This window comes from Gordonia hydrophobica NBRC 16057 (assembly GCF_001592365.1).
In the GTDB taxonomy this organism is placed as follows: Bacteria; Actinomycetota; Actinomycetes; order Mycobacteriales; family Mycobacteriaceae; genus Gordonia; species Gordonia hydrophobica.
In genome coordinates this window covers 1-115,343 of sequence record NZ_BCWU01000011.1, presented here as the reverse complement: position 1 = coordinate 115,343, position 115,343 = coordinate 1, and the positions used below count along the sequence as shown (strand labels likewise).

97 protein-coding genes, 1 tRNA gene and 1 pseudogene (1 of these 99 running past the window's edge) are annotated in these 115,343 nt (G+C 67.1%); 59 read left to right on the top strand and 40 right to left on the bottom strand.

Going from position 1 to position 115,343, the window contains the following annotated elements; translation table 11 throughout:
* Window positions 1-1,324, top strand: partial view of an amidase gene (locus GH2_RS17235; protein ID WP_066170850.1) — the 3' portion only. It extends 68 nt beyond the left edge of the window; 1,324 of the gene's 1,392 nt are visible here — the last part of the coding sequence; its start codon lies off the left edge, out of view; it ends in the stop codon at window positions 1,322-1,324.
* A gap of 132 nt (window positions 1,325-1,456) precedes the next feature.
* On the opposite strand, the gene GH2_RS17230 is transcribed toward GH2_RS17235, so the two are convergent.
* Window positions 1,457-2,086, bottom strand: a complete 630-nt coding sequence (locus GH2_RS17230; RefSeq protein ID WP_066170847.1) for a superoxide dismutase — start codon at window positions 2,084-2,086, stop codon at window positions 1,457-1,459.
* 123 nt (window positions 2,087-2,209) lie between these two features.
* Window positions 2,210-2,353 (bottom strand): hypothetical protein, encoded by a 144-nt coding sequence (locus GH2_RS21685; protein WP_157086134.1) that lies wholly within the window; start codon window positions 2,351-2,353, stop codon window positions 2,210-2,212.
* A 111-nt stretch (window positions 2,354-2,464) separates the two neighbouring features.
* Here GH2_RS21685 and msrA point away from each other — a divergent pair, with 111 nt between their 5' ends.
* Entirely contained in the window at window positions 2,465-3,184 is a 720-nt protein-coding gene (msrA, locus tag GH2_RS17225) for a peptide-methionine (S)-S-oxide reductase MsrA (protein WP_066170844.1), read from the top strand.
* Window positions 3,181-4,251, top strand: a complete 1,071-nt coding sequence (locus GH2_RS17220) for a winged helix DNA-binding domain-containing protein (protein WP_066170840.1) — start codon at window positions 3,181-3,183, stop codon at window positions 4,249-4,251. Before msrA ends, GH2_RS17220 begins: the two co-directional genes overlap by 4 nt.
* A gap of 6 nt (window positions 4,252-4,257) precedes the next feature.
* On the opposite strand, the gene GH2_RS17215 is transcribed toward GH2_RS17220, so the two are convergent.
* Entirely contained in the window at window positions 4,258-4,998 is a 741-nt protein-coding gene (locus GH2_RS17215) for a VOC family protein (protein ID WP_066170837.1), read from the bottom strand.
* Window positions 4,999-5,480: 482 nt separating this feature from the next.
* Here GH2_RS17215 and GH2_RS17210 point away from each other — a divergent pair, with 482 nt between their 5' ends.
* The 4 genes from GH2_RS17210 to GH2_RS17195 are packed head-to-tail and all read left to right on the top strand — an operon-like array spanning window position 5,481 to window position 8,614.
* On the top strand, window positions 5,481-5,831 hold the full coding sequence (locus GH2_RS17210; RefSeq protein ID WP_066170834.1) for a rhodanese-like domain-containing protein: 351 nt from the start codon (window positions 5,481-5,483) through the stop codon (window positions 5,829-5,831).
* The gene (locus tag GH2_RS17205) at window positions 5,831-6,805 is read left to right on the top strand and encodes a DUF4328 domain-containing protein (protein WP_066170832.1); all 975 of its coding nucleotides are present in this window, start codon (window positions 5,831-5,833) and stop codon (window positions 6,803-6,805) included. The genes GH2_RS17210 and GH2_RS17205 overlap by 1 nt, the downstream gene beginning before the upstream one ends.
* Entirely contained in the window at window positions 6,802-7,590 is a 789-nt protein-coding gene (locus tag GH2_RS17200; RefSeq protein ID WP_066170829.1) for a glycerophosphodiester phosphodiesterase family protein, read from the top strand. Before GH2_RS17205 ends, GH2_RS17200 begins: the two co-directional genes overlap by 4 nt.
* A 58-nt stretch (window positions 7,591-7,648) precedes the next feature.
* Window positions 7,649-8,614: a DUF5926 family protein gene (locus tag GH2_RS17195; protein ID WP_066170824.1), complete on the top strand. Its 966-nt coding sequence runs from the start codon at window positions 7,649-7,651 to the stop codon at window positions 8,612-8,614.
* A 30-nt stretch (window positions 8,615-8,644) separates the two neighbouring features.
* Here the strand turns inward: GH2_RS17195 and GH2_RS17190 are convergent, their stop codons facing one another.
* The 4 genes from GH2_RS17190 to serS form a co-directional block, all read right to left on the bottom strand.
* Window positions 8,645-9,193: a ferritin gene (locus GH2_RS17190; protein ID WP_066170821.1), complete on the bottom strand. Its 549-nt coding sequence runs from the start codon at window positions 9,191-9,193 to the stop codon at window positions 8,645-8,647.
* 70 nt (window positions 9,194-9,263) lie between these two features.
* Window positions 9,264-10,622, bottom strand: coding sequence for an LCP family protein (locus tag GH2_RS17185; protein ID WP_307825429.1), 1,359 nt, complete (start codon window positions 10,620-10,622; stop codon window positions 9,264-9,266).
* A 1-nt stretch (window position 10,623) separates the two neighbouring features.
* Window positions 10,624-10,878 carry a hypothetical protein gene (locus tag GH2_RS17180; RefSeq protein WP_066170819.1) on the bottom strand — a complete coding sequence of 85 codons (255 nt, stop codon included), beginning with the start codon at window positions 10,876-10,878 and terminating at the stop codon, window positions 10,624-10,626.
* A gap of 35 nt (window positions 10,879-10,913) precedes the next feature.
* Window positions 10,914-12,170, bottom strand: coding sequence for a serine--tRNA ligase (gene serS, locus GH2_RS17175; protein ID WP_066170816.1), 1,257 nt, complete (start codon window positions 12,168-12,170; stop codon window positions 10,914-10,916).
* Between the two features lie 56 nt (window positions 12,171-12,226).
* Here serS and GH2_RS17170 point away from each other — a divergent pair, with 56 nt between their 5' ends.
* The gene (locus GH2_RS17170; RefSeq protein WP_066170813.1) at window positions 12,227-13,666 is read left to right on the top strand and encodes a septum formation family protein; all 1,440 of its coding nucleotides are present in this window, start codon (window positions 12,227-12,229) and stop codon (window positions 13,664-13,666) included.
* 1 nt (window position 13,667) lies between these two features.
* Window positions 13,668-14,018, top strand: coding sequence for a metallopeptidase family protein (locus GH2_RS17165; RefSeq protein WP_066170809.1), 351 nt, complete (start codon window positions 13,668-13,670; stop codon window positions 14,016-14,018).
* Window positions 14,019-14,027: 9 nt separating this feature from the next.
* Here GH2_RS17165 and GH2_RS17160 read toward each other — a convergent pair whose 3' ends face one another.
* Complete coding sequence (locus GH2_RS17160) at window positions 14,028-14,699, bottom strand: histidine phosphatase family protein (RefSeq protein WP_066170806.1); 672 nt, start codon at window positions 14,697-14,699, stop codon at window positions 14,028-14,030.
* A gap of 1 nt (window position 14,700) precedes the next feature.
* A complete protein-coding gene (gene pheA, locus GH2_RS17155; RefSeq protein ID WP_066170803.1) occupies window positions 14,701-15,663 on the bottom strand; it encodes a prephenate dehydratase in 963 nt (320 codons plus the stop codon).
* 105 nt (window positions 15,664-15,768) lie between these two features.
* Between pheA and GH2_RS17150 the strand changes: the two genes are divergently transcribed.
* Both GH2_RS17150 and GH2_RS17145 read left to right on the top strand, forming a co-directional pair.
* Window positions 15,769-16,542, top strand: a complete 774-nt coding sequence (locus GH2_RS17150) for a DUF2470 domain-containing protein (RefSeq protein WP_084247584.1) — start codon at window positions 15,769-15,771, stop codon at window positions 16,540-16,542.
* A gap of 62 nt (window positions 16,543-16,604) precedes the next feature.
* Entirely contained in the window at window positions 16,605-17,426 is an 822-nt protein-coding gene (locus GH2_RS17145) for a CPBP family intramembrane glutamic endopeptidase (RefSeq protein ID WP_066170797.1), read from the top strand.
* Window positions 17,427-17,716: 290 nt separating this feature from the next.
* Here GH2_RS17145 and GH2_RS17140 read toward each other — a convergent pair whose 3' ends face one another.
* Together GH2_RS17140 and GH2_RS17135 are read right to left on the bottom strand one after the other, a co-directional pair.
* Complete coding sequence (locus tag GH2_RS17140; protein WP_066170794.1) at window positions 17,717-19,294, bottom strand: MBL fold metallo-hydrolase; 1,578 nt, start codon at window positions 19,292-19,294, stop codon at window positions 17,717-17,719.
* Between the two features lie 97 nt (window positions 19,295-19,391).
* Window positions 19,392-19,976, bottom strand: a complete 585-nt coding sequence (locus tag GH2_RS17135; RefSeq protein WP_066170793.1) for a TetR/AcrR family transcriptional regulator — start codon at window positions 19,974-19,976, stop codon at window positions 19,392-19,394.
* Window positions 19,977-20,072: 96 nt separating this feature from the next.
* On the opposite strand from GH2_RS17135, the gene GH2_RS17130 reads away from it, so the two are divergent.
* The 5 genes from GH2_RS17130 to GH2_RS17110 all read left to right on the top strand — a co-directional run bounded on the left by GH2_RS17130 (window position 20,073) and on the right by GH2_RS17110 (window position 25,402).
* A complete protein-coding gene (locus tag GH2_RS17130; protein ID WP_066170788.1) occupies window positions 20,073-21,209 on the top strand; it encodes an acyl-CoA dehydrogenase family protein in 1,137 nt (378 codons plus the stop codon).
* 50 nt (window positions 21,210-21,259) lie between these two features.
* Window positions 21,260-22,030, top strand: a complete 771-nt coding sequence (locus tag GH2_RS17125; RefSeq protein ID WP_066170785.1) for a lysophospholipid acyltransferase family protein — start codon at window positions 21,260-21,262, stop codon at window positions 22,028-22,030.
* Window positions 22,031-22,032: 2 nt separating this feature from the next.
* Window positions 22,033-22,800, top strand: coding sequence for a lysophospholipid acyltransferase family protein (locus GH2_RS17120; RefSeq protein ID WP_066170781.1), 768 nt, complete (start codon window positions 22,033-22,035; stop codon window positions 22,798-22,800).
* On the top strand, window positions 22,797-23,633 hold the full coding sequence (locus GH2_RS17115; RefSeq protein ID WP_066170778.1) for an HAD family hydrolase: 837 nt from the start codon (window positions 22,797-22,799) through the stop codon (window positions 23,631-23,633). Before GH2_RS17120 ends, GH2_RS17115 begins: the two co-directional genes overlap by 4 nt.
* Before the next feature lie 164 nt (window positions 23,634-23,797).
* Complete coding sequence (locus tag GH2_RS17110; RefSeq protein ID WP_066170775.1) at window positions 23,798-25,402, top strand: SpoIID/LytB domain-containing protein; 1,605 nt, start codon at window positions 23,798-23,800, stop codon at window positions 25,400-25,402.
* A 12-nt stretch (window positions 25,403-25,414) separates the two neighbouring features.
* Here GH2_RS17110 and GH2_RS17105 read toward each other — a convergent pair whose 3' ends face one another.
* Window positions 25,415-25,765, bottom strand: a complete 351-nt coding sequence (locus tag GH2_RS17105; protein ID WP_066170773.1) for a hypothetical protein — start codon at window positions 25,763-25,765, stop codon at window positions 25,415-25,417.
* Between the two features lie 124 nt (window positions 25,766-25,889).
* Here GH2_RS17105 and GH2_RS17100 point away from each other — a divergent pair, with 124 nt between their 5' ends.
* The 14 genes from GH2_RS17100 (at window position 25,890) to GH2_RS17035 (ending at window position 48,362) form a co-directional block, all read left to right on the top strand.
* Entirely contained in the window at window positions 25,890-26,447 is a 558-nt protein-coding gene (locus tag GH2_RS17100) for a TetR/AcrR family transcriptional regulator (RefSeq protein ID WP_066170770.1), read from the top strand.
* Between the two features lie 133 nt (window positions 26,448-26,580).
* Entirely contained in the window at window positions 26,581-27,780 is a 1,200-nt protein-coding gene (gene glf, locus GH2_RS17095; RefSeq protein WP_066170767.1) for a UDP-galactopyranose mutase, read from the top strand.
* Complete coding sequence (locus GH2_RS17090; RefSeq protein WP_066170765.1) at window positions 27,780-29,828, top strand: glycosyltransferase; 2,049 nt, start codon at window positions 27,780-27,782, stop codon at window positions 29,826-29,828. Before glf ends, GH2_RS17090 begins: the two co-directional genes overlap by 1 nt.
* Window positions 29,809-30,414, top strand: a complete 606-nt coding sequence (locus GH2_RS17085) for a phosphatase PAP2 family protein (RefSeq protein WP_066170762.1) — start codon at window positions 29,809-29,811, stop codon at window positions 30,412-30,414. The genes GH2_RS17090 and GH2_RS17085 overlap by 20 nt, the downstream gene beginning before the upstream one ends.
* 10 nt (window positions 30,415-30,424) lie before the next feature.
* Window positions 30,425-31,348, top strand: a complete 924-nt coding sequence (locus tag GH2_RS17080; protein ID WP_066170759.1) for a decaprenyl-phosphate phosphoribosyltransferase — start codon at window positions 30,425-30,427, stop codon at window positions 31,346-31,348.
* Window positions 31,335-33,431: an arabinofuranosyltransferase AftB family protein gene (locus GH2_RS17075; RefSeq protein WP_239588925.1), complete on the top strand. Its 2,097-nt coding sequence runs from the start codon at window positions 31,335-31,337 to the stop codon at window positions 33,429-33,431. Before GH2_RS17080 ends, GH2_RS17075 begins: the two co-directional genes overlap by 14 nt.
* A gap of 382 nt (window positions 33,432-33,813) precedes the next feature.
* The gene (locus GH2_RS17070; RefSeq protein WP_066170757.1) at window positions 33,814-34,812 is read left to right on the top strand and encodes an alpha/beta hydrolase; all 999 of its coding nucleotides are present in this window, start codon (window positions 33,814-33,816) and stop codon (window positions 34,810-34,812) included.
* A 336-nt stretch (window positions 34,813-35,148) separates the two neighbouring features.
* Window positions 35,149-36,567, top strand: coding sequence for an alpha/beta hydrolase-fold protein (locus tag GH2_RS17065; RefSeq protein ID WP_084247594.1), 1,419 nt, complete (start codon window positions 35,149-35,151; stop codon window positions 36,565-36,567).
* A gap of 106 nt (window positions 36,568-36,673) precedes the next feature.
* Window positions 36,674-37,240, top strand: coding sequence for a DUF732 domain-containing protein (locus GH2_RS17060; RefSeq protein WP_066170751.1), 567 nt, complete (start codon window positions 36,674-36,676; stop codon window positions 37,238-37,240).
* Complete coding sequence (locus tag GH2_RS17055; RefSeq protein WP_066170748.1) at window positions 37,234-38,217, top strand: cutinase family protein; 984 nt, start codon at window positions 37,234-37,236, stop codon at window positions 38,215-38,217. The genes GH2_RS17060 and GH2_RS17055 overlap by 7 nt, the downstream gene beginning before the upstream one ends.
* Window positions 38,218-38,380: 163 nt before the next feature.
* Window positions 38,381-39,391, top strand: coding sequence for an LLM class F420-dependent oxidoreductase (locus tag GH2_RS17050; protein WP_066170745.1), 1,011 nt, complete (start codon window positions 38,381-38,383; stop codon window positions 39,389-39,391).
* 112 nt (window positions 39,392-39,503) lie between these two features.
* Window positions 39,504-41,402 carry a long-chain-fatty-acid--AMP ligase FadD32 gene (gene fadD32 / locus GH2_RS17045; protein ID WP_066170742.1) on the top strand — a complete coding sequence of 633 codons (1,899 nt, stop codon included), beginning with the start codon at window positions 39,504-39,506 and terminating at the stop codon, window positions 41,400-41,402.
* 91 nt (window positions 41,403-41,493) lie between these two features.
* Window positions 41,494-46,761: a polyketide synthase Pks13 gene (gene pks13 / locus GH2_RS17040; protein WP_066170740.1), complete on the top strand. Its 5,268-nt coding sequence runs from the start codon at window positions 41,494-41,496 to the stop codon at window positions 46,759-46,761.
* A 20-nt stretch (window positions 46,762-46,781) separates the two neighbouring features.
* Window positions 46,782-48,362 carry an acyl-CoA carboxylase subunit beta gene (locus GH2_RS17035; protein WP_066170737.1) on the top strand — a complete coding sequence of 527 codons (1,581 nt, stop codon included), beginning with the start codon at window positions 46,782-46,784 and terminating at the stop codon, window positions 48,360-48,362.
* Window positions 48,363-48,375: 13 nt separating this feature from the next.
* Here the strand turns inward: GH2_RS17035 and GH2_RS17030 are convergent, their stop codons facing one another.
* The gene (locus GH2_RS17030; protein ID WP_066170734.1) at window positions 48,376-48,843 is read right to left on the bottom strand and encodes a DUF2231 domain-containing protein; all 468 of its coding nucleotides are present in this window, start codon (window positions 48,841-48,843) and stop codon (window positions 48,376-48,378) included.
* 129 nt (window positions 48,844-48,972) lie between these two features.
* Between GH2_RS17030 and GH2_RS17025 the strand changes: the two genes are divergently transcribed.
* The 4 genes from GH2_RS17025 (at window position 48,973) to GH2_RS21675 (ending at window position 53,203) form a co-directional block, all read left to right on the top strand.
* Window positions 48,973-49,710, top strand: coding sequence for a VIT1/CCC1 transporter family protein (locus GH2_RS17025; RefSeq protein WP_066170731.1), 738 nt, complete (start codon window positions 48,973-48,975; stop codon window positions 49,708-49,710).
* A gap of 19 nt (window positions 49,711-49,729) precedes the next feature.
* Window positions 49,730-50,050, top strand: coding sequence for a putative quinol monooxygenase (locus GH2_RS17020; protein WP_066170969.1), 321 nt, complete (start codon window positions 49,730-49,732; stop codon window positions 50,048-50,050).
* 930 nt (window positions 50,051-50,980) lie between these two features.
* Window positions 50,981-51,625: an MspA family porin gene (locus GH2_RS22200; RefSeq protein WP_084247583.1), complete on the top strand. Its 645-nt coding sequence runs from the start codon at window positions 50,981-50,983 to the stop codon at window positions 51,623-51,625.
* 1,068 nt (window positions 51,626-52,693) lie between these two features.
* Window positions 52,694-53,203, top strand: coding sequence for an Rv0361 family membrane protein (locus GH2_RS21675; protein WP_169802475.1), 510 nt, complete (start codon window positions 52,694-52,696; stop codon window positions 53,201-53,203).
* 550 nt (window positions 53,204-53,753) lie between these two features.
* Here the strand turns inward: GH2_RS21675 and GH2_RS17010 are convergent.
* From GH2_RS17010 to thpD, 7 genes are all read right to left on the bottom strand, one after another.
* On the bottom strand, window positions 53,754-54,959 hold the full coding sequence (locus GH2_RS17010; RefSeq protein ID WP_169802474.1) for an ABC transporter permease: 1,206 nt from the start codon (window positions 54,957-54,959) through the stop codon (window positions 53,754-53,756).
* Window positions 54,956-56,188: an ABC transporter permease gene (locus tag GH2_RS17005; RefSeq protein ID WP_066170723.1), complete on the bottom strand. Its 1,233-nt coding sequence runs from the start codon at window positions 56,186-56,188 to the stop codon at window positions 54,956-54,958. The genes GH2_RS17010 and GH2_RS17005 overlap by 4 nt, the downstream gene beginning before the upstream one ends.
* Entirely contained in the window at window positions 56,185-57,093 is a 909-nt protein-coding gene (locus GH2_RS17000; RefSeq protein WP_066170720.1) for an ABC transporter ATP-binding protein, read from the bottom strand. Before GH2_RS17000 ends, GH2_RS17005 begins: the two co-directional genes overlap by 4 nt.
* Before the next feature lie 97 nt (window positions 57,094-57,190).
* A complete protein-coding gene (locus tag GH2_RS16995; protein WP_157086136.1) occupies window positions 57,191-60,475 on the bottom strand; it encodes an arabinosyltransferase domain-containing protein in 3,285 nt (1,094 codons plus the stop codon).
* A 116-nt stretch (window positions 60,476-60,591) separates the two neighbouring features.
* Window positions 60,592-63,960, bottom strand: a complete 3,369-nt coding sequence (locus tag GH2_RS16990; RefSeq protein ID WP_084247582.1) for an arabinosyltransferase domain-containing protein — start codon at window positions 63,958-63,960, stop codon at window positions 60,592-60,594.
* A gap of 77 nt (window positions 63,961-64,037) precedes the next feature.
* Entirely contained in the window at window positions 64,038-67,364 is a 3,327-nt protein-coding gene (locus GH2_RS16985; protein ID WP_066170714.1) for an arabinosyltransferase domain-containing protein, read from the bottom strand.
* 97 nt (window positions 67,365-67,461) lie between these two features.
* Window positions 67,462-68,403: an ectoine hydroxylase gene (thpD, locus tag GH2_RS16980; protein ID WP_066170711.1), complete on the bottom strand. Its 942-nt coding sequence runs from the start codon at window positions 68,401-68,403 to the stop codon at window positions 67,462-67,464.
* 144 nt (window positions 68,404-68,547) lie between these two features.
* Between thpD and aroQ the strand changes: the two genes are divergently transcribed.
* On the top strand, window positions 68,548-69,009 hold the full coding sequence (gene aroQ / locus GH2_RS16975) for a type II 3-dehydroquinate dehydratase (protein ID WP_066170707.1): 462 nt from the start codon (window positions 68,548-68,550) through the stop codon (window positions 69,007-69,009).
* Between the two features lie 265 nt (window positions 69,010-69,274).
* Window positions 69,275-70,750: a DEAD/DEAH box helicase gene (locus GH2_RS16970; protein ID WP_066170704.1), complete on the top strand. Its 1,476-nt coding sequence runs from the start codon at window positions 69,275-69,277 to the stop codon at window positions 70,748-70,750.
* Between the two features lie 108 nt (window positions 70,751-70,858).
* Here the strand turns inward: GH2_RS16970 and GH2_RS16965 are convergent, their stop codons facing one another.
* Genes GH2_RS16965 through dprE1 form a run of 4 tightly spaced genes read right to left on the bottom strand, consistent with a single transcriptional unit; the run spans window position 70,859 to window position 75,838 of the window.
* Entirely contained in the window at window positions 70,859-71,605 is a 747-nt protein-coding gene (locus tag GH2_RS16965; RefSeq protein WP_066170701.1) for an MBL fold metallo-hydrolase, read from the bottom strand.
* A gap of 2 nt (window positions 71,606-71,607) precedes the next feature.
* On the bottom strand, window positions 71,608-73,602 hold the full coding sequence (locus tag GH2_RS16960; protein ID WP_372434572.1) for an arabinofuranosyltransferase: 1,995 nt from the start codon (window positions 73,600-73,602) through the stop codon (window positions 71,608-71,610).
* Between the two features lie 6 nt (window positions 73,603-73,608).
* Window positions 73,609-74,370, bottom strand: a complete 762-nt coding sequence (dprE2, locus tag GH2_RS16955; RefSeq protein WP_066170699.1) for a decaprenylphospho-beta-D-erythro-pentofuranosid-2-ulose 2-reductase — start codon at window positions 74,368-74,370, stop codon at window positions 73,609-73,611.
* A 49-nt stretch (window positions 74,371-74,419) separates the two neighbouring features.
* Entirely contained in the window at window positions 74,420-75,838 is a 1,419-nt protein-coding gene (dprE1, locus tag GH2_RS16950; RefSeq protein ID WP_066170696.1) for a decaprenylphosphoryl-beta-D-ribose oxidase, read from the bottom strand.
* A gap of 161 nt (window positions 75,839-75,999) precedes the next feature.
* Here dprE1 and GH2_RS16945 point away from each other — a divergent pair, with 161 nt between their 5' ends.
* Window positions 76,000-76,416 (top strand): universal stress protein, encoded by a 417-nt coding sequence (locus GH2_RS16945; protein ID WP_066170694.1) that lies wholly within the window; start codon window positions 76,000-76,002, stop codon window positions 76,414-76,416.
* A gap of 4 nt (window positions 76,417-76,420) precedes the next feature.
* Here the strand turns inward: GH2_RS16945 and GH2_RS16940 are convergent, their stop codons facing one another.
* On the bottom strand, window positions 76,421-77,644 hold the full coding sequence (locus GH2_RS16940; RefSeq protein WP_066170691.1) for an alpha/beta hydrolase family protein: 1,224 nt from the start codon (window positions 77,642-77,644) through the stop codon (window positions 76,421-76,423).
* Window positions 77,645-77,793: 149 nt separating this feature from the next.
* On the opposite strand from GH2_RS16940, the gene GH2_RS21795 reads away from it, so the two are divergent.
* Window positions 77,794-78,288, top strand: a complete 495-nt coding sequence (locus GH2_RS21795) for a GtrA family protein (RefSeq protein ID WP_244885420.1) — start codon at window positions 77,794-77,796, stop codon at window positions 78,286-78,288.
* Window positions 78,289-78,340: 52 nt separating this feature from the next.
* Here GH2_RS21795 and GH2_RS21400 read toward each other — a convergent pair whose 3' ends face one another.
* The 7 genes from GH2_RS21400 to GH2_RS16900 form a co-directional block, all read right to left on the bottom strand.
* Entirely contained in the window at window positions 78,341-78,985 is a 645-nt protein-coding gene (locus GH2_RS21400) for an Abi family protein (protein ID WP_084247580.1), read from the bottom strand.
* Between the two features lie 233 nt (window positions 78,986-79,218).
* Window positions 79,219-80,241: a fused (3R)-hydroxyacyl-ACP dehydratase subunits HadA/HadB gene (locus tag GH2_RS16925; RefSeq protein WP_066170685.1), complete on the bottom strand. Its 1,023-nt coding sequence runs from the start codon at window positions 80,239-80,241 to the stop codon at window positions 79,219-79,221.
* Between the two features lie 62 nt (window positions 80,242-80,303).
* Entirely contained in the window at window positions 80,304-81,182 is an 879-nt protein-coding gene (locus GH2_RS16920) for a TIGR03619 family F420-dependent LLM class oxidoreductase (RefSeq protein WP_066170683.1), read from the bottom strand.
* Window positions 81,183-81,255: 73 nt separating this feature from the next.
* Window positions 81,256-82,185 carry a galactofuranosyltransferase GlfT1 gene (glfT1, locus tag GH2_RS16915; RefSeq protein ID WP_280513291.1) on the bottom strand — a complete coding sequence of 310 codons (930 nt, stop codon included), beginning with the start codon at window positions 82,183-82,185 and terminating at the stop codon, window positions 81,256-81,258.
* Entirely contained in the window at window positions 82,182-82,991 is an 810-nt protein-coding gene (wzt, locus tag GH2_RS16910; protein ID WP_066170680.1) for a galactan export ABC transporter ATP-binding subunit Wzt/RfbE, read from the bottom strand. The genes glfT1 and wzt overlap by 4 nt, the downstream gene beginning before the upstream one ends.
* 8 nt (window positions 82,992-82,999) lie before the next feature.
* Window positions 83,000-83,863 carry a galactan export ABC transporter permease subunit Wzm/RfbD gene (gene wzm, locus GH2_RS16905; RefSeq protein WP_066170678.1) on the bottom strand — a complete coding sequence of 288 codons (864 nt, stop codon included), beginning with the start codon at window positions 83,861-83,863 and terminating at the stop codon, window positions 83,000-83,002.
* Window positions 83,864-83,885: 22 nt separating this feature from the next.
* The gene (locus tag GH2_RS16900; RefSeq protein WP_239588927.1) at window positions 83,886-84,434 is read right to left on the bottom strand and encodes a bacterial proteasome activator family protein; all 549 of its coding nucleotides are present in this window, start codon (window positions 84,432-84,434) and stop codon (window positions 83,886-83,888) included.
* 40 nt (window positions 84,435-84,474) lie between these two features.
* On the opposite strand from GH2_RS16900, the gene GH2_RS16895 reads away from it, so the two are divergent.
* Window positions 84,475-85,671 carry an aminotransferase class V-fold PLP-dependent enzyme gene (locus GH2_RS16895; RefSeq protein WP_066170952.1) on the top strand — a complete coding sequence of 399 codons (1,197 nt, stop codon included), beginning with the start codon at window positions 84,475-84,477 and terminating at the stop codon, window positions 85,669-85,671.
* A 157-nt stretch (window positions 85,672-85,828) separates the two neighbouring features.
* Entirely contained in the window at window positions 85,829-86,260 is a 432-nt protein-coding gene (locus tag GH2_RS16890; protein WP_239588928.1) for a MarR family winged helix-turn-helix transcriptional regulator, read from the top strand.
* An 82-nt stretch (window positions 86,261-86,342) separates the two neighbouring features.
* Here the strand turns inward: GH2_RS16890 and GH2_RS16885 are convergent, their stop codons facing one another.
* Window positions 86,343-87,308 carry an NAD(P)H-quinone oxidoreductase gene (locus tag GH2_RS16885; protein ID WP_066170672.1) on the bottom strand — a complete coding sequence of 322 codons (966 nt, stop codon included), beginning with the start codon at window positions 87,306-87,308 and terminating at the stop codon, window positions 86,343-86,345.
* A 79-nt stretch (window positions 87,309-87,387) separates the two neighbouring features.
* Between GH2_RS16885 and GH2_RS16880 the strand changes: the two genes are divergently transcribed.
* From GH2_RS16880 to GH2_RS16875, 4 genes and pseudogenes are all read left to right on the top strand, one after another.
* Window positions 87,388-87,475: transfer RNA gene (locus GH2_RS16880), tRNA-Ser, on the top strand.
* 454 nt (window positions 87,476-87,929) lie between these two features.
* Window positions 87,930-88,073, top strand: a pseudogene (locus tag GH2_RS21395) (acyl-CoA dehydrogenase family protein); the annotation flags it as partial.
* A gap of 65 nt (window positions 88,074-88,138) precedes the next feature.
* Window positions 88,139-88,294, top strand: coding sequence for a hypothetical protein (locus GH2_RS21670; RefSeq protein WP_157086131.1), 156 nt, complete (start codon window positions 88,139-88,141; stop codon window positions 88,292-88,294).
* 69 nt (window positions 88,295-88,363) lie between these two features.
* Entirely contained in the window at window positions 88,364-89,623 is a 1,260-nt protein-coding gene (locus GH2_RS16875; protein WP_066170669.1) for a TetR/AcrR family transcriptional regulator, read from the top strand.
* A 71-nt stretch (window positions 89,624-89,694) separates the two neighbouring features.
* On the opposite strand, the gene GH2_RS16870 is transcribed toward GH2_RS16875, so the two are convergent.
* The 4 genes from GH2_RS16870 to GH2_RS16855 are packed head-to-tail and all read right to left on the bottom strand — an operon-like array spanning window position 89,695 to window position 93,997.
* Window positions 89,695-90,531, bottom strand: a complete 837-nt coding sequence (locus GH2_RS16870; RefSeq protein WP_066170667.1) for an MBL fold metallo-hydrolase — start codon at window positions 90,529-90,531, stop codon at window positions 89,695-89,697.
* 58 nt (window positions 90,532-90,589) lie between these two features.
* Window positions 90,590-91,369 (bottom strand): SDR family oxidoreductase, encoded by a 780-nt coding sequence (locus tag GH2_RS16865; protein ID WP_066170664.1) that lies wholly within the window; start codon window positions 91,367-91,369, stop codon window positions 90,590-90,592.
* A gap of 25 nt (window positions 91,370-91,394) precedes the next feature.
* Window positions 91,395-93,215: an AMP-dependent synthetase/ligase gene (locus GH2_RS16860; protein ID WP_066170661.1), complete on the bottom strand. Its 1,821-nt coding sequence runs from the start codon at window positions 93,213-93,215 to the stop codon at window positions 91,395-91,397.
* Window positions 93,212-93,997: a crotonase/enoyl-CoA hydratase family protein gene (locus tag GH2_RS16855; RefSeq protein ID WP_066170658.1), complete on the bottom strand. Its 786-nt coding sequence runs from the start codon at window positions 93,995-93,997 to the stop codon at window positions 93,212-93,214. The genes GH2_RS16860 and GH2_RS16855 overlap by 4 nt, the downstream gene beginning before the upstream one ends.
* A gap of 248 nt (window positions 93,998-94,245) precedes the next feature.
* On the opposite strand from GH2_RS16855, the gene GH2_RS16850 reads away from it, so the two are divergent.
* From GH2_RS16850 to GH2_RS16830, 5 genes are all read left to right on the top strand, one after another.
* Window positions 94,246-95,970 (top strand): acyl-CoA dehydrogenase family protein, encoded by a 1,725-nt coding sequence (locus GH2_RS16850; protein WP_066170655.1) that lies wholly within the window; start codon window positions 94,246-94,248, stop codon window positions 95,968-95,970.
* 108 nt (window positions 95,971-96,078) lie between these two features.
* A complete protein-coding gene (locus GH2_RS16845) occupies window positions 96,079-97,980 on the top strand; it encodes an acyl-CoA dehydrogenase family protein (RefSeq protein WP_066170650.1) in 1,902 nt (633 codons plus the stop codon).
* Between the two features lie 83 nt (window positions 97,981-98,063).
* On the top strand, window positions 98,064-99,059 hold the full coding sequence (locus tag GH2_RS16840; RefSeq protein ID WP_066170949.1) for an oxygenase MpaB family protein: 996 nt from the start codon (window positions 98,064-98,066) through the stop codon (window positions 99,057-99,059).
* 90 nt (window positions 99,060-99,149) lie between these two features.
* Window positions 99,150-99,800 carry a TetR/AcrR family transcriptional regulator gene (locus tag GH2_RS16835; protein ID WP_066170647.1) on the top strand — a complete coding sequence of 217 codons (651 nt, stop codon included), beginning with the start codon at window positions 99,150-99,152 and terminating at the stop codon, window positions 99,798-99,800.
* A gap of 313 nt (window positions 99,801-100,113) precedes the next feature.
* On the top strand, window positions 100,114-102,135 hold the full coding sequence (locus GH2_RS16830) for a CocE/NonD family hydrolase (protein ID WP_239588929.1): 2,022 nt from the start codon (window positions 100,114-100,116) through the stop codon (window positions 102,133-102,135).
* Between the two features lie 169 nt (window positions 102,136-102,304).
* Here the strand turns inward: GH2_RS16830 and GH2_RS16825 are convergent, their stop codons facing one another.
* Window positions 102,305-103,729 carry an aminotransferase-like domain-containing protein gene (locus GH2_RS16825; RefSeq protein ID WP_066170640.1) on the bottom strand — a complete coding sequence of 475 codons (1,425 nt, stop codon included), beginning with the start codon at window positions 103,727-103,729 and terminating at the stop codon, window positions 102,305-102,307.
* Between the two features lie 106 nt (window positions 103,730-103,835).
* On the opposite strand from GH2_RS16825, the gene GH2_RS16820 reads away from it, so the two are divergent.
* The 9 genes from GH2_RS16820 to GH2_RS16780 all read left to right on the top strand — a co-directional run bounded on the left by GH2_RS16820 (window position 103,836) and on the right by GH2_RS16780 (window position 112,459).
* A complete protein-coding gene (locus GH2_RS16820) occupies window positions 103,836-105,068 on the top strand; it encodes a pyridoxal phosphate-dependent aminotransferase (RefSeq protein ID WP_066170947.1) in 1,233 nt (410 codons plus the stop codon).
* A gap of 75 nt (window positions 105,069-105,143) precedes the next feature.
* The gene (locus tag GH2_RS16815; RefSeq protein WP_157086130.1) at window positions 105,144-105,848 is read left to right on the top strand and encodes a hypothetical protein; all 705 of its coding nucleotides are present in this window, start codon (window positions 105,144-105,146) and stop codon (window positions 105,846-105,848) included.
* Window positions 105,849-106,049: 201 nt separating this feature from the next.
* Entirely contained in the window at window positions 106,050-106,952 is a 903-nt protein-coding gene (locus tag GH2_RS16810) for a polysaccharide deacetylase family protein (protein WP_066170638.1), read from the top strand.
* Window positions 106,953-106,977: 25 nt separating this feature from the next.
* Window positions 106,978-107,289, top strand: a complete 312-nt coding sequence (locus GH2_RS16805) for a hypothetical protein (RefSeq protein WP_157086129.1) — start codon at window positions 106,978-106,980, stop codon at window positions 107,287-107,289.
* Window positions 107,286-108,239, top strand: coding sequence for a CobW family GTP-binding protein (locus GH2_RS16800; protein ID WP_066170632.1), 954 nt, complete (start codon window positions 107,286-107,288; stop codon window positions 108,237-108,239). Before GH2_RS16805 ends, GH2_RS16800 begins: the two co-directional genes overlap by 4 nt.
* A gap of 68 nt (window positions 108,240-108,307) precedes the next feature.
* The gene (locus GH2_RS16795; RefSeq protein ID WP_204700996.1) at window positions 108,308-109,330 is read left to right on the top strand and encodes an asparaginase; all 1,023 of its coding nucleotides are present in this window, start codon (window positions 108,308-108,310) and stop codon (window positions 109,328-109,330) included.
* Between the two features lie 149 nt (window positions 109,331-109,479).
* A complete protein-coding gene (locus GH2_RS16790; protein ID WP_084247579.1) occupies window positions 109,480-110,841 on the top strand; it encodes an MFS transporter in 1,362 nt (453 codons plus the stop codon).
* 32 nt (window positions 110,842-110,873) lie between these two features.
* Complete coding sequence (locus GH2_RS16785) at window positions 110,874-111,686, top strand: SDR family NAD(P)-dependent oxidoreductase (RefSeq protein WP_066170935.1); 813 nt, start codon at window positions 110,874-110,876, stop codon at window positions 111,684-111,686.
* Between the two features lie 26 nt (window positions 111,687-111,712).
* A complete protein-coding gene (locus tag GH2_RS16780) occupies window positions 111,713-112,459 on the top strand; it encodes an SDR family NAD(P)-dependent oxidoreductase (protein ID WP_066170629.1) in 747 nt (248 codons plus the stop codon).
* A 64-nt stretch (window positions 112,460-112,523) separates the two neighbouring features.
* On the opposite strand, the gene GH2_RS16775 is transcribed toward GH2_RS16780, so the two are convergent.
* Complete coding sequence (locus tag GH2_RS16775) at window positions 112,524-113,567, bottom strand: LacI family DNA-binding transcriptional regulator (RefSeq protein WP_066170627.1); 1,044 nt, start codon at window positions 113,565-113,567, stop codon at window positions 112,524-112,526.
* Complete coding sequence (locus GH2_RS16770; protein WP_066170624.1) at window positions 113,564-114,622, bottom strand: LacI family DNA-binding transcriptional regulator; 1,059 nt, start codon at window positions 114,620-114,622, stop codon at window positions 113,564-113,566. Before GH2_RS16770 ends, GH2_RS16775 begins: the two co-directional genes overlap by 4 nt.
* Before the next feature lie 196 nt (window positions 114,623-114,818).
* Between GH2_RS16770 and GH2_RS16765 the strand changes: the two genes are divergently transcribed.
* Window positions 114,819-115,343: acyl-CoA dehydrogenase family protein (locus GH2_RS16765; RefSeq protein WP_174545362.1), on the top strand; the 525-nt coding region annotated here is incomplete at its 3' end.

Sequence of the window (115,343 nt, the reverse complement as noted above, 5' to 3'; positions counted from 1 at the left end):
CGAGCTCGTCAGCCGAGCTTTGGATAGGGCCGAGCGGGCGCAGCCATCGTTGAACGCGTTCCGGGAGCTCTATCCTGAACGCGCACTCCACGCTGCAGCTCGCGCGGACGCACAACGAGCAGCTGGCCGCGCGGCCCCACTGCTCGGCGTTCCAGTGGGCATTAAAGATGATATGGATCTGGACGGCGCGCCAAGCAGACACGGATGCGCCGGGAATTTTCACCCACGGCAGTACTCCTCGGAGTCCGTGCGCCGTCTTGAGTCCGCCGGAGCCATCATCATCGGGAAGACCAACCTCCCCGAGTTCGGGCAATGGCCATTCACCGAAGGTGTCTTCGGTTCCACGCGAAACCCGTGGAACCTTCGCCACACGCCCGGAGGCTCCAGCGGCGGCTCTGCCTCGGCGGTCTCCGCTGGAATCGTCCACGGAGCGTTGGGCTCGGACGGCGCTGGTTCCGTCCGGATACCAGCAGCATGGACAGGGCTGGTCGGGATCAAACCTCATCGAGGACGTCTTTCGACGGCTCCCGACGACAGCCCATTCTATGGACTCACATGTTTCGGCCCACTGGCGAGGACGGTCGGGGACGCTGCGCTTCTGCTGACCGCCGCGACCGGTGGCGATGATCTGTTTCCGACGACAATCCGGGTCGCACTTCAACGCCGCGATCCAGGTCGCCTGCGAGTTGGGCTGAGTCTGAACCCGCCGTTCTCTGGCTACACCGTGAGGTTGCATCCAGATGTGCGTCGAGCAGTCGAACGCATTGCGTACACTCTCGATGGCCTGGGCCACGAGGTCGTGCCGATCGACGCCCCCTATCGGTTGATGGGTGTCGGATTTCTGCCGAGGTCACTGCGGGGGATCGCGGATCTGTCGCGGACAGTGCCCGATATCGAGCTTCTCGACCCGAGAACGCGCGCCAACGCCAGGATCGGGGAGCTCCTTCCATCGCTCGCAACCGAGTTCGCGACGATCTCCGAAGGTATCGCCCGACGACGATTCTCCCAGGTCTTCAAGACCGTTGACGTCCTGCTCACGCCCACGACCGCTACTGCGCCGCCGGAGGTGGGAAGCTTCGACGATCTATCGAACGCTGAAACTGACCGTCAGATGATCGCCGCGGCCCCCTACTGCTGGCCATGGAATGTCTTAGGGTGGCCGGCAGTCAACATCCCGGCAGGGTTGACGCCCTCCGGGTTGCCCGTCGGAGCACAACTGCTCGGCGCAAGTCGGTCCGAACCACTGCTGGTGGAGCTTGCTGCCCAGCTCGAGGGTCTAGAGCAGTGGCAGCTACGGCGGCCGCCCGCCGCCCAGGGCGCGTAGTACCGACCACCGTACGGCCCCGACTATGCGCGCCCAGCGGGGCGTGCATGCCCAGCCTCGGGACGCAGAACGGCCCGGCACCTCTCGGTGCCGGGCCGTCGAGCCGGGTAATCCGTCTCGGTCTGAGGAGAATCAGGCCGGAACGATGAGGCCGTTGCCCTGGGTGCGTGCGCGATCGAAGCGCTCGCCGGCGTCGGCCCAGTTCACGATGTTCCACCAAGCCTTGACGTAGTCCGGCTTGACGTTCTGGTAGTCGAGGTAGAAGGCGTGCTCCCACATGTCGAGCATGACGACCGGGATCAGGGCGGCGGAGGTGTTGCCGCTCTGGTCGGTGAGCTGCTCGATGACGAGGCGCTGACCGATGGTGTCCCAGCCGAGGATTGCCCAGCCGCTGCCCTGCAGGGTGGTGGCTGCGGCGGTGAAGTGCGCCTGGAACTTGTCGAAGCTGCCGAAGTCGTTGTCGATCGCGGCGGCGAGATCGCCGACCGGCTTGTCGCCACCGTTGGGCGACAGGTTCTTCCAGAAGATGGAGTGGTTGGTGTGGCCACCGAGGTGGAACGACAGGTTGGCCGACAGACCGAAGACCTTGCCTGCGATGGTGCCGTCTTCGCGAGCCTCGGCCAGCTTCTCGAGAGCAGTGTTGGCGCCCTTCACGTAAGCAGCGTGGTGCTTGCTGTGATGGAGCTCCATGATCTTGCCGGAGATGTGCGGCTCCAGCGCGCCGTAGTCGTAGTCCAACTCAGGCAGAGTGTATTCAGCCACGATGGTCCTCTCGTATGCAGTTGGTGAAAGATCCGTACCCGGGTCCAGTTTCTACATTTCCGTAGACCGAGACTTTCTGCAACAGCCCGCCCGGCGTGCGTCAGACGAGGAGCCGGGGGGAGGTCAGAGGAGTGCGATCACAGCGATCGCGGCGAGGATGACGACGATGGAGGCGGCCGTCGCAGCGCAGTGCGCACCGATGCGCTGGTCGACAGCGGAACGATCGTCCGCTGTTCTGCCGAACATCATCCGCGATTCCCGACCCATGTCGTGCCTCCCACACCGCATTGCTCGTGACGCGTCTCACAGTCTCTAGCGCCCAGAGCGTACGGCGTCGACGTCGAAGCGGCAAATCGTCGGGAGACGTACGCTGGTCGCATGAGCTTGTTCGATCGCCTCCTTGCCGCAGCCGATGTCAAACGTGTGATGGTGACCCGCGACGACGCACTGCCCGGGCGTCCGAACGCGATGCCGATTCCGGCCGAGCATCGAGTGTTCGGCCGGCCGCTGCGTGGCCGGCCCGATCACGACGGCACGTTCGGTCCGGCGGGCATCGGTGACTGGGGACCGGACCTGCGCGCCGTGGTTGTTGCGGGCGGGTGCTTCTGGGGCTTCGAAGAGATCTTCTGGCAATTGCCCGGAGTGGTCAGCACGGCTGTCGGCTACGCGGGCGGCTATACGCCGAACCCGACCTACGAAGAGGTGTGCACCGCGCAGACCGGCCACGCCGAGGCCGTCCTCGTCGTCTACGATCCGGCGCAGTTGAGCTTCGAGAAGCTGCTGGAGGTGTTCTTCACGGCGCACGACCCCACGCAGGAGATGCGTCAGGGCAACGACATCGGCACCCAGTACCGTTCGGCGGTCTTCACCTTCGACGAGGCCGAAGCGGATGCGGCGGCAGCGGCGGCGCGGACGTTCGAACCCGTGCTCGCGGAGGCGGGCTACGGTCCGGTGACCAGCGAGATCTCCCTGATGTCCAGCGCAGGCGACGGGACCTTCTACTACGCCGAGGACTACCACCAGCAGTACCTCATCACCAACCCCAACGGATACCGCTGCCACGCGACCACCGGACTCGCGTTCCCCGTCGCCGGGTGACACCTCGGATCAGCCTGCGGCAATGGAACCGCACTCTGCTGCACCGACAACATCTGATCGAGCGCGTCGACGACGACGCCATCGAAGTGATCGACCGCTGCGTGGGCCTGCAGTCGCAGGATCCGCAGGCGGCGTTCTTCGCGCTCGAATCGCGGATCGACGACTTCGACCCGGCTGAGCTCGACTCCCTCCTCACCGATCGCGACGTGGTGCGGATGGCGCTGCATCGGGGCACCGTGTTCCTGATGGACGCCCTGGACGCCCGGTGGATGCGACCGATCTTTCACCCGATCTTCGACGCAGGCGTCCGGCTGCATGCGCGCGGTCTGCGCGACGCCACAGTGGAGCAGGCGACAGAGGTCGCGACCGAACTGTTTGCGAGCACCGACGGACCGGTCCCGATCGCCGACCTGCGCGCGTCGCTGACCGCACGGTGGCCGCACGAACCGCCTGCCGACCTGGTGGCGGCTGTGCGGTACGCGCTACCCCTGGTGCAGACTCCGCCGCGCGGCCTGTGGCGGCAGTCGGGAGCGCCGTCGTACGTGCTGCTCGACGACTGGATCGGTGACGGAGAACCGGGAGTGACCGGGGACGAGGCGGTCCGCGACCTCATCCGCATGTACCTGCGCGGGTTCGGGCCGTCGACGATAGCGGGCGTTCAGCTGTGGTCGGGCCTTCGCGGGCTGGGGCCGATCATGAGGGCGATGGAAGCCGACTGGGAGCTGGCGCAGTTCGTCGGTCCGCACGACGAGACGCTGTACGACCTGGAAGGGCTCCGACCGGCCGACCCCGACGTAGCGGTCCCGGTGCGCTTCGTGGCGCCATACGACAACGCGGTCTTCGCCAAGGCCGATCGGATCCGTGTCGCCGACCCCGACGTGTACGCGCAGACGCAGACCCGGAACGGGCAGTCGCCGGGATTCGTTCTGGTGGACGGGCGGCTCGCGGCCACCTGGCAGGTGCGCGACGGCGCGGTCGCGTTGACTGAACTCACCGATCTGGGGGCGGCGCAGCGCCGTGAGTGCGAGAAAGAAGCCGCGCGACTGTCCGCGTTCGCCGCCAGGTGATCTCGCCTACAGACCGGTCCGTGGATTGCGTCGCGTGATGCAGTAGAGCCGGCCCGCGGGGTCGGCCATCTGAGCGGACTCGGCGTCCCGGGACACCAGGGTGGCGCCCCAGTCCTCGTGGCGCTCCACTTCGTCGGCGACGTTGTTCGCGGCGAGCGCAGTGTGTGCGCTGGGTTCGCTCTCGTCGGTCCGCAGAATCACCACTTGCAGGGACAGCCGTGGACTGTTGTTGAGGGCGACCTCGTCGAGGTCGGTGGTATCGATCGGGCCCTTACCGGTGAGGACCGACCAGAAGTTGACCTCCGCGTCGAACGCCGCGGACGGAACCTGGAATCGCAACTGGTCGACGATGCTGATGGCTCCGCCCGGCCAGCGGATCGGCCTGGCGCGCACCTCCTCGCCGCTGGTCCAGGGCACCAGACAGAAGATGCCGCCGACCGGCGATCGCATGGTGATCACGCCGTCGTCCGCCGTCGACTCCGGAATCGCTCCGAGGGCTTCGGCTTCCGCGGCGCCTACCGCAGGATCGTCGACATGCAGGTTGAGGTGCATTCCGCCGGGGCCGTCGTCGACCCGCTGCACCCGCAGATAAGGGTCGCCGTGGAAGGGCTCGAGCGTCGCGAACTCCTTGGCGGGGCCGCGGGGCGGTGAGACGGTGCTGCCGGTGATGGCGCGCCAGAAGGTCACCTCCGGTCCGAACTCGGCGGCGGGGAAATCGAAGAACGCGGTGAGCCAACGAACGTGCACAGTCATCGAGTGTAGGGCCGCATGAGCGTGGTGCGAACAACTCCGAAGTAGTACTAGAGAGTTTCATCCCGCGTGTTGTCCACAAGTCATCCACAGATGGCTGGGGATGAAAATCGGTGAACACTACTTGTCAGTAGCAGTGAGTTTCCGGCGTCTTTCGGGTGAACGGAGGACGAAAATGAGACGGGCGACACACCAATGCATCCCTCGACCTCCCGTTATCCACAAATCCACAGGGTTGTCCACAGGGCTTTCGCGACCTGTGTATGACTGGGGATCAACAGCCTCCCGGTGAAATTGTGGATTGTTTTATGCTGGTATGCATAGTGAGTGTGGTGTGTTGCCAGCGGACCGACTGTGGTAACGATCCGGTCCCGTGACGTTCGCCCGTTTCGGGGTGGCGCCGCGGGACGGAAGTCGGCGCCGAGCGCCGGGAGCGCACCGCGTGTGAACCAGGTGTGGAACCATGGGGGACTGTGAGCATGGATGAGATCGAGACGGTGGCGGTCACCGACCTCCCCGACGACTTCAGCGGCGTCACAGACCGAGTGCTTCTGGACGTCCGTGAGAACTACGAGTGGGAAGACGCTCACATCCGCGGTGCGTTGCACATTCCCCTCGACGAGGTTCCGGCGCGCATCGACGAGATCGACTTGGAACCCGAACTCATGATCGTGTGCCGAACCAGCGGGAGGTCGTTCCGGCTCTCGCAGTACCTCGCGATGCGCGGAATCGAGGCGACGGTTGTTCGGGGCGGCATGGTCGCCTGGCAGGCCGCGGACAAGCCCTACGACACCGGCACCGAGGGCATGTACGGGAGCGTCGACTCCTGATGCTCGACGTGTGCCCGTCCTGCCGCATCCAAGCGCCCCACCGGCAGGGTCGACAGCTCTGCCCGCGCTGCGGTGGACCCCTGACGCTGCTCGACGACCACGGCCGCATCGTCGCGCCGCGCCCGACTGCTCCGGCACCGACGCCGCAGCCCGGTCGAGCGCGGCCGCGGCCTGCTCCGAGTCGGCCGCTGCTGCGCTGGACGGCGGACCGTCCCGCCGGTGCGCGCCCGGCGCCGACGCCTCCGCGACCGCCCGTCACCGCACGCCGGCCGTCGTACCGCGGCGTCCCGCGGTGGGGACTGCTCGATTCACCGGTCGTCCCCGAAGCCGACGAACCCCGGAGCGGAGACTCCGGAACGGCGATGACGCGGACGTTCTCGCTGGTCTGGTACACCCTGGTGGCCGCGGCGGTGGTGCACCTGATTCGGTACCTCGTCGCCGTCGTCAACCGGTCGACGCCGATCCCGATGTGGATCGATCTCCTGTCCGGGGCGGCTGTCCTGGTGTTCGGCACCTTCGCGTTCGCAGGCATGCTCCTGGGGCTCGTCGCGCTGGTCCGGTGGCTGACTGCCATCCGAGCGCACGCGTACGCCGAAGCCGACCTGTACGACCCGCGGCCGCGCCGGCAGCAACTGCTCCTGGCAGGTCTGCCGCTGGTGAATGTGGTCGGCGCGCCGCTGCTGCTGTCGGAGGCGGCGCGGTGCGGTTCGGATTCCGCAGGCGCGGCCGATCGGATCCGACGCATCGCGATCGCGTGGGGACTGGTGAACGGTGTCGCGCTGATCGCTCTGGCCTACCGCATCGGCGGGTGGTTCAGCGACTCGGTTCAGGTCCACGCCGACGGACTCGCGATGGTGACGCTCTCGTTCGCCGTCTCGGCGGTGTTCACCCGGTGGGCGAGCCCACGACTGAGTACCGTCCTGACCGGACTCGTCGGCGATCACGACAGGGAGAGGCGGCTGGTAGTGGCATGAACAAGTCCGACGTCTCGCGATCCGGCAAACCCGCCGTCGTCGCCCACCGCGGTGCGTCCGGCGAACTCGCCGAGCACACCGCGGCCGCTTACGACCTCGCACTCTCGCAGGGTGCGGACGGGTTGGAGTGCGATGTTCGGCTGACGGCCGACGCCGAGTTGGTGTGCATTCACGACCGGACCATCGAGCGCACCTCCGACGGAGTGGGCGTGGTCAGCGAGATGACGCTGGCTCAGCTCCGCGACCACGACTTCGGCTCGTGGCATGAGAGCGGAGAGTCGGCGTCCGTGCTCACCCTGCGCGACCTGCTGACGCTGACCCTGGACTGGCATCGTCCGGTGCGCCTGTTCATCGAGACCAAACACCCGGTCCGCTTCGGCAGCCTGGTGGAGACCAAGCTCCTGGAGATGCTGCACGAGTTCGGCGTTGCATCGCCGCCGTCGGCCGACCACAGCCGAGCCGTCGTGATCTCGTTCTCCGCAGCAGGGGTGTGGCGGGTGCGACGGACCGCGCCCATGCTCCCGACCATCCTCTTGGGCGACACCGCGCGGATCATCGGCGGAACGGCGGCGACGGCCGTCGGCGCGACTGGCGTGGGACCGTCCATCGAGACGCTGCGACTGCACCCGGAACTGGTGGATCGGGCGGCCGCGGCGGGCCGCGTCACCTATGCCTGGACGTGCGACGCCCAACCGGACGTTCAGCTCTGCGCGGACCTCGGCGTGCGCTGGGTGGCGACGAACTATCCGGCCCGGGTGCGCGACTGGCTCGTCACCGTCGACTGACGCGCCGATTCCGCAGTCGGGCCGCCGAGCCGTCGGTGGCGGATGACAGACTGAACGCATGGGAAAGAAGAGCAAGCGCGGCAGTGGCCCGCGCCCCGGAAGCAACCGCGCAGAACGCGTCGCCGCCCGTAAGGCGCGGCAGGCGGAATCTCTCGCCGCACCGGTGCGGCCGTTCGCCGGGCTGAAAGCCGAATGCGATCTGGTCGCCATGCGCGCGTTCATCGCCTCGGCCACCGCGCAGGTGACGTACGCCGCGGGCTTCGACGCCGCCCACGAAGCTGATTTCGCCACCATTCTGCCGGGCGCCGTCGCCGCCGAGGTACGCCTGCGCGACGCCGCGACGTTCGGTGAGCTGGGTGCGGCCGCAGGCGACGCGAACGGCAAGGTGACGCAGGGGCTCGTCGGACTCCAGACCAACCCGGAACCGGCCGATCTGGCCGGGTCGCTCGCCGGCGCCCTCGCCTGGGCGGCGTCGGCCCAGGACGGCGACCAGTACGACGGCGCGGCGACCGAGCAGTCGCTCACCGACATCCTCGACGCGGACGCCGACCTCGACATCGTCGTGCACACCGATTTCGGCTGGTGGTTCGCCGAGGATGCGAACGTGCCGTCGGAACTCGCGACCATGCTCGACCGCGCCAACGAGAGCATTCTGCCGACGGCCCGCCTGCGCCCGTCCAGTGGCGTCGGAGCACCGTGGTGGGTGGACGCCGGCGAGAAGGCGCACCTGCGCTGGGTGCGGCCGGAAGACGAGACCGTCCTGATGAACGCGCTGGCCAGGGTGCACGCCGCAGGTCATCTGACACTCGGCGAAGGATCCCGGTTCGCCGGCTCGTTCCGCACGCACGGCGTGATCGTGCCGGTGTTCGACCTCGACGTCGAAGCCCACCACGAGGAGTGGATCGACGGGGTCGAGACGTTCGACGCGCGGCTGACCGAGGCACTCGCCGACTCCTCCGAGCTGACGGCGGCCGAGCGCAGCTCGCGGGCCGGGATCATCGGCCGGCAGGTGACGTTGCGATAGGTCGATTGCAGCGGGTCGGGGACCGGGTCGCTACAGGTTCCCGCCTGCGGCCACGGGCTCGCCGGGATCGGCGGCCGACGTCGCGGCGGCATTGATCTCGCGTTCGACGAAGTTCTCGAGGTCGAAGATGTTGCCGTCGGCGCGGTCGGCGATGGTCTGCAACGTGGTGATCGTGGCGACCTCCTCCACCTGCTCCTTCAGGAACCACTGCATGAACTGCTCGCCGAGGTAATCGCCGTCGTCTCGGGCCGCCCGAGCGAGGCTGACGATCTGCTCGGTGACCTGCTTCTCCTGCTTCAACGCCAGCGCGATCGGCTCGCGGTAGTCGTCGAACGCGGTGATCGGGGCGGCGACGGCCGGGATCTCGACGTCGAGATCCCGATCCAGGAAGTACTGGATGATCATCATCGCGTGGTTGCGCTCCTCGACGGACTGCCCGTAGAAGCGTTTCGCGAGCTGCGGCATGTCGTGGTTGTCGTAGTACACCGCGAGGGCGATGTACTGCTGCGAGGCACTGAACTCGTTGCTGATCTGATCGTGCAGAAGCTGCTGGAACGTCGTGCGCGGCGTTGCGGTCATGGGCAGAGTCTAATCGCCGTCACCCGACGTTCGTGCTGGACTGGCAGCAGCGACGGCCCCGTCGACCCGGTCAGGAGACCGAACCGGTGTTGGCCGACAGGAGATCGTTCGGCACGGCTTCGCTGCGTGCGATGTAGTCGAAGAACCGCTTCGTGGTGTCGCCGGGGATCAGCGAGTCGCCGTCGTCGGTGTACTGGTCGCCGTCAGCGGGGGCGGTAGTGGTGATGGGATCGCCCCGCAGTTTGAGGGCCAGCCACGCGAGATTCCACAGGTGGTCACCGTTGTCGACGGTGACGGCGTCGACGGCGCCGCTCACGAACGGGAACAAGCGGAACGGATTCAGCAGGACCGACGGGCTGGTGGCCCGGGACATGAGTGCGGACAGGAACTTGCGCTGGTTCACCACCCGTTCCAGGTCGGCGTTCGGGAAAGCGCGCGTGCGCACCAGCCCGAGCGCTTGCGCGCCGTTCAGTTTCTGGCACCCGGCAGGCAGTCGCAGACCCGCCTTGGGATCACGGAGCGGTTGATCGAGGCACATCGTGACCCCGCCGACGGCGTCGACCACCGAGTCGAAGCCGCCGAATCCGATCTCCGCGTAATGATCGATGCGGACGCCGGTGAATTGTTCGACGGTCTGAACCAACAGTTTCGGACCGCCGTTGTTGAAGGCGGAGTTGATCTTGTGGCTGCCCATGCCGGGGATCGGCACGTACATGTCGCGGGGGATGCTGATGAGCATGGGTTTTCCGGACAGCGGTAGATGCGCCATCATGATCGTGTCCGTGCGCGCGCCGTCGGCGTCACCGGTCGCCAGATTCTTCTTCTGCTCGGCGCTGAGCCCCTCACGGGAGTCGGTGCCGACGATCAGCCAGTTGGTACCGGGGGTGTCGGCCACGCGGCCGGGGTACGACGACAACGCGTCCACCCGATGCAGCTTGCCGTCGAAGTAGAACAGCATGGCGATCGGGGCGATCACCAGGACCAGTAGCACCACCAGCAGAATCCGTCCGAGTCGCAGCCGTCGGCGTTTGCGCGGCTTCGGCGCGGGCGGGGTGCTGCGATGGCCCCGCTTCGGGGGAACCGGGGGCGTGGCGGAACGGTCGGACCGACGTCGAGGGGGCGCGTCCTGCGGTGGGCGAGACGCTGCCCGTCGACGGTCGGCGGGCACCGGTTGCGGTTCTTGCCGCGGAGCGTACCCGCCGGGCGCGGCGTGACGGGTGTCGCGACGCAGCGGTACCGGCGGTTCGGCGGCGGGCAGCGGCGCAGGCGACCGGTGTCGCGGGCGCTGCTCCGGCTCCTGCGACCACGCCAGCGGCGGCCGATAACCCGCATCGGGTCCAGACTCGGGGACCCGGCGGGTCGGCGCCTCGAAACGAGGTCCGCCACGCGGTCGCCGCGGATCCGGCGGCATGGGTCGCTGGGAGTTCATTTCAGACACGGTACCGCCGGAATCTGACCGCATGCTGAAGGCGAGGCAGGACGAGGGCGCTGCGTCGACCGAATGACCGACCGCCTTCGGACAGGATTCCCCGCTGACGGTCGGCGTCCGCGTGTGGCGACATGGCGGTCGCCAGCGGGGAATTCTGTCCGGCTTCGGCGTCAGCTCGCGGCGAGCCCCAGCCGGGCCGGGTCTGATCGCCGAAGCCCAGCGCCGCGACGATCGCCGCGATCAGTCCGATCATCATCGGTCCAACCTACGACCGCCGGGACGACGACGCGGTCAGGCCGGAGCGGTGATCCGTTCCACGCCGACGAACCGAGCGAGTTCGGGAGGCAGGACCACCGATCCGTCCTCCTGCTGGTGGTTCTCGAGGATCGCGACCAGCCAGCGGGTGGTCGCGAGGGTGCCGTTGAGCGTGGCGGCGATCTGCGGCTTGCCGTTCTCGTCGCGGTAGCGGACGGAGAGGCGGCGGGCCTGGAAGGTGGTGCAGTTCGACGTCGAGGTCAGTTCGCGATAGGTGTTCTGGGTCGGGACCCAGGCCTCGCAGTCGAACTTGCGGGCCGCGGAGCTGCCGAGGTCGCCACCGGCGACGTCGATGACGCGGTAGGGCACGTCGATCGCCGCGAGCATGTCCTTCTCCCAGCCGAGGATGCGCTGGTGTTCGGTCTCGGCGTCCTCGGGCTTGCAGTAGATGAAGCCCTCGACCTTGTCGAACTGGTGGACGCGGATGATGCCGCGGGTGTCCTTGCCGTACGAGCCCGCCTCGCGACGAAAGCACGTGGACCAGCCCGCATAGCGCTTGGGTCCGGTGGAGAGGTCGAGGATCTCGTCCTTGTGATAGCCGGCCAGCGGGACCTCGGAGGTGCCGACGAGGTACATGTCATCGTCGTCGAGGTGGTAGATCTCGTCGCTGTGGGCGCCGAGGAAACCGGTGCCGGCCATGATCTCGGGCTTCACCAGGACCGGCGGGATCATCAGCGTGAATCCGTTGGCGGTGGCCTTGGCCGCGGCCATGTTCAGCAGACCGAGCTGGAGCATGGCGCCGAGACCGGTCAGGAAGTAGAAACGCGATCCGGACACTTTGACGCCGCGGGCCATGTCGATGAGGCCGAGGCTCTCACCGAGTTCCAGATGGTCCTTCGGGTTCGCGATGGCGCGCGGCTCGCCGACGTGCTCGAGGACGATGTAGTCGTCCTCGCCGCCCGCGGGGGCGCCTTCGATGATGTTCGAGATGGCGCGGTGCGCATCGCTGGACGCGGAATCGGCGTCGTTCTGTTTGGCGACGGCACTCTTGACCTGCTCGGCCAGCGTCTTGCCCTTGGCGAGGAGTTCAGTCTTCTCCTCGCCGGACGCCTTGCCGACGAGCTTGCCGAGGGACTTCTGCTCGCCGCGCAGAGCGTCCGCTTCGGCGATGGCTGCGCGGCGCGCGACGTCGGCGTCGAGCAGCTGGTCGACGAGGGTCGGGTCTTCGCCGCGGGCGCGCTGGGATTCGCGGACAAGGTCGGGGTTCTCACGCACGATCTTCAGGTCGATCACACGTTGAACCCTACTCGGAGGACGTCGGGAGCAGCGACCAGGCATGATGGATTGCGATGACTTCGAAGCGCGATCAACCGATGCACGACGGCCGCGACGACGACGAGGCTGAGCCCGTCGTCGGCGGCGGTGCTGGCGGCTGGGAGCCGACCGACGACTCCCTCGACGGCGGAGAGCTTCCCGAGAACACGGAATCACCAGGGGAGACGGGCGAATCCGAGGCGGTGGACGAGTGGGGGCTGGAGCCGTACGGCGACCCGCACGGTGAGGTCGCTCCGGACGACGTCGACGAGGTGGAGGACGACGTCGAGGAGTGGGGTGTGGAGCCCGAGGACGCCTACTTCGACGATGAGGAGCAGGACGATGAGGAGCAGACGTCGGCGTCCCCGCGATCGGGCGGGGCTGACGACTCGGCGGAGTCCGAGGACGCCCAGTCGCCCAGTCGCGCCCGGAAGCATCCGCTCCGGCTGGTGCTGGCGGCGATCCTGGTCGGCGGCGTCGCCGCGGGAGCGTTCCTGTTCGCGACCGGCGGCTTCGACGATCTCGGTGACGTCGGATCGTCGGTGATCGGTGAGAGCTCGGTGAAGCAGAACGATTTCACGCGCTCGGAGGCCGGGGACTGCTTGACGTGGAGCGACGACGCGCCCGGCGATCCGGTGAGGGTGGAGTGCACGAAGCCGCACAGGTTCGAGGTGGCAGGCGTTCTCGACACATCGACCTTCCCGACGGCGGAATTCGCTGCGACGGCGCCCTATCCGACGCCGGAGCGATTCGCGGAGATCCGCGACGAGAACTGTTCGGTGATCGTCTCGCGCTACCTGGGCGGCGGCCTGGATCCGCAGGGGCGGTTCGCGCCCGGCCTGATGTTCCCGAAGGAGTCGGAGTGGCAGCAGGGGGTGCGCAGCCTGCGCTGCGGCATCGAACAGCCCGCCCCCGGCGATGTGCAGGCGGAGTTCACGGGCCCGGTCAGAGACGTCGACCAGTCGTTCACCTGGGCGGACGGCAGTTGCATCGGAATCGACAAGCAGTCCCGTCAGCCGACCGGCGGTGTGGTGAACTGCGCTGAGCCGCATGCCTTCCAGGTGACCGGCAGCGTCGACCTGTCGCAGCGGTTCGGCGGCCGTGCGTCCGGTAAGCCGTGGCCGAGTACGAAGGACCAGAACGAGTATCTGCGGGGGATCTGTCCGACCCAGGCGAACCAGGCGTTCGGCGGCGCCGACAAGTTCAAGCAGACGACCCTGAACATTCAGTCGTCGACGATCTCCGAGGTCAGTTGGCTCACTGGGAGCCGCCGGGTGTTCTGCTTCGTGGCGCTGCCCGACCGCGGCGGGTTCGCGACGCTGGTCGGCGACGCCAGGCAGGGCACCCTGTTGATCAACGGAAAGGTGCCGAATCCGCAGGACGAGGGGCCGCCCGGACGCTCGGTGGGCGAGCCCGTGCCGCTGCCGCCCGGCTATTCGTCATCGGACCGCGAGATCCCGGCGCCGGCGGGCTGACATGCCGATCTCCCTGTCGGAGCGCGACTTCGAGAACCTCGTGGGCGACGCGCTCGACCTGCTCCCCGATGAGTTGCTGAACGCGATGTCGAACGTCGTCGTCCTGGTGCGCCCGCACAACGACGACGATCCGACGATCCTCGGCCTCTACACCGGCGTCGCACTGACCGAGCGCACCACCGAGTACGCGGGTTTCCTGCCGGACACGATCGAGATCTATCGCGAGCCGCTGCTCGCGATGTGCCATACCGAGGAGCAGGTGCGCCAAGAGGTCGCGATCACCGTCCTCCACGAGGTGGGCCACCACTTCGGCATCAGCGACGAATGGCTCCACGCGAACGGGTGGGGCTGACCGGATCCGTCAGCCCATCGGGTCGGCGTTCTGCGCCGCCGCGTCGTCGGCGGGAGCGCTCTCGCCGGGCAGTTCCGCGTCACCCCACTGGTGGCAGACCCAGAGGCCGTCGCGGTATTCGAGTTCGATGGTTCCGGTGTTCTGAAGGTAGTGCTTCATCGCGTATTCGGGATCGATGTCGGTCAGATGCGCGGCGATCAGGCGGATCGCAGCCCCGTGCGAGACCACGTAGACGTCGCGCTGGTGCTCGCCCGTCAGGTACTTACTGGTGAGATCGTCGATCACCGGGAGGTAGCGGGCGTGCACCATCTCCAGCGACTCGCCGCCGGGCAGTCGCGCATCGAGATCGCCGCGGTGCCAGCGCACGACGGTGTCGTGGAAGACCTCGTGTGCGTCCCGGTCGGAGCGGCCCTCCAGATCGCCCACCTGGACTTCGTGGATGCCTTCGACAGCGTCGGTGTCCAGATCCCAGACGGAGCCGATGAGCTCGGCGGTCTGGCGTGCGCGGTTGGCGACGGAGTTGACGAGGACGGGCGGCTCGTCGAGCGGGTGCTCGAGTCCGTATCGGACGCCCTGACGAGCGCCGAAGTCGGTCAGCGAGGCGCCGGGCAGCGCCGTGTCGAGGCGCTTGAGGACGTTGGCGGTGGTTTCGCCGTGTCGGACCAGATGAAGTCGTGTCATGTCAGAGGTCTCCCTGAAGCAGATCGTCGAACCAGGCGCGGGACTCCGCGTGGTCGGGCGGTGCCGCCGCGGCGGCGACGGTGAGTTGGGGGTCGATGGCCCAGGAGCCGAGGAAGATGACGCGCTCGGCGCTGCGATGCAGCGCGCGCAGTGCTTCTCCGACGGCGGCATCGCGGATGTGGCCGCGGGCGTCGAGGTAGAACCGGTACTGGCCGCTGCCGTTTCGGCTCGGCGCGCTCGTGGCGTCCGTGGCGCGTGGGCGGGACTCGATGCGGGTGAGGTCGATGCCGCGCATCGCGAACTCGTTCATCGCGGCCACCAGGCTGCCCGGGGTGTTCGGCAGGTCGAGGATCACCGAGGTGCGGTCTGCGCCGGTCGGTTCCGGCGGGGGACCGGGCTTGCCGAGCAGGAGGAATCGGGTCACGGCGTCGTCGGAGTCGGCGACCCCGTCGGCGAGCGTGGTCAGTCCGTGCATGCGAGCGGCGGCGGCGGTGGTGACCGCGGCGTCGGCCTTGCCCTGCGCGACGTCTTGCGCGGCGCCGGCGTTCGACGTCGCGATCACGAACTCGGCGTTCGGGAACAGGCGCTCCACGCTGCGTCGGACCTGCGCGGAGGCGACCGGGTACGCCGCGATGGTCCGGACGTCGGCGGCGTCGCGCTGCTGGGCGGCGGCGATCGTGAAGGCGATGTCGAGGGCCACCTCGGCGTAGGCCTGAACGCGGATCTGGCCGTCACGCGGCGCGAGGGCGTCCATGGTGGCCGGTACCGCACCCTCCAGGGAACTCTCGATCGGCACGCAGCCGAAGTCGACGTCGCCGGAGCGGATCATGTCGATGACGGTCGGGGGATTGCTCACGGGGACCTTGACGGCGGAGTCGCCCGCACCGCGACGTTGCAGGACGGCGTCGAGTGCCATCTCGGTGAACGTGCCGGCGGGTCCAAAATAAGCGTAGCTGGGCACCATTTCACAGTAGTCGAGTCAGTTGTGCCGTGCCGTTGACGGGAAAACCCTGCCGCGTTAGGTTAGGTAAGTCTAAGTTAGGATGTACTAAGTAACGCACTTTCGGAGGTGTCAGTGAATACGATCCTTGCTCCCTGCGACGCTGAGCTGGTCCAGACGGCCTGCCGCCGCGCCCATGGTGGAACGCTGTCCGTCAGTGCGCCGGTCGGAGTGACGGTCGACGTCTCCGGCTGCGATGCGGTGGCGATGGTGCACCTCTTCGAAAGTGACGCCTTCCTGCTGGTGCCGGACTCGGTTCCGGCGGTCGACTTGGTTCGATCCGGGGTCGAGGGCCTCACCGCGATGGTCGAGGTGATCGACTGCGCACCCGTCCAGATGCGCGAACGCGTGCGGTCGTTGATCTGGCTCTCGGGCACTCTGCACGAGGTGCCCGCGAAATTGGAGCGCGAACTCGCGGTCGAGATCGCAGGCGACCATCCCGACGAGCGGCTCCTCGACGTCGGCCACGGCCACAGCCTGATGCGCATGGCGCTCGATTCGGCGGTCTTGGCGACATCCACCGGCGCAGGGGGTGTGGATGTCGCCTCGATCGCCACGGCGCAGCCGGATCTGTTCTGGGAGTTCGAGACCGACTGGCTGATCCATCTGGACTCGGACCACCAGGATCTGATTCACCAGCTCGCGCACCGGCTCCCGGATCATGTGCGCGGCGGTCGTGCCCGGCCGCTGCGCCTGGATCGCTTCGGCATCACCTTCCGGGTCGAGATCGGCAATCGGGACGAGGACGTGCGGATGCCGTTCGCTCGTCCGGTCACGCGCATCCCTGAACTGTCCGCCGCCATCCACTCGCTGGCACTGCATCCGTGCCTCGGACACGACTGAGCCCACCGCGACAGGTCCCGCGCTGACCCGGCGCGACGACGCGGGCGGCTACCGTTGACGCCGTGACTTCTGAGCGGGACGGCGTCCGTCGAGTGCTTCGACGCGTGCTGCGTCCACCGGAACCGGAGATCGGCCGGGTCGACGATCCGCGCGAGCGCCGGGCGATCATCGTCGAACTGCTCCTGGTCGGGGTCCTCACCTTCGGCTTCTCCGCCGTGCGGGCGCTGCTGTCGCTGCTCGAGAACGCGCTTACCACCGGCGTCGGCGGCACGACGGTCGCGCTGAACCCGGTCGCCTCGTCGGTGCCCGTGATTGATGCGATCCGTCAGGGGATGAGCGTGGTGAGCCTGCTCGCGATCGGCGGGCTGGGCGCGTATCTGCTGTGGCGGAGCGGCATCGGTCTGCGGCGAATCGGGCTGGGACGACCGGCGCGCGCCGATGTGCCGCCGTCGATTCTGCTGGCGGCGGTGATCGGTCTGCCGGGGCTCGCACTCGTCGCGGTGTCGCAGGCGATGGGGTGGAACTCGACGCTCGCCGTCGCTCCGACCGACGATCTGTGGTGGCGGATTCCGGTGCTCGCACTGAAGTCGTTCGGCAACGGCTTCGCCGAAGAGATCGTGGTGGTCGGCTACTTTCTGACTCGACTGCGTCAGCTGGGGCTGGGCGCGAACAGCAGTCTCTGGTGCTCGGCGGTGCTGCGTGGCGGCTACCACGCGTACCAGGGGCTCGGTGCCGCCGCCGGCAACGTGGTGATGGGGCTGGTGTACGGACGGTGGTTTCAAGTCACCAACCGACTCTGGCCGCTGGTGTTCGCGCACGCGCTGATCGACACGATCGCCTTCGCCGGCTATCCGATACTGGTGCGCGCGGGCGTCATCGGCTGAAACGCGACCGTGAGCCACGGAGTATCGGCCTTGCCCCGTGGCTGCGAAGAGAGAAAGCGCGGCGCAGCGGACGGGGGACGAATTCACACCCCGAGGACTGCGCCGCGCTTTGACGATCCGAGCAGCTCCCTCCCAAGAGCCCCGATTCCACCCGGACCGAGCACAGCGGAGTGGGATGTCGCCATCCCACGACCTGCGGTCAAGGTATCACGATGACAACGGCCGTTGCACGGATCGATGCCGAGGTGACACCGAATGAATGACCGACGCGGACCGGCGGGGCCTGTCGGTCAGGATTCGACGCGCTGCGAGCGGAGCTCGTGCCCCTTCGACGTCAGGCAGCGGCCGCTGGCCAGGTCCCACTGCCATCCGTGCAGATTGCAGGTGAGCTTCTCGCCTTCCACCACACCGAACTTGCTGAGGTCGGCCTTCAGATGCGGGCAGCGGCGCTGGATCTCCCAGCCGTCCAGTTCGATCGACGAGGAGTCGTCGTGCGCCTCCGAGAACCACCCGTCGGCGTACGCGATCCGCTCGTCGGTGAGGCATTTGAAGAAGGTGTAGAGGTACTCGTTGTAACCGCCGATGCGCCACGTGGTGAAGCGGGTCGAGAGGAAGATGGTGTTGACCCAGTCCGGCTCGTCGTCGCGCAGCACCGTGCGGATCAGTTCCGGCGCGATGCGGAAGCCGTAGCGGTACTTGCCGTCGCCGTCCTCGCGCATCCGCACCGTGCGCTTGGGGAAGTCCAGCACGTAGGTCTCGTCACCGATCACCAGCCCGACGGGGTAACCGATGCCGTCGCAGATCAGGTCGGACTGCTTCATGATCGGCTCGAACGTCTCGCGCAGCGGCTCCAGCAGCGACGGTCCCTCGGCGGCCGCCCACGTGGCCTTCTGGGCGGCGATGATCGGGGCGAACTTCTCCTTCATCGATTCCAGGTACGCCTGTTTGTTCTCGCCGAACACGCTCTCGGGCGGATACGGGTGCTCGATCGAGCCGAGTTCGGCCCCGGCGAAGTCCGCGACCGATCCCGACACCATCATCAAGCCGCGGTGCTTGACGCCGTCGTCGGTCCCGTGCGTCCGCATCTGCTCCAGGAACTCGGCCTGATCGGGGAAGATGCTGGCCTTGTCCGCGTCGCTGCCGGTGTTGAAGTCGTTGAGGGCAAACAGGTCGTCGTCGAGGAACATCGGCGGGCCCGCGGACGGAACCACCCAGGTGGCGCCGACCTGCTCGATGTACGAGCGGGCGCGGTCCATGCCGCGCTGACGCTTCTGAATGGCGAAGTTGGCCTTCGACTTACGGGGAATGTCGTAGACCATCGGGTACCAGATGGCTCCCGAGTACTGCAGCAGGTGCACATCGACGCGGCCGAACTGCTCGTCGATCACGTCGAGGTCGACGGGACGCGCATCGTTCATGTTGAAGCAGACGGTCTCACCGTCGTCGACGATCAGACCCGAGTCGCCGATCGGGCCGTCGGCCGGTGCGCGCAGCGCGATGATCATGATGTCGAGGTCGCCCTTCGGCCCCGACACCGTGTGCTTGGTGGAGTCGGTGGTCTCGACGAAGGTGTGGAACCCGAGTGCTTCCAGCTCGCGGCGCAGGTCCGGCACCGGATAGTCGGGCAGCAGGACGGTGGCGTCCTTGTTCACGTTGTCGAGCAGGTTCTGCTCGTCGAAATGGTCGCGGTGCAGGTGGGAGACGTAGAGGTAGTCGCAGTCGCCCAGTGCCTTCCAATCCAGTTCGGTGTTGTCCGGGAACGGGATCCACGACGCGAAGTACGCGGGGTTGACCCAGGGATCGCAGAGGATGGACCCGGCCGCGGTCTGAATGTGGAATCCGGCGTGGCCGACGCTGGTGATCTGCACGGGGCTGTGCCTTTCGACGAGAGTGCTGCCCTGACAGGGTATCGCCGACGGCTGCGTGATCGCCGCTCCGTGGAGGACAAGGTCCCGGGCGACTACGTCACACGCTGATTCCCGCTGTGAGAATCGCGGCGAGTTCGCGGTAGGCGCCCGCATCGTCGAGGCCGGTGGCGGCCCGCACGGCGCCCTGCTGGATCCGCACCATCGTCGTGGTGGCGAGGTCGGCGGCGAAGACGGCGTGCACTTCGCGGAACTCGCCCGCGGCCACGCCGTCGTCGATCAGCTCCTTGACTCTTCCGGCGGCGATCGCGGTGTTCTGCTCGTAGGCCTCGCGAGCCGGCGCAAACGCGGCGAGATCGGCGAGGAACTGCGGGGAGGCCGCGCCCAGGGTGTCGCCGACGGCGGCGAGGTACGCGGTGATCTGGGCGCGCGGCGAGGCGACCGCGCCCACCGCGGCCTCGACGTCGTCGGTGGCGCGGCGGAAGAAGTGGATGGTGGTGGCCCGAACCAGCTCGTCCTTGCTCGCAGCCAGCGTGTACAGGGTCGACTTGGAGCAGTGCAGTCGTGCGGCGATCGCGTCGAGAGTGAAGTGGGCGAACCCTTCGGTCAGGAACATGGCGAGCAGCTCGTCGAACAGTTGTGAGCGGCGCGCCGTGGCGAAATCGGTGGCTGCGGCGTCGGACATGACCTGAATAGTACTGCGGTATCGCTTGCAGTACTGCCGACGTGACAGTACTGTCATCATCAATCCAGTACTACCCGCCTCGACGAGGAGATCTCCGTGACTGTGAACCGCCTGCTCCCGACCGACGAAGCCCACGCGCTGATCGAACTGACCCGGGACATCTGCGACAAGGTCATGGACCCGATCGTCGATGAGTACGAGAAGCAGGAGAAGTACCCGGCGGACGTCTTTGCGCAGCTCGGCGCCGCCGGACTGCTGAGCCTGCCGTATCCGGAGGAGTGGGGCGGCGGCGATCAGCCGTACGAGGTGTACCTGCAGGTCCTCGAGGAGATCGCGGCGAGGTGGGCGGCTGTCGGAGTGGCGGTCAGCGTGCACAGTCTGGCCTGCTATCCGATGTTCGCGTTCGGTACGCCTGAACAGCGCGAGCGCTTTCTGCCCGAGATGCTGGGCGGACAGACCGTCGGCGCTTACAGCCTGTCCGAACCGCAGGCGGGATCGGATGCGGCGGCACTGGTCTGCCGCGCGAGCAGGGTCGACGACGGCTACCGGATCACCGGTGAGAAGTCGTGGATCACCCACGGCGGCATCGCGAACTACTACAACCTGTTCGCGCGCACCGGCGACGGGTCCAAGGGCATCTCGTGCTTCCTGGTCCCCGATGGCGTCGACGGACTCTCGTTCGGCCGCCCCGAGGAGAAGATGGGGCTGACCGCCGTGCCCACCACCACGGCCCGGTACGACGACGTGCACCTGCCCGAGGAGCGCCGCATCGGCGCCGAGGGGCAGGGACTGCAGATCGCGTTCAGCGCCCTCGACTCCGGCCGCCTGGGCATCGCCGCCGTGGCGACCGGCATCGCGCAGGCGGCACTCGACGAGGCCGTCGCCTACGCGAAGGAGCGAGAGACCTTCGGCCGCAAGATCATCGATCACCAGGGCCTCGGATTCCTGCTGGCCGACATGGCCGCAGCCGTCGAGTCGGCGCGCGCCACGTATCTGGATGCGGCACGACGACGCGACGCCGGGCTGCCCTACTCGCGGAACGCCTCGGTCGCCAAACTCATCGCGACCGATGCCGCGATGAAGGTCACCACCGACGCGGTGCAGGTGCTCGGCGGAAACGGGTACACCCGCGACTTCCGTCCCGAGCGGCTGATGCGCGAGGCCAAGATCACCCAGATCTTCGAAGGGACCAACCAGATCCAGCGTCTGGTCATCAGTCGTTCGCTGGCCTGACGTGGTCTGCTCGTCGGGCGGTGTCGTCGCAACCGACTAAACTCGGGCGCATGGAACCCGTGTACGCGTCAGTCGTGTCCACCGCCCGCATGCTGTGGCTCGCGCAGGGCCTCAAGTTCGAGATCTCCGGGGTGGAGCACGTGCCAGCCGACGGCCCGGGCGTGGTCGCGTTCAACCACACCGGCTACCTCGATTTCACGTTCGCCGGCATCCCCGCGTTCCTGCAGGGCCGCCGCTACGTCCGGTTCATGGCGAAGAAGGAGGTCTTCGACAACGCGATCGGCGGCCCCGTGATGCGCGCGCTCAAACACATCCCCGTCGACCGCGCCAACGGTGCGCAGAGTTACCGCGACGCCGTCGACTACCTCAAGCGCGGCGAACTGGTCGGCGTGTACCCCGAGGCCACCATCAGCCGCAGCTTCGAGTTGAAGGGCTTCAAGAGCGGCGCCGCGCGGATGGCGTTGGAGTCGGGTGCACCGCTGGTGCCGACGATCGTGTGGGGCGCACAGCGGATCTGGACCAAGGGACATCCCCGCAGCATGGGCCGCCACGGCTACAAGATCATGGTGGGCGTCGCCGAGCCGATCGCGCCGGAGGGCACGCCCGAACAGCTGACGGCACGACTGCACGAGTCGATGCGCGCCAAGCTCACCGAACTCCAGGACGGTTACGGTCCCTACCCGCCCGGTGAGTTCTGGGTGCCCGCGGCACGAGGCGGCGGAGCCCCGACGCTGGACGAAGCCAATGCGATGGACGCCGCGGATGCGGAAGCCAAGGCTGCCAAGCGTGCCGCGCGCGAACAGCAGGGCGACGCGAACTGACCATGGAGCCGGTCTATCGCGTGCTCGAGGGCCTGGCGTCGACGATCCACGCGACGCAGGGCACTCGTCGCCGATTCTTCGGAGTGGACAACATACCCGCCGCGGACGGCGGTGTGCTGGTGGTCAATCACACCGGCTACGTCGACTTCATGCCGCTCGGTCTGGCGTTGCGGACTCGCCGCCGGCGCGCACGGTTCCTGGTCAAGTCCGAGCTCATGGACGTCGGGATCATGCGGTTCCTGGTGAAGCACGCCCGTGCCGTCCCGGTCGATCGGACGGCGGGCGGTGAGGCCTATCGGCTGGCTGTCCAGGCGCTGCGTGCCGGCGAGTTGATCGCGGTCTATCCGGAATCGACCATCAGCCGCAGCTTCGAGCTCAAGGAGTTCAAGTCGGGCGCGGTCCGGATGGCCGCTGAAGCGCAGGTCCCGGTCGTCCCGACGATCGTCTGGGGCGCGCATCGCCAGTGGAGTAAGGGCGTCGAACGACGCATGGGCCGCCATCGGATCCCGATCGACGTCGAGTTCGGCGAACCGATCTGGATTCCGGCAGACGCCGACGTCGATGCCGAGACGGTCCGCCTGCACGAGAAGATGACCGCGCTGCTGCACCGAGTACAGGAGCGGTATCCGGAGGCGCCGACCGGCGCCGACTGGGTGCCGGCACGGCTGGGCGGCAGTGCGCCGACCTCCGATGCCGCGCTCGTGATCGAAGACGCGGAGGCTGCAGAGAAGGCCGCCCGCCGCGCAGAGAAACGAAAGAAGCAACGATGATGCCCGCCTTCGGCCCACCCTCGATGATCGCCTCGGATGTCGACGGCACCCTGATCGACAACGCCAACCGGATCACCGAACGCACGGCGGCCACTCTGGAACGCGCGCGGAGCGAGGGCAGTGAACTGGTCCTCGCGACGGGCCGCCCGCCGCGATGGATCCCGGAGATCACCGATCAACTCGCGCACACGCCTGCGGCCATCCGCTACGCGGTCTGTGCCAACGGCGCGATCGTGTACGACGTCGTCGCCGACCGGATCCTCCATGTCGAGGCTCTGCAGCCCGATGCGATGACGCGGATCGCCGACCTGTGCACCGAGTTGCTGCCCGGCTGCGGGCTGGCCGCGGAACGGGTCGGCTCCTCGGCGTTCGACGCCGCGACCGCGCCCTTCGTCGCGACCCCGGGGTATGAGCACGCCTGGCTCAATCCCGACCACGTGTACGTCAGCCAGGCCGAAGTCGTGGCCGAGCCCGCGGTGAAGCTGCTCGTCCGCATGCCGCACCTGTCGTCGCGGGAGATGGCCGCGACCGTGGCGCCGCACCTCGGCGATCTGGCCGAGGCCACCTTCTCGATCGACACCGGACTGGTGGAGTTCTCCGTCCCGGCCACGCACAAGGCCGCGGGACTGGCCTGGCTGGCCGAGTATCGTGACGTCGACGCCACGTCGCCGATCGCCTTCGGCGACATGCCGAACGACGTCGAGATGCTCCGCTGGGCGACGCACGGCGTGGCGATGGGCCACGGCGATCCGGCGGCGTTGGAGGTCGCCGACGAGATCACCGCGTCGAATGTCGACGACGGCGTCGCCAAGGTCTTGGAACGCTGGTTCTAGAACACGCCTCAGGCCGTCACTGCTCGCGACCTGCTCCCCGAAGAAGTGTGACCCGGTTGTGACCGTGTGAACTTGTCGTGGCTTCACGTTAATCACTACAGTCACATGAGTCCCACTAGTCACATGGACCGCAGCATGCGTGGTTCTTCCAAAGGGGTAATGCAGTGCCGAATGTTCGACCGAACCGAGCCAAGAAGCGAACTCTCACTTTTGCAGCGTTGGGGCTTGCCCCCGCAGTGCTGGCAGGCAGTCTGGTCGTCGGCGGCACGGAGGTGTTCTCGTCCGACGGCGTCACGCTGGCGGCGAATGCACCGATCACCCTGGACGGGCATGGTCACGGCCACGGTCGGGGCATGGGGCAGTGGGGTGCGTACGGCTACGCGAAGAAGGGCTGGTCTGCTGACCGGATCCTGAAGCATTTCTATGGCAACACAACCGCGGGGAAGGTGGGCACTCCCGACATCACGGTCTCGCTCAGCGAGAAGTCGTCGGTCAGTGTTCATGCGGGTGCCGGGATGCGCGTAGGCAACGAGAAGGTCGCTCCCGGACAGGCGGTCCGCCTGGCCGGGGGCACCGCCACCATCACCCAGGGCTGCGGTGGTGCGACGGTGAAGACTGTTCCCGCCACCCAGGTCGATCCGATCACCGCGGGTCCGAACCGGCCCGCGAACGAACTCCTGACCTTCTGCGGCGGCGGTGACAAGTACCGCGGTTCCCTGGGGCTCGGTTCCGGTGGCGTGGTGAACAAGCTGCACGTGGACGATTATGTGAAGGGCGTGATTCCGAAGGAGTCCATGCCGTCGTGGGCCGACTCGGGCGGCTTCGAGGCGCTGAAGGCGCAGGCTGTGGCGGCCCGCACCTACGTGCTCGCCGGACTCGCTCAGGGCCGCAAGATCGACAACACGCAGCAGTCGCAGATGTACCACGGCGCCTCGGGTGAGGACCCGCGCACCAGCCGTGCCGCCGATGCCACGGCCGGACAGATCCGCCTGCTCAACGGCAAGCCTGCTCTGACCGAGTTCTCGGCGTCGACCGGCGGTTACACCGCGGGCGTTCAGTTCCCCGCCGTCCGCGACGATGGCGATGCGATCTCGCCGACCCACAACTGGACGGCGACGGTCAGTGCGTCGAGCATCGGCTCCGCATTCGGCGTCGGATCGCTCAAGAGTTTCGAAGTCATCGAGGCCAACGGTCTGGGCGAGGGCAGCGGCCGTGTCCTGAAGGTTCGGGTGGTCGGCTCCGGCGGCACCGTCGAAGCGACCGGTGACCAGGCGCGCACCAAGCTGCAGTTGAAGTCTGACTGGTTTGCGGTGAAGGGCCAGAAGTCGATGCCGAAGATCGTGCGCCCGCAGGTGGGACCGGAGGCGCCCGGCGGCGGATTCCTGGATCTGAGCCCGCTCAATGAGGTGCTCAACACGATTCTCCCCGGCTTCTCGGCCGTGGGGCTGCCGGACGTCGCGGGTCTCACCCAGCAGTTCGCGCCGATGGTGGAGAAGCTGCTGACCGAAGGCATGAAGGCTCTCTCGGCCAAGCAGGTCAACCTCGAGCGGAGCGACAACTCGCAGGGGTCCACCGGCACCGTCGCCAAGCCGGAGATGCTGACCGACGGCAAGGGCGTGCCCGGCCTGGTTCAGGTGATCGAGAACGGCGTCCTCTACTTCAGTCCGACCACCGGCGCGCACGCCCTGATGGGCCAGGCGCTGACCGACTTCCTCGCCGCGGGCGGTCTGCAGAAGCTCGGTTTCCCGACCGTCGACGGACTGGTCTGAGCGGGGAGCAGGTCACGCAGCGGCGCGCTCGGTTCGATCGTCGGCGGGTGCGGACGCGTCCGGACTGCGGTAGATCGCGTGGTACGCGGCGACGCGGTCGGTCGATTCCGCGGGAACGATGAGATGCGGGCTCGGCGTCGCCTGACCGTCGTCGGCGCGGTTGGTCTTCGCCTGCAGGACGAACGCGACGATCGAGGCGACGAGCGTCACTGCCCAGGCGAGGAACAGTGTGGTGACGACGGTTCCGCGGGCGTCGGCGGCGAGCGTGCTCACGGACAGGCCGAGCAGAACGAATTGGACGAGCAGAAGCAGGTAGCCGATGGGTAGGTAGGGGATGGGTCTGTCGGCTGAATGGGAACTCAACGGGGCCTCCTCGGGAAGTGAACGAAACGATACAGTGAATGTATCGATACATTTACTGTATCACTACACTTGATGTAGCGTTCTCGTGTGATCACTGACGCCGATCGGATGGAGGCCTGATTCGATGCCGCCCTCCCGTCATGCCAGCGACGCCAAGATCGCGGCGGCGACCCTCGAACTCCTGCGGACCAAGGGGCCGTCCGCGGTCACCGTCGAAGGTGTCGCAGCGCACTCCGGAGTGGCTCGCACCACGGTGTACCGCCGCTACGCCGACCGCGCGGCGATGCTGACCGACGTCCTCCAGCGCCTCGCCGCCGAGAACGCAGTCGACGAGCACGACTGCTCGGGAGAGGGTCGGTTGCGCTGGGTGGTTGAGCGCGCGTCGGCGATGATCCTCGACGGAATCGGGTTCGGCGGCTTCGCAGCGCTGCTGACCGACGCCGATCCCGCTTTCACCGATGCCTTCCGCACGGTGTTGCAGACGCATCGGCGGCTGCTGGCCGACGAACTGCGTGCCGGCGTCGCCGACGGTGTGCTGACCTTGCGCGGCGACATCGAGACTCTGGTCGATTCCATCGTCGGAGCACTCCTCGCGGAGTACGGCCGGACGGGCGCGATCGCCGACGATTGGTCCGATCGGCTGGTCGCACTGCATTCGGATGTGCTCGCTGAGCGCCCGTGATGCGCGGCGGCCGGCGTCGGACGGAAGGCTCACCGAGGCTCTCCCGGGCCCGCTGTCGGGGTGGGAGAACACACGTCCGGATCGCGGGCGTGCTGCAGAAATACTCAGGAACGGTCCGATAGGCTGAACAGCCGTGACGAAGAACAGCACATACGACCTCATCGTGGTCGGTTCCGGCTTCTACGGCCTGACCGTCGCGGAGCGGGCCGCGACCCAGCTCGGCAAACGAGTGCTCGTCGTCGAACGGCGTGACCACATCGGTGGCAATGCGTACTCGGAGGCGGAGCCCGAGACCGGCATCGAGGTCCACAAATACGGGGCCCACCTGTTCCACACTTCCAATGAGCGGGTGTGGGAGTACGTCAACCAGTTCACCTCGTTCACCGGATACCAGCACCGCGTGTTCGCGATGCACGACGGCCAGGCCTACCAGTTCCCGATGGGACTCGGTCTGGTGTCGCAGTTCTTCGGTCGTTACTTCACTCCCGACGAGGCGCGCGCCCTGATTGCCGAGCAGGCGTCGGAGGTCGAGACCAGCGAGGCCGCGAACTTCGAGGAGAAGGCGATCAGCTTGATCGGCCGGCCGCTGTACGAGGCGTTCATCAAGCACTACACGGCCAAGCAATGGGAGACCGACCCCAAGAACCTGCCCGCAGGCAACATCACCCGGCTGCCGGTCCGTTACAACTTCGACAACCGTTATTTCAGCGATACCCACGAGGGACTGCCGGTCGACGGCTACACGGCCTGGCTGGAGAACATGGCGGCCGACGAGCGCATCGAGGTGCGGCTGTCGACGGACTGGTTCGACGTGCGCGACGAGATCCGCACCGCAAGCCCGGACGCTCCGGTGGTTTACACGGGGCCGCTGGATCGCTACTTCGATTACTCCGCGGGCCGTCTGGGCTGGCGCACCCTCGACTTCGAGCTCGAGGTGCTGCCGACCGGCGACTTCCAGGGCACTCCGGTGATGAACTACAACGACGCGGACGTGCCGTTCACCCGCATTCACGAGTTCCGGCACTTCCACCCGGAACGGAAGAGCTACCCGTCGGACAAGACGGTGATCATGCGTGAGTTCGGACGGTTCGCCAACGACGAGGACGAGCCGTACTACCCGATCAACACCCCGGACGACCGGGAGATGCTGGCGGCGTACCGCGACCTGGCGAAAGCCGAGGCGGCGTCGTCGAAGGTGGTGTTCGGCGGCCGACTGGGCACCTACCAGTACTTGGACATGCACATGGCGATCGCGAGCGCGTTGACCATGTTCGACAACACGCTGGCACCGCACCTGCGCGACGGGGCGCCGCTGGCCGAGGGAGACGATTGATGACGTCCGCACATCCGACGAAGGCCGTCAGCCTGCTGCAGCGGGTCATCTTCCCGCGCCCGGGTGAGCCGCTCGACGTGCGGTCGTTGTACCTCGTGGAATCCGAGAGCAACTCCTCGCGGGCACATGCCTCGGACGATCGCACCAGCGTCACGCTGAGCGGGGAGTCGGAGGTCAGTTTCGCGACCTACTTCAACGCGTTCGCGGCATCGTACTGGCGTCGCTGGAGTGTGCTCGAGTCGGTGGTTCTCCGCGTGGAGGTGCGCGGTGCCGGGAGCGCAGCGAGCGGGCCGAATGCGAACAGGGCCCCCGCGCGGGTGGACCTGTACCGTTCCAAGATCGACGGTTCGCGGATCGCCATCGGCGGCGACCTGGTCCAGGTGGGATCCGACGGCATCGGCGTCTTCGAGTTCGAGACCGACCTGGGCCCGTTCGAGGACGGCGGCTGGATCTGGTTCGACGTCACCACCGACACCGACACCGAGATCATCGCCGGCGGCTGGTACGCACCGATCGAGCCCACCAGCGGCTCCAACAATGTGACCGACGCCGGGAGCGGAGCGAGCGGGTCGCGAGTGACCGACGCCGGGAGCGGAGCGAGCGGGTCGCGAGTCACCGACGCCGGGAGCGGAGCGAGCGGGTCGCGAGTCACCGTCGGCATCCCGACCTTCAACCGGCCGGCGGATGCGGTCGCTGCACTCGCGGCCCTGACCTCGGATCCGCTGGTCGACGCCGTCGTCGACGCGGTCCTCATGCCTGACCAGGGCACCAGGAAGGTCGTCGACCAAGACGGTTACACCGAGGCCGCCGAGCGGCTCGGGGATCGCCTGCACATCTTCGACCAGGGCAACCTCGGCGGTTCGGGCGGTTACTCGCGGATCATGTACGAGGCGCTGCGGCTGACCGACAGCCCGTATGTCCTCTATATGGACGACGACATCATGATCGAGCCCGACTCGATCCTGCGTGCGTTGGCGCTGTCGCGGTTCGCGAAGTCGCCGATGCTGGTCGGCGGGCAGATGCTCAACCTGCAGGATCGCAGTCACCTGCACTGCATGGGCGAGGTGATCGACCGGCACAGGTTCATGTGGACGGCCGCGCCGTTCGTCGAGTACGACCACGACTTCTCCAAATACCCGCTCAGCGATCGCGACAATTCCAAAAACCTGCACCGGCGGATCGACGTCGAGGGCAACGGCTGGTGGATGTGCATGATCCCGCGCGAGGTCGCGGAGACCGTCGGGCTGCCGATGCCGCTGTTCATCAAGTGGGACGACTGGGAGTTCGCCCTGCGCGCCGAGCGCGCCGGCTACCCGACCGCCACGATTCCGGGTATCGCGATCTGGCACATGGCGTGGAGCGACAAGGACGACGCCATCGACTGGCAGGCGTACTTCCACCTGCGGAACCGCCTCGTGGTGGCGTCGATCTACACCGAGGGCTCCATCGACGGGATCCTGACGTCGATGGCCAAGGCCACGGCCAAGCACCTCCTGTGCCTGGAGTACTCGACGGTGGCGATCCAGAACGAGGCGATCCGCGACTTCCTGGCCGGGCCCGACCACATCCGGTCCCTCTTGCCCACCGCACTCGGGAAGGTCGCCGAGATCCGCAAGGGATATCCGGACGCCGTGGTGCTGCCCTCAGCCACCGACCTCCCGACCACCACCGGTGAGGCGACGGCGCTCGGCGTCAACGAGCCCAAGGGCCCGATCGCCAAGGCCAAGGCGCTCGCCGCGGCCGTGGTGAACAACGTCCGGCCCGCCGACCCGCGCCACCACAGCGTTCCGCAGGCCAACTACCCGCCGATCGAGGCTCGATGGTTCTCGCTCGGGCGGGTCGACGGCGTCACCGTCACCACCGCCGACGGCCGCGGTGTGGTGTACCGCCAGCGTGATCGCGACACGATGATCGCGCTCGGCCGCGAATCGGCGTCCCTGGTGAAGCAGTTGCGCGACGAGTTCGAGGCGAAGCGTGGCGAGTACCGCGCCGCGCATGACGATCTGGTGAGCAAGGAGAGCTGGGCCCGTGTCTTCGGAATCGACTGAACAGACCACTGCCGATCGCGCAAGGGCGACCGGTGAGGCCGGCGCGCTCGTCGCCGTGCAGTCAGTGCTCGCCGACCGCCCGGGCGTGCTGGCCGGCGCCCGTGGCCTCTCGCACTTCGGTGAGCACTCGCTCGGTTGGCTGGCGCTGGCCGGGGCGGGGGCGTACGCCGCGCATCGTCGTGGCGACGTCGACGCACGGCGTCGTTACGTCGAGGCCGGCGCGGGAGCCTTCGTCGCGCATGCGGCGTCCGTCGTCATCAAACGCGTGGTCCGGCGCAAGCGCCCGAACCACCCCGACATCCGGATCGGCGTCGGCACGCCCAGCAAGCTGAGCTTTCCGTCGAGCCACGCGACGTCGACGACCGCCGCAGCGATCCTGCTGGGCCGCGCGTCCGGTGTGCCCGGCGCACAGGTGTTGGCGCCCGCGGTGATCGTTCCGCCGATGCTGGTTTCGCGTCTGGTTCTGGGCGTCCATTACCCTTCCGATGTGGCAGCCGGCGCGCTCGTCGGTGCATTGACCGCGGCAGCGGTGATCGCCGCCGACGCAAAAGTCACCGCAGTTGACCGTACGAACGTGAGCAAGTGAGGAACCACCGATGAGCGAGGAGCCGATCGAGCACGGCATCGCAGGTCCGCCGAAGAACCTGGCCAGCGGCCTGGTCAAGGCGCTCCGCCCGCGGCAGTGGGTGAAGAACGTCCTCGTGCTCGCCGCGCCGATGGCAGCGGGTACCGACACCCTGACCGACCTCGGTCGGATGGGCAATGTCGGTATCGCATTCATCGCGTTCTGCCTGGTCGCGTCGTCGATCTACCTGATCAACGACGCCCTGGACGTCGAAGCCGACCGGCAGCACCCGACCAAACGCTTCCGGCCCATCGCCGCGGGCGTGGTCCCGCGCAACTTCGCCTTCGTGCTGGCCGTGATTCTGGCCGCCGCGGCGATCGGCATCGCGTTCATCGCCAACTGGCAGACGGCCACCACGATCGCCGTGTACCTGGTGATCCAGCTCGGGTACTGCTTCGGCCTCAAGCATCAGGCCGTGGTCGACATCTGCATCGTCTCGTCGGGCTTCCTGCTCCGTGCGATCGCCGGTGGCGTCGCCGCCGAACTGCCCGACGGCCTGTCGAAGTGGTTCCTCCTCGTGATGGCCTTCGGCTCGTTGTTCATGGCCGCGGGCAAGCGCTACGCCGAACTGCAGCTCGCCGAGCGGACTGGCGCCAAGATCCGCAAGTCGCTCGAGTACTACACCACCACGTATCTACGCTTCGTGTGGACGCTGTCGGCGACCGCCGTCGTCCTCTGCTACGGACTGTGGGCGTTCGACGAAGACCGCGGCGACAACGTCTTCTACGCGATCTCGATGGTGCCGTTCACCATCGCCATCCTGCGCTATGCGGTCGACGTCGACGGCGGCGAAGCGGGCGAGCCCGAGGAGGTCGCGCTCGGCGACCGTGTGCTGCAGTTCCTGGCGCTGGCGTGGGTCGTGCTGGTGGGTGTCGCGGTCTATGCCCCGTTCTGACGACGATTCGTCGACGCCGGAGTCTCGCGATGTCACGGACCTGATCCCGGTCGTCGGCGACGAACCGCACGACTCGCCGGCGGACGCAGACGACCCGCGGGACGAGGTAAGCGCCGCGGCGGAGACCACGCGGACGAACAGACGGCGCCTGGTGGTTCCGGCGACCAGCTTCGCGATCGGGACCATCGCCGTCACCGTGCTGTTCGCGATCGGTGCGTGGCAGCGTCGGTGGATCGCCGACGACGGTCTGATCGTCCTGCGCACGGTCCGGAACCTGCTCGCGGGCAACGGCCCGGTCTTCAACGCAGGCGAGCGCGTGGAGGCCAACACCTCCACCCTGTGGACCTACCTGAATTGGTTCTGGGCGTGGGTGACCGGTGCGGAGCAGACCGAGTACGTCGCCCTGTGGCTGGCACTGGTCCTGTCGGTCGCCGCACTGCCGTTGGCCATGTACGGGACCGCGCGACTGTACGGCCGACGCGCCCTGGGCCCGGGCATCACGCTGTTGGCTCCGCTCGGCGCGGTCGTCTACATCGTCATCCCGCCTGCTCGTGACTTCGCGACATCGGGTCTGGAGAACGGCCTGACCCTCTTCTGGGTCGCCTGCCTGTGGTGTCAGCTGCTGGCGTGGACTCGTCGCGCCGGTGCGGAGCAGACTGCGCGGACGCGCACCGCCTTCCTCGCGCTGACCTTTACCGCGGGTCTTGCGCCGCTGATCCGCCCAGAGATGGCGGTCTTCGGCGGGCTGGTGCTCCTCGCGATGTTCTGCACCCGGATCGGCTGGCGGATGCGCGTGGCGATGGTCGTCGTCGCGGGGGCGCTGCCGGTCGGCTACCAGATCTTCCGCATGGGCTACTACGCCGTGCTGGTCCCGAATCCCGCGATCGCCAAGGACGCCAGCGGCGCCAAATGGCACCAGGGATTCGCCTACCTCACCAACCTGTTCGGCCCCTACACGCTGCTGCTGCCCGTGATCGTCGCGGTCGTGGCGGGCATCCTGCTCGCCGTCTTGGCGATCACCTTCCGCGAGGACGCCGCCGATGACGGCGATGCCGCAGAGCGGGCCGACCACGAGATCCTCGACGCGGAGAAGTCGTCGGCGGCGCACACCCTCGTCCGGGTCTGGGGCCGAGTCGTCGACCGCATCCAGACTCCCGGCGGTGTGGTGACCGTGGTCGTCGTGTCCGGTCTGTTCCTCGCCGTGTACTGGCTGCGTCAGGGCGGCGACTTCATGCACGGTCGCGTGTTGCTGTCGCCGCTGTTCGTCCTGCTGCTGCCGGTGATGGTGATCCCGGTGACGATTCCGACCAGCCTGTCGACCGCGAAGGCCCGCTATCGGCTCGGCGCCGGTCTGCTGCTGCTCGGCGGTGTCGTGACCACCGTGTGGTGGGGCGTGGCGGTCAATCAGACCGTGCTGCCCAACGCGGGCATGGACATCGGGCGCGACGGGATCGTCGACGAGCGACGGTTCTACGTGACCAACATGGGCAACGAGAATCCGGTCACGGCGCAGGACTATCTGGAGTATCCCCGCATGCGGGCGATGGTGGAAACCATCCACAAGGTGGAGGCCGAGGGCGGCGGCGTCATCCTGCCGTCGGCCGACTACGACAAGTGGTACGTCTCCCCGCTCCCGAAGAAGTTGGCGCCCGGCATCCCCCGTGAGACCAGCGTGTACTTCCTGAACCTCGGGATGACGAGCATGAATGCGCCGCTGGACGTGCGGGTGATCGACCAGATGGGCCTGGCATACCCCCTCGCCGCCCACACCGCGCGACTGCAGGACGGTCGCATCGGGCACGACAAGCGACTCCCGAGCGAATGGGTGGTCGCCGAAAGCGGTGGCGTATCCGGGTTCCCCGGATTCATCGACCGCGATGAGGTGAAGATGGCCCGTGCCGCGCTCACCTGCCCTACGACGCAGGCGCGCTTCGCGTCGTACAAGGACACGTGGTCGTTCACTCGGTTCCGACACAACCTGCGCCAGGCCGAAGAGTTCAACACGTATCGGATCGCCCGCGAACCGAAGTACGAGCTGCTTCGCTGCGGCATCCCGATGCCCGAGGGCGTGACGACAGACTGAGTGCGGTGGACGGCCCTGGGTGTACGCAGTCTGAGATGCTGCGCAGGAGATCCTGAGACCCGGCTGTGTCGGGTATCTCTCCCGAGCTTGCCGCAGGTGATCTCGAAACGGTAACGTCCTTTGTCGATCGGGCGATAGACACGACGTGGCCGAAAGCAGAGGTGAATGCCTCTACGTCGGCCTAGTACGTGGTGCCACCACCGACACGTGTGATAGCCATCACACGGTTTGGGTGGCATCGGGTGAGTCGAATAGGCTCGCCCTAATTGGTTGCAGTTGTGACGCAAGTGGCGTCGCAATGGCGGCCGCGTGACGCAGAAAGTCTCATGCCAATCTAAGGTTGGCGTGAGAACGAAGGCAGAGTTTAGGGAGAAAGCAGTCAATGCGCGTAGCTAAGAGCAAGTCGAAGGCCGGTTCTCGCCGGTTGACGGCGGTCCTTGTCGCAGTGCTCACTGCCATGGGTCTCATGGGAACCGCGATTGGCGCTGGCCAGTCGAACGCGGCATCGGCGTCGACCTTCTGGATCGACGCCTGCGGCATGCCGACCAATGGCGCATTCGGCAACAAGTCGATGGCACCGGGCAAGGTCAAGGTCCAATCCTGGCGACGCCCGGGCAACTACTCGACCGTCATCCTGCTCGACGGCATGCGCGCGGGATACAACCGCAGCGGCTGGGACATCGAGACCAACGCACGTCGACTCGCCGACAGCGGCGTCAACGTCGTCATGCCGGTCGGCGGCGCCGCCAGCTTCTACACCGACTGGGACGCTCCCTCGAACTTCAACGGCCAGCGCAGCCGCTACAAGTGGGGTTGCGTCATCGACAAGCGCCTGGTTCCTGCACTGCGCAGCAAGGGATTCGCACGCAAGAACAACAAGTTCGCGATCATGGGTCTGTCGATGGGTGGCGGCGCCGCACTGACGCACGCCGCACAGCGTCGCGACCTGTACTACGCGGCCGGCTCGCTGTCGGGCTACCTGACCCTGTCGGCTCCGGGCATGCGCACTGCGCTGCGCCTGGCGATGCTCGACGTCGCTCCGGCGCCGTGGAACGTCGACGCCATGTGGGGCCCGCCGTGGAGCCCGCGCTGGACCGCAAACGATCCGTTCATGCTGATCAACCGCATGCATGGCCTCAAGGTGTACGTCGGTGCAGGCAACGGCTTCTTCGGCCGCTACAACTACCCGCAGAACACCTTCGACGACCTGTTCAAGGGCACCCCGCTGGAAATGCTCGCCTTCGCCCAGGCCAAGGCCTTCGAAGCAGCAGCCTTCGTCCAGGGCGTGCCGGTGATGTCCTACTCGGCCAACGGCACCCACGCCTGGGGCTACTGGCAGGACATGCTCTGGAACGCCAAGAACCGCGGGTTCTTCCGGTAGAGGATAAGTTCCGCTAGAACTGCGAGCCGCGACATCCGATTGGGTGTCGCGGCTTGCTCTTTTGTTTTGTTTGTTGCTTCTTTTTGTCTGGCTTCTTCTTGTCTTGTGCTGCCCCACCTTGGTCTTGACCCTTACCTGGTCTCGACCGACGCCTCGGCCTTCGGCCTCGGAAGTCGGCTCGACCTGTCGCTCCGCTCCACTCCAGTAACATAAACCTCATTCGTCACAGCGTGGCGCGCACACTTCGGGCCCATTGCCGTGTAGAAACACGAGAGGCGCTCTGTGTTCGCACAGGCTGCGCGACGGACCGGTTTGGGATTTGTGGAGGAGTACGCAGTGAAGATCTGGACGAAGGCGGCGAAAGCGCGGCGCACGGCGGCCTGCGCAGCCGTAGCGTTCTCCCTGGTGGCGACGGGGGCATCGCCGGCACTCGCCGATCCCGCGCCCAAGCCGCAGCAGAGCGAACCCGCGAAGCCCAAGGCGGACAAGAACAAGCCGGCGCCGGCCGCGACGTCGAAGAAGTCCGCACCCGCCAAACCCGCGCCCGCGGCCACCGTGACCAAGACCTTCTGGTACTCGGCGCACCGAGTCGCGGTCTGGGTGCACTCCCCGGCGATGAACACCGACATCCAGGTGCAGATCCTCCTCGCGCGCGACTGGTTCTCGAACCCGTCCGCCAAGTTCCCCCAGCTGACGATGCTTGACGGACTGCGCGCACAGGATGATCAGAGCGGCTGGATGATCAACACCAACATCGAGCAGTTCTACAGCGACAAGAACGTCAACGTGATCCTGCCGGTCGGCGGTGAGTCGAGCTTCTACACCAACTGGAAGGAGCCCGACCGCGGCAAGAACTACCAGTGGGAGACGTTCCTGATCCACGAGCTGCCGTCGATTCTGGAGAAGGACTGGCGCTCCACCGACGTCCGCGGCATCGAAGGACTGTCGATGGGTGGATCGGCCGCGATGATGCTCGCCGCCCGCAACCCCGGCTTCTACAAGTTCGCCGCGTCGTTCTCCGGCATCCTGCAGCTCTCGTCGTACGGCATGCCGCAGGCCATCCAGTTCGCGCTGCGCGACGGCGGCGGATACGACTCCATGAAGATGTTCGGTCCGCCCAGCGATCCGGCCTGGAAGGAACACGACCCGTACGTCCTCGCCAAGAAACTGCGTGGCACCAGTCTGTACATCTCGTCGGGCAACGGTGTGGTCGGTCCGTACGACAAGCCGTCCGACATCCCGATGCTCGCGACCAACTACTCCGGCGTCGGGCTCGAGGTCCTGTCCCGCGTCACCAGCCAGCAGTTCGCTGCGCGCCTGAACAAGCTCGGCATCCCCGGGCAGGCCGTGTACCGCCCGTCCGGAACCCACACCTGGCCGTACTGGCAGTTCGAGATGACGCAGGCGTGGCCGCAGGCGGCCGGAGCCCTGGGGCTCGGCAACGACAAGGTGGCCTGCAAGGTCGGCGGCGCGTTCGTGAAGGCGCCGCAGGTCAAGGATCTCGGCGGCTGCCTGACGCCCGAGTACGCGGTGCCCGGCGGTCGTGCCCAGGACTTCCGCAACGGACGGATCTTCACCGGTCCCAAGGGGCCGAAGGTGGTCGGCGGTGCGATCGGCGGCGCGTACGTGTCGGCCTTCGACCGTCTCGGATTGCCGACGAGCGACGAGAAGACCGGTCGCGACGGCGTGAAGTACAACACCTTCGAACGCGGCAAGATCACCTGGACTCCGCAGGGCGGCGCCAAGGTCGAGTGATCGACCCCACCCGAGCCTGAGTTTCAACTGAGGAATTGCCATGTCTTCGCAGGTAAACCCCTTGGCGGTGCCAGAATGGGCGCGAACCGACGGTAGGCTGAACGCCATGACTGCCAAGTACATCCGCTTCGCCGCCGTGGCCGGTGCCCTCGCCGTCACGGTGGTGGCGCTGACCGCGTGCAGCGATTCGTCGACGGCGAGCGCACCGATCGGAACCGAGCCGGTCACGACGACGACGATGCCGGGCTCCGAGCCTGCGTCGTCCTCGAAATCGGCCACGTCGTCGGCGTCGAAGGGTGATTCGCAGCAGGCCAAGGACGCCGCGTCGAAGGCGAGCACGTCGTTGCCCGCAACCAAGCCGAACGCGACGACCACGGCGCCGGACGACTTCCCGGGCGACAAGAACCCGCCGTCGAACGTGAAGCTGACCGACAAGGACAAGGCGTATCTGAACGCGCTGAAGAAGCAGAACGTGTCGTTCATGGGCGACGACGACAACAACGTCGCGCTGACCATGGGTCACTACGTGTGTGAAGCGCGGGGACAGAAAGCCGATCCGATGCTGGTGAAGGCGTATGTCCGTGCCGCGATCGGTCCGATGACGAAGACTGAAGCGGAAGCCAACACCAAGTCGGACAAGGTGATTGCGGCGGCCGAGAAGAACCTGTGCTGAAGTCCCGTCGGATCCGACGGCTGCTGCTGATCGTCCTCGCGCTCGCAGCCGTCGCGGTGATCCTGATCGGATTCTTGATCTTCCAGTTGTTCAAACCGGCGCCGACCCCGCCCGGTCCGGGCCCCGGACCCGGCACCAGCACCACGCCGTCCGGACGGCCGAACGCGCAGCCTGCGGACTGCCCCGACGTCCTGACCCTCGTGATCCCCGGAACGTGGGAGTCGAAGGCGTCCGACGATCCGTTGAAGCCGACGGCCAACCCGAAGTCGTTGATGCTCCGGATCTCCTCCCAGCTGCAGAATCAGTATTCGCAGTCGCGCACGGAGGTCTACACGGTTCCGTACAAGGCGCAGTTCCGAAATCCGACCAACCTGGCCGACCGCCAGGCGAACTACAACGACTCCCGCAGGCAGGGGACCACCCGCGCGTCCAACAAGCTCGCCAAGACGCACGAGCACTGCCCGCTCACCCGCTACGTGCTGATGGGATTCTCCCAGGGCGCCGTGATCGCGGGCGACCTCGCCAGCGACATCGGCAACGGTCGCGGACCGATCCCGGCCGCCGACCAGGATCTGATCCTCGGCGTCGGACTCATCGCCGACGGCCGACGTCAGGCGGGCGGTCAGCACGACGTGGCGCCCAGCCCCGGCGGGGTCGGTACCGAGATCGCGCTGGCCGGATTCGGCAGCCTCGTACCGGGGATCACCATGACCGGTGCTCGTGAGGGCGGGTTCGGCGAGCTGGCGGATCGCGTTTACTCGATCTGCGCCCCCGGCGACTTGATCTGCGATGCGCCGACCATCGTCGACCCGATCAAGGCCATCTCGAAACTGGCCAACGCGGCGAACAATCCGGTCCACGCCATGTATGCGACGAAGCGGTACTGGAAGTCGGAGGGTGGAAAGAGCGCGACACAGTGGATGTACGGGTGGTCGTCGGACCTGATCTCGTCGGCTCCGCATCCCGAGCACGACTGAGTTGCGACCGTGACATCGGCCGCCGACGGATGTTACCGAGAGGTACACCACAGGCGAGAAGGCGCGTTCTTGCCGGTCAGCTTGGGTATAGGGCGTCCCTGCGATAGCCTTTTCAGGTTCGGGTCCTCCGCGTGGACCGCTGACCGATGAGGAGTGAAACTTCGTGACGACTGCCCAAGACTCGTTGACGCATGGCGCCGACGGACTTCGGAAGTTCCGGTTCGGCGCGGGCGGCGAGGGCAACAAGGACGAGGGCGGCGCCCGTAAATTCGTCAAGCTGGCGCAGACCGCGGAAGAGTACGGGTACGACACCTTCGCCATTCCCGACCACCTGGGCAACCAGGTCGGGCCATTGGCAGCACTGGGTGCGCTCTCCCAGGCGACGAGCACCATCCGCCTGGCGACGTCGGTGCTCGCGAACGGATTCCGCCACCCGGCCATCCTCGCGAAAGAGGCGACGACCATCGACGTCCTCTCCAAGGGGCGCCTGGAACTGGGCATCGGCTCCGGCTGGATGAAAGAGGAGTTCGACAAGGCGGGCATCCATTTCGGGACGCCGGGCGAGCGCATTCGCCGACTCGACGAGGCGCTGACGATCCTCGATCGACTGATGCGCGGCGAGACCGTCGACTACGACGGCGAGTTTTACCAGATCAATGCGCTGGAAGGCTCTCCGCGGCCGCGTCAGGGTCCGCGTCCGCCGATCGCCGTTGGCGGCGGTGGCCCGAAGATGCTGGCACTGGCCGCCAAACACGCCGACATCATCTCCGTCGCCACCGGCACCACCCGCGACGGCAAGCTGCGGCTGTCGGACATGACCCTTGAGAAGACCATCGAACGCGTCGACCGGATCCGGGAAGCTGCCGGTGATCGATTCGACGACATCGAGTTGAACTGGACCATCGCGACCATCGTCATCACCGACGACCGCGAGGCCACCGCCCAGATGGCGCTGAATGCGCTGGAACAGGGCTATCCGCCGAACATCGCTCGCGATGTGGAGCTCACGGTCGACGATATCCTGTCGTCGCCGTATCTTGCTTTCGGTTCCTTCGAGGAGATCGCGGATCAGATCCGCGAGGTCCGCCGTCGGACCACGATGAGCTACGTGGGAGTGTTCCCGACCCAGATGGATGCGTTCGCACCTGTCATCCCGTTATTGCGGGGAGAGTAAACTTACCGAGGTTTTCGTACGTTCTGGGGGCGCGGCACGGGTGTGCCGGGAGGACACCGTGCGGAAGACATGATGCAGACCGTGCGTGCAGTGCGGGTACAGGAGTTATTGGATGCTGAATACCGAGTTCGAGCAGTTCCTCGATGAAACCGGCAACCTCCACTTCACGGAGGATGCGACGCTGGTCGACTACGTCGAGCGCAACGTGCGGGAGCAGGCGGACACGCTCGCCTACCGCTACCTCGACTTCAGCCGTGAACGCGACGGTGAGCGCATCGATCTCACCTGGGCGCAGTTCGGCAAGCGTCTGCGCGCCGTCGCAGCGCGGCTGCAGCAGGTCACCAAGCCGGGCGACCGCGTCGCGATCCTGGCCCCGCAGTCGCTGGAGTACGTCATCGGCTTCTTCGCCTCGCTGTACGCGAGCGACATCGCTGTGCCGCTGTTCAGCCCGGACGAGCCGGGCCACACCGACCGTCTGGTCGCCGTCCTCGACGACTGCAAGCCGACGGCCATCCTGACCTCGACCAAGTCGGCCGAGGCGGTCCGGGATTTCTTCGCCGATCGTCCCGCCAAGGAGCGTCCGCGCGTCATCGCCGTCGACGCGGTGCCGGATTCGGTCGGTGCTTCGTGGACACCGCCGGAGGCCAGCCGCAACAACCTCGAGTCGGTGGCCTACCTGCAGTACACGTCGGGCTCCACCCGCGTCCCCGCAGGCGTGGAGATCACCTATGAGGCCGTGGCCGCCAACTGCCTGCAGATCTACGACTGCATCGAGATCGACCGCAATGCCCGCGGCGTCACCTGGCTGCCGATGTTCCACGACATGGGTCTGCTCACCGTGATCCTGCCGGCACTCGGCGGTCGATACGTCACGATCATGAGCCCGATGGCGTTCGTCCGTCGGCCGGGTCGCTGGATCAAGGAGCTGGCCGCCGACGCCGACAATTCGCCGACCTTCGCCGCCGCACCGAACTTCGCCTACGAGCACGCCGCGCTGCGCGGTCTGCCGCGTGATGGCGAGGAGCTCGACCTTTCGAACGTGATCGGGCTGATCAACGGCTCCGAACCGGTCACCGTCAGCTCGATGCGCAAGTTCAACGAGGCCTTCGCCCCCTACGGGCTGTCGCCGAAGGCGATCAAGCCCTGCTACGGAATGGCCGAGGCCACTCTTTTCGTCTCGGCCACCCAGCGTGACAACGAGGCGCTGATCCACTACGTCGATCGCGACAAGCTGAACGCAGGCGAATTCGTTCCGGTGGACGCCGACGCCGAGGGCGCCGTCGCCCAGGTCGCGTGCGGACAGGTGGCGTTGAGCCAGTGGGCCGCGATCGTCGATCCGGAGACGGGCGAGGAGCTCGCCGACGGCCGCGTGGGCGAGATCTGGCTCAACGGAATCAACATCGGCGAGGGCTACTGGAACAAAGACCAGGAGACCATCGACACCTTCCACAACACCATCGCCAAGCGTCTCGAGACCGGCTCGCACGCCGAGGGCGCCCCGTTCGACGGTCGCTGGATGCGCACCGGCGACTTCGGCGTCTGGTACGAGGACAATCTCTACATCACCGGCCGCGTCAAGGACCTGGTGATCGTCGATGGGCGCAACCACTACCCGCAGGACCTCGAGGCCAGCGCACAGGAGGCCAGCGACGCCATCCGCCCCGGCTTCGTCGCCGCGTTCGCGGTGCCCGCCAACCAGTTGCCCGACGAAGTCTTCGACGGCGGTTTCAGTGGACTCACCCGCGACGCCGACGACGCATCGGAGCAGCTCGTGGTGGTTGCTGAGCGTCCGGGCAAGAAGGCCGACCCGCAGGAGGTGGCCGACGCCGTCCGCGCGACCATCGCCGGTCGCCACGGCGTGATGGCGCGCGATGTCCTCCTGGTGCCGAACGGCTCCATCCCGCGCACGTCGAGCGGCAAGATCGCCCGCCGCGCCACCAAGGCCGCGTATATCGACGGATCGCTCCGCGGCGGCTACCAGCAGTCGGCGTTCCCGGACGCAGACGCCTGACACCGCACGGGGCCCGGCACGTCACTTCTGTGACCTGCCGGGCCCTTGTGCTAGTAACGAATTGATTAACTTCCCCGGTAGGCTGGTTGTGATGTCTGAAACTGAAAACACTGCGTTGACGGAAAGCGCCGGTTCGAACGGTGAGACCGTCGGTGATCTGACCGTTGAAGATCTCCGCGACTGGCTGCGCAATTGGGTCTCTAAAGCGACCGGGGTGGCGGCCGATCAGATCTCGGACGACCGCCCGATGGAGGAGTTCGGTCTCTCCTCTCGCGACGCAGTGGCGCTGGCCGCGGACGTCGAGGACTACACCGGTGTCATCCTCACCGCGACCGCCGCGTACAACCATCCGACCATCGCCTCGCTCGCGAAGCGCATCATCGAGGGCGATCCGGACGAGGGCCTCGATGTTGACGCCGACCGGTTCTGGGAGCGCGAGCGTTCCGCCGACGACGACATCGCGATCGTCGGTCTGGCGACCCGGTTCCCGAAGGGGGGCCACACGCCCGAGTCGACCTGGGAAGGTCTGATCAGCGGAGTCGACGGCATCTCCGATCTGCCGGACGGCCGCTGGCTGGAGTTCAAGGCCGACCCGCGGCTGGCCGAGGCCATTGAGAACGGCAACGTCAAGGGCGGTTACCTCGACGACGTCTCCGGCTTCGACGCCGACTTCTTCCAGATGAGCCCCCGCGAGGTCGAGAACGTGGACCCGCAGCAGCGACTGGCCCTGGAACTGACGTGGGAGGCGTTGGAGCACGCGCATATCCCGCCGAGTGACCTGCGCGGCGGCCAGGTCGGCGTGTTCATGGGCACCTCCACCAACGACTACCAGATGCTGGCGACACTCGGTCTCGGCGAGGGCGCGTCGGAGACCGCAGCCTACGCGCTGACCGGCACGGCGACGTCGATCATCGCGAATCGCGTCTCGTACTTCTACGACTTCCACGGCCCGTCGCTGGCGATCGACACCGCGTGCTCGTCGTCGCTGGTCGCGGTGCACGAGGGGGTGCGCAGCCTCCGCAACGGCGATTCGGACGTCGTCATCGCGGGCGGCGTCAACATGCTGATCACGCCGGCTGCGACGCTCGGCTTCGACCAGATCGGCGCCATGGCGGACGACGGCCGGATCAAGGCCTTCTCCTCGGACGCGAACGGCATGATTCGGTCTGAGGGCGGCGGCGTCTTCGTCCTCAAGCGGATGGCCGACGCCCGCCGCGACGGGGACACCGTCCTCGCGGTGGTCGCGGGCACGGCGGTGAACTCCGACGGTCGGTCCAACGGCATCTTCGCGCCCAACCCGGACGCACAGGTGCAGGTGCTGCGCGCGGCCTACGCCGACGCCGCCATCGACCCGCGCACCGTCGACTACGTGGAAGCGCACGGCACTGGCACGGTCCTCGGCGACCCGATCGAGGCCGATGCGCTGGGTCGCGTGGTGGGCCGCGGTCGCACGCCCGATGCGCCGATGCTTCTGGGGTCGGCGAAGACCAACTACGGCCACATGGAGTCCGCTGCGGGTGCGGGCGCGATGGCCAAGGTGATCCTGTCGTTGCAGCACGACCGCCTGCCCGCATCGTTGAACTACGTGGGGCCGAACCCGTACATCCAGTTCGACGCCACCAACCTCCGCGTCATCACCGAGCCCACCGACTGGCCGCGCTATTCCGGTCACGCCATCTCCGGCGTCTCCGGCTTCGGGTTCGGCGGCACCAACGCGCACATCGTGCTGCGCGAGGTCCTGCCGTCCGACTACCTCGATCCGGCTGCGTCGCCGGTGACCACGGAGGCACCCGCCGCACCCGTCGACGTCGACGACGATGACGAGGACTTTCTGACCGAGGCCGAACGGGCGGTCCTGGCCGCGCAGGCGAAGAAGGCGCCCGAGCCGGAGGTCGTCGTCGAATCCGATCCCACCGAGGGCTTCGCACCCGCGGCCGTCCCCGGTGCCGTGGTCCCGCTGGTGATCTCCGGGTTCCTGGCCTCACGGCGTCGCAAGGCGGCCGCCGACCTGCTGGAATGGCTTGAGTCGGACGAGGGGCAGCAGACCCCGCTGGTCGAGATCGGCCGCTCGTTGGCACACCGCAATCACGGTCGTACGCGCTCGGTCGTCATGGCCCGCACCATGGACGACGCCGTCAAGGGCGTCCGTGCCGTCGCCGAGGGCAAGGCCCTGCCGTTCGTCTACACCTGCGATTCGCCCGACGCCGCGTCGGCGGTCTGGCTGCTGTCGGGTTTCGGTTCGCAGCACCGGAAGATGGCGAAGCAGCTGTACACCGAGAATCCGGTGTTCGCGAAGTACGCCGATCGGGTCGACGCGATCATCGAGCGCGAACTCGGCTACTCGATGGTCGAGATCTTCCTCGACGACGCCGAGACGTACGCGATCGAGACCGCGCAGATCGGCATCTACACCATCCAGGTGGCCCTCGCCGACACCATGCGCCATTACGGCGCCGAGCCCGGCGTCCTGGTGCCGCACTCGATGGGTGAGGCGTCGGCCGCCTACATCAGCGGCGGGCTGTCGCTCGAGGACGCGACCCGCGTCATCTGTCAGCGCTCGCGACTGATGGGCGAGGGCGAGTCGATGCTCACCGGCGACGACGTCCGCTACATGGCTCTGGTGGAGTACAGCGCCGACGACATCAACGACGTCCTGGTCGACTTCCCGAACCTGGAGATCTGCGTGTACGCCGCGCCGACCCACACGGTCATCGGCGGTCCGGTGGACCAGGTGGACGCGATCGTCGAGCGCGCCGAGTCCGAGGGCAAGCTCGGCCGCAAGCTGCAGACCAAGGGCGCCAGCCACACCTCCCAGATGGATCCGTTGCTCGGGGAGCTCTCGTACGAGCTGACCGGCATCACGCCGGAACGCACGTCGGTCGGGTTCTACAGCTCGGTGGACCGCGAGGCGTTCTACCGGCCCGGCAGCACCGTCCACACCATCGAGTACTTCCTCAAGGGGCTGCGCCACAGCGTGTGGTTTGCGCAGGCCATCGCGAAGTCGGTGGAGGCGGGCCACCGCACGTTCGTCGAGCTCTCGCCCAACCCGGCCGTTCTGATCTCGGTCGCCGCCACCACCTTCGGTGCGGGCGTGCACGACGCCGAGCTCGTCGAGACGCTCCGCCGCAAGGAGGACGAGAGCTACGGTCTCATCAACGCGCTGATGAAGCTGTACGTCCACGGCCATGCCGTCGACGTCGCGTCGTTGTTCGGCACCGGCCCCGATCAGCGTTACGCACCGATTCCGCGGACGCGGTTCGAGCGCAAGCCGTACTGGATCGATGCGACCATCTCCAGCGGTTCCGGGTCGGGTGCGGTTCCGGGCGCGCACGTCGCGCTCCCGGACGGCAGGCATGCGTGGGAGGTCGCCGCGAGCGCTGTCGGCGATCCGCGTGAGTTGGTGCTCGCCGCAGCGAAGCAGGTGCTCGGCTCGGCCGCGGCGGTCGCCGCCGTGGAGTCCGTGCAGGCATTCCCGTCCGACGGGACCGTGACCACCACGTTCACCCGCCACCCGGGTGGCGGCGCCGTCGCCGTACACGCCGGTCCGCAGGGCGGTTTCGCCCTGCTCTACGAGGCGGCCGTCACCGGCGCCGGGGTCGCGGCGCAGGCCGTCGACGCGACGTCGACGCCGGCGGAGTCGGCGAAGGCGTCGGGCCTGGTGGACGAGAAGCTGGTGGTCGACGACGAGGTGGTCGACGACATCGGCAACCGATGGGATGAGAACTCCGGTGAGTCGGTCGGTGATCGGTTGGCGACCATCGTCGGCGAGTCGATGGGCTACGACCCCGAGGACCTGCCGCGCGAGATCCCGCTGATCGAACTGGGTCTGGACTCGCTGATGGCGGTGCGTATCAAGAACCGTGTGGAGTACGAGTTCGACATCCCGCAGCTCCAGCTGCAAGCGATGCGTCAGGCCAATCTGACCGACGTCGAGAAGTTCGTAGCCTTTGCCGTGACGCACCGCGACCAACTGGACGACCTCGACAAGGCCACCGCGGGAGGCGAACTCGACACCGCGGCGCTGAACGCCTACATCGACGAAGAGCTGGCGAAGGATGCGGCGGCCCAGTCCGGGGCGGCGTCTCCTCACGTTGATCGAGTGCCCGAGTCCGTGGCGACGCCTTCTCACGTTGATCGAGTGCCCGAGGAGCGTAGCGACGAGGGTGTATCGAGATCGCCGCAACCGCAACCGCAACCACACGCCCCCACCCCCGATCTCACCGACCAGGCCGCCGTCGCTGAGGCGGCAGGCTCCGACGTCCCGCCGCGCGACGCCGCCGAGCGGCTCACGTTCGGCGCGTACGCCGTCGTGACCGGCAAGTCGGCGGGCGGCATCTTCACCAAGCTGCCGGTGCTCGACGAGGAGACGGCCGAGAAACTGACGGCCCGTATCAATGAGCGCACGGGCGGCGAGGTGGACATGGAGGACATCCTCGATTCGGAGACGATCGAGGAGATGTCCGATTACGTCCGGCAGCAGATGGACGACGCCGCGGACGTCGACGGATTCGTCCGATTCCTGCGCGTGGGGACGGATGCTGCGGGCAAGCCCAAGCACACGTTCGACACCGCAGCGGGCGATCCGACGCCGATGCTGGTGTTCCATCCGGCGGGCGGAAACACCGCCGCGTACGAGGCCCTGGTGAAGCGGCTACCGGAGGACATCCCGGTGATCGGCTTCGATCGGGTCGAGGGGACCATCGAGGAGCGGGTCCGGCAGTATCTGCCGAAGCTGCGCGAGGTGCAGCCGTATGGACCGTACGTCCTGGTCGGCTGGTCGCTCGGTGGGGCGCTGGCCTACGGCGCCGCCCAGGTGCTGCGCGAGGAGGGCGAGGAGATCGCCTTCGTGGGCCTCATCGACGTTGTCCGTCCCCGTCACGACGTGCCGGACACGCCGGAGAACAAGCGGGCCCGACTGGAGCGGTGGAAGGCGTTCGCGGTCAAGACGTACGGTCTCGACGAGAACATTCCGGTGCCGATGGACCGGCTGGTGGAAGCCGACGACGACGAGCAGTTCAACATCATCATGGAGATGATGTCGATGTCCGACGCCAAGATCCCCGGCGGGATCATCGAGCACCAGCGGACGTCGTTCATCGACAATCGGGCGCTGACCAGCATCAACCCGACGCCGTACAGCGGCAAGGTGGTGTTGTACCGCGCCGACAAGATGCACGACGGCGCCATCGAGCTCGAACCGCAGTGGGCGGAGATCGACGAGGACGGTCGGTGGGGCGAGGTCGTCGACGATCTGGAGATCCTGCACATCGGCGGCGATCACCTGGGCATCGTCGACGAACCCCATGTGGCGAAGGTCGGGGCGGACCTGGCTCGCCGCATGATGGAACTGAATTCTTGAGAAGTGAGAAGGTACCTGGCGTGACGGATACGACGGCAGCGGGGACTCCGGCCGCGAACACGACGGCTGGAAAGCTCGCCGACCTGCGCGAGAAGCTGGCTCTGGCGCAGGAGCCGGGTGGTGCGAAGGCGGTGGCCAAGCGTGCGACGAAGGGCATTCTGTCGCCGCGAGCGCGGCTTGAGTTGTTGTTCGACCCGGGGACGTTCGTCGAGGTCGGCGCGTTGGCGAAGATGCCCGGTGCGGGGGAGACCGGGTACGGCGACGGTGTCGTCACCGGTCATGGACTGGTCTTCGGTCGTCCGGTCGCGGCGTTCAGTCACGACCAGACGGTCATGGGCGGCACGGTCGGCGAGATGTTCGGCCGCAAGGTGTCGATGCTGATGGAGTGGGCGGGCAAGCTCGGCTGCCCGATGGTCGGCATCAACGACTCGGCCGGTGCGCGCATCCAGGACGCCGTCACCTCGCTGGCCTGGTACGCCGAGATGGGGCGTCGCAACGACCTCCTGTCCGGTCTGGCGCCGCAGATCTCGGTGATCCTCGGCAAGTGTGCCGGCGGTGCCGTCTACACCCCGGCCAATACCGACATCCTGGTCGCGGTCGAGGACAAGAGTTACATGTTCGTCACCGGCCCCGATGTCATCAAGCAGACCACCGGCGAGGAGATCTCGGCCGAGGATCTCGGCAGCGCGCACAATCAGGCGCGCTGGGGCAACATCCACCACGTCGCCCCCGACGAGGCCGCCGCGTTCGAGTGGGTCCGCGAATATCTGCAGTACATGCCGTCGAGTGCTCATGAGCAGCCGCCGATCATCAACCCGGGCCTGGAGCCGGAGATCACCGAGTCGGATCTGAGCCTCAACGAGTTCATGCCGGACAACGACAACGCCGGCTACGACATGCGCGACATCATCATCCGGCTGTTCGACGACGGCGCCTTCCACGAGGTCGGCGAGTTGTTCGCGCCGAACATCCTCACCGGATACGCCCGCGTCGACGGCCGCAGCGTCGGCGTCGTCGCGAATCAGCCGAGCGTCATGGCAGGCACCATCGACACCGATTCGTCAGAGAAGGCGACTCGCTTCGTCCGCATCTGCAACGCCTTCGGCATCCCGCTGATCTTCCTGGTCGACACGCCCGGCATCCTGCCCGGTCTGGCCGAGGAGCAGAAGGGCACCATCCGCCGATCCGGCAAGTTCCTGTACGCGTACGTGGAGGCCGACGTCCCGAAGATCACTGTCGTCCTGCGCAAGGCGTACGGCGGCGCATACGCGGTGATGGGCTCCAAGCAGTTGGGTGCGGACATCAACTTCGCGTGGCCGACGGCGAAGATCGCCGTGATGGGCGCGGAGTCCGCGGCCGCGATCTTGACGCGTCGTCAGACCGAGGGCCTGTCGGTGAACGACGCCGACAAGGTGCGGCAGGACTTCATCAGCTTCTACAACGCGATGATGGCGACCCCGTACCTCGCCGCCGAGCGCGGCTACATCGACGCGGTCATCGAGCCCGCCGAGACCCGGCTGCAACTGCGGAAGGCCCTGGCGCAACTGCGCGACAAGCAGGTGCTCCGCAACCCGCGCAAGCACTTCCTGATGCCAATCTAGGCGTAGTACCCGATCAGCCACCCCACACGGCGCGGGCGCCGCTGTCTCCGATGCGGATCACCATGACGATCGCGGCGACGGCGACCGCGGCGGTCGCGACGCGGACGACGACGTCGATGATCGTCAACGCCTTCTCCGACAGTGGAAGTCGCTGGGTGACGGCGGGAAGCCGGAGCAACCACAGCAGTGCGACGAGGCCGAAGAGCGGACCGACGTACAGGATGAGCTCGTCGCCGAGCGTGGTGTGCTTCTGCAGGGTGTCTGACGGCGGGAAGCGCTTCTCCAGTGCTTCGCCGGCCGAGGTGGTGAGCGGTACGACGATCAGCGTCACGAGCGTGAGGATCGCCGGAAAGACACCGAGCGCGGTGCGGGCACGGGGCCACACGGCGACGGCGATGGCGACGAGACCGGCGGCAAGGACGCCGACGATGGCGAAGTGCACGAAGAGCGGATGAGCGGGCAGGCCGTTGAGGGTCTCCATGGGAAGAGCGTACGGGGAACCCGGCGCGACGTCGGGGCGTCACAGCACATTCGCAGGAACCTTCAGGTGCTCGTTCAGGTACGCCAAACCTTGCTTGCCGAGGCCCTGACCGGGGACGAAGATAAACGAATGACCAGCGAGAAGACGGCCGCACCGGACTCGGAGGAGCACGGTCACGAACCGCACGCGGAGGGTCTGAACAGTCGACTCAACTGGCTCCGCGCAGGGGTGCTCGGTGCCAACGATGGCATCGTCTCCACAGCGGGCATCGTCGTCGGCGTCGCAGCGGCGACGGCCGAGCGCGGCCCCGTCTTCACGGCGGGCATCGCGGGTCTCGCCGCAGGCGCCGTCTCGATGGCGCTGGGGGAGTACGTCTCGGTCAGTACCCAGCGCGACACTGAGTCGGCCATGTTGGCCAAGGAGAAGTGGGAGCTCAAACACCAGCCCGATGCCGAACTCGCGGAACTCGCCGACATCTACGAGTCCAAGGGCATGAGCTCAGAGACCGCCGAGCGCGCGGCCACCGAAATGACCGAGAAGGACGCCTTCGCCGCCCACGCGGAGGCCGAACTCGGCATCGATCCCGACGATCTCAGCAACCCCTGGCAGGCGGCGTTCTCGTCGGCGGTGTCCTTCACCCTCGGCGCGCTCCTGCCGCTCATCGCGATTCTGGTCCCGCCGCCGTCGTGGCGGATCCCGGTCGCGGTGATCGCCGTCCTGGTGGCCCTCGCGCTCACCGGGGCGCTCGGCGCCTACCTCGGAAAGTCGTCGCCGTGGCGGCCGACCGCGCGCATGCTCATCGGCGGAAGCATCGCCATGGCGGTGACCTACGGAATCGGCTCACTCGTCGGCACCGCCGTCGGCTGAATCCGGCACAATGGCGGCCATGTACTTCATCGTGGTCAAGTTCCAGGTCAAGCCGTCCAGCGTCGACACCTTCCCGGACGCCGTCGCCGAGTTCACCGCCGCCACCCGCGCCGAGCCGGGCAACCTCTGGTTCGACTGGTCGCGGAGTCTCGAGGACCCCAACGAGTACGTCCTGGTCGAGGCCTTCACCGACGACGGCGCCGGTCCGCACGTGTCCAGCGAGCACTTCGCCAAGGGACTCGAGGCGATGCGGCCGCACCTGGTGTCGACGCCCAGGATCATCTCCCGCCAGGTCGACGGCGACGGGTGGGAGGCGATGGGGGAGTTGCAGATCGACTAGGTCTGTCGGGGTCCACCTGCGCGCTCAGCAAGCAGCGGCCTTGGCGAGATTCGCGTCCCCGTCAGCACCCGCCGAGATCAAATCGGGCTGTTGCATTCGCAGTCTGCGTGTTTTGCATGGTTAGTCGGAGTGCCGGCACCCTAATTGAGCTCTGACCTGCGATAATGTCCGCTCGGCGAAAGAGTATCGACCGGCGGATCGTGATCAGGAGTTCCTGTTTCCTCCGGATATGCGGGAGTGGTTGCCTGAGGATGATCCGGTATGGGTGGTGATCTCGTTAGTCGATCGGCTCGACACCGCGGGGCTGCATGCGTTGCGCCCCACCGGTGGGTCGGGCACCGCGGTTGCCACCCGAACATGCTGTTGACGTTGTTGATCTGGGGTGGGTGCACGGGGAACGCAAGACTCATACATTGATAACGTGTCGTTCGTCTCCTGGCTGAAAGGGACCCTTCGGTAACCAGGTCGGCCAGGGAACTGCAAGCGAATGGCATGCCCTCTATTCTCGGGGCTCACTATCATCGAGACCGATCGACGGGGTTGATGGCGAGCGAATCACGGACTTGATCGCCGGACACGCGACTTTGATCCCAAGCGGGGTTCGATTTGCCGGTGGCTGCCAGATCTAACCCCGATGACACTCAGACTCCCTCGGCTTTTGTTCGTGGTTCAAGAACGAACCTGCTGCTCCTCCCTCATAATTGAAAATCTGCCAGCAAAGAATGCTTGAGGACGCATTCAACCTATTTGCCCGATATTTGCTCAGAGTTTGCCACTGTTGTCTAAGGGTGATAGAACTGCAATGCACACTTCGATAGGTTCTGCCTGTCTGTAAGGGGCTGCTGGGGGGCTGCGCAATGTTTCGATACCTCCGGCTACGCTGCGAAACAGCGTGCGAGAAGCGCGCATGAGGAGGGGGTCAGTAAACAGATGAAGAGCCGCGCAAGGTTATCTGCTGCTGCGGCCATGTTTATCGGGATGGCTTTTCCGGTCTTGGCTGTTGGTGGTGAAAGTATCGCGGGTGCCGCGCCGAGGATCGCCGATAAGTCGATCGTCAAGTACTCAGACGACGGCTGGAAGGTTGGTCTCACAAAGTCGGATGAAGCCGTGCGAAGCGTTCCAGCACTGAGTCGTGGGCATGGTTCATACGAAGCATTTCTCGATCTGCGAGGCGTAGCGACGATAAGTGGAGCAGGAAGTTCGTCGGTAGATTCGGCCATCCTAACGACGGGATTTCAAGTGTCGTGTCAATGGCAGTTTGACGGCCTTCAGTTCGGCGTCTCAGGAGGGCCCAGTGCACAGCTAAGCGTAAGCTGGCCGCCTGCAGCGATTATCGGCGGGCAGGTTTCTCCAAGCATTTCGACGACGCTCAAGAACGGCGTCACCAAGGACGTAGAGTTCGCTAGTAAGCCGCTCCAAGGTTCGACTGCGAGTGCACGCCTCGAGGGAGTACGAATAGAAATATCTGGCTGCGTCGGAGCTCGCCCAGCTGTCAGGTCGTACGTTCGGTTAGCGATGCGAACCAAGACCTCCGACAACACTTTCAGTCTGTACGGTAAGCCGCAAAAACTTTAGCGAAAGGATGAAACTGTGAGCTATTTCAAGACTACGCTTTCGCGGCTGGCCGCGGCTTCCGGTGTTGTCCTAATCACAGCCAGTGCAATGGCTGGAATTGGTTATTCGAACACTGGATTCGGTCCCGCATCGGCGGGCGCTGACGCGCTATGCGATCAGATGCGTGAACAGTACGGACCGAGTTGGCCCTGCATCAACGTGCCCACCAACACGCCGCCCCCGACGATGATGCCCCAACCGACTTCGCCTGGCCGGCCTACGAACCCGAGCGGAAACGGACCCGTGATCGGAGGCGATGCAGGGTCTGGCCCCGGAGTTGGTAACGGGACCCCGATCGTGCCGGTTCCCTCTCCGACCCGGCAACAGAGTCCGGGACGATCCCAAGCCCCAAGCGCATCATCTCCAGCCCCCGCTACCGACACTCCTGTCGCTGGCGCCAACCTAGATGACTCCGTCGAACCATCACCGGTCAGCAGGTTTCTTCGCGACAATATGAAGCCAGCATCGTGGTGGTCCCCTGGCTGCATAACATGGCGCAATGATGACGGCAGTTGCGCAGGGTCCAATTCCGGTAAGCAGATTATGAAAGGCGCAGTCGTGGGCGGGACAGGCGGGATGGCCGCCGGTTGCTTCGGCGGGGCGGTCGCGACAGCTGGTCCAGGATGCGTCGGCGGCGCCGCAGTAGGAGCCGGCACTGGAATGATCGGTGGAGCAGTCACGGGAGCCTGGAACGCATGGGGATGAGCGAATTATTCAATTTCGGAAAAGATATTGAACCCGTGGCTACACGGGACTGGGCGGTCGGAGGTTTCTCGGAAACCGATGCTGCAGACGCTCTCACGCGCATGGGCTGGAAGCTTGCACACACCTCAAAGGGGCTCCTGGTAGCGAAACGTGGATCGCGTCTCCAACTCCGTCTCCTTGGCGCGGGCTTCAAAAGGGTCCGCGAGAATATGCCGGTTCTCCTGATCGTATCGTTCGACTCTGCTCGAATTCATGCCGAGGTGACGCCCGACCCCGGCTGGTATCTGTTCGGGTTCAAGATGTCAGATCTGTATAAGCGAAGCGGTGAGTCAGGATTCGAAGCACTCGATCGGTTGGTACCTAATGAATAAGAAGGCGATAGCCGCACTGGCGGCGACGCTTGTCCTGGCGGCTGGAATCGGTGGATCTGCACTCACCTACTCGCTTATAGAGGGCGGATCATCCGAATTGGGTGATACTGCAGCAGTCACGGAAGCAATCACCTCCTATGTGGCTGCGCTTAGCGACGCCAATATCAAAGTGATCGGGGAAATGTCATGCGGTCAACTTGAGAAGGATTTCAAAGCTGCGAAAGAAGATTCGATAGTGGCGCAGCTGAAGGAATCTACCAAAGAGCGTGGCCGTGCGAAAGTTGATGAGGTTCGCAACGTATCTATTGAAGATGGGAAAGCTCTGGCTGCGGCTATGGTGACCTATGAGAAGGACGGTAAGAGTCAAGCGAATCTCACAACATACGGACTTATGGAGAGTGAATCCAGCTGGAAAATATGCTGGAATGTCAACGTGAAGACAGTCAACTTCACCGAAGAATAGTCTTCGGTCATAAAGAGGCGCTCCACCTCCCTGCGGAAGGTGGAGCGCCTTCTCTTGCGATTCTTCGCCCTTCCCGCGTCGTGGAAGCACCCCGGTCCGGTGCTATTGCAGGGGAAGGCAGGGACTGTTCGATTCGACGACAGTGACCCGCGGCTGTAGTTGACTCCGGCACCGCGAATTGGTCCCCATATCGGGGCCGTTGAGTCCCTTGTCTCGATGGGCTGTGGCACCAGGAAACCGGCCAGCTACGGTTACGACGATTCGAGATGAGAGGACGCCGGCGACGTGTACACAGCAATGATCGACGAGTCGATGTCGAACTCACGCCTGGACCCAGGCACCTACCTGCTCGGCGCAGCGATCATCGAGACCAGCAAAGCTGACGTCGCACGAGAAGCGTTGGGAAGGATGACAAGCATGCCCGAGAAGATTAATCCCGCCGTCCAGGCCCGTACTGAGCGCCTGCGATGGGTCTCAGAAAGGAGCGGTATCAAACCTGGGTGATTCACGTGACACCGGCTGTAGCGTCCTCCGCTTTCCCTCCTGGGGGTCAGCGCGTCCGAAGTGCCTGTCCCCAGCTGACTTTCGCTCCGCTGTAGAGCACGCTGTGCCGATAGATCCGGGCCGCGACCCAGATGCAGCCTGCGGTCGCGGCGGCCATCAGCGCGGTCGGTCCGACAGCACCGAGCAGCGACAATTCACCGAGCGCGATCCGAATCGGCACTGCGGACACCGAGAACGGCGGAATCCAGGTGAGATACGGCGCCAGTGCGCTGTCGGGATTGATCACCACGAACAGTCCCGAGTAGACGCTGACGAACGCGAACATGGTGACCGGTAACACGGTGCCCGCGCTGTCCTCGATGCGCGACACCATCGAGCCCGCGGCGGCGAACAGCGCAGCGAAGAACAGGTATCCCAGAACGAAGCCGACGAGCGCGATGAGCGCCGTCGACAGGGCGACCGTCGGCAGAGTCAGCAGACCCGTCGCCGTGACCGTGAGCAAGGCGGCCGCTCCGATCAGCACCAGCTGCAGCAGGCTGACGAGGCCGATGCCGATGATCTTGCCCGCCATCAGCGCTCCGGGCCGGACCGCGGCGAGCAGGATCTCGACGATCCGGGACGACTTCTCTTCGATCACGCCGGTCGAGACGGCGGGACCGGCCTGCATGATCGCGTAGGTCAACAGGATCAGGCCGACCATCGCGATGACGACGCGTTCGCCGATCTCGCGATCGGGGGCGTCGTTGGCCCGCTGCACCGCGACCTTGGACTCGGCCGCCAACGCATTCGGATCGACGTGGGCGTCGGCCAGGGCGGTCTGGATCTGCGAGGTCGCGAGGCCGCCGCGGATCGCGGCTTGGAGACTATCGCTCAGATCGGACTTGCTGTACACGGTCACGGTGCCGTCGCTGTCGATGACAGCCGCGACCGAGGTGCCCGCATCGACCTCGGAGCGGGCACGGTCGGCGGACGCCTCGGACAGCGTCACCGGTGCGCCGAGCTGCTCAGCGGTCGCGGTGATCGCCGACCGTTGTGCGTCCGACAGACCCGCGGCCACGACGGCGGTGGGCGTCGGCGTCGACGGCGACGAGTCGTGGTCGACGATCAGCGACAGCGCGATGCCGCCGCCGACGGCGAGCAGCAGCATCAAGCCCGTGCCGACCAGGAACGCCCTGGTACGGATTCGGGCGAGGACCTCGCGGCCGGCGATGAGTCGGATAGCGGCGAAAGTGCTGGTCGACGCGGTGCTCATGCTGCCGTCTCCGTTGCCGAGGTCTCCCGGGACGAGCGCAGCCCCAGCGCCTCCCGCCATTTCACGCGCGCACCCACTTGCAGAACGGAGCGGTGGTAGATGCGACCGGCGCCCGCGACCGCCAGGGCGCAGACCACCACCATGACGGCGAGGGAGCCGACGATCTCGACGACGGACGCACTGCCGTCGGCGATACGGATCGGTTGGATGCCCGCCGAGAACGGCGGTATCCACGCAAGCCATTGGAACAGCACCGAGTCCGGCGATCCCGCACCGAACAGCACCGCGTAGAAGGTGCCGAGGGCCGCGGTGCTCAGGGGCCACGTGGTTCCGGCGAGCTCCTCCTGCCGCGACAGCATAGCGCCGGTCCCCGCGTACAGGACCGCATAGAACAGGAAGCCGAGGAACAGCCAGACGGTCGACGCCGCGATCACCGTGCCCGCGACGGCGAACGAGGTGACCAGCCCGGTGGCGATCGCGGCCACCAGCCCGATGACCGCGGTGAGCAGCGTGCTGCCGATCATGACTGCGCCGACGCCGAGAATCTTGCCCCACAGGAGACGGGCGGGTTTGACGGTGGCGAGCAGGATCTCGACGATCCGCGAAGACTTCTCCTCGATCACCCCGGTGGCGATGGTGACGCCGCCGCCGAAAACGGTCATGATCAGCAGCATCACGCCGAAGATCGCAGTCCGCATCCGATCCTCTCGGTTCGGGTCCACCGCCTCGGGCGCGGTGGTGGTGCGGAAGTCGACGGTGGGTGCGGTGAGGGCGTTCACGTCGCCGCCACCTGCGCGGAGCGCGTCGGCGATGGCGGCGTGCGAGATGCCGCGGCGGAGAGCGGCGTCGAGAGGAGCGTCCAGGGTGTCGTTCTCGCTGAAGACGCGATAGCCGGCACCGTCTTTGACCAGGGCGGCGTCGGCGTCGCCGTTGGACGCCTCCGTCCGCGCATCTGTCGAACTGTGGAAGTCGATCCGCAAGCCGACGTCGGTCCCCGCGTCGACGATGGCCTTCTGCACTTGGCTGCTGACTCCCGTCTGCGCGACGGCGGTGGGTTCGGGTCCGTCGTCGTCGCCGGACAGCAGTGCATACCCGACGACGATGCCCACGACGATGATCAGCGTGACGACCGTGGTGACGAGGAACGACTTGGTGCGGACCCGCGTGGTGATCTCCCGTCCCGCGATGAGGGAGATGTCCGACCACGCCGAGGGTTCGGTGGACTTCACGAGGCGGTCACGACCTCGCGGAAGAGTTCGGTCAGCTCGGGGGTGACGGCGGTGAAGCGATGGACCGGGCCGCTCGCCAACGCGGCGGTGAGGATCTGTTGATCGTCGTAGCCGTCGGCCACGGACAGCACGGTGGTGGGACCGTACTCCGCGGCGTCGACGCCCGGCAGTGCGTCGGCCCATCCGGTCGCGGCGGCGGGCGCATCCACCTCCAACCGCACGCCACCGGAACGACGCAGCTCGTCGACGGTGCCCAGCGCGCGCATCTCGCCCTTCGCGATGATGCCGACGGTGTCGCACAGCCGTTGCACCAGATCCAATTGGTGGCTGGAGAAGATCACCGGGACTCCCTGCCGCGACTTCTCCACCAACACGTCACTCATCACGTCGACGGCCACCGGGTCCAGACCGGAGAACGGCTCGTCGAGGACCAGGACGTCGGGATCGAAGACCAGCGCGGCGGCGAGTTGGACGCGCTGCTGGTTGCCGAGCGAGAGATCCGAGACGTTGTCGTCGATGCGGCCCTCGATGCCCAGCCGGTCGGTCCAGTAGGCGGTCCGCTCCTGCGCCTGCGTCTTCGTGAGCCCGTGCAGCCGGGCGAGGTACACCAGTTGCTCGCCGACCTTCATCTTCGGATACAGTCCGCGCTCCTCGGGCATGTACCCGATGCGGCGGCGTGCGTCCGCGTCGACGGCACGACCGCCGACGGTCACCGCGCCGGCGTCGGCCGCGAGTACCCCGAGGATGATGCGCATGGTCGTGGACTTGCCCGCCCCGTTGGATCCGACGAAACCGAAGATCTCGCCGGGCCGGACGGTGAACGTCATGTCGCGCAAGGCGACGAGGTCACCGAATCGTTTGTCGAGGCCGACGACGGCCAGGCCGTCCGGTGCGGTGGAGGTCATGGGGCCACGATGGTCGGCACCGCCTGATCGGTCAAGGTGACGCGTCCGAGCCGATGGTGTCGATTGCGCATCGACTCGATGAACACGCGCCCAGCCGTCAATACCCCTTCGAGCGCATCGGCGCGGGATTGAACAGTCCGCTCACGCGCTGCGATCCGTGCACCATCTGGGCGGGCTGCGCCCCGACAACCAGGCTGTACCGCTCCAGGCCACCCCAGTCGCGGCCCCAGTTGTTCCGCAGATACGTCGGGACCAGCGTCTGGTTCAGCAGCCCGTCGGTGATGCCGAGCGGTCCGCCGTTGACGCCGTCCGACCACGTCTGACTGTTCCGTCGGGTCGCTTCGGCGTCGGGCATGATGCGCCACTTCGGCACCTCGAGGAGCCCGTAACTCACGGCCATCGGTCGCTGACACGGGAACACCAGCCCCGGCATCCAGTCGATGAACACCGGATCTGTCCGGCCGACGACGTCGTTCAACGTGCGCAGGGTCGGGACGCGCGGCGGCGTGAACGCCAGCCACTCGGCGCTGGCGGCGGCGTCGTCGAGCACCTGCAGACGCACCACGTCGGCGCGCGGCGGTGCATCGGCGAGCGGGAATCGCAGGGTGCGCCAGTAATTGTTCTCCATCGCGTCGAGCGGCATCAGCGCCCGGCCGAGCGGGGCCACCGAGCCGTCTGCGCGGCGGCGACCGAACTCGGCCGTGACGGTACGACCGTCGCGCACGCCGCCGAGCCCGGTGACCGCTTCGATGGATCCGGCTGCGGCCACCGAGAGCAGCGGCTTGTCGGCGGGTGCCGAGCCGGCCTCGAAACCGAGGTCGTACCAGCCGGTGGTGACGCTGCTGGTGCCCTTCGCACGATAACTGCCGAGGACCGGGACGGTGGCCGGGTCGAGCCCGAACGGCAGCCGGACACCGCTGGTCGACTCGGCCGCGGCCGTGCCGCCGTCATCCTGGTCGGCGGTGCCGGTGCCGTCAGTGCCGTCACTGGAGTCCTGCGGATCGTCGGGCGTGCCCGGAGCCGGGCTGCCGCCGCCCGCCGTCGGAGCCAGATCCAGGTCCTCGTCGGTCTTCTGCTTGGCCTCGAGCGGATCGATGTAGATGTCGGCGGGGACGCCGTCGGCGGTGAAGCCCACATTGGTTCCTGCCAGAGCCGCACGAGCCGAGGGCGCGGGCTTGCCGTCGACGGCAGCGGGCGTCAGGATCGCGGCGTTGGGGTCGGTCTCGACCAGGACGTCGTTCGCCAGACCGCATTCGTCGCCGGTCAGGGCTCGGACATTGGATTTGGTCCACGACCAGCTGTCGCGCTGCACCCACGCGCCCTTCGCGAACGACGCGAGCACGAACAGGACCAGCACGCCGGCGATGACCGGCAGCGGGGAGAACCGGAGTCGGCCCGGCCCCCGCCGACGGGCACCGGTCCGCACCTGCTCGTCCACGTAGTCGTCGCGGAAGTGATACCAGAGACCGACGCCGGCGGTCACCAGCGCGATGAACAGGATGATCCAGCTGATGCGAATGCCTGCGATCTCCACCGGACGGTCCCACCAGGGCACGCCGTAACTGCCGACGTACCACCACATGTTGGTGCCTGCGGCCGACACCGCCGTCACCAGCAGCACGGCGGCCGCGAAGAACGTGCGGTTGCGGCGCGACCGCAGCAGTGCCGGGGCCATCATCGCGGCGACACCCGCGCACAGCGCCGCGCCGATACCCGCATAGATGCCGAAATGGTGAGTCCACTTGGTCGGCGTGAACGACATGAAGAACATGGTCCCGATGACGACCGCGATCAGCCGCCACATCGGTGCGCGGGCGATCCCGTTCGGCGAGTGCCGCGACGCGAGCCGGAAGATCGCGATCACGAGGGCCAGGATCATCATCAGGATCCCGAAGCGTCGGGGGAACGTGCCGTCGCCGGTCTGCAGCATCAGGAAGTAGTACCGGACCGGCTCCTGCCACCACTGTTCGGTGGGGCCGACGTCGGTGGCGACCTTGTTGCCCTCCAGCAGCGGCGCCAACGCCTGCGCGTAGAAGATCATGTAGAGCACGGCCGTGCCCGCGGCGAGCAGCGGTGCGATCAGCGGGAGCAGACCGTCGCGTCGGCGGCGATCCACGATGCCCTTGACCACGCCCCGCAGGCCGGCGACCAGCGCGGCGGCGGCCATCAGGCCGCCGGGGGCCAGGGCGAGGGTGAAGGCGGCGGCGACCGCCGCGATCGCATACGGTAGCAGTCGCCGGGTCGCGATCGCGCGCTCCACGCACGCCCAGGTCAGCAAGGCGCCGACCGCTTCCGCAGGCTCGGGGCGGATGCCGTTGTTGTAGGGCATCCAGATCGCGAGGAAGACCATCGCTCCGGTCCAGACGGCGGCTGGGCTGTTCCGCACGGCGCGGCCGAGGCGGGGCAGAATCTCGCGACTGATGATCCACCAGCCGAGGACTCCGAGAAGCAGCGCGGGCAGTCGCAGCCACGGGGTGGCGACGGACAGTTTCGTCATCCACGACAGCACCTGGAAGTGCCAGCCGAACGGGTCTTGCGGCACGCCGAAGTAGCGGAAGTAGTTGTCGGCGTAGCCGGCTTCCTCGGTGATCCGGGCGACGGTGATGTTGTAGCCGTCGTCAGAGGTGTTGCTGCCGATGAGCCACCAGGCCGCGAGGACCGCGATGACGACGAGGTCGGGTCCGCGGACGGTGAACCAGCCTGCGGGGAGGAACCGCTTGTGGCCGCGTCCGTCGCGGGCGTCGAGCACGCCGAGCGCGAGCAACGACAGCAGCGTGGCGAGGATGCCGACGATGATCGCCGCCAGTTTCAGCGGGGTGGGGGAGTTGATGAACCGGGTGTCGACGGTGGCGTTGAGCGACAGCCCGTCGCGCGACGCCGTCGAGGGAAGGTCGGAGAAGACGCCGATGATCTGCGGACGCATGTCGGCGTCGTTGGTGCGGAAGGTGGTGGTGTCGCTGCCGTCGGCGCCGGCAGCGGGGATGCCGGTGATCGACGCCGTGACACCCTCGCCGTCGCCGGACATCACGAAGCGGCACTCCGGATTGTTCTGGGCCTCGTCGCGGTCGATGGACACCAGGACCACGTCGCGCACGATCATGCTCAGCGCGGTGTCGGTGGCGCGGACGAACAAGCCGCGGGCCGTCGCCTGTCGTCCCTGCCGCGGAACGGTGGAGAGCAGAACGCCGCCCTCGGCGGGGAGGTCCCGGGCCAGTGCGCACGGCACCGTCACGTCCATCTCCGTCGGAACGAAGGCGACCATCGGGGCGGTCACATTGGTGATCGCATCGTTCTGCGGCCAGTGCAGTTCGGACGTCTTCTGCTCGATGGGGAGCAGCGGCGTCGCCACCGCGAGCAGCAGGCCGAGCAGACCCGCGATCATCGCCGTCAGCTTGGCGACGCGGTAGTCGTCGGCCTTCAGCAACCACAGCGGGTCGCGGCGGGTGGACGGCTCAGTAACGTGCACGGTCCCGGTTCCTCTGGTCGTCTCGTGGTCGGTCACTCGGTCGGCTCCACCCGGTTCGCGCCGCCGCGGGTGAGGCCCGACGTGCGGATGGACTGCGTCTGTACACGTGCCGTTGCGGCGTCCGGACTCAGCGGCGTCTGCTTCTCCAGTGACCCCCAGGCCCGCCGCCAGTCATCGTTCAGATAGGTCGGGACCGTCACCTGCGTGGTGGTGGCCTCGGGGATCGCCAGCAATCCGCCGGATTTGGCGGCCATCCAGGTCTTGGACTGCGAGTTCGCGGTCACGTAGTCGGGCAGGATCCGCCAGGCCGGAACCTCGGCGACGCCGTGCCGGATGGCGAGTGGACGCTGACAGGGGAACCATGCCGCCACCGGGAAGTCGATCAGGACGGGGTCGTGCGAACCGACCACGTCTTGCAGCGTCTGCAGCTTCGGTGCGCGCGGCGGCGTGATCGCCAGGAACTGCATCGGACCGAGGTTGGTGTCGGCCAAGGCCAGGCGCATCACGTCGGCGTTCGCGGGGACGGCCGACATCGGTACGCGCAGATTGCGCCACGGTCGGTTGGCGATCACCGGGCCGGGGTCGATCGGAATCACATCCGATCCCACCTGGGCGAAGTCGCCGTCGCGGCCCGTCGTGCCGAACTGGAAGACCATCTTCTGCCCGAAGGTCGGGTTGCCGTCGTCGTCGATCGTGGAGACCGCGCCCGCGGTCGCGACCACCAGCAGCGGCGACGCGTCTCGCGCGGGGAGTCGATACCACCCGGTGGTCAGGTAGGCGTTGGCGTTGTGGCCGAAGCTGCCGACGACCGGAGTGGTGGTCGGATCCAGGCCGAACGGCAGCAGGGCGTGCGAACCGTTGACGGTCTCGGGGCCGCGTCCGCCGGTGGTGCCTGCGCCGAGGCCGCCGATGACGGCGAACGGCTTCGACGTGGAGCCGCCGACGTGCATCTGTCCGGCGCGGGCGCTGCGGTTCTCCGGAGTGAGGTCGTCGGGAATGCCGTCGGGACTGAAGCCGACAGACTTGGTTCCGGTCAGCGCGGCGGTGGCCGTCTCGCCGTTCGCCGGCGTCAGGACATTGCTGTTCGGATCGGATTCGACCAGGACTTGGTCGGCCATCGCGCACGGCTGGCCGCGCACCGCGTCGATGTTGGTGGACGCGGCCGTCATCGCCGGGCCTCGCACAACGGCGGCGCGCCCGAAGGCGACGACGGTCGCCACGACCATCAGGGTCGCGATCACCAGCAGCGGAGTGGACGCCATCGCGAGACGGCGTCGATCGGCGGGACTGTCCGGAGCGCCGTCGGCGTGGTGTGCGAGGCCCTTGTTGGTGACGTAGTCCGACCGCAGATGCAGCCACAGGGTGGCGGCCACAGCGATGACCGCGAGGGTCAACAGGATGCTCGAGACCTCAAATCCGGCGACGACCGGGGCGATGTCGAACCACGGGATCCCGAAGTTGTAGCCGTACGGCCAGGCGTTGGTGCCCGCTGACGCCGCTGCCAGGGCGAACAGCAGGCCGGCCGTCAACGCAGCCAGATTGCGCAGCGAACGGGCACTGCTCTGCGCGATCGCGACCGTCGCGACCCCGGCGAGGGCCGCTCCGAGCGCGGTGAGGACGCCGAACTGGATGGTCCATTTCACCGGCGTGCCGAAGAGCAGGAGCAGGCTGACACCGAAGGCGCCGATCAGTCGCCACGTGGGCGACGTCGCGACGCCCTTGATCTCGCCGCGTCGCAGGAGGACGGCGGCGACGAGGAAGGCGGCCACGAACATCAGCAGCACCGGGATTCGCCTGGCCAGTGCGCCGTCGGGCGTGCCGACCGACAGGAAGTAGTACCGCAGGAACTCCTGATGCCAGGGCACGATGGGGCCGGTCTGGTAGCGGAGCTTCATCGCCTCCAGAACGCCCATGAGCGTCTGATCGCGGAACACCACCACGGTGACGAGGGTGCCTGCGGCGGCGATCGGCGCGAGCAGTGCGACCAGGCCGGACTCGTGGCGACGAGCCGTCAGGATGCGCAACAGCGGGCGAGCGGCGACCAGCAGAACGGCGATGCCGACGATGCCCTGCGGTGCAAGTGCCAGCGTGAACGCCGCTGCGGTCGCGGCGAGTGCGGCAGGCAGCAGGCGCTGGCGGGTGATCGCGACTTCGGCGGCCCACCACGTCAGGAGTGAGCCGAGCACGATGATCGCCTCGCCGCGCAGGCCGGAGCAGAAGGGCAGCCAGAACGCCAGGAACACCGCGCCCGTGGTCCACCGGGCCCAGGCGTTCTGCGAGACGCTCGTCCCGAGGTGCGGCAGGACGACGCGCGAGAGCAGCAGCCACGAGGCCACGCCTGCGACGAACTGCGGCAGGTGCATCCAGATGATCGTGGGCGAGACCTGGGCCCAGAGCGACAAGAAGCTGTAGTACCAGTCGAATGGGGCCTCGGTGATGCCGAAGTATCGGTAGTAGTTCGAGAGATAGCCCGCATCGCCCGCAGTCCGGGCCATGGTCAGGATGTAGCCGTCGTCGGGCGCCCCGGCGCCGATCACCGTCCACACCGCGAGGGTGCCGCCGACGGCGAGGTCGGAGAGTTTGGGACGCAGCCGCGACGCCCACGAACCGCTTCGCAACCGGAGTCCACCGGTGTAGCCGTAGATCCGGTCCAGGCACCACAGTGCGAACAGGGCGATGACGGTCGCCAGCACCGCGAGCACCATGGCGAGCAGTTTGATCGGGCTCGCGTGGCTCTCGTACCGGTTGTCGATCGCGACGTGCGCGCGGATACCAGTGCCCGCGGCAGCCACCTGCGCCGTCGTCAGTGAGGTGTACAGGCCGTCGACCTGCGGACGCGCATCGGGATCGAGCAGCGTGGCAGGCGCTAACCCGACGAACTCGGCACCCGTTGCGCCGACCGTGGAGAAGATGTGGAGGACGTCGCAGCGGCCTGCGGCGATGTCGGCGCGGGAGGCGACGGCGGCCAGTCGGCTGCGGAACAGCACGGTGACGTTCGACGCCGACGCCGACACCGTCAGCGCCTTGTTGGCTGCGCGCTGTGCACCCGGCGCCATCGTCGACAGCACCGTCGCCGTCTCGGGGAACGTCGCCAGTGCGGCGCAGTCGATCGTGATGTCGAGACTCTTGGGCGTCTGCGCGATCAGCGGCGCGACGATCGACGCGTCCTTCGCGTTCAGGTTCTGCCCCTGCGGCCACGTGATGGTCGCCGCCGTCGTCGAGACCGGAAGGAACGGTGTCAGCACCGCCGCCACCACGGCGATCGTCCCCGCGACGATCGCGACGAGACGCGCGGTCCGTGCCGTCAACGGACTCGATCGATCACCGGATCCGGTGGCGGCATCGGGGTCGGGCGCTGCGTCGAGCACCGTGTCAGGCGGAGGTGGCGTGGGGTCTGGCACGCCCTACGACGTTAGTCGACGGAGTCGGGCGAAACTAACTGACGAGTAGGGCGGACAGCACGCCGCCGACCGCGACGTCAGTGCCTGATGGGCGCCGGACTCCACAGTCCGCTGCGGACCTCTTCGCTGTACTCGATGGTCGCGGGTGCGGCGACGTCGTACGGGGTGTAGCGCTCCAGTGCGCCCCAGTCGCGGCCGATGTCGCCGGACAGGTAGGTGGCGACGGTGTCGGATCGCTGCGAGACGGCGAGCCAGCCGAGCGGTCCGCCGCCGATGGCGCCCTGCCACGCACTGACCGCCGCCAGGTCGGCGCCGGGACGTACCCGCCACTGCGGGATCTCGGTGACGCCCGCGTGGAAGTTGAACGGTCGCTGGCACGGCACGAACAAGCCCGACGTCCAGTCGACGTGGGTCGGCGCCGTGCTGCCGACCGTCTCCTGGAGCGTTCTCATCTTCGGCAGGCGGGGCGGGGTGACCACGATGAAGTGGTCGGACGCGAGGTCGTAGTCGGTCGCCGAGATGCGGACGGCCGTGAGGTGGTCGGGCAACGACCCGGTGTCGATGCGGACATTGCGCCACGACGGGCTGGGGCCGGGATCGATCAGGCCGATGGATCCGGTGTCGGCGATGTCGTCGTCGCGCGCCGTGGCGCCGAACTGCTGGTCGGTGTACTCCAGCTTCAGCGCCGATCGTCCGAAGACGCCGGCGGCGGACAGGGCGATGAGCGGGTAGTCCTTGTAGTCCGCGGGCAGCCGGTACCAGCCCGAGGTGAGGGTCGACGGCGTCTGTTCCTGGGCGTCGTAGCTGCCGAGGACCGGGGTGCGCGCCGGATCGAGCTCGAAGGGGAGCTCAGCGTGACTGCCGTTGATGCCGGGACGAGCCGTGACCCCGCCGCCGGTGCCGCCGCTGTTCGCGATCAGCAGGTCGGGGTCCACGGCGGCATCGCGCGCCAGGACGCCCAGCGAGCCGGAGGACGCCTTGGTCTCCACCTCGTCGGGGATCCCGTCCGGGGTGAATCCGGAGGTGGGTCCGCGGTTGGAGTCGGTTCTCGAATGCGTCGGCGACCCTGCGAGCGGGTCGGTCAACGAGGCGTCGACCGGCGTGAGCAGGAATCGGCTGGGATCGGTCTCGACCAGCACCTTGTCCGCCAACCCGCAGGGATGACCGGCCAATGCGGCGAGGTTGGAGCGCGGAACCGAGAACGAGCTGCTCTGGTGGACGCCCGCCATCGCCGCGGTCGCGACCAGGAAGACGACGAGCGCGCCCGCCACGACGCCGAGTGGCGCGACGGTGACCAGCCGCGACGCCCGCGCTGCGCCGAGTCGCAGCCGCGACGGATTCCGGACGGCCACCGGATGCGGGTCGGTGCCGGTGAACGGCTCGCGGAAGTGGAACCACAGTGCCAGGCACAGCAGCGCCAACGACGCGTACAACAGGACGTCGCCCGCCGGGACTCCGGCGACCATCACCTGCGAGACGCCCCACGGCATCCCCCACGCGGACGCGTAGTAGTACGAGTTCGGCGCGGTCATCGCGAGCGCGGCGACGAACAGCACCAGCGCGCCGAAGATCGTGCGATTGCGGCGGGAACGGGTGGCCTGCGCGCTGGCCGCGATGGTGGCGAGGGCGGCGAGCGCCGCAGCCAGCCCCGCGAAGACACCGAAGTGATGCGTCCACTTGGTGGGCGTGAACATCAGGAACAGCAGCGACCCGAAGGTGATGCCGACGATGCGTCGCGCTGGGCCGAGCGCGGTGCCCGGGATTCGGGACTTGCGGATCAGGACCGCGCCCGCGATCGTCATGCCCAGCACCATCGCCAGCACTGCGAACCGTCGGGCGATGGACCCGTCGGCGGAGAACGCGAACAGCGACGAGTAGCGGTCGATCTCGTTGTACCAGTTCAACGACGGTCCGAGCGCGGTCTTCATGGCGGAGGCCTCGGTGAAGGCGCTGAGCGTCAGTTTGGAGAAGACGACGAAGACGACGAAGGTGCCCGCGGCGACGATCGGCGCCAGCAGGCTCGCATAAGCGGCGACGGCGCCGCGTCCGGTGTCGGCGTCGACGGCGATGGCACGACGGCGCAGGGCCAGGAACATGGGGCGGGCGCCGGCGACGAGGGCCGCGACGGCCAGGACGCCGGTCGGGCCGGCGGCGATGCTGAACGCGCCCGCGGTGCAGGCGACGGCGGCGGGAAGCAGACGCCCGGTCGCGATGGCCCGCTCTACCGAGCACCAGGTCAGCAGTGCGCCGAGACAGATGATCGGTTCCGGACGCAGTCCGTTGTTGAAAGGGAACCAGGCCACGAGGAACACCGCGGCCGCCGTCCACGGGACCGCGGCGCGCAGGCGGGCGGCGCGCCCGATCCGCGGCAGCACCTCGTGGCTGATGATCAGCCAGCTGATGATGCCGCAGGCCAGCGCGGGCAGGCGCACCCACGGGCTGGCGACCGACACGTGGCTGAGAAGGCCGAAGACCTCGTAGTACCACCCGAACGGTGCTTCCGGTGCCCCGAACCAGCGGAAGTAGTTGGCGGTGTAATCGCTCTGCTGAGCCACCCGCGCCATGGTCATCAGATACCCGTCGTCGGACGTGTTCGGTCCGATCAGATGCCAGACGGCGAGCAGTCCGATGACGGTGTAGTCGCGGGGATTGAGCCGCCACCAGCGGGCCGGGAAGATACGACGATGGCCCCGTCGGTCGGTGGCGTCGAGGCGAGCGAGCGCCGCGAGCGAGATCAGGGTGCACAGGATGCCGATGACGATCGCGAGCCACTTCAGCAGCGTGGGCGCGGTGGTGTAGCGCGAATCGATCGTCACATGCGCGGACAGTCCCGGCAACGCTGCCGTGGAGCCGCTGATCTGCGTGAACAGGCCGGTGACCTGCGGACGCTGATCGCCGCCCGGGACGTTCTGCGCGCCGGTGCGGGCCCGCAGTGGATCGCCCGTCGAATCAGTCAGTCCGACGAACTCGGCGGACACGGCGTCGGACGTCGCGTGGATCTCCAGGGTCTGACACGACGCCGATCGCACTTGGTCGACGGTCGCCGACAGGATCGGGATGTTGCGGGTGACCACCTCGACGGTCGGCTGAGCCGACGTGGTGACGCGGACGAACAACCCTCGATCGGTGGCCTTCGGCGCCGACGGCGACGTGGTCGCCAGCAGGACGGTCTTCCCGGCGGGCAGCGCGTCGACGGCGCGGCACGGAATGGCCACGTCGAGGTCGATCGGGGTGTACGAGAACAGCGGCGCGGAGACCGATTCCACCGTGCTGCTCTGCGGCCAGCTGATCTGCGCGACGGTCTGCTTCACCGGCATCAGGGGCGTCGACAGTGCCAGCAGCACGCCCAGAACTCCGGTGATGATCGCGGTTATCTGAGCCCGTCGGACGGAGAAAGCTGGCACAGGTCGTCATCCTAGCCGCAGCGCGCGGATGCACTGCCGGTACGCGCCTCGCGCCCGGTCGGGACACGGGTCGCGCGTCCCGACCGTGCCGGGCCGATCAGGCGAACGGTGAATCGTCCAGCGGTTCCAGCGGAGTCACGTCACGCTCGGCGAGGTGCACCGGACGCGGCGCGACGCCGCCGTACGGCGCCCGCGGCGTGTTCTCCACGCTGTTGAACACCAGGAAGACGTTCGCGCGCGGATACGGCGAGATGTTGTTTCCCGACGCGTGCATGGAGTTCGCGTCGAAGAACAGGCCTGCGCCCGCGGCCCCGGTGAACTGGTCGATGCCGAACTCATAGCCGAGCTCGGTGATCACCTGCTCCGAGGGCACCCCGACCCGCTGCTCCTGGAGCGACTGGTGGAAGTTGCCGTCGGGCGTGCTGCCGATGCAGGGGACGAAGGTGCGGTGTGCGCCGGGCATCAGCATGAGGCCGCCGTTGAACGCGAAGTTGTCGGTCAACGCGATCGACAGGCTCACGGTGCGCGGCGCGGGAAGGCCGTCCTCGGCGTGCCATGTCTCGAAGTCCGAGTGCCAGTAGAACCCGGTGCCCGCCATGCCCGGCATCGCGTTGATGCGCGACTGGTGGATGTAGACCTCGGAGCCGAGGAGCTGTCGGGCTCGGTCGAGAATCCGCGGTGTGCGCGCAAGGGCCTCGAACACCGGGCTCACCCGATGGACGCGGAAGACCGAGCGGATCGCTCCCGAACCGCGTTCGCGGACCAGGAGTCCGCTGTCGGCGAGCGCCGGATCGGTGACCATCCGATCGAACTCGGACCAGCAGTGCTGCACCTGCGTGGGTGTGAGCAGGCCCTGCTCGATGTGGAATCCGTTGCGGTCGTAGGCGGTCAGCTCCCGCTCCAGGAACGGTCCCGGTCGCGTTCCCCACACTGTCGGGTCGGGGCGCACCAGGGGTTCGGCAGAGGCGGTGAAGCCGGGGTCGAGTCGCGTTGGGTAGCGATCGTCGACGGCCTCAAAGGTACTGCTCGCGGTGGTCAAGGAATCCTCCCTCCGTGATCGGCGGGCCGGACGGCCCGCGTCATGGACCACCTCCACCTCCTACCAGATATCGACAATCGGGGCGTGAAAGGCGAGGCAGGCGAGACTGTTCGCCCGCCGACACCCCGCAGTAGAGTGCGAGTCATGTCGACGACCGATGCGCCCGCGCTGCCGATCCTGCTGCTCAACGGACCCAACTTGAACACGCTCGGGATCCGGCAGCCGCAGGTGTACGGGTCGGACACCCTCGACGACGTCGTCGCCCTCGTTGAGACGACGGCGGCCGAGTGCGGGCTGACGGTGCAGTCGCTGCAGACCAACCACGAAGGCGTGCTGATCGACGCGATCCATGGCGCGCGCGGCACGGTGAGCGGCATCGTCATCAATCCGGGCGGTTGGACGCACACCTCCGTCGCTCTCGCCGACGCCCTGGTGGTGCCCGAGGTCCCGATCATGGAGGTGCACATCAGCAATGTGCACGCGCGCGAAGCATTTCGGCATCACTCGTACATCTCGCCGATCGCGGACGGAGTGATCGCTGGGTGCGGGATCGACGGCTATGCGTTCGCCGTCCAGCGGCTGGCACGCCTGCTGGGGCGTGTCTAGGGCGACGCTGACCTGCGCATTGCGCGGAAACGCTGCGGTGTGCCGTACGATCGAGTAGTCGGAGCGCGCCAGTGCGGCGCACTCGTCATTCGGCGCAACCCCGCGCCGTGCGTCGTAGAACGCCTCCACGCAGACCCCGGATCTCTCGCGGGTGCGTCGAACTTTCATACGGCGAACCGACACGCTCACCCGCGCGTGTTCGCCACCTGTTCTGCCGCACGGGACCCCTGTGCGCAGACACTGCATTAAGGCTGTTGATTCCTTCATGACCACCTTCGCTGATCTCGGCGTGCCCACTCCGATCGCCGACGCGCTCGCCGCCGAGGGCAAGGCCACTCCGTTCCCGATCCAGGCCGACACCCTGCCCGACACCCTGGTCGGCCGCGACGTCCTCGGCCGAGGCAAGACCGGGTCGGGCAAGACCCTCGCCTTCTCCGTTCCGCTGGTCGCACGCCTGGCCGAGGCCGGAGTGCGGCGCAAGCCCGGACGTCCCACCGGACTGGTGCTGTCGCCGACCCGTGAACTCGCGACGCAGATCGCCACGGCCATGCAGCCGCTCGCCGCCGCCGTCGGCCTGCGCGTCACCACCGTCTTCGGCGGAGTCAAGCAGTCTCGTCAGGAGACCGCGCTGCGTGCGGGCGCCGACATCGTCGTCGCCTGCCCCGGTCGCCTCGAAGACCTGATGCGTCAGCGCATCGTGTCGCTCGACGACGTCCAGATCACGGTGCTCGACGAGGCCGACCACATGGCGGACCTGGGCTTCCTCCCGGTTGTCACCCGCATTCTCGCGGCGACCCCCGCGGGCGGTCAGCGGATGCTGTTCTCCGCCACCCTGGACAACGGCGTCGACAAGATCGTCAAGCGCTTCCTCTCCTCGCCGACCACGCATTCGCTGGAGGACGCGACGTCGCCCGTCGCCGCGATGACCCACCACGTGTTCCGCGTGGCCTCCACCACCGAGAAGACCGCGCTGGTCCGCGAACTCGCGTCCGGAACCGGTCGTCGAATCCTGTTCACCCGCACCAAGCACCAGGCCAAGAAGCTGGCGAAGAAGCTCACGGCCGAAGGCATTCCGGCCGTCGACCTGCACGGAAACCTGTCGCAGGCGCAGCGTGATCGCAACCTGGCCTCGTTCGCCGCGCCCGACGGAGCCAAGGTGCTCGTCGCGACCGACGTCGCGGCCCGCGGTGTGCACGTCGACGGCGTCGAGCTGGTGGTCCACGTGGATCCGCCCGCCGAGCACAAGGCGTACCTGCACCGTTCGGGTCGTACCGCGCGTGCGGGCTCGGCCGGTGACGTCGTCACGATCTGCCTCCCGGAGCAGTGGGGCGATCTGCGCAAGCTGCTGCAGAAGGCCGCCATCAAGGCTCCCGGCCAGCAGGTGACCGCGCAGTCCGCCGTCGTCGACGAGCTCATCGGTGAGCGGGCGCCGTACCGTGAGGCGCCGGTCGTGGTGCCGCAGCAACAGCAGCCGAAGAAGCAAGGCCAGGGGCGTCGTCGTCCGGCCCAGTCCGGAAGTCGTGCGGGCGCGGGCCGGTCGTCGGGCGGCAGCGGTCGTCGCGGCGGTCAGGGCCGCGGTCGGTCGGCGGGCTCGGCGACGCAGAGCGAGCAGCGCGGCAGTGGGCGTCCCGCGGCCAAGCCGGTGCACACCTCGTCGTCGTCGCCGAAGTCGGATGCCGGCACCGGGGCGCCGCGTCGTCGCCGTCGTTCCAGCCGTCCCGCGGGCGCGCCGCGCGCCTGATAGTCGGACTCACCGAGATTCGCGTCCCCGTCAGCTCCCGCCGAGGGAAGATCGCCCTCGGCGGGTGCCCACGGGGACGCGAATCTTTCTAGCGACAGGCAGCGCGGATCACGAACCGAGCGCCTGCGCCACGAAGGTCTCCATCCGGCCGCAGAGCATGGGGCCGTGGCCCGGCATCAGGACGACCGCGTCCAGGTCGGCGAGTGTGGCGACGGCGGCTTCGTTCGCCGGAACATCGTGGGTGAAGACGTGGTCGAGGCACTGCGGCCCGCGGCGTTTGGTCGTCGGATGGCCGGAGATCAACGAGTCGCCCGAGATCAGCACCTCGCCGTCGCCCGCCAGGAAGGCGCTGTGGCCGCGGGTGTGACCGTGCGCCGGTACGGCGACGGGTGCGCCGGGGAGAGCCGAGAGGTCGCCGAGCGGTTGGGCATCGCCGATGCCGGCCTTGTCGAGGGCACCCAGCCGGACCACACCCTGCAGCCAGCGCATCACCCGCGGGCGATAGGCGATCGGGGCGATGGTCGATGCGTCGGCCTGCTCCAGGTAGTCGCGCCGCGCGTGCGGGACCTCCGCGGGATCGGCGTAGACCGGGAACGACCGGGTGCGGCCGATCTGTGCCAACCCGCCGAGATGGTCGACGTGCGCGTGCGTGAGCAGCGCGGCCTGCACTTCGGCGAGATCGCTGCCGACCCGGCGCAGTGATTCCGCGACGGCCCCCGCATGACCGGGATAGCCGCCGTCGACGAGGGTCACGCCGTCGTCGGACTGCAGGATCACCCAGTTCACATACGCGGTGTGCACCAGATGCGTCTTGGTGCTGCCGTGGTCGATGGTGGTGATGTCGAGATCTGCCATGATCAGCTCTTCCGGACGACGAGGACGAACGGCCCGACCTCGGTGACCTCGAAGGCGGGGTCGTCGAAGGCTGCGGGTTTGAAGGTGACGGTATAGCGCTTCACGTTCGGATCGTTGGGATAGACGTCTTCCGCGAGTCGCAAGGTGTACCCGTCCGGGCTGTACCGGAAGACGAACACGGTCGGCGCGCGCCACGGGCTCTGCTCCAGATTCGCCAGCATCTCCTGCGGCGTGGATGCCTGCGACCACCGTTCGATGGTGGCGGCGCGCTCGGTGAACTCGGCGATCGGATTCGCATAATGCGAGGTCAGACCCTGGAAACCCCAGTACGGATACACCGAGAGGAAGCCGAAGTCGGCGGTCAGCACCACGCTGTCCGTCGGCGGCTTCCCGGTCTGTTCGCGGATCAACTGGTCGAGTTTCGGGTAGTACGACTCGGCGCCGGGCGCATGCTGGTCGGCGCGCACGCCGTGTCCGTCGGTGTCGGTGTACGCGGTCGTGATCTCGGTGGCCAGTGCTGCCGGAATGTGCTGTGCGACGGCCAGTGCCGCCACCGCGCACGCGACGCCGATCACCGTTCGGACGTCGCCGAAGCGTGCGACGGCGAGTCTGCTGAGTGCGGCGACGCCGAAGACGCCTGCGGCGGCGAGGACGGCCGTGGTGACCGGTTCGAGCCGGAACGAGAGCAGAGTGGTGCCCTTCGCCGTCAGCGCCAACGACAGCATGGTCAGACCGACGATGCCGACCAGCGTGCAGGCCATCGCCATGGCGATGGTCCGCTCCTTGGCACGGAGCAGCACCCAGACGAAGCCGATCAGGCAGACCGCGCCGATGAGGCTGGCGTGGAACATGGGAAGGGCGAGGACTGAACCGGACTCCGGCAGGTAGTGCTCGGCGCTGCCGCTGACGGCGGCATCGGTGCGGAGTCGTTCGGCCAGATACGGGCCCCAGACGATCAAGGCGACCGCGCCGGAGAGAACGCCGATCACCACCAACCGGACCACCACCGCGAGCAGGCGGGGACGTCGCTCGGCGGCCAACGCCTCGGCCCGGACGGAGCTGTTGCGGGGCAGCAGCCACGCCTGCACCAGATAGACCAGCGCCATCAGGACCGCGGTGCCCGCGAACAGGGCGGTGAACAGCGTGTAGAACGTGGCGGAGACACCGATGAAGACACCGGAGGCGATCACCGCGAGCCAGCTCGTCTCCCGCAACGGCGTGGGACCGTCGGCCAGTCGCGACCGCCCGCGCAGTGCGGAGGCGATCACCACCAGCATCGGGACGCCGACCAGGACGAGCACCGCCGAATACGGTTCGGGTGAGGCGTACTGCAGGGTCACCAGTGTCACGGCGACCGAGATCGCGGTCCCGAGACCCACCCCGACCATCCGATTCCACAGCGCGGCGCCCAGGGCGGCGGCGGCCGCGAGCGAGACGATGGCCCACGGCTTGTAGGCCTCCCAGCCGGGCAGTCCCAGCACGTTCGCGTAACGGCCACCCAACCAGAACCAGCTCGCCGGGTAGTAGGGCGGCAGATCGGGATAGGTCATGTCGGCCAGATGCCAGTTCGACGTCAGCCGGGTCAGATACTCGGTGCGGAACTGCTGGTCGACGCTCAAGCCGAAAAGGTAGAGCTTGGTCGCCGCGAGCGGCATCCCGAGCGTGACCGTCACCAGACCGGCCGAGGCGGCTGCCGACAGCAGCGACGGCAGGGTACGACCTCGCCCGTACCGCGCCCACACCACCGCCGCGACGGCGACCAGCACGAAGAGCGCCTGCCCGAGCGTGGTGATCGCGCGTGTCACATTGGAGGTGTTGAACGCCGGCCAGCCGATCGCCCCGATGACCTTGAGTCCGATGAAGGCGACGACCGCCCCGCCCACCAGCGCGCCGCCGAGTTCGACGGCGTCGCGGGCACGACCGGTCAGTCGGCTCCGCGTGCCGGGCGACGGGGACACGGGGTTCTCGGGGACGGGATCAGCTGCGGGGGTCTGCACCGGAGATCAGATGGGGAGCTTGCGGAACACCGGCCGTGGGATGTGGCGCAGCACCATCATGATGAAGCGGAACGGCCCCGGAACCCAGATGACGTCCTTGCCCTTGTCGACCGCGGCGACGGCCATGCGCGCCACGTCCTCCTTGTTGACGGTCAGCGGCGCCTCGGCGACGTGCGCCGACAGCCGGGTGCGGACCTGCCCCGGGCGGATGACGAGGACGCCGATGCCGTCGGGCCGCAGGGCGTCGCCGAGGCCGAGGTAGAAGCCGTCGAGTCCGGCCTTGGTGGAGCCGTAGACGAAGTTGGAGCGGCGGACGCGCTCGCCGGCGACCGAGCTCATCGCGATGATCTGCCCGTGGCCCTGGGCGCGGAACTTCTCGCCGAGCAGGACGCCGACCGACACGGCGGCCGTGTAGTTGATATTGGCCTCGAGGACGGCGAGCTTCTGGTCCTGCCAGGCCTGCTCGTCGTCGCCCTGAATGCCGAAGGCCACGATCGCGACGTCGATGTCACCGCCCGCGAACGCCTGATCGATCACGGCGCGGTGGGTGTCGGTGGCGAGCGCGTCGAAGTCGATCTGCTCCACCGAGGACGCGCCCGCCGCCTGCATCTGCTTCACGGCGGCGTCGGCGGTGGGGTCGCCGGGAACGGTGGCCAGCACGATCCGCATGGCACCCTTGGTCAGGTACTCGGAGGCGATGGCGAGGCCGATCTCCGAGCTGCCGCCGAGGATCAGGATGGATTGGGGAACGCCGACGGCGTTGAACATGTGAAATCTCTTTCGTCTGCGGGTCGGGCAGGTGCGGTGGAGTCGGCCGTCAGACCAGTTCGAGTCGTCGACCCATGTCGGACATGAACACCTGGTTGGGATCCACGCGGCGGCGCGTAGCGATCCACTTATCGATCTCCGGGTACATCGCATGGAACGTCTCGGCGCTGGTCCGCGAGTCCTTGGCGGTGTAGAGACGGCCGCCGATCGACATGACGCGCTGGTCCAGTTCGCGAACGAACTCGTGCAGGCCGCGCTTGATCGGGAAGTCGACGCAGATGTTCCAGCCCGGCATCGGGAAGCTCAGCGGCGCCTGGTTGCCCTCACCGAACAGCTTGAAGACGTTGAGGAAGCTGACGTGTCCGGACGCCTGGATGTCGTAGATGATGCCCTTGAACTCTTCGACGGCCTCAGGCGGCACGATGAACTGGTACTGCAGGAAGCCCTTCGAACCGTAGGCACGGTTCCAGTTCCCGAACAGATCGAGCGGGTGGTAGAACTGCGTCAGATTCTGGACCTTGCCCTGGTAGTTCCCGCCCATCCGGTAGTAGGCCTCGCCGACCATCGAGAAGTTCAGCCTGTTGGCCAGACCGTTCGGGAAGATGTCCGGGAAGTTCACCAGCGTGGGCGCGTCGAACTTCAGCGGATCCTTGGCGAGCTTGTCCGGCAGTTGGTCGAGCGTCGCGAGGCTCCCGCGCGAGAAGGTGCCGCGACCGAGGCGCGGCGGCTTGCTGATGGCGTCGAACCAGCCGGAACTGTAGGTGTAGTTCTCCTCGGAGCCGTCCATGTGCAGGGCGATCGTCTCGTCGAGGCCCGTGGTGACGGTGCCGTCGGCGATGAAATAGGCGGTCTCGGTGCGCGTCATCTTGATCTTGGCGCGCAGGATGATGCCGGTGAGGCCGATGCCACCGACGGTGGCCCAGAAGATCGACGCGTCGGGGTCGTCGGTGCTGCCCTCGGGCGTCAGGGTGAGGATCTCGCCCGAGGCCGTCAGCAGCGAGATCTCGACGACGTGATTGCCGAAGCTGCCTGCGCTGTGGTGGTTCTTGCCGTGGATGTCGCAGCCGATGGCGCCGCCGACCGTCACCTGCCGGGTACCCGGAAGCACCGGGACCCACAGGCCGTGCGGCAGGGCGATGCGCATCAGGGTGTCGAGGTCGACGCCGGCGTCGAGGTCGATGATCCCCGTCTCGTCGTTGATCTCGTGGATGCGGGTCAACTGCGTCATGTCGACGGTGAGACCGCCCGAGTTCTGGGCGTTCTCGCCGTACGACCGGCCCAGCCCGCGCGCGATCACTCCGCGGCGCAGGTAGCTCGGCTTGTCGGCGTTGTCGTCGGCGACGCGCGCGACTGCCTCGGCGATCAGCTCGGGGTACGGCGTCGACAGGACGTGGGCCTCGATCGGCATCGTCCGGCCCCAGCCCATGAGCTTGCGGGTCTCGATCGGAAGTACGGAGTTGTTCGTCATCGGTGTAGAGACTACTCGTCGGTCACCTGGTTCACGCCTGCTTGTGGGCCGCTGTGGTCGGTGGCACTGGCAATCGTTCGGGGTGCTGCGCGCCGCATGCCGGGGTGGGGGACCGGCGGCGTCGACTACATTTCTCAGCGGGGTGGGAGAAAGGGAAGGTCATGATCGTCGTCGGATATTCAGCGGGATCATTCGGGCGGGCGTGCCTGGAACAGGGCATTCTCGAAGCCAGACTGCGGGACACCGATCTCGTGGTGATCAATGCGATCTCGGAGGCGCGCGGGCAGCGGATCGCCGAGCCGGAGGAGATCGTCGAGGCCGAGGCCCGATTGACGGCGGCCGGCGTCGAGTTCCGCCTCTCCCAGCCGATCGGTGCGTCTCCCGCCGACGAACTGTTGGCCGCGATGGACCATCCCGACGCCGAACTGCTGATCATCGGGATGCGTCGGCGCACCCAGGTCGGGAAACTGCTGCTCGGCAGCACATCGCAGTACCTGTTGGTGGAGTGCCGCAAACCGATTCTGGTCGTGAAGCCGACCGACGCGCATCGCCGCAACGACACCGAGCCCGCGCAGTAGCGCCTTACCGCATGATCCGCGCCAGGAACGGTGTGGAGTCCTTCATGGAGGCGAGCACCGTGCCCGAGTGATCCTGCGTGGGATAGACGTGCAGGTCGACGGGTTGGCCTGCCGCCCGCATCTGGGCGTACAGCGAGAGCGCCGACGGCGCGGGGACGTCCATGTCCTTGAGTCCCTGACCGAGGAATATCGGGCGGTCGTAGCCGCGGTACGGGATCGCCATGTACTTCACCAGCGCTCCCTGGACACCGGGGATGGAGGTCACCGGCCTGGTGAACCAGTCGCTCACTCTGGCGCCGTCGACCAGCGTGCGCATCTCCGCGTAGCAGCGGACGCGCGCCTGGGCCACCACCCGGCGTCCCTCGGTGCTCAGGATCGACATCGGCGACAGGTCCGGGCGCGCATCGGCGAAACCGGCCCAGATGTACGACGCGTAGACGTTGAGTCCGGTCGGGAGGACCACCGGCGGGAACGCCGGACCGGCCTGCCAGACGATGTGCTCGATGTTCGCCGGGGCGCCGGTCGCGACGACGCCGCGGTAATCCAGCCCCGTGCCCTTCGAGAGCGCGGTGGCCCAGCGTGCGCCGCTCAGCGCCGCTCCCGCACCCTGCGACTGGCCGACGATCGCCCAAGTCTTCGACAGGGGAAGGCCCGCGTGCGCTGCCGCCTTCACCGAGTCGACGATCGAGTGCGCCTGCACTCTGCTGCTCAGATAGCTCATCAGACCCGGCGTGCCGAGGCCCGCGTAATCGGTGGCGACGATGGCGTAGCCCTGTGCCAGCCAGTGCCCCAGGTACGCCGTGTCGCGGTCGCTGCGCGGGAGCGCCGACGGCGTGCAGTCGTCACCGAGTCCCGTCGTGCCGTGCGCCCACGCGATCACCTTGTGACCGGCCTTCGGCGCGGGGCGCTTCGGCAAGAAGATCGCCCCGGTGCTGACGGCGGGACGGCCGTGGATATCGGTCGTCGCGTACAGGATCCGGTAGGCGCTGCCGGCGTTCGGCAGGGTGACCGAGGCGGCGAGCGGCACCTTCGCCAGGAGAGTGCCGGGAGCGCCGATCGAGCCGTGGTATTCGCGTGCGTCCAGCCCGGACCATACTGGCGCGGCGGTGGCGGGGTCGTCGGCGTGCGCGATCGGCGCGGTCGCGGTCAGGGCGCCGGTCGCGGCGATGGCGGTCACGGCGACGGCGGCGCAAGAGCGTTTGACGCGAAGAATCCAGAGGCGAGCCATGGACGAACTCTATGCGCCTGCGCGGCCACGCAGGCGCCCGATGGCCGATCCGTGACACACGATCGACGTCCGGCACCGGTTACCCTGGCAGGGTGCCAGATCCGTCCGTGAACTCCGACGAGCCCGTGAACGCCGCTGAGGCGGTCGACATCAACGCTGGGCAGCCCGACCGCCGTCCGCAGCACGAGGACTTCCGGACGCGTCACGCGCCGATGCCCATCGAACTGCCGCTCGACGACGAAGAGGCGTCGACCGACGTCGACTTCAAGACGCAGGTGTTGCGATTCATCGTGACGGGCGGGTTCTCGGCGATCTTCGACTTCGGCCTCACCGTCCTGCTGCAGCAGGTGTTCGACCAGCCGTTCTGGCTGTCGAAGGGCGCGGGCTTCATCCTCGGCACCACGATCGCGTACCTGCTCAACCGTCGTTGGACCTTCCGCGCCGAGCCGAGCGCGACCCGCTTCATCGCGGTCGTCGTGCTGTACGCGGTCACCTTCTTCGTGAACATGGGCCTCTACAACTGGCTGATGCACGAGTGGGGGACGGCGTTCTGGGCGATCATCATCGCCTTCTGCGTCGCACAGGGCGTCGCGACGGTCATCAACTTCGTGGTGCAACGCGCTGTGATCTTCAAGATCAGGTAGTGGGTGTCGCCTACGCGACCGGGACGTGGCCTGACTGACCAGCGCGGCGTGATCAGATCGTCGGACCGGACCACAACGGGAGGGTCTGCCACTCGTCGGGAAAGCCCATTTCGGCTGCTGATCGTCCGCCAATCGGTTCGAGTCGACCGCGCACCAATGTCGAGAGTTGCTTGGTCCACGCGGAGCCGGGCGAGATGGCCTGCAGAAGATGGCCTGCGGCACAGATTGAGGCGTAGACGGTCTCGTCCTGCGGCGCTTTCAGCCCGCGGAAGCTGTCCATTGCTGCGAGGCGTCCCGTACCGATCGGCACCACTCTGCGGTTCCATAACCGCGAATGGTGGGCGGCGATGTTGCGGACGACGGTCAGATTCTCAAGCAAGTTTGCTAGAAGCTCACCGGGGCGTGCGCCCTTCCTTCCGAGCGCGCTGATGATCCCGACCGCGCGCGCGATTTCGTCGCGGTCCGCAGGTTGGAGCCCTTTGTAGGCTTTGGATACGTCTGCGAAATCCAACACCTCTGTCAGTACCCAAATCGGAATCTGACCGTGGTACCGCTGGAAGTGGTGACCGATGAAGGGGTCCCGCTTCTTTGCGCGGTTGGCACGCTTGGACACCGTGCTCAACCAATCAAGATGCTGGCCTGACGTCAAAAAGACGGGCGAAGTCGCGATCGGAAATTGCCATGCCGCGCTGCGCAAGCTGGGCTAATTGGGCATTAACCGACAACCAGGGCTTAGTTCGCATGATCGAACATTAGTAGAAAGAAGTCCGGCCCGCCCTCACTGGAGTGAGGCGGGCCGAAACGATTGGCTACAGCCTAACGCCTCGGTGTTCTGACGGCAAATCTCGGACAACCTGGTCAATCCAGAAGAACCGTCCACCGCCGCCCGTGACCCGGAGCGGGTAACAAACGGCGGTGGAAGCGATAGAGCTAAGCGAACTGGACGTTCGCGGTGCAGCGGCCGAAGACGCGCTTGCCGTTCAGCGATGCGCCGAACGTGATCATCGCGGTCTTGGTGGCGGGATCGAGCGACTTCACCTTGGCGGAGTACTCGACGACAGCAGGTTCGTTGGCCGGGATGTAGACGGGGCTGGTGAACCGGGCGCTCATGTTGCGGAATGCGGCGGGGTCGCCGACGAACGACGTCAGGTAGCCGGCAGCCGTGCCGAGGGTCAGCATGGCCTGGGCGACGACGGTGTCCAGGCCTGCGGCGTGCGCGACGGCGTCGCTGTGATGGATCGGATTCGGGTCACCGGACACGCCGATGTAGTTGATCACGTCGCCGCGGGTGAACTGCTGCCTGCGAACCGGCAGGTCCATGCCTTCGGTGAGTTCGTCGAACGCGATCGTGGTCCAGGGACCGCCCTCGGGGGCGGGGATCTCCGCGCGCGACGACGGGACCAGTGGCTGAACGTGGCTGTCGGCGCCGCTGAAGATGACCCGGTCGACGATGTCGTCGAAGTCGTCGGGGAGGCGTCCGGCCTCCTCGCCCGGACCGGCGAGCGAGGTCCACGACTCCTGCAGCACGCCGCGATCGACGTCGCGCACCAGCGTCTTCACCGTGAACAGATCCGCGCCGGCGACGGTGCGGTACGTCTCCAGATTCACGTCGCAGTACAGCTTGTCTCCGGCCATGATCGGCTTGTGGAAGGTGAAGCTCTGATCCACCTGCAACACACCGGACTTCAGCAGGTTGCCCGGGATGTGGGCTTCCAGCAGCTGTGCCTGCGACTTGGTGCCCATGATCGCGACCATCGTCAGCGGCGCCAGCAGTGCGGGGTGGCCGCCCTCGGCCGCCTTGGCCTCGTCCCAGTGGAACGGGTTGTCGTCGTGCAGAGCGCGCGCGAACTCGCGGACCTTCTCTCGTCCCACTTCGTAGTAATCGGCCGTCGTGAACACCTCGCCGACCATCTCCGCGATCGCCTCTGTGCGCGTCAATTCACCGCTGGTCATTCAGTCAACGTACCTGACGTGCGCTGAAGCGGAGGAGACGGGCCGTTTCCCGATTGCGGGCCTCACGGATTGACTTTGGCGATCACGTTCTCCGCGAAGCGCTCGAGGTTCGCGATCTTGGTCTCGAGCGGTTCGGTGTCCCGGCCCATGATGTACGGCAACCGGAATCCGACGATCACATCGGTGATGCCCTTGTCCTCGAGTCGTTTGCAGCCGTCGACGGTGTACGCGTCCATCGAGATGACGTGGATCTCGAACGGATCGTTCTCCTTGCCCTCCGCCTTGCGGATCGCGGCGAGTTTGTCGAGCAGCGCGTCGAGCTCCTCCGGGGCGCCGCCACCGTGCATCCAGCCGTCGCCGCGGACGACGGCGCGCTTCAACGCGACGTCGGCGTGTCCGCCCACCAGCAGCGGGATCGGCTCCGTCGGCGTGGGGCTCATCTTGATCTTCGGGATGTCGTAGAACTCGCCGTGGAACTCGAAGTAGCCCGGCGAGGTGAGGCCGCGGATGATGTCCATGCACTCGTTCATGCGCTTGCCGCGGCGGGCGTAATCGACGCCCATGATGTCGTAGTCCTCGCGCCACGGGCTGGTGCCGACGCCGAGAGACATGCGGTTGCCGGTGAGGCATGCGACCGAGGCGGCCTGCTTGGCGACCAGCGCGGGCGGTCGTACCGGGAGTTTGAGCACGAACGGCAGAAATCGAAGCGTGGTGGTCACCGCGCCGAGCGCTGCGATCTGGATGAACGTCTCGATGAAGTCCTTGTCTTCAAGGAACTCCCGTCGCCCGTCCGGGGTGTACGGGTACACCGAATCGGATTCCTCCGGGTACGCGAGTGAGTCGGGGATCGTCATTCCCGCCCATCCGGACGCCTCCGCGGCCTGGGCCAACGCCGGATAGTAGGTGAAGTCGGTCATCGCTTCGGCGTACGTGAATCGCATGGTGACACACTAGAACATGTTCTAGAAATCGTCACGCGATCAATGCGACGTCGCTCGGTGGCCGACGGTGCGACTACGGTCGCTCGAACCGCTCTGAGCGCCCGAGCCGCCGCAATCGCATCCATTCGCGGAAGCCTGCGGGATCACGTTGCTGCACCAGGAAGTACCAGCCGAACCGGGCGTACTCCTGCGGAAGCAGTTTGCGCATCCCGGGCTGACTCATCAGATAACCGCGATTGCGGTAGGTGAAGAACCGCTTCACCTCGTTGTCCGGATACTGCGTGTGCATGCGGCCGCCCAGAATGGGGCGGAACTCGTCGCTGCCGTCGGGGTGCAGGTACGCGGTGGTCAGGCACGTGCCGAAACCGATTCCGGACCGGGCCAGCCGTCGGTGCATCTCCACCTCGTCGCCGCGGAAGAACAGGCGCAGGTCGGGGACGCCGATGCGGTCGATGGTGTCAGAGGAGAACAGTGCACCGTTCATCAGCGACGCGATCCCGGGAAGCAGGTCGTCGCTCGTGGAATCGGGTTCGCCTTCGAAGAGTTCCGAGCGCTTGCGCCGCCACACGAGGCCGCGCCGCAGCGGGAAGGCGAGGTCGTCGGGTGAGGCGATGTTCACCACCACCGGCGACACCTGTCCGAGGCGATGCCGCTGTGCGCACGCCAGCAGCGTCGACAGCACCTGCGGTCCCTCGGGGCGGCCGTCGTCGTCGGCGCACCACACCCAGTCGGCGCCCAACGCCAGTGCGTGGAGCATGCCGAGGGCGAAGCCGCCCGCACCGCCCAGATTGTGCTGCGACGGCAGATAGGTGGTGGGGATCGGCTGGCCGGCGACCAGCTCTCCCACCTCGGGTTCGGCTGCGTTGTCGACGACGATCAGGTGATCGAGCGGCCGATCCTGCGCCGCGAGCACGGCCAGCGATTCCGCGAGCAACTCGCGCCGCTTGTGGGTGACGACGACGCCGACGATCCGTTCCCCGGTCACGCCCTGCTCGTCCGTCACGCCTTGTCCGCCTCGAGGTCGGCGAGCACCTTGCGGACGCTCCGTGCGGCCTCGGGGCCCTCATACGCGCCGACCACTTCCTCGATGCCCCCGTCCATCCGCACCTTGCCGTGATCGATCCACAGGGCGCGGTCGCACAGTTGCGCGAGGAACTCGTTGGAGTGGCTGGCGAACACCAGGATTCCGGAGCGCTCCACCAACGCCTGCAGACGGGTGCGCGCCTTCTTCATGAACTCGGCGTCGACGGCGCCGATGCCCTCGTCGAGGATGAGGATCTCAGGATCGATCGATGTCACCACGCCGAGCGCCAACCGCACGCGCATACCCGTCGAATAGGTGCGCAGCGGCATGTTGAGGTAGTCGCCCAGCTCGGAGAATTCGGCGATCTCATCGGTCTTCTTGAGCATCTCGCGCTTGCTCATGCCGAGGAACATGCCGCGGATGACGATGTTCTCGTATCCGGAGATCTCCGGGTCCATGCCGACGCCGAGATCGAAGACCGGCGCGACGCGGCCCTGCACGCGGCAGGCACCCTGTGTCGGCTCGTAGATGCCTGCGAGCAGACGGAGCAGCGTCGACTTGCCTGCACCGTTGTGACCGACGAGTCCGACACGCGCGCCGTGTTCCAGGTGCAGGTTGATGTCGCGCAGAGCCTCGACGACGACGGTCTTGGAGTTGTTGGCGCCGATCACGCCGCCTGCCGCGCCGAGGACGGCCTTCTTCAGGGAACGGGTCTTGGCGTCGAAGATCGGGAAGTCGATTCCCGCGTCCCACGTGTCGACGCGGATGTCGGTTGATTTGGTCATGTTCTCCCTCAGACCCAGTACGGCACGCGCGAGCGGAAGTTGCGCATCACCAGCAGCGCGGCGATCCAGCCGAGCAGCGTGCAGCCGATCACGACGATCCAGTGGTGCAGCGCGACGGGTTCGCCCATGAGCGGTGCGCGAGCGATCTCCAAGTAGTGGTACATCGGGTTCAGCTGCGCCAGTTTGGCTCGGTCGGAGATGCCGCCGCTGACGTTGGTGAGCGACTTCGCGGACCAGATGATCGGCGTCATGAAGAACACCAGGCGGATCATGGTGGACAGCAGCTGTCCGATGTCGCGGAATCGGGTCGACATGATGCCGAAGACGATCGTCACCCACACCGCGTTCAGGATGTAGAGGCCCATCGCCGGGATCACGAGGATCACGGACCAGTCCAGAGACGGCCGGAAGACCGCGTAGATGATCACGTAGATCACCACGTTGTGCGCGAAGATGATCAGGCTGCGCCAGACGTTCCGGTACACGTGGATGCTCACCGGTGCGGGCAACTGTTTGATCAGTCCCTCGTTGGTGGAGAACACCACGGAGCCGTCGAGGATCGTCGTCTCGATGAAGCCCCAGAAGATGAAGCCCAGCGTCACGTACGGCAGGAAGTACTCGATGTCCATGTGGAACAGCGCGCCGTACAGAATGCCCATCGCGACGGCGGTGACGCCGGTGGCGATGGTGATCCACAGCGGCCCGAGGACCGAGCGCTTGTAGCGCTGTTTGATGTCGGTCCACCCGAGGTGCAACCACAGTTCGCGATTGCGGAACCCGTCGGCGAGGTCTTGGAAGCCTCGAGCGAAGGTCTTCGAGTCCGAGACTGGGGGCGCCGGCGGGATTCCGCCGTCATTGACTACGGCTGACACAACGCCACAGCATACAAGTGGATCAGAGGTACTGACCGGTGCTGTGCCCGTCGTGTGGTGCAACTCCCGGAGGCAGCGCGCCCTGGCGCATCTGCTCCAACTGGTTCCGGGCCGCCATCTGCTGGGCGAACAGGGCCGTCTGAATCCCGTGGAACAGCCCCTCGAGCCACCCGACGAGCTGGGCTTGCGCGATCCGCAGTTCGGCGTCCGACGGCGTCACATCGTCGGAGAACGGCAGGGCCAGTCGATCCAGTTCCTCACGCAGCTCGGGAGCGAGGCCGTCGGCCAGCTCGGAGATCGACGTGCGGTGGATCTCGGCGAGTCGGTTCCGGCTGGCATCGTCGAGAGGTGCCGCACGCACTTCTTCCAGGAGCTGCTTGATCATGGTGCCGATCCGCATCACCTTGGCGGGCTGCTCCACCATGCCTGCGACGTCGTGTTGTTGTTCCGTGCCGTCGGCAGTCGGAGCGCCCGGCAGAATGATCGAACCGTCGGCGGGCTGACCGAATGCGGGGTCGGACGGATTGCCTGGGTCGCCCGGCGTGGCCGAGCCGAACATCGCGGGGTGCATGTGACCATTGTGCACTGACCCGGACAGTATCGTTATGCGCATGCCGTTCGACATCGCCTCCGTGCGGGGGCTCTTCCCAGTGCTTGGGGACGGCTGGATCTACTTCGACCCGCAGGCAGGCATGCAGATTCCCGACTCGGTCGCGTCGGCGGTGTCGCGCGGATTCCGGGCGTTTCCGGTGGTGGCGGGCACGCACAGTCCGCAGGCCCGCGCAGCTGCGGCGACGGTCGACGACGCGCGGTCGGCGGTCGCGGATCTGCTCGGCGCAGACCCCGCAGGCGTGGTCCTCGGTTCGTCCCGTGCCGCGTTGATGGCGGGGCTGATCGACGCCCTGCCGGTGAACGCGTGGCTGAATCGGAATGTGGTGCTGTCGCGATCCGACGACGAGGCCGTACTGTTGCCCGCGGTCGCCGGGGCCGCGAGGCATGGAACGCAGGTGCGGTGGGCGGAGATCGACGTCGAAGACGGTTCGCTCCCCGCGTGGCAGTTCGCGGAGGTCGTCGACGATCGCACCTCGCTGTTGGCGGTCACCCTCGCCTCGTCGGTCACCGGCGCCATCACCGATATCGGGCCGATCGCCGGCCACGCGCGGGCCGCGGGCGCGCACCTGTTGGTCGACGCGACCACGGCGGCGCCGTATGTGCCGCTGTCGATGGCCGAATTGGGCGCCGACGTGGTGCTGGTGAGTGCCGAGCGATGGGGCGGACCGCGGGTGGCCGCGATGGTGTTCGCCGACCCCGCGCTGCTGTCGACGCTGACGCGCGTGTCGATGAACCCGGCGGCGACCGGGCCCGCGCGACTGGAACGCGAGCCGATGCCGAGCGCGATGCTCTCCGGGCTGATCGCATCGATCGAGTACCTGTCGCGCCTCGACTCGTCGGCGACCGGCTCCCGCCGGGAGCGGGTGGTGGCCTCGATGGACGCCACCTACGAGTACGTTCATCGGCTGCTCTTCTATCTGGTCAACGCGCTGACTCATCTGTCGACCGTCCGCGTGGTCGGACCGGACGTGCATCGGGTGCCCGTCGTGAGCTTCGTGGTTCGCGGCGTCGCCGCGGTCGACGTCTGTACTCGCCTGAGTGACAACGGAATCGCGGCGTTGTCCGGTATCCCGAGCCGAGCCCTGGAAGCGATCGGCGTCGATGAGATCGGTGGTGCCGTGACCGTCGGGCTGTCGTCGTACTCGACTCCGTACGAGGTTGATCAGTTGGTGCGGGTGCTCGGTTCGTTCGGCTGACGGCAGGTGCGCCGGACGCGTTTGGATGAATCCGGTTTCGGTTTACTGCTCGCCGACGGCTACTGTCTGTGCACCTAGACATGATGTTTTGTGAGGTGGAGGGGGCGCGAGAGTGCCGAGCGTTGAGGTGGGTGATCGGGACGACCCGGGGGGAGCGTTGAACGATCGCCAGCGAGAACTGTGGCAGCAGTTCGTCGGTGGTGGTTGGGTGCTCTACCGCGCGGTGTTTCGGGAGATCGACCAGTCGTCGGCCGATTGGCGACTCCTCGAAGTTCTCTCGTATGGGGCGCAGATGCGGATCAGCGACCTGGCCGAGGCCACCCAGATCGGCCTCAGCACGGTGTCCCGACAGGTCAGCCGCTTCTTGGATCGCGGGTTCGTCGAGCGCGTCGACTCTGATGACGTGGACGCCCGCCAGAAGTGGGTGCGGATCACCGACGTCGGCCGGCAGGAGGTGGCGCCGATCCTCGAAGCTCGCGATCGTGCCGTCCGCCGTTTGATCATCGACCGGCTCAGCGCCGTCGAGTTCGAGCAGCTCTGTGGCCTCTTCGGCACCCTCGGGCAACGAATCGCCGAGGACGAGGGATAGCGACCCCTTGTTGATCGAGTGAGCCTCCGAGCGGAGCGAGGAAGCGCATCGAGATCGCCGCGGGCAGGGTCCTGCTTCCGACTCAGATCGTCAGCAGCACCTTTCCGATCGCGTCTCCCGACGTGAGACGCGCGTGCGCGGCCTCGACGTCGGCGAGGGGGAAGGTGGAGTCGATCACCGGCACGATGTCGCCGGACTCGATCAGCGGCCACGTCCGGGCCACGGTCTCGGTGACGACGGCGGCCTTCGAGTCGGGTCCGCCGGTGGTCGGACGGGACCGCAGCGTCGTCCCGATCACCGATGCGCGCTTGGCCATCAACGCGCCGATGTTGAGTTCCGCCTTCACTCCGCCCTGCATACCGATGATGACCAGTCTGCCGTTCGTCGCCAGGGCGGCGACGTTCGCTGACAGGTACTTGGCGCCCATGATGTCCAGGATGACGTCGGCGCCGCCTTCTTCGCGGACGCGGTCGGTGAAGTCGTCGGACGCGTAGTTGATGAGGACGTCGGCGCCCAGTTCCTTCGCACGGGCCAGCTTCTCGTCGGTCCGTGCGGTCGTCGCCACGCGGCAGCCCAGGGCCCGTGCCAGCTGGATGGCGTGCGTGCCGATGCCGCTGCTGCCACCGTGCACGAGAAACAGCTCGCCAGGTGCCAGACGTCCGGTCATGACGACGTTCGACATCACTGTGCAGGCCACTTCGGGCAGGGCCGCGGCGGAAACCAGGTCCACGCCGCGGGGCACGGGCATCACCTGCTCCGACGGCACAGCGACCCGCTCCGCGTACCCACCGCCGGCGAGCAGTGCGCAGACCTCGTCGCCGATCTCCCAACCGGTGACGCCGGCACCCAGAGCGCTGACTGTGCCGGAGACCTCCAGCCCGAGGATGTTCGACGCACCCGGAGGAGGTGGGTAGTTGCCCGCACGCTGCAGGAGGTCGGCGCGATTCACGCCTGCGGCCGCGACGTCGATGATCACCTCACCCGGCCCGGCGGTCGGTTCGGGAACATCGGAGACGACGATCGGCTCGGAGCCGTCCACAGCACGCATGTCGTCCAGTCTTCCAGGAATCACTTCGGAGGGCAGGGGAGCGGTGCGGTCGAGCTGATGCGCTAACGTTGGTCGCCAGGGAAGCGTGGCAGAGCGGCCGAATGCACTCGCCTTGAAAGCGAGCGTGGGTAAAACCACCGGGGGTTCAAATCCCTCCGCTTCCGCCAGCAGGTCAGAGGGTGGGTTTTGAAGAGCTGCCCCGTGACCGTGGGAAGCGTCCACATTGAACGGCCGCGGCTCCACCGAGCGGCCGCCGAGCCGCCCGCCGGGTAGTAGTCGGAGCAATCCTTGACCAGCTCGAGATCCTGGTGCGCGTGCGCAATCAGGTAGTCCAGCACCTCGGGCCGCGATCGATGTAGACGCGGGCGGGCGACCTCGACAGTGTCGGTCACGCCGTCGAGGAGGAGCGCCGAGTTGTTCGGGATCGCTGGTGGCGGTGAGCACGACGGCAGACCGGCGCCCCGGCACTCACCACCACGAGTTCCGAGCCGCACGTCTGCGCTGACACCGTGGCCGTGGCCGATCCGGCAGTCGAACGTGTTCCGCGCGGTGAATAGCCGCGATGCCCGCCGACCCACGCGGCCACGTTGACCCGTCGTGTAACTCGTTGCGTCCAAGCGCGCCATCCTGATCCTCGGCGGAAACGGCTACACCCGTGACTATCCGGTGGAGCGGTGGGCGCGTGACGCCAAGACCTTCACCATCGAGGAGGGAACGAGTGAGATCCAACGTCAGATGATCAGCAGCGCTCTCGCGGGACGATGATCCGCTGATGCCCGAGGTCGCACCGTGCCCGTCGTCGCAGAATCCGTACCAGCGCATCTACCGGGATGCGCGGCGACGACATCGACCGCGGGATGCGAGTCAGGCTCGGCGCGATCGCGCAGTTCCTCCAGGACATCGCTGCCGACATGATCGAAGCCTCACCGCACCGGCAGGATCGATTGCGTCGCCTCGGCCGACACGCGGTAGACTGGATGGTCTAGCGCGCGTCGTCGGCTTCTTCCCACCGCGGGAAGCGGAGCGTCGACGGTCGATCTTCTCGAGGAGGACAGGTGGCGAAAACCGCAACGACAAAGCTGTCGCACAAGGATCGCCTGTTGCGTTCGGGCTGGGATCTGTTCTATGTCAACGGATATCACGCGACGACCGTCGACTCGATTCTGTCCGACGCCGAGGTGCCCAAAGGGTCGTTCTACCACCACTTCGGCGCCAAGCAGGCGTTCGGGTTCGCCGTCCTCGATCGCTACGACGCCTACCAGCAGCGGGCCCTCGACACCTGGTCCGGACGTGACGATCTCACCGTCCCACAGCGGATCGAGGGTTATCACCGGGAGCTCGTCGAGCGATTCGTCGCGTCCGGCTGGCAGCGACCGTGCCTGCTCGGAAAACTGTCCTCCGAACTCGGGCCGAGCTCGGAGGACTATCGAGCGCGGATCTCGACCAGCCTGCGTGAATGGCGCTCGCAGATCGCCCGACTGATCGCCCTCGGCCAGGAGCGAGGCGAGCTGCGCGACGATCTGCCTGCGGGCACGCTCGCCGACGTCTTTCTGGCCTTGATCGAGGGAGCGTTCGTCGCCGCTCTGGTCTTGCGGGAGCAGGAGTATCTCGATGCGACCACGCGTGTCCTCCTGGTCTACCTGGAGCACGCTTCGACCGTCGAGCAACGCCAGTGGCATCCCCGCCGCCGCTCGTCGAGTCGCAAGCGCACCGATCCCACGCAGACTGAGATGGCGCACCGCGAGCGCCTCCTGCTGACCGGCATTGAGTCGTTCTTCGAGTTCGGCTACCACGGCACCACCGTCGACCGGATCCTGGCAGCAGCGCAGGTGCCGAAAGGCTCGTTCTACCACCACTTCGGGTCGAAGGAGGCGTTCGCCGTCGGTGTGCTCGACGCGTACGGCGGATTCCAGGACGCCCGTTTGCTCGCGTGGTCCGATGACGACGGGCGCTCGACGCCCGAGATGATCTACGGATATTTCACTGAGATGTCTCAGATCTTCGTCGACTCGGATTACCGCAACAGTGATCTCGCCGGGAAGCTGGCGACCGAGGTGGCCACCACGTCCGAGCCTCTGCGGGTGAAGATCGCCGAGCTGGTCGCTCAGTGGCGTGTGCGTCTGGAAGCCGTCCTCACGGCGGGACAGGAACGCGGCGACGTCCGAGACGATCTGACCGTCGCCGAGTTGAGCGCAGCCATCCACGCGCTGATCGACGGCACCTTCATCGTGGCGAGTGCGACCCGCGACACCGGCGCGATCAGTGCAGTCGGTGCGGCGATCGCCGAGTTGGTCGCAGCGCCGAACGACGAGTGACGTCCGCAGAGACGCAGAGACCTCAGGCCGTGTGTACAGCCTGAGGTCTCCGATCGGGGGGCGCTGGACCGCTACTGAGTCTGAGCGGCCTTCTTGTGCTTGTACGCAGTCACGGCCGACGCCAGCAGAGCCGAGCCGTTCTCAAAATCCGGGAACAACCCGTGCATGTGCGGCACGAGCGCCCGTGAATCAGGGAGCTCCTCCACGCCGGAGATGAAGGCTTCCAGGTACGCCTTCGTCTCCTCGATCGCTTCGGGCCGGTCGGCCAACTCCGGCTTCTTATGGCCTGCGACAACGACCTTCGGGTTGAGGTCGGCGATGATCTGCACGCTCTGCAGCCACGCGGGCCACTCCGCGGGTCCGGACGCGGCGAGAAACGGATTGACGCCGTTGTAGATCGCATCGCCGGCGATCACCGCGCCGATGCTCGGAATGTGCAGTGCAGCCGTGGGGTGGATATCGGCCTGAGGCAGGTCGACGACGTGGATCGGCGTCCCGTCGACGGTGAGCTGGTCGGTCTCGAGCGCGTGCGGCACCACGGTGTTGTCGACTGCTGCGCCGGCGAAGAACTCCTTCGAGAAGGCGCGGTCGGCGTCGATGCCTGCAGCGGCGTGCTCGGCTACCGCCCTGGTGGCGACGGCGCGCGCGGTGGGGAAGGCGTCGAGCAGCAGTTCCAGTCCGAAGTAGTGATCGGAGTGGGCGTGGGTGATGAAGATCGTCGTCAGCGTGCGGCCCGATGCCTCGATCCGCCGACGTACTTCGTCGACGTGTTCGGGCAGGTACTGGGTGTCGACGAGGAGCGCCTCGGTGGGCCCGAGCACCAACGTCGATGTGGTCGGCGAGAACTGGCCGCCGTTGGGGAGATCGACGAGGGGACTGGTGTAGACGTCGAGTGTGAGGTCGGTCATGGGTTCGCTTTCAAGGGATTCGATGGATGGAGGTGTCCGGGACGAGTGGCGGGCCCGATCATCCGACCGTCATCGTCGTCGACAGGCCGCCGTCCAACGGAATGGTGGTCCCGGTGATGAACGACGACCCCCGGGCCGACAGGAAGGTCGCGAGAGCTGCGGCGTCAGCGGGTTCGCCGATGCGTCCCAGCGGGTTCGACGCCCGGATCTGCTCTCCGCCGTCAGCGAGCGCGGGGGCAAGCATCTTAGTTGGGAACGGGCCCGGAGCGATCGCGTTGACCAGGATGGACGGCGCGAGCGCGGCGGCCATGTGCTTGGTGAGATGATGCAGACCGGCTTTCGCGGCACTGTACGAGAAGTTGTCGAACGTGGGAACCGCGATTCCGTCGATCGATCCGATGTTGATCACTCGTGCGGGATCATCGGCGCGGCTCGCCTTGTCGAGCAGGGGCCGCAGTTGCTGGGCGAGCACGAAGGGCGCGCGGAGGTTGAGGTTGAGGACTTTGTCCCACCCGGACACCGGGAAGGTGTCGAAATCCCCGCCCCAGGTGGCTCCGGCATTGTTGACCAGGACGTGCAGTTCTCCGGTGATCTCGGCCACGGCGTCGGCGAGACGCTGCGACTGCTCAGGATCGCTGAGATCGGCCGGGATGGCGGTGACGGTCCCGTGCTTGGACAACTCCGCTTGCGCCGAGTCGCACGCCTCGGCCTTGCGCGAGGAGATGATCACTTCGGCGCCTGCATCGAGGAGGCCCTCGGCGATCATGTAGCCGATCCCGCGGGTTCCGCCGGTGACCAGGACTTTCTTGCCTGCGACGGAGAACAGGGCGTCGTTCATGAGTTCTTCCTTACTTCAGTGGTTATCAGCTGGTGGGCTCGGTGTTGTACAGCGATTCGACGACGTCGTTGTACCGCGCTTTGATGGCGTCGCGTCGCAGCTTCATGGTCGGCGTCATCTCGCCGCTTTGTGTGGTCCACACATCGGGGAGGATCGTGTAGCGCTTGATCTGCTCGGGTCGGGACAGGCGACTGTTGGCGATATCGACCAGACGATCGACTTCTCCGGTGATCGCCGGGGCGGTGCACAGCGCCGACGGCTCAGCGTCGACGAGTCCCGACCGTGCCGCGAATTCGCGAAGAGCATTGGGCTCCAATGTGATCAGGGCAACGATGTACCGTTGTCCCTCGCCGAACACCACCACCTGATCGATGATCGATCGGCCGGTGAGGGCGCCTTCGATCGACGTCGGCGAGATGTTCTTGCCCGCCGCGTTGATGAGCAGATCCTTCTTCCGGTCGGTGATGTAGAGGCGACCGGTGTCGTCGAGCCTGCCGATGTCCCCGGTGCGCAGCCAGCCGTCGGCGGTGTACAGCGCTGCGGTGGCCTCCGGCCTGTTTCGATAGCCGGGGGTGTTTCCCGGCCCCTTGACGAGGATCTCGCCATCGTCGTCGATCCGCACCTGCCAGCCGGGCAGCGGAAAGCCGACCGAGCCGGCCGATCCGGTCCCGGGCCGATCCCCGGTGACCACGCCGCTGTTCTCGGTCATCCCGTACCCGAGTGAGACGTCGATGCCCAGCGACGCCCAGAACTCGTGAAGCTCCTCGGGCATCGCGGCGGCGCCGCAGCCGACAGCGCCGACGCGGTCCAATCCGAGTCGCATGCGGATCCCACGCAGCGCTCCGCCCCTGGCCCGAGCAGCCGCCACCGTGAGCGACTCCGGAACCGGCCGACCGGAACGGAGCAGTCGGGAACGCTCGGCGAGCAGTTCGCGGCTGTGCGCGATCTCGTCGGCGGCATCGGCCATGGCGGGTGAGGTGAGCATCTGCTCGACGCCGGAACGGAGCTTCGCAAAGATCCTCGGGACGCCGAAGAAATAGGTGGGGTGGAATGCGGCGAGCAACGCAGGGAGCTCGTTCGGATCGGGGCAGCACACCACATGACCACCCAGTCGCAGCGGCACGTACAGGCTCCACAGCCGCTCGACGATGTGGGCCAGCGGCAGGTAGGAGACGCTCCGGTAGTCGAAATCGACTGTGCCGGAACTGATCAGCGAGTCGACTGCGGACGCGATGTTGGCGCCGCTCAGTGTGACGGCCTTCGGTGGCCCGGTGGTGCCGGAGGTGTAGATGTAGGTCACCGGCCGGTCGGCGTCGATGTCGGCGATGCGTGATTCCAGGGTCCTGCGAATCTCGTCCTCGGCCTCCTCGCCGGCCAGACAGAGGGCGCCCCAGTCGGTGGTTCGTTGCGATGGCGCGACGGTCACGATGAGGCAGTTCTCCTGGCCCGACCATGCCAAGCCGTCGATCCGTTCCACGGCGGCGTCGTCGTCGACGATCAGCACCGCAGGTCGGGCGTCGGACAGGACCTGCATGATCTGGACGTCAGAGAAAGTCTGATACACGCTGATCGACGCCGCCCCGCAGTGGACGGTGGCGAGATCGGTGAGAAGGTGCTCGACGGTGTTGCCGAGCAGGATCGCGACATTGTGATCTGGGCCGACCCCGAGACCGAGCAGACCGCGGGCCACGTTCATCACTCGCTCGCGGTAGACCGACCAGGAGAAGGTGGTCGTGACGGACTCGGCCCGCCAGGATACCGCGGGTTGTCCGGTCAGCGTGATCGCGTTGTGGGTCAACAGTTCCGGAATCGTGCGCATGGTGACGCTCGGTGCCGCGACGGTCATTTGCCCTGGAACTTCGCCGGACGCCGTTCGATGAACGACTGGATTCCCTCCATGAAGTCATGGCTGGTGAACACGCTTGATTTGACCTCGTCGATCGCCGCGATCGCGGCCTGCTCGCCCTCGTCCAGGTACCGCAGTGCGGCGGCTTTGGTGGCGCGCGTGCCCAAGGGCGCGTTGGCGCAGATCTCGCGGGCGAGTTCGATTCCGCGGTCGATGTGCTGCCCGAACGGGACGACCTCCTGAACGAACCCGAGTTCGAGTGCTCGCCGCGCGTCGAACTTGTCCGCGCGGAGCAGGTGGTACATGGCATTTCCCCAGCCGGTGCGGGTCAGGTAGCGGAAGTGTGCGCCGCCCAGGGGAGCGATTCCGCGCGCCACCTCGAGTTGGGCGAAGACGGCGGTGTCGGCGGCGACGGCGATGTCGGCGGCCAGCATCATCTCGATGCCGACGGTGAAGGTGTTGCCCTGAACCACCGAGACGATCGGCTTGTTGGTTCGGCGGCCCAGCGCGAACGGGTCCACGAGGCCGGGATCGACGTCGGCGTCGGCGTCGGGGCCGAAGAACTTGGGCATGTCCAGGCCGGCGGTGGTGTGCTCGCCGGCCGAGCAGAACACGGCGGCCCACAGCGAGTCGTCCTCGTCGAACGCCGTCAGATGCGCAGCGAGCTCGCGCATCATGTCCGGCGTGTAGGAGTTCATCTTCGCGACGTTGTCGACGGTGATGACTGCGATGTGCTCGTCGGTGATGCTGAGGCTCACCCGTCCGGCATTGTTCTCACCCATGGTGCGGACTCCGCTTTCTGTTCGAAGGTCTGGTTCTGGGGGGGGCTGCGCCCCGGAGTATCACGGTGCGCTGAATCACTAGACTAGAACGTCTAGACCGATTCGTCAATGAGGCCGACTCGGTGAAACTTGCTATTTGACGAACTGGTCTAGACTATTTAGTCTAGCGATGTCATCGTTCTCCCGATCTCGCGCGGAGGGCTCTGTGGCGCCACTGCGGCGTCCTTGAATCATCGAAAGGTTGTGCCATGTACCGGAATCCGGTCGACGACTATCACTTTCTCTTCACTGAAGTCCTCGGGCAGGATGTGGTCGCGGAGGCCACCGGCGGCGAGGTGAGCGCCGACGACATCCGCGATGTGCTCACCTCCGCAGGGGAGTTCGCGGTCGAGGTGCTCCATCCGCTCAATGCGATCGGGGATCGCGAGGGCAGCAAACTTGTCGACGGGGCCGTGCAGACTCCGTCCGGTTACCAGAAGGCCTATCGCGGCTACGTGGAAGGCGGCTGGACAACCATCACCATCCCGGAAGCCATCGGCGGTGACGGTGTTCCGTGGACGGTGCACAATGCGCTCAGCGAACTGTGGAGTGCCGCCAATGCTGCGTTCTCCCTGTGCACGGGGTTGTCAGTGGGTGCAGTGCTGGCGATTCATGCGTCGGCCGACCAGCAGGTGCGCGACACCTATCTGCCGCCCATGGTGGCCGGCGAGTGGACCGGGACCATGAACCTGACCGAGCCGCAGGCGGGCACGGACCTCTCCTCCATTCGGACCATCGCCCGACCGAATGGCGACGGAACCTGGTCGGTCGAAGGGCAGAAGATCTTCATCACCTGGGGCGACCACGATCTGACTGAGAACATCGTGCATCTCGTCCTCGCTCGCACGCCGGATGCGCCCGCGGGTCTGGGTGGTCTTTCGCTGTTCGTCGTCCCGAAGTTCCTACCGGACGCCGCAGGCAAGCCCGGTGCACGCAATGCGATCACCACGGTGTCGCTGGAGCACAAGCTGGGGATCCACTCCAGCCCCACCTGCGTGCTGCAGTACGAGGGTGCGACGGGACATCTGATCGGTGAGTTGCACGGCGGTCTGGCCGCCATGTTCGTGATGATGAATGCCAGCCGCACGGGAATCGGCCTGCAGGGCTTGGGCGTCGCCGACCGCGCCTACCAGCAGGCGCGCGACTACGCCGACGAGCGTGTGCAGGGGCGGGTCATCGGGCGTCCCGAGGGGACTCCGATCTCCGGGCACCCCGACGTCGCTCGGTTGCTGCTCTCGATGTCGAGTCGGGTGTCCGCGATTCGCGCACTATCGGTGCAGCTGTCGTACTGGCTCGACGTCGCCGAGCGCAAAGGCGACGCCGAGGCGGCGACGCTGGCCGAGTTCATGGTGCCGATCTTCAAGGGATGGGCCACCGAGGAGTCGGTCCGGATCGCCTCCGACGGCGTGCAGGTGCATGGCGGTCTCGGCTTCATCGAGGAGACCGGCGCTGCTCAGCATCTGCGCGACGCTCGGATCTTCCCCATCTACGAGGGCACCACCGCGATCCAGTCGAACGACCTGGTCGGCCGAAAAGTGCTGCGTAACAAAGGGGAGACCGCGCAGCAGCTTGCGGCGCTCATCGAGCGGGACCTGGCTCCGTTGCGCGACAGCGACCATCCGGTCGCGGTTCGTACCGTCGAGCGGATGGATCGCGCACTCCGCACTGCGCAGACCGCGACCGGACAGCTGATGTCGCACGCGGTGCGCGATGACCTGCGCAGCGCGTTCGCCGTCTCGGTGCCCTACCTCGAGTTGCTCGGCATCCTCTCTGGCGGCTGGATGCATGCCCGGATGCTGACTGCTGCGCTCGGCCACGCCGAACTCGACGACGCCGACCGCCGACGGATCGACGAGGCGGACTTCTTCGGTGCCCACCACCTCGCCGTCGTCCACAGTCTTGCGGAAAGCATCGAGTACGGGGAGATCGGCTGACGGTCGGCCGGGGTGCAGCCCGATCGCATCCCGGCCCTTTTCAGCTCCGCTGTTCGGATGCTACATTCCTGAATGAAATTCATTCACGGGTGTAGGGAACTGCGACTGATGGAACTGTTCAACCCCACGACGAGCGAGTTCGCGGAGTTCGATGCGCGGACGCGCGAGTTGTTGCGCGCCACCGTGGAGTACTTCGAGGGGCGCGGCAAGAACCAGTTGCTGGCAGACCATCGCGATCGGGTCTGGTACGCGGACTTCCTCGACTTCGTGAAGCGGGAGAAGGTCTTCGCCACGTTCCTCACGCCGGCGGCGTTGGCCGCGGGGGACCCGGACAAGCGGTGGGACACGGCGCGTATCGCCAGGATGAGCCAGATCCTCGGCTTCTACGGCATGGAGTACTGGTACGTCTGGCAGGTCACGATCCTCGGTCTCGCGCCGATCTGGCAGAGCCGGAACGACGTCGCGCGGCACCGCGCGGCCGATCTCCTCGACAGCGGCGGGATCTTCGCCTTCGGGCTGTCGGAGCAGGCGCACGGCGCCGACGTGTACTCGACCGACATGCTGCTGACGCCGCGCGACACCGGCGGGTTCGTCGCCAACGGATCCAAGTACTACATCGGCAACGGCAACGCCGCCGCCATGGTGTCGACCTTCGGCCGGCGGACGGACGCATCGGTGGTGGATGCATCCGCCTCGCTGGGGCGGATCACCGACGACGCGTACGCGGGATATCTGGTCTTCGCTGCGGATCCCACCGCCGACGGGTACCGACTTCGCAAGAACGTGGTCGACTCGCAGATGTACGTCGCAGCATTCGACCTCGAGGACTACCCGGTCGACGACGACGCCGTCCTCCACACCGGCCGCGAAGCCTTCGACGCGGCGATGAACACGGTCAACGTCGGCAAGTTCAACCTGGGGTTCGGAGCGATCGGCGCCTGCGAGCACGCGATGTACGAGGCGATCGACCACGCGGACCGCCGCATCCTCTTCGGTCAACGCGTCACCGAGTTCCCGCAGGTCCAGAGCTTGGTGACCGACAGCTTCGCGCGGTTGGCAGCCATGAAGCTCTACAGCGAGCGCGCCGTCGACTACATGCGGTCCGCGCACGCAGGCGACCGCAGGTACCTGCTGGTCAGTGCGATAGAGAAGATGTCGGTGACCCGTCAAGGGCAGCGGATATACGAGGACCTGGCCGACGTCATCGCGGCCCGCGGCTTCGAGAACGACATGTACTTCCCGAACGGCATGCAGGCCATGCTGGGACTCCCGCGACTGGAGGGCACGGTGCACGTCAATATGGCTCTCGCCCTCAAGTTCATGCCCAACTACATGTTCCATCCCACCGACGCGGGGCTCGCCGCACTGCGCAGCGTGCCCGGTGCCGGACGAGCACCGAGTGTCGTGATCGATCCGGTGGCCCAGGCGCTGCGGTGGTCGGGACGAGCCGTGGCGCCCGTCGTGCCACGACTGCGATCGGAGGCCGCCAAGGCGACGCCCCCGGATGTCAGGGTGCGCCGGGAACCGTCCGACGACACGTTCCTGTTCCACCAGGGGCCCAGCTCAGGACTCGGCAAGATCCGCTTCGGCCGATGGCGGGAGGCGTTCGACGGGTTCGCGCATATCCCGAACGTCGCCGTCTTCACCGAGCAGGCCGTGGCGTTCCAGGTGCTGCTGGCCACCGCGGCACCCACCGACGAGCAGCAGCGCGACGTCGACTTCCTGTTCGCGATCGGGGAGCTGTTCACCCTGATTCCGTACGGCCAACTGATTCTGGAACAGGCCGACATCGACGACGCCGATCCGGCGGTGGTTGACCACATCTTCGACCTCCTGGTCCGTGAGTTCTCACGGCACGCGGTGACCCTGAACGGCAAGCCGACGGCAACGCCCGAACAGCAGACCCGGTCGTTGGACCTCATCCGCAGACCCGTCGCCGACGCCACGCGAAAAGCTGCCGTCCTCGCCCACGCGCGCGCCTTAGTCGGCGCCTACGAGATGGCGCCGTGACCCCCGCACGACCTGTGGCTCCAGACCGACCCGTGACCACATCCCGACCGGAGACCGCAGCCGACACCAAGGAGGCATCGCCCATGACCACCGACACGCAACGACCTCAGTTCCACGCACCGGACCGTCAGATCCGCAGCGTCGACTACGGGTTCTTCGGCCCGGACTCGCCGACCTGGAAGGTGTGGACGGCGCCGACCGCCATCATCGCATTCCAGCGCGCAGTGTCCCTCGAACACTTCGATTCGGGCCTGACCGCATCCGTCGCCGATCTCGGCGGAATCTACTCCGATCCGCTGGGGCGGATGGACCACACGTTCGCCTACTTTCTGATCGTCGCCGTCGGCGACAGTCAGATGGCGATCGAGGCCTCCGAACACCTCATGGCCGTGCACGCGAAGTCGACGGGCATCGACCCGATCACCGGCCGCCGCTACAGCGCCAACAACCCGGATTCGCAGCTCTGGATCCACGTGACCGGCTGGCACTCGGTGCTCAAGTGTTACGAGGTGTACGGGCCGGGACCGCTGACTCCGGAAGAAGAGGCCCGCTACTGGGAGGAGTGCGTCATCGCAGCCGAGCTGCAGACCTGCAAGACCTCCGACGTTCCTCGGACCCGCGCCGAGGTCCGCGAGTACTTCGAGCGCGTCCGCCCCACCCTGTGCGTCTCCGAACGCGCCCGCCGAGGAATGCATTACCTGCTCTTCACTCCGTATTCGCGGGGGTTGAAGATCTGGCTGCTCGCGCGACTGTCGGCGCCTGCCGCGATCGCGACGCTGCCGCGGTGGATGCGCCGGCTCGGCGGCTTCGAACTCCCGCCCGGTTTCGAGACCGCGTACCGGCCTCTCGTGCGCGCCGCCGTCGCGTCCATCGAGAACCGGCCTGCGGCCTTCGCGAAGGTGGCGCGTCAGGCTCTCGGGCCGATGACGGGCAAGCTGTACCATCAGCACGTGGTCGCGGGGACCCCGACGGACCCGTCGGTCGTGACGGTCGCCGATGCGCGCGAGCGCTATGGGCGGACCGGTCGCAGCGGCTCAGTCGAGGCCTCCGCAACGACGGATGCGACCACTGTCGCGTGAAAGAAGCTGCGCCGGACCGGAATTCATGACCTGACCGTGTCCGGCGCGCCGACGACGAGGACAGGCGCAACGGAACGGAGGAGTGCCCGCATGGCGCACGCAGTTGAGGCGAGCACACCGGCGACCGCGTCCCGAGGCCGGGCGCGTCACCTGGGGCCGGAGCGTCGTCGACCGCAGATCCTCGACACCGCCCTGGAGATCGCCGCGGAGTCCGGCATCTCGGCGGTCACCATCGTGGCCGTCGCCGAGCGCATGCACGTGACCCGCCCGGTGATCTACGCGGGTTTCCCGGGCCGCACGGCGGTCCTCGAAGCGTTGATCGCCCGGGAGGAGAAGTACTTCGCCGAGGCTCTCGGTGCCATCCTTCACGACCGCCAGGTGGAGGCCCCCGAGCAGGTCTTCGTCGACGGCTTCCGGTCGCTGCTCCGTGCTGTGCAGGCCAGGCCGCAAGCGTGGCTCCTGCTGTACGGAAGCCCGGACAGCGACGTGATGGATCTGTTCGGGCGCGGGCGAGCGGTGGTCGCGGCACGATGCGCCCAACTCCTCGCGCCCACCCTGCGTTCCTGGGGCACCGTCGACGTCGACGCGAAACTTCCCGTCCTCGTGGAGCAGTGGGTCTCGGCGGGCGAAGGCGCAGTGCGCACGCTGCTGTCACAGCGGGCCGACGACCCGGTCTGGACTGTTGAGGACCTGGGCGCCTTCGTCGGGCAGTCGGTCTATCGGGCCCTCCGCCACGCCTGAATCACGGTGGTGCGGCGCGGAACTCGGTCGGGGATCTGAGCCTCACTTCGACGCGACGGTCAGCCGCGTCGAAGGACGTCGTTGGCGCAGGTAGTGGCGATCGTGAGGGAAGCCGTGGTCTCGCCGCGCGCAGTGAGAAAGTGCTGGATGCTGCGAACCCAGCGTGGACCTGGGCGAGAAGTCGCTTTCGTTGACATTGCTTACTGATGAGTAATATTCTCGCGATCGCAGTCACACGAGCGTCATGAGGTCGTGTACATCACTCGCCTGTCGGGGGCGACTTGAAGCAGGAGTCGAAATGGTCAGAGTGCTCATGAGAGCGGCAGCAGTGTTCGTAGTGGCGGTGATCGCCGTGACGGCATTTGCGCCGCCGCCGACGCACGCGCAGCCCGCAGTCGGTATCAACCCTCCGCAGTGGACGCGCACCGACGACGGGCCGCAGCGCTACGCCGGCGTGCATGTCACTCCGAGCGTGCCCATCCGGATGTCCGACGGCACCGTTCTGCGAGCCGACGTCTACCGACCGGCAGGCCGCTCGGGACGTGCGACGGCAGACCGGAACCCGGTGATCGTGAACATGACGCCGTACAACAAGCTGATCAGCATGATCGCCGCCGCGGCGACGAACATCCCCAACCTGTCGCAGCCGGTGATCGACTTCCTCGCGAGCGTCGACCTGTCGGGTACGCCGATCTCGGGCACCGAGCGACTGCTCAAAGTCGCCAAGGGCGGACTCGTGAGCTCGTTCTCCGTGGACCCGAAACTGGTGCGCAGCGGCTATACGCAGATCGTCGTCGACGTGCGCGGCACCGGGACCTCGCAGGGTAAGTGGGACGTGTTCGGCAACCGGGAGCAGAAGGACACTGTGGAGGTCCTCAAGTGGGCCCGGACGAGGTCGTACTCCAACGGCGAACTGGGCATGGCCGGCTACTCCTACTCGGCGATCAATCAATTGCAGGCCGCGGCCAAGCATCCGTTGGGGCTCAAGGCGATCTTCCCCGCGGCGCCGATGACCGATATCGTCGCGGACGTCGTCGCGCCCGGATCCGGTTACGGTGCAGGCTTTCTCGCGCTCTGGCTGTTCGGGGTCAACAGTGCCAAGATGATTCCTGATCTGCCGCGGCTGCTGCGCGGGCAGTTCGATACAAAATGGTTGATGGACCGGATCAACAATCCAGCGGTGTTCGCACCGGAGTTCCTGCAGGGACTGTTCTCGCGATCGACCGGCGAATTGAGCGGGCGCACCAAAGAACTCGTCACGCTGAACTCGTCGTACCGGAAGGCGCTGACGACCGACGCGTCGAAGGTGCAGGTCCCCACCTTCGTCGTCGGCGGGTGGCAAGACCTGTTCACCAACATGGAGTGGCGTGCGCTCGATCAACTCAGCGCTCTGCCCAACAGTCAGAAGAAATTGCTGATGAGCACCGGTCAGCACATGACGAACGGATGGGACACGCGGGGCGGCCCCGGCCAACCGCCGGCGTTCGGCGTCCTGCAGCGCGCGTGGTTCGACAAGTGGATCAAGGGCGTCGACAACGGAATCGATCGGTACGCGTCGGCGACCAGCCACCAGCAAGGCGGCGGGTGGGTACAGTCCGCCTCGTTCCCGAGGCCCGGCCAAGTGCACCGACGCCTGTACCTGACCCCGAAGAAGAGCGGGACGTCGCCGACGTCGGTCGCCGACGGCTCCCTGTCACCGGAAGTCCCCGAGCGCAAGGCGAAATGGACTGTCGCACCGGGGATCACCACGCTCTGCTCCGGCGATGCGAACCGCGACCAGATCGGCTTTCTGAGCCCGCTCGACGTGTGCAGCGGTGACAACCGGATCGCCGAGCGCGGTGCATTGACGTTCACCTCGGCGCCGGTCCGGCAGGCGACGTCGATCAACGGAGCCATCAACCTGCATCTGCGGACGCAGGTCGACGCCAAGGACGGGTTCTATGCGGCGGTCGTCTCCGACGTCGCGCCCGACGGCTCGTCGAAGGTGCTGACCACCGGATCGATGACGGTGTCGATCCGCAAGCAGATGGACACGGCGCTGACTGGATACGCGCCCAACGGTGACGTCGTTGATCCGCACTACTCCCTCGACGCCTTCGAGCGGAGTCTGGTGAAGCCGGGCGCCAAGCAGTTCTTGGACATCGGTGTGCTCGGCACCGACGCATTGCTGAAGCGCGGTCACCGCCTGCGCGTCAGCGTGTACGCGTTCAATGCGCCCCGCGCGGTGTCGTTCGGTCCCATCTCGAACGACTCGCAACTCAAGCCGGAGCATGTGCTGCTCGATCCGAAGGCTCCGAGCTGGCTCCAGGTTCCCAGTAGTCGGCCGATCGGTTAGAGGCGATTGATTCCCCGGTGATGGTCGTCGGCGAGGCCTTGTTCGACTGGTCCCGGCTGAGAACTGCTCGCTCAGGCGCTTCCGACGGAACATTGCCGCCGGAGGGTGCTGAGCAAGCAGTTCTCAGCAGCATGTGACAGTGGGCGGCGCGCGGCGGGAGGGAGACCCCTCAGCCCCGCACACCCGCCGCCAATACTTCGCGCAGTGCGGCTGCGAACTCACTCGCGTCGCGGGCACTGAGCCGGGAGTAGGTCAGCACCAGACCCGACACGGCGTGCACGGCGGACTGGCTGCTCAAGGAGCGAGTCCGCCAGCCGGCGTCGTCGAGCGCCGCGACGACCGCCTCGTCGTCGTACCGGGGAAGCAGCACGCACAGGTGCAGGCCCGCCTCCACCCCGGTGACGGTGAGGTCGGGGCACTCGCGCGCGAGCGCGGTCACCAGTCGCGTTCTCCGATCGCTGTACACGCGCGCGGCCCGGGCCAGGTGGCGGTCCATCGCTCCGGCGCCGATGAACTCGCCCAACGCATCCGCGGGCAGCGACGACGGCCCGCGACGATGGACGGCCAACCAGCGCTCGAGGTCGCGCCGCAGGGCGCTCGGCGGGACGCACCACGCGACCCGAAGGTCCGGCGACAGCGACTTGGACGACGTTCCGACGTAGGCGACGTGCTCGATGGCGCCCGGCAGCGTCACGAGTGCGGGGAGCGGAGCCACCCCGTAGCGGAACTCCCCGTCGTAATCGTCCTCGATCACCAACGACTGCGTCCGCCGCGCCCAGTCGACGAGCGCCACCCGGCGATCGACGCTGGCTCGGTGCCCGAGCGGGTACTGGTGGGCCGGGGTGGTGAAGACGATCGCGGGCTCGTCGCCGAGGGTCGCGGCGTCGAGCCCGTCCGGTTCGGCGGGGTGAAACCGCACGTCGAGACCGTGCTCGCGTGCCATCAGCACGGCGCCGCGGTATCCCGGGTCCTCCGTGTGGAACGTGACCGGACGATCATTGCGCTGAGCCGCTGCGAATGCTGCGCACAGGGCGGCGATCGCCGATCGCGAGCTGTCGAAGAGTAGCGGATCGGCATCGGCGATGCCGCGATGTCGTCGCAGGTGGCCGGACAGTTCGGCACGCAGTCGGGGGCTCGGTTCCTCCCACGGATTCAGCCCGGACATTCCGCCGCTCGTCGCCGTCCGCACGGCGCGCCGCCAGGCTCGCTCATCGATCAGAGTCGCATCGGGAATCCCGGGTCGCAGATCGCGCAGCGGGCGTCCGCGACGGGGTGCGAAGGCCGTCGTCGACGGCGGGGAGTCCGGCTCCCGGGTCCGTGCGCCCGCGCGGGCCGCCTGCACTGCGCCGACGCTGACTCGGGTGCCGGAACCGTGCCGCGAGACGACGAAGCCCGCAGCGGCGAGCTCGTCGAACGCGCGGACCACGGTGCCGCGGGAGAGCCCGGTCTGTTCGGCCAGTGCGCGGCTGGACGGAAGTTGGTCGCCATCGGTCAGGACGCCGTCGGCGATGCGCTCGAGCACCGCGGACACCAGACCGGCGGTTCCCGAGACCTCGGGAAGGACCAGCGACGGCGAAGGAGCGGTACGAGCCATGGGGCCAAGGATAGGCGTGTGAATCGTCGCACAAAACAAAGTGGTTCCATTGAATTGTCGAAAGTGGGCCTTCCTGGGTAGCCACTTACGCGGTGAGATGGTCGCCATGACGATGTACCGACAGTCCGACCGCCTCCGCAACGTCCGCTACGACGTCCGCGGGCCGATCCTCACCGAAGCCATGCGACTGGAAGCCGAGGGGCACAGCATCCTGCGTCTGAACCTCGGCAACATGCGCCCGTTCGGACTCGAAGCACGGCCCGAGATCATGGCCGCGGTGGCCGAGAACCTCGATGCGGCGCAGGCGTACTCGGACTCGCGCGGCATCCCGGTGGCGCGGGAGGCCGTTGCCGACCATTATCGACGCTGCGGGATCGACGAGGTGACGGCCGACGACGTCTTCCTGGGCAACGGAGTCAGCGAGCTCATCACGCTCACGCTCCAGGCGCTGGTGAATCCTGGCGACGAGATCCTGGTGCCCGCACCCGACTATCCCACCTGGACGGGCGCGGTGAACCTCACCGGGGGCGTCGCGGTCCACTACCTGGCGGATGAGGAGAACGGCTGGAATCCGTCGCTGGCCGACATCGAGTCGAAGGTGACGCCGCGGACCACCGCGCTGGTGATGATCAATCCGAACAACCCCACCGGCGCCGTCTACAGCGAGGAGATCGTCCGCGGGATGGCCGACATCGCGCGACGACACGGACTGGTGCTGCTCAGCGACGAGATCTACGAGGAGGTCGTGTTCGGCGAGGCTCGCCACCATCACGCTGCACTGGCGGCGGGCGACGACGTCCTCTGCCTCACGTTCGGTGGGCTCTCGAAGGCCTACCGCGTATGTGGGTACCGGGCGGGATGGGTGGTCGCGACCGGCCCGCTGGGCCGCGCCGAAGACCTGTTGGAGGGGATCACCCTGCTCTCGAACATGCGCGTGTGCCCCAACGTGGCGGGCCAGTATGCGATTCCGCTCGCGCTCGGTGCGGGCACACCCGAGTCGCCGCTGCCCGCCGACGTCGTGGATCCCGGCGGCGTCCTCGAATCGCAGCTCGCGCTGACCTCCGAGGCGCTCAACGCGATTCCCGGCGTGAGCTGCGTGGCGCCGCGCGGCGCGCTGTACTGCTTCCCGCGCGTCGACACCGAACTCTTCGGGATTGACAGCGACGAGGAGTTCGTCCTCGACCTGCTGCGCACCGAGCACATCCTGGTCACGCACGGCACCGGCTTCAACTGGCCCAAGCCGGACCACTTCCGCATCGCCTGCCTGCCCGACGCCCAGGTGCTCGAACGCGCGGTCGGATCGATCGGCGGCTATCTGGATCGACGCCGTCGCGGATAGCGCGGAGCGTGGACGGCATCGGAACGGACGGCAGACTGATTCGACTATCGCCGCGCCACGACGTAGCGTTTTCGGGTGGCCATCGACGACGATTCCAGCATCTCCGCGAAGCGGATCTCCAATGACATGCCGGTTCCTTACGCTGACGCCCTCGACGAGTGGGCGGTCGCGGCTCGCGACGTCCTCATCGAGATCGCCGGCGTGTATGGGATGTTCATCACGCAGGCCGAACTCGCACTGCGCGTGCAGAACGACAGCGGCGTCCGCGCGGGCAAGCCGGTGCGACTGTGGATCGACGACCTCCTCCTTGCCGTCACTCGCAATCAGAACGACGACGAGCCGCTGCTGGCATCGCTGTGCGTGCGCCTGGACCAGTCGGTGGGCGAGGTCTACCTGAAGCTTGTCGAAGCGGCGGGCCGGTCCCGGCTCGACGACGTCGAGGTGGACGCCGCGCACCAGCGTTTCGCCTGCTACCAGCGGTATGGCGCGGCGGTCCCCGCGGGCGCCCGGCCGACGCTGACCCCGCGCGTGAGTGAGAAGCGCGCGGCCCGACGTCCGGCCAAGCAGACCAAACCGAAGGCGGCGCCGAAGCCCCGGACCAAGTCCGCGCCGACGGCGAAAGCCGACTCGGCGGCGGGCGCCCCGAGCGCGACTCGGGCCGCCAAGCCGAAGGCTGCACCTGTGCCGAAGGCTGCACCGAAGGAAGAGCCGAAGCCGAAGCTCTGCCCCACCTGCTTCACCGTCCTGCCGGCGAACGGCGAGTGCGGATACTGCATCTGACCTGATCCCCGTCCGACGACTGCGCGTCGTCGTCGGGGTGGCTGGCGCACTCGACCCGGTACACGACCTGCGTCGACGTGACCGGACACCGACCTCTTGACCTTTGTTACTGCCATCACATACTCTCTAAAAAGAACGTTCTTGCAAACGTTCTTTCAACTACTTGAGAACGTCATCACCAGACATCTGTAGGAGGTACACATGGCCAAGGAGATCATCGTCAGCTTCGGCGTCGACATCGATGCGGTTGCGGGCTGGATCGGCTCGTACGGCGGCGCCGACTCACCGTCAGACATTCAGCGAGGTGTCTGGTCGGGCCAAGTCGGTGTGCCCCGGTTGCTCAAGATGTTCAACCGACACGGGCTCAAGACCAGCTGGTTCATCCCCGGACACAGCATCGAGACGTTCCCCGACGAGTGCGCGATGGTCGCGGCCGAGGGCCACGAGATCGGCGCGCACGGTTACCTGCACGAGAACCCGGTCGCGATGACGGCGGCACAGGAAGAGGACGTGCTGGCGAGGTCGGTAGAACTGGTCACCGAATTGTCGGGGCAGTCGCCGCGCGGCTATGTGGCTCCGTGGTGGGAACTCTCCTCGAACACTCCCGACCTGCTCCTCAAGTACGGATTCAAGTACGACCACAGTCAGGGATTCAAGGACTTCGTTCCGTTCTATGCGCGGTCGGGGGATTCGTGGACCACCATCGACTACTCGAAGACGGCCGCGGAGTGGATGAAACCGATGGTGCACGGCACGGAGATCGACCTGGTCGAGATCGGCGCCAACTGGTACGTGGACGACCTGCCTCCGATGATGTTCATGAAGGCCTCGCCGAACTCGCACGGGTTCGTGAATCCGCGCGATATCGAGGAGCTGTGGCGCGACCAGTTCGATTGGGTGTACCGCGAACTCGACTACGCGATCTTCCCGATCACGATTCACCCGGACGTCTCCGGCCGACCGCAGGTGTTGCTGATGCTCGAGCGGCTGATCGATTACATCAACGGTCACGAGGGCGTCCGCTGGATGACGATGGAGGAGACGGCGGAGGACTTCCGTCAGCGCTTCCCGTTCGTCGGCGCCGAACGTCCCGTGGACTACTGATCGTCGGAGGACTCTGATGTGTGGGATGTGTGGAACGCCGGTCCCGCCGCCTGCGTGGTGCGCGGTCGGCGTGCCCGACGACGCCGGTGCACGACGCCGGGCTCGGGCGGCGTCCATTCGGGTGCTCGCCGCACAACTCGCCGGGTTCGGGACGCGCGTGGAGGCCGACTTGGCGGGCACCGGGTACACGGTGAGCACGGCCGACGGGCGTACGCGCGTGGTGTCGGACCTCGCTGCGGTGTGGCCTGCCGTCGCGGAACTGTCCGGGCGGCCGTTCGATCCGCTCGATCCGCTGCTCATCGCACGACTCCGGGAGCGCGCGGAGTCAGGTCGATGACCCCGCCGCCCGGCGCCGTGGCCGCCGGCCGCACCGACTCCCGGATGTTGTTGACCGTGATCGGTGGCTTTCTCGGTTCAGGCAAGACGACATTGCTCGACCGTGCGTATCGCGACCCGGACACGGTCGTCATCGTCAACGACGCCGGCGAACGCGCCCCGGATCTCGCAGCCGACGTGCTGACGCTGTTGGGCGGATGCGCGTGCTGTGATCGACTGGACGCGCTGGTGGCCCTGCTCCGTGACCTCTGCGAGCGGAGACATTCCCGAACGGGTCCGAACCGGGTGGTGTTGGAGACCAGCGGTTTGGCCGATCCGGCCCGCATTCTGCAGGCCGTCGACCGTGATCGCGTGCTCGTCTCGAACGTGACCGTCGTCGACGTCGTCGTCACGGTCGACGCGGCGCGCGGAGTCTCGGACCTGATCCATGAACCGCTCGCTCGAGAGCAGGTCGAACAAGCGGACACCGTCATCGTGACCAAGGCCGACCTCGTCGACGACCACGGGCTCGGCGTCGTCCTCGCCACCGTCGCGGCGATGAATCCCGGGGCGGTGCTCGAGGTGAGTGCTTTCGGTCGCCCACCTCCCATCCCGGCGTTCCATCCCGCCGATGCAGTCCCGCTCCCTGCGGCGACGACGCAGTCCACTCCGCGATCGGCGTGGATCCCGGTGTCGGGGACGGTCGATTGGACGGTGTTCTCGCTGTGGCTCAGCGCGTTGGTCGTGGCCTACCCGCACCAGATCCTGCGTCTGAAAGGACTGCTCCGCACACCTCGCGGCCCGGTGATCCTGCACGCGGCGCGCGGCACCATCGGCCTCCCGACCGTGCTCGACGCCGCCGCCGATGACGACGAAGACCACGGACTGCTCTTCGTTGTTCGTGACCTCGATCCCGCGACCGTGCGTGCGTCGTGGGACGCCCACCGCCGAGCACTCTCGGCGGAATCCTGACCCGGACGGACATCGGACCTGCGCCGCAGCCCCGCCGTCCACCACCTCACCACACAGAAAGCCCCATCGTGACCGCATCACCCGCCCTGCCTCGTATCGACTATTTCGCCTTCGGTGGAACCATCGCCAGTGTTCGCGGCAACGACGACGGAGCGGTACCGACATTGACCGCGCAAGACATCGCAGATTCGGTCGACGGCCTCGACCAGGTCGCCGAGGTCCGTGCGCACCAGCTCCTACTCACCCCGTCACCCGAGATCACCATCGCCGACCTGGTGCGGCTGCGGAACGCCATCGCGGACTCCGTCGCCGACGGGGCCGTGGGTGCCGTGGTCACTCAGGGCACCGACAGCATCGAGGAGACCGCGTTCGTGATGGACCTGTTGTGGTCCGGCGAGGAGCCGATCGTGTACACGGGGGCCATGCGAAATCCGTCGCTGCCGGGGGCGGACGGACCTGCCAATCTGCTCAGCGCGGTTCAGGTCGCTGCATCGGCCCAGGCGGTCGGCACCGGTGTGACGGTCTGTCTCGGTGACGAGATCCACGCGGCGCGATACGTGCACAAGAGCCACACGTCGAGTCCGTCGACCTTCGTCTCGCCGGGCCTGGGCCCGATCGGTTGGGTCTCCGAAGGGCGGCCCGTGGTCCCGCTGCGGCCGTCGAGCCGATCCGGCGTCGACGTTCCCGACGACGTCGCGGTGTCACCCGTCGCACTGATCCGGCTGGGCCTCGACGACGACGGCCGCATCCTGGGAACCCTAGCCGACCTCGGCTATCACGGTGTCGTGATCGAGGCGTTCGGCGGTGGCCACGTTCCGGTCGCAGCACTGCCCGCCGTCGCCGAACTGGCCGCCGCGATGCCGGTCGTGCTGGCCTCGCGAACCGGATCGGGCGAGGTGCTCACCCAGACCTACCGCTTCGCCGGTTCCGAGATCGAACTGCTCGAACTGGGGCTGATCCGGGCCGGAGCGCTCGACGGACTCAAGGCTCGACTCCTGCTCATGCTGTGCCTCGCCGCCGGTCAGGACACTGACGCGATCGCTGAGACCTTCGCCGCGGTCAGCTCGACGAGCGGCCCGATCCGGGCCTGACACCGGCGCGACCGACTCCGTTCCACCGCGGCCTCCCAACCACCTTCCGCCCCGACCTCATCGTCTGATCATCGACTCCAGTCCGGCTCGCTGTGCCCCGCCGGACGGTTCCCCCATGCCCGAACTCGGGCCCGTCAAAAGGAATCCTCATGAACGTCTCCGACTCCGTCGCATCACGGCCGCCGGACATCGACCACGTGTGGCCGCGCAATGCCCGGCCCTCCGACGAGCTGCTCCTCCAAGGACCGCCGACCATCAGTCCACGCGTCATCCGCGTCACCTCGGTCGTGTGCTTCCTGGCGTGGGTCTTCTCGGTGTACGACTTCGTCCTCTTCGGCACCCTGCTGCCCAAGATCGCCGACGAGTTCGGCTGGTCCGCGTCGTATGCGACCGCCATCGCGACCTGGGTCACGGCAGGCACCTTCATCGTGTCGCTGGCTGTCGGACCGCTCTTGGACCGATACGGCCGCAAGCCGGCACTGATCATCACGACCGCCGGTGCAGCCCTGGCCTCCGGGTTGACCGCGGGGGTGGTCGGCGCGCTGTCGCTGATCGGCGTGCGCTCGCTGTCCGGGCTCGGCTACTCAGAGGAGGTCGTCAACGGCGTCTACCTCAACGAGATGTACGGCAAGGAGGCGAAGCGGGGCTTCCGATACAGCCTGGTCCAGAGTGGATGGCCGGTCGGCGCGCTGCTGGCGTCGGCGTTCGCCGCGGTACTGCTACCCCTCGTGAGCTGGCGCTGGGTCTTCTTGATCGCCACCTTCCCGGCCATCGCGATCGTGATCCTGGGTCGTCGCCTGTTCGAGTCGCCGTCGTTCGTCGCACTGCGTCGCAGCCGGGAACTGCGCGCCGAAGGTCGCGAGGCCGAGGCCGCCACGCTCGCCGAACTCTACGATCTCGACGTCAGCCGCGACGACGAGTCCGGCCTGCGTCAGCTCTTCGAGCCGGATCTGCGGCGCCACACCGTCTGTCTCTCCGGGGCCTGGCTGCTGAACTGGATGGGCATCCAGGTGTTCTCCGTCTTGGGCACCACGATCCTCACCGACGGCAAGGGCGTCTCGTTCTCCAATGCGCTGGTGATCTTGATCCTGGCCAATGGTGCAGGCTTCCTGGGCTACCTGTTTCACGGCTGGCTCGGCGATCGAATCGGCCGTCGCACCACGATCATGATCGGCTGGACGGTCGGCGGTCTCGCGATGAGCGCGATGCTGTTCGGTCCCGACTCCGCTGGATTCGTGATCACGATGTACGCCATCGGACTGTTCTTCCTGCTCGGGCCCTACGCCGCGATGGTCTTCTACATGGGTGAATCGTTCCCGGCTCGTGTGCGCGGCATCGGCTCCAACACAGCGCACGTGATGGGACCGCTGGGTGCCATCGCCGGCAGCGGCGTGCTCACCGCGGTGATGGCGGCAGGCTTGCCCGTGACCACGGCGGCCTTCGTCGCCGGTGCCCTGGGCATCTTCATCTCCGGCGTGCTGATGCTTGGCGCGCGGAATCCGGAACAGTGACCGCTCGACTCGAGACCAATCTGGGAGAAGCAATGACAACCAACTCTGAACCGCACCGTTCTGAACTACACCGCGACGACGGACTCGACGGCAAGGTCGCCGTCATCACCGGTGGTGCGAGTGGCATCGGTCGGGCACTGGCCGTCGCCTACGCCCGTGCCGGCGCCGACACCGTCGTCGGCTACTACCCGGGCGATCCGCACGATGTCTCCGAGACCGTCGACGCCGTCGTCGCAGAAGGGCGCCGCTGCGTGGCGGTGGCAGTCGACGTCCGCAGCAGCGAGCAGGTGGAAGCGCTCGCGCAGACGGCGATCGACGCGTTCGGGCGCCTCGACATCGCGGTCGCCGCCGCCGGGATCCTGCGTCGCAGCTCCCTGTCGGAGATGACCGACCAGCGCTGGGCCGACATGCTCGACGTCGATCTCACCGGCGTGGTCCGACTGTTCCGGTCGACCGCCCAGCGGATGACCACCGGTGGTGCGATGGTGGCGATCTCCTCGATCGCCGGCGGCGTCTACGGCTGGGACGACCACGCGCACTATGCGGCAGCCAAGTCCGGCCAGGCCGGGCTGTGCCGATCACTGGCGACCGAGCTCGCACCCCGCGGCATTCGGGTGAATGCCGTCATCCCGGGACTCATCGAGACCCCGCAGTCGCTCGACGCCGACAACTCCCTCGGGGCCGAGGGACTGGCCGCGGCCGTCGCGGGCATCCCCGCCGGGCGCGTCGGGCGGGCCGACGACGTGGCCCGAGTCATCCGTTTCCTCACCTCCGACGACTCGGTCTATCTGACCGGTCAGCAGGTGATCGTCGACGGCGGGCTCACCGTCCGCTGGCCCGAATGACCGACCCTAAGAAAGGATCTCCCGACATGCTTCTGAAAGACAAGATCGCGCTGATCACGGGCGCAGGCAGCGGCATCGGGGCGGCCATCGCCCAGGCCTACGCCGACAGCGGTGCGCACCTGGTGCTTGCCGATCTGAACGGTGACGCCCTCGAGACGACGCGGGCACGATGCGAGGCGCAGGGCGTCCAGGTGCGGACCGCGGTGGTCGACGTGACCGACTCCGACGCCACGAAGACCGTGATCGACGACTGCGTCGCCGAACTCGGCCGCCTCGACATCCTGGTGAACGCGGCGGGGATGCTGACCGAGGCGCCGCTGATCGACATGGACCCGGCGCTCTGGCACCAGATGATCTCGGTAGACCTGACCAGTGTGTTCCTGAGCTGTCGCTGGGCCACGCCGCACATGGTGGCGCAGGGCTCCGGTCGGATCATCAACATCGCCAGCCAGTTGGGCATCAAAGGCGGCGAGTCGCTGGTGCACTACAGCGCGGCGAAGGCCGGGGTCATCGGCCTCACCAAAGCCCTCGCGCGCGAGATGGCACCGCATGGAGTGCTGGTCAACGCGATCGCGCCCGGACCGGTGGAGACTCCGCTCCTGGCCGGGATCACCGAGGAGTGGCGCGCGGCGAAGCAGGCTGAGTTGCCGCTGCGGCGGTTCGGCACCGTCGAAGAGATCGCGCCCACGGCCGTGCTGCTGGCCTCCGAACCCGGCGGCAACCTGTACGTGGGGCAGGTGCTGGGACCGAACTCCGGCGATGTGATGCCGTAGTCCGATCGTGCGGACCACACGGGCGGCCGCCCCGGGAACTCCTCCCGGGGCGGCTTCCGCCGGTTCAGCGCGCGTCCGCCGTCACCGTGCGGGTTGATCCGCGCGCGGCGAGTGTCACCGGCAGGATCGTGTCCTCGGGCACGGTGTCGGGATGGTCGATCAGGGCCAGGAGAAGTTGGACGCCTGCGGCGCCGATGGCGTGAGCCGGGGTGATCACCGTGGTCAACGGGACGGGCAGCTGGGCTGCGAACGGGATGTCGTTGTAGCCGACCACGCCGAGTTCGTCGGGAATCGACAGGCCGCGATCTCTGGCCACACCGAGCACGCCGATGGCGATCGAGTCGCTGACCGCGAAGACGGCGTCGGGGCGGTCGGGATTGTCGAACAGGCGCGTCGCCGCCTCGATGCCACCGGACACGTCGAACGAGGCGTGGGTGACGCGGTCGGGGGAGACGGCGACGCCTGCCTCGGCCATCGCTGCGAGGAAGCCGTTGAGGCGGTCGCGTCCAGTGGTGGCGTGCTCGGGTCCGCCGATCACCGCGAGCCGCCGATAGCCGCAGGCCAACAAGTGCCGGCCGGCGAGGAGACCGCCGCGATGATCGTCGCCTCCCGCGTGCGGCAACTTCGCGTCGGCGTGCCGGTTCAGCGTCACCATCGGCATCGACAGGCCGAGGTCGGCGACGTAGTCCGCGGCGGGGCTGTGCAAGCTTGAGAGCAGCAGTCCGTCCACCTGGCGCCCCGCCAACAGATCGATGGCGGCACGCTGTTCTGCCGGGTCATCGGGCGGACTGCTGAGCAGCAACGAGTAGCCGGCTGCCCGCGCGGCCTGCTCGGCGCCCTGGTAGATGGTCGCGACCACACCGTCCGTCAGACGCGGCATCACCGCGCCGATCGTCGTCGTACGCCGGGTGCGCAGGCTCGCCGCCCACGGGTTCGGCCGGTAACCGAGCTCGGCGGCCACCTCGTGGATGCGTCGTGCCGCCTCCGACCAGCCGTCGACCGGCTCGGTCTGGCGCAGGACACGCGAGACGGTCGAGGTGTGAACGCCTGCACGCTCGGCGATCTCTTTCATCGTCGGCGGGCGAGGAGCACGCTGGGGCCCGGTCATGGCGCAGGCCTGGAGGTGGAGGGTGGCGCCGTCGACGCCCGCACGATGAGCTCGACGGGCACCCGCTCGGAGGCGACGGGCTTCCCTTCGATCAACTCGATCATGCGGTGAACCGCGGTCTGACCGATGAGTCCGGCGTGACTGTGAATCGTGGTCAGCGGGACCGGAAGCTGGGCGACCAGCGGGATGTCGTTGTAGCCCACCAGCGAGAGATCGTCGGGGATGCGCAGACCGAGATCGCGGGCGACGCCGAGGACGCCGATCGCTGCGGTGTCGTTGACCGAGAACACGGCCGTCACCCGGTCCGGACGATCGAGAAGTGCCCGTGCAGCGTCGAGTCCGCCGTCGACTTCGAAACCCGAATAGCGGATGCGTTCGGCGGGCAGCGGAATCCCCGCCTCGGCGAGCACCTCGGCGAACCCCGCGACCCGGTCGGCCGCGGTGGTCGCGTGCTGCGGTCCGGCGATCACCCCGATCTCACGGTGGCCGAGTGCGACGAGATGCTCGGCGGCCAGTCGTCCGCCGCGTCGGTCGTCTCCGGTGATGGCCGGGACCCGACTGTCGGCATGGCGGTTCATCAGCAGGACCCGAGTGTTCTGCAGGCGCAGCGAGTCGAGGAAGGCATCGGCATCCCGGTGCAGACTGGTCAGCAGCAGCCCGTCCACTTGGCGACTGCGCAGGAACTCGATGGACCGTTGCTGGGCGCTGACGGTGTCCGGGGGACTGGTCAGCAGCACCGAGTAGCCCGCCTCCGTCGCTGCATGTTCAATGCCCTCGAACATCGTCGCCATCACTGTGTCGGTCAAGCGCGGCATCACCACGCCGATGGTGTCGGTGCGGCGGGTTCGCAGACTGGCCGCCCAGGGGTTCGGGGCGTACCCGAGCTCGTCGGCGACCTCGCGGACGCGGAGAGCGGTCGGCGACCAACCATCCGGTGGCTCGGTTTCGCGCAGCACCCGCGAGACCGTGGACAGGTGGACGCCTGCGCGCTCGGCGACCTCACGCAGCGTCGGTGCTCGACGGCGGTTGGTCGAACCGGATTCGGCTTCGGGCACGAGGCGTCCTTCGTGAAGTGGGCGGCAGATCTGGGTGTCAGCCTATCGCTGTGGTGGTCGGGTCCGATCACGGTGTTGACGTGACGCATCGGCTCTGGATACTCTCATTCCATCACGATGCAATCGATTGCGCAATGCATTGCACACCGAGTGGATGATCGTGATTCGACCAACTGCCCCGAGATAAGGAATCGACATGGCCGATACCCGTACCGTCACCGAGCTCTTTGCGCTCGATTCGCTCCTCACTGATGAGGAGCGGCAGATTCGTGACACTGTTCGCAAGTTCGGTGAGGAGAAGATCCGTCCGCATGTTGCGGAGTGGTTTGAGGAGGCGCGGATTCCGGCGAAGGAGTTGGCGAAGCAACTCGGTGGTCTGGGTGTCCTGGGGATGCATCTGGAGGGGTACGGCTGTGCGGGGATGAGCGCGGTCGACTACGGGCTGGCGTGCTTGGAGTTGGAGGCGATCGATTCCGGTATTCGTTCGTTGGTGTCGGTGCAGGGGTCGTTGGCGATGTTCGCGATCCATCACTGGGGTAGCGAGGAGCAGAAGCAGGAGTGGCTGCCGCGGATGGCGGCGGGGGAGGCGATCGGCTGTTTCGGTCTGACCGAGCCCGACTTCGGTTCGGATCCGGGCGGGATGCGGACCCGGGCGGTGCGCGACGGCGGCGACTGGATTCTGAACGGCGCCAAGATGTGGATCACCAACGGTTCGGTGGCC

Excerpts from the sequence above, each read along its gene's own strand:
- GH2_RS16790 (WP_084247579.1), top strand. The coding sequence starts at position 109,480 with ATGAACGTCTCCGACTCCGTCGCATCACGGCCGCCGGACATCGACCAC.
- msrA (WP_066170844.1), top strand. The coding sequence starts at position 2,465 with ATGAGCTTGTTCGATCGCCTCCTTGCCGCAGCCGATGTCAAACGTGTG.
- GH2_RS17190 (WP_066170821.1), bottom strand. The coding sequence starts at position 9,193 with ATGACCGCAACGCCGCGCACGACGTTCCAGCAGCTTCTGCACGATCAG.
- GH2_RS16775 (WP_066170627.1), bottom strand. The coding sequence starts at position 113,567 with ATGACCGGGCCCCAGCGTGCTCCTCGCCCGCCGACGATGAAAGAGATC.
- GH2_RS16900 (WP_239588927.1), bottom strand. The coding sequence starts at position 84,434 with ATGCACCCCGCGATGTTCGGCTCGGCCACGCCGGGCGACCCAGGCAAT.
- GH2_RS16995 (WP_157086136.1), bottom strand. The coding sequence starts at position 60,475 with ATGATCGCGGGTCTGCTCGGCCTGCTGCTCGCGGTGGCGACGCCGCTG.
- GH2_RS16805 (WP_157086129.1), top strand. The coding sequence starts at position 106,978 with ATGTGTGGAACGCCGGTCCCGCCGCCTGCGTGGTGCGCGGTCGGCGTG.
- GH2_RS17210 (WP_066170834.1), top strand. The coding sequence starts at position 5,481 with ATGGATGAGATCGAGACGGTGGCGGTCACCGACCTCCCCGACGACTTC.
- GH2_RS16785 (WP_066170935.1), top strand. The coding sequence starts at position 110,874 with ATGACAACCAACTCTGAACCGCACCGTTCTGAACTACACCGCGACGAC.
- GH2_RS16920 (WP_066170683.1), bottom strand. The coding sequence starts at position 81,182 with ATGCGATTCACGTACGCCGAAGCGATGACCGACTTCACCTACTATCCG.
- GH2_RS17180 (WP_066170819.1), bottom strand. The coding sequence starts at position 10,878 with ATGATGATCGGACTGATCGCGGCGATCGTCGCGGCGCTGGGCTTCGGC.
- GH2_RS17120 (WP_066170781.1), top strand. The coding sequence starts at position 22,033 with ATGGAGCCGGTCTATCGCGTGCTCGAGGGCCTGGCGTCGACGATCCAC.
- GH2_RS16965 (WP_066170701.1), bottom strand. The coding sequence starts at position 71,605 with ATGGCAGATCTCGACATCACCACCATCGACCACGGCAGCACCAAGACG.
- GH2_RS16840 (WP_066170949.1), top strand. The coding sequence starts at position 98,064 with ATGACCACCGACACGCAACGACCTCAGTTCCACGCACCGGACCGTCAG.
- GH2_RS17020 (WP_066170969.1), top strand. The coding sequence starts at position 49,730 with ATGTACTTCATCGTGGTCAAGTTCCAGGTCAAGCCGTCCAGCGTCGAC.
- GH2_RS17125 (WP_066170785.1), top strand. The coding sequence starts at position 21,260 with ATGGAACCCGTGTACGCGTCAGTCGTGTCCACCGCCCGCATGCTGTGG.
- GH2_RS16925 (WP_066170685.1), bottom strand. The coding sequence starts at position 80,241 with ATGACCAGCGGTGAATTGACGCGCACAGAGGCGATCGCGGAGATGGTC.
- GH2_RS17010 (WP_169802474.1), bottom strand. The coding sequence starts at position 54,959 with ATGAGCACCGCGTCGACCAGCACTTTCGCCGCTATCCGACTCATCGCC.
- GH2_RS16855 (WP_066170658.1), bottom strand. The coding sequence starts at position 93,997 with ATGGGTGAGAACAATGCCGGACGGGTGAGCCTCAGCATCACCGACGAG.
- GH2_RS16810 (WP_066170638.1), top strand. The coding sequence starts at position 106,050 with ATGGCCAAGGAGATCATCGTCAGCTTCGGCGTCGACATCGATGCGGTT.
- GH2_RS17025 (WP_066170731.1), top strand. The coding sequence starts at position 48,973 with ATGACCAGCGAGAAGACGGCCGCACCGGACTCGGAGGAGCACGGTCAC.
- GH2_RS17195 (WP_066170824.1), top strand. The coding sequence starts at position 7,649 with ATGGGAAAGAAGAGCAAGCGCGGCAGTGGCCCGCGCCCCGGAAGCAAC.
- GH2_RS17170 (WP_066170813.1), top strand. The coding sequence starts at position 12,227 with ATGACTTCGAAGCGCGATCAACCGATGCACGACGGCCGCGACGACGAC.
- wzt (WP_066170680.1), bottom strand. The coding sequence starts at position 82,991 with ATGACCAAATCAACCGACATCCGCGTCGACACGTGGGACGCGGGAATC.
- pks13 (WP_066170740.1), top strand. The coding sequence starts at position 41,494 with ATGTCTGAAACTGAAAACACTGCGTTGACGGAAAGCGCCGGTTCGAAC.
- GH2_RS16850 (WP_066170655.1), top strand. The coding sequence starts at position 94,246 with ATGTACCGGAATCCGGTCGACGACTATCACTTTCTCTTCACTGAAGTC.
- GH2_RS16885 (WP_066170672.1), bottom strand. The coding sequence starts at position 87,308 with ATGCGTGCTGTGGACGGCTCCGAGCCGATCGTCGTCTCCGATGTTCCC.
- GH2_RS21670 (WP_157086131.1), top strand. The coding sequence starts at position 88,139 with ATGCGCGGCGACGACATCGACCGCGGGATGCGAGTCAGGCTCGGCGCG.
- GH2_RS17075 (WP_239588925.1), top strand. The coding sequence starts at position 31,335 with ATGCCCCGTTCTGACGACGATTCGTCGACGCCGGAGTCTCGCGATGTC.
- GH2_RS16845 (WP_066170650.1), top strand. The coding sequence starts at position 96,079 with ATGGAACTGTTCAACCCCACGACGAGCGAGTTCGCGGAGTTCGATGCG.
- GH2_RS16860 (WP_066170661.1), bottom strand. The coding sequence starts at position 93,215 with ATGACCGTCGCGGCACCGAGCGTCACCATGCGCACGATTCCGGAACTG.
- GH2_RS17060 (WP_066170751.1), top strand. The coding sequence starts at position 36,674 with ATGACTGCCAAGTACATCCGCTTCGCCGCCGTGGCCGGTGCCCTCGCC.
- GH2_RS16940 (WP_066170691.1), bottom strand. The coding sequence starts at position 77,644 with ATGGCTCGCCTCTGGATTCTTCGCGTCAAACGCTCTTGCGCCGCCGTC.
- dprE1 (WP_066170696.1), bottom strand. The coding sequence starts at position 75,838 with ATGACGAACAACTCCGTACTTCCGATCGAGACCCGCAAGCTCATGGGC.
- GH2_RS17000 (WP_066170720.1), bottom strand. The coding sequence starts at position 57,093 with ATGACCTCCACCGCACCGGACGGCCTGGCCGTCGTCGGCCTCGACAAA.
- GH2_RS17070 (WP_066170757.1), top strand. The coding sequence starts at position 33,814 with ATGCGCGTAGCTAAGAGCAAGTCGAAGGCCGGTTCTCGCCGGTTGACG.
- GH2_RS16830 (WP_239588929.1), top strand. The coding sequence starts at position 100,114 with ATGAGAGCGGCAGCAGTGTTCGTAGTGGCGGTGATCGCCGTGACGGCA.
- GH2_RS16870 (WP_066170667.1), bottom strand. The coding sequence starts at position 90,531 with ATGACCGACCTCACACTCGACGTCTACACCAGTCCCCTCGTCGATCTC.
- GH2_RS16835 (WP_066170647.1), top strand. The coding sequence starts at position 99,150 with ATGGCGCACGCAGTTGAGGCGAGCACACCGGCGACCGCGTCCCGAGGC.
- GH2_RS17115 (WP_066170778.1), top strand. The coding sequence starts at position 22,797 with ATGATGCCCGCCTTCGGCCCACCCTCGATGATCGCCTCGGATGTCGAC.
- GH2_RS17185 (WP_307825429.1), bottom strand. The coding sequence starts at position 10,622 with ATGAACTCCCAGCGACCCATGCCGCCGGATCCGCGGCGACCGCGTGGC.
- GH2_RS16970 (WP_066170704.1), top strand. The coding sequence starts at position 69,275 with ATGACCACCTTCGCTGATCTCGGCGTGCCCACTCCGATCGCCGACGCG.
- GH2_RS22200 (WP_084247583.1), top strand. The coding sequence starts at position 50,981 with ATGAAGAGCCGCGCAAGGTTATCTGCTGCTGCGGCCATGTTTATCGGG.
- fadD32 (WP_066170742.1), top strand. The coding sequence starts at position 39,504 with ATGCTGAATACCGAGTTCGAGCAGTTCCTCGATGAAACCGGCAACCTC.
- pheA (WP_066170803.1), bottom strand. The coding sequence starts at position 15,663 with ATGGTGCCCAGCTACGCTTATTTTGGACCCGCCGGCACGTTCACCGAG.
- GH2_RS17030 (WP_066170734.1), bottom strand. The coding sequence starts at position 48,843 with ATGGAGACCCTCAACGGCCTGCCCGCTCATCCGCTCTTCGTGCACTTC.
- GH2_RS17200 (WP_066170829.1), top strand. The coding sequence starts at position 6,802 with ATGAACAAGTCCGACGTCTCGCGATCCGGCAAACCCGCCGTCGTCGCC.
- GH2_RS17135 (WP_066170793.1), bottom strand. The coding sequence starts at position 19,976 with ATGTCCGACGCCGCAGCCACCGATTTCGCCACGGCGCGCCGCTCACAA.
- GH2_RS16865 (WP_066170664.1), bottom strand. The coding sequence starts at position 91,369 with ATGAACGACGCCCTGTTCTCCGTCGCAGGCAAGAAAGTCCTGGTCACC.
- GH2_RS17080 (WP_066170759.1), top strand. The coding sequence starts at position 30,425 with ATGAGCGAGGAGCCGATCGAGCACGGCATCGCAGGTCCGCCGAAGAAC.
- dprE2 (WP_066170699.1), bottom strand. The coding sequence starts at position 74,370 with ATGTTCAACGCCGTCGGCGTTCCCCAATCCATCCTGATCCTCGGCGGC.
- GH2_RS17205 (WP_066170832.1), top strand. The coding sequence starts at position 5,831 with ATGCTCGACGTGTGCCCGTCCTGCCGCATCCAAGCGCCCCACCGGCAG.
- GH2_RS16800 (WP_066170632.1), top strand. The coding sequence starts at position 107,286 with ATGACCCCGCCGCCCGGCGCCGTGGCCGCCGGCCGCACCGACTCCCGG.
- GH2_RS16945 (WP_066170694.1), top strand. The coding sequence starts at position 76,000 with ATGATCGTCGTCGGATATTCAGCGGGATCATTCGGGCGGGCGTGCCTG.
- GH2_RS17100 (WP_066170770.1), top strand. The coding sequence starts at position 25,890 with ATGCCGCCCTCCCGTCATGCCAGCGACGCCAAGATCGCGGCGGCGACC.
- GH2_RS17090 (WP_066170765.1), top strand. The coding sequence starts at position 27,780 with ATGACGTCCGCACATCCGACGAAGGCCGTCAGCCTGCTGCAGCGGGTC.
- GH2_RS17165 (WP_066170809.1), top strand. The coding sequence starts at position 13,668 with ATGCCGATCTCCCTGTCGGAGCGCGACTTCGAGAACCTCGTGGGCGAC.
- GH2_RS21685 (WP_157086134.1), bottom strand. The coding sequence starts at position 2,353 with ATGGGTCGGGAATCGCGGATGATGTTCGGCAGAACAGCGGACGATCGT.
- GH2_RS16780 (WP_066170629.1), top strand. The coding sequence starts at position 111,713 with ATGCTTCTGAAAGACAAGATCGCGCTGATCACGGGCGCAGGCAGCGGC.
- GH2_RS16895 (WP_066170952.1), top strand. The coding sequence starts at position 84,475 with ATGCCGTTCGACATCGCCTCCGTGCGGGGGCTCTTCCCAGTGCTTGGG.
- GH2_RS17160 (WP_066170806.1), bottom strand. The coding sequence starts at position 14,699 with ATGACACGACTTCATCTGGTCCGACACGGCGAAACCACCGCCAACGTC.
- GH2_RS16820 (WP_066170947.1), top strand. The coding sequence starts at position 103,836 with ATGACGATGTACCGACAGTCCGACCGCCTCCGCAACGTCCGCTACGAC.
- aroQ (WP_066170707.1), top strand. The coding sequence starts at position 68,548 with ATGTCGACGACCGATGCGCCCGCGCTGCCGATCCTGCTGCTCAACGGA.
- GH2_RS16825 (WP_066170640.1), bottom strand. The coding sequence starts at position 103,729 with ATGGCTCGTACCGCTCCTTCGCCGTCGCTGGTCCTTCCCGAGGTCTCG.